This is a genomic window from Brachybacterium netajii (SeqCode) (assembly GCF_054114245.1).
Genome location: NZ_JBSYXB010000005.1, coordinates 1 through 115,343, shown reverse-complemented (window position 1 = coordinate 115,343; position 115,343 = coordinate 1). Strand labels below are relative to the sequence as shown.

At 72.5% G+C, this 115,343-nt stretch carries 85 protein-coding genes and 1 pseudogene (1 of these 86 running past the window's edge); 35 read left to right on the top strand and 51 right to left on the bottom strand.

From position 1 onward, the window contains the following. From ACXET9_RS11230 to ACXET9_RS11220, 3 genes are all read right to left on the bottom strand, one after another. On the bottom strand, positions 1-781 hold the 5' portion of the coding sequence (locus tag ACXET9_RS11230; RefSeq protein WP_457886680.1) for a methionine ABC transporter ATP-binding protein. The gene continues 332 nt to the left of window position 1, outside the view; 781 of the gene's 1,113 nt are visible here — the first part of the coding sequence; it begins with the start codon at positions 779-781; the stop codon falls past the left edge of the window. Positions 782-957: 176 nt separating this feature from the next. Next, positions 958-3,894, bottom strand: coding sequence for a hypothetical protein (locus ACXET9_RS11225; RefSeq protein WP_457886679.1), 2,937 nt, complete (start codon positions 3,892-3,894; stop codon positions 958-960). Next, a complete protein-coding gene (locus tag ACXET9_RS11220; RefSeq protein ID WP_457886678.1) occupies positions 3,891-5,933 on the bottom strand; it encodes an HSP90 family protein in 2,043 nt (680 codons plus the stop codon). Before ACXET9_RS11220 ends, ACXET9_RS11225 begins: the two co-directional genes overlap by 4 nt. Before the next feature lie 687 nt (positions 5,934-6,620). On the opposite strand from ACXET9_RS11220, the gene ACXET9_RS11215 reads away from it, so the two are divergent. The 4 genes from ACXET9_RS11215 to ACXET9_RS11200 all read left to right on the top strand — a co-directional run bounded on the left by ACXET9_RS11215 (position 6,621) and on the right by ACXET9_RS11200 (position 10,871). Next, positions 6,621-7,823 (top strand): ABC transporter ATP-binding protein, encoded by a 1,203-nt coding sequence (locus tag ACXET9_RS11215; RefSeq protein ID WP_457886677.1) that lies wholly within the window; start codon positions 6,621-6,623, stop codon positions 7,821-7,823. Further along, positions 7,820-8,752, top strand: a complete 933-nt coding sequence (locus ACXET9_RS11210; protein WP_457886676.1) for an ABC transporter permease — start codon at positions 7,820-7,822, stop codon at positions 8,750-8,752. Before ACXET9_RS11215 ends, ACXET9_RS11210 begins: the two co-directional genes overlap by 4 nt. A 71-nt stretch (positions 8,753-8,823) precedes the next feature. Further along, the gene (locus ACXET9_RS11205; RefSeq protein WP_457886675.1) at positions 8,824-10,209 is read left to right on the top strand and encodes a sensor histidine kinase; all 1,386 of its coding nucleotides are present in this window, start codon (positions 8,824-8,826) and stop codon (positions 10,207-10,209) included. Next, the gene (locus tag ACXET9_RS11200; RefSeq protein ID WP_457886674.1) at positions 10,206-10,871 is read left to right on the top strand and encodes a response regulator; all 666 of its coding nucleotides are present in this window, start codon (positions 10,206-10,208) and stop codon (positions 10,869-10,871) included. Before ACXET9_RS11205 ends, ACXET9_RS11200 begins: the two co-directional genes overlap by 4 nt. Positions 10,872-11,287: 416 nt before the next feature. Here the strand turns inward: ACXET9_RS11200 and tadA are convergent, their stop codons facing one another. Then, positions 11,288-11,734 carry a tRNA adenosine(34) deaminase TadA gene (gene tadA, locus ACXET9_RS11195; protein WP_457886771.1) on the bottom strand — a complete coding sequence of 149 codons (447 nt, stop codon included), beginning with the start codon at positions 11,732-11,734 and terminating at the stop codon, positions 11,288-11,290. A gap of 276 nt (positions 11,735-12,010) precedes the next feature. Further along, positions 12,011-12,562 (bottom strand): annotated as a pseudogene (locus tag ACXET9_RS11190) (dihydrofolate reductase family protein); the annotation flags it as partial. A gap of 182 nt (positions 12,563-12,744) precedes the next feature. Between ACXET9_RS11190 and upp the strand changes: the two are divergent. After that, positions 12,745-13,383: a uracil phosphoribosyltransferase gene (gene upp, locus ACXET9_RS11185; protein WP_457886673.1), complete on the top strand. Its 639-nt coding sequence runs from the start codon at positions 12,745-12,747 to the stop codon at positions 13,381-13,383. A gap of 251 nt (positions 13,384-13,634) precedes the next feature. Beyond that, complete coding sequence (locus tag ACXET9_RS11180; protein WP_457886672.1) at positions 13,635-13,922, top strand: DUF1540 domain-containing protein; 288 nt, start codon at positions 13,635-13,637, stop codon at positions 13,920-13,922. A gap of 109 nt (positions 13,923-14,031) precedes the next feature. On the opposite strand, the gene ACXET9_RS11175 is transcribed toward ACXET9_RS11180, so the two are convergent. Continuing rightward, entirely contained in the window at positions 14,032-15,033 is a 1,002-nt protein-coding gene (locus ACXET9_RS11175) for a LacI family DNA-binding transcriptional regulator (RefSeq protein ID WP_457886671.1), read from the bottom strand. A 184-nt stretch (positions 15,034-15,217) separates the two neighbouring features. On the opposite strand from ACXET9_RS11175, the gene ACXET9_RS11170 reads away from it, so the two are divergent. The 7 genes from ACXET9_RS11170 (at position 15,218) to ACXET9_RS11140 (ending at position 27,588) form a co-directional block, all read left to right on the top strand. Then, positions 15,218-16,816 carry a pectinesterase family protein gene (locus ACXET9_RS11170; RefSeq protein ID WP_457886670.1) on the top strand — a complete coding sequence of 533 codons (1,599 nt, stop codon included), beginning with the start codon at positions 15,218-15,220 and terminating at the stop codon, positions 16,814-16,816. Further along, entirely contained in the window at positions 16,813-17,715 is a 903-nt protein-coding gene (locus tag ACXET9_RS11165) for an alpha/beta fold hydrolase (RefSeq protein WP_457886669.1), read from the top strand. The genes ACXET9_RS11170 and ACXET9_RS11165 overlap by 4 nt, the downstream gene beginning before the upstream one ends. Before the next feature lie 508 nt (positions 17,716-18,223). Continuing rightward, entirely contained in the window at positions 18,224-18,955 is a 732-nt protein-coding gene (locus tag ACXET9_RS11160; protein WP_457886668.1) for a winged helix-turn-helix domain-containing protein, read from the top strand. A 1,015-nt stretch (positions 18,956-19,970) separates the two neighbouring features. Then, positions 19,971-21,698 carry a MinD/ParA family ATP-binding protein gene (locus ACXET9_RS11155; protein WP_457886667.1) on the top strand — a complete coding sequence of 576 codons (1,728 nt, stop codon included), beginning with the start codon at positions 19,971-19,973 and terminating at the stop codon, positions 21,696-21,698. A gap of 111 nt (positions 21,699-21,809) precedes the next feature. Beyond that, a complete protein-coding gene (locus tag ACXET9_RS11150; RefSeq protein WP_457886666.1) occupies positions 21,810-25,004 on the top strand; it encodes a DEAD/DEAH box helicase in 3,195 nt (1,064 codons plus the stop codon). Beyond that, positions 25,001-25,792 carry an SWIM zinc finger family protein gene (locus tag ACXET9_RS11145; protein ID WP_457886665.1) on the top strand — a complete coding sequence of 264 codons (792 nt, stop codon included), beginning with the start codon at positions 25,001-25,003 and terminating at the stop codon, positions 25,790-25,792. The genes ACXET9_RS11150 and ACXET9_RS11145 overlap by 4 nt, the downstream gene beginning before the upstream one ends. 5 nt (positions 25,793-25,797) lie before the next feature. Further along, a complete protein-coding gene (locus tag ACXET9_RS11140) occupies positions 25,798-27,588 on the top strand; it encodes a serine hydrolase domain-containing protein (protein ID WP_457886664.1) in 1,791 nt (596 codons plus the stop codon). 74 nt (positions 27,589-27,662) lie between these two features. On the opposite strand, the gene ACXET9_RS11135 is transcribed toward ACXET9_RS11140, so the two are convergent. Next, positions 27,663-29,093, bottom strand: coding sequence for a serine/threonine-protein kinase (locus ACXET9_RS11135; RefSeq protein WP_457886663.1), 1,431 nt, complete (start codon positions 29,091-29,093; stop codon positions 27,663-27,665). A gap of 100 nt (positions 29,094-29,193) precedes the next feature. On the opposite strand from ACXET9_RS11135, the gene ACXET9_RS11130 reads away from it, so the two are divergent. Next, the gene (locus tag ACXET9_RS11130; RefSeq protein WP_457886662.1) at positions 29,194-29,457 is read left to right on the top strand and encodes a hypothetical protein; all 264 of its coding nucleotides are present in this window, start codon (positions 29,194-29,196) and stop codon (positions 29,455-29,457) included. Positions 29,458-29,552: 95 nt separating this feature from the next. Here the strand turns inward: ACXET9_RS11130 and ACXET9_RS11125 are convergent, their stop codons facing one another. The 3 genes from ACXET9_RS11125 to ACXET9_RS11115 form a co-directional block, all read right to left on the bottom strand. Beyond that, entirely contained in the window at positions 29,553-30,125 is a 573-nt protein-coding gene (locus tag ACXET9_RS11125; protein ID WP_457886661.1) for a hypothetical protein, read from the bottom strand. A gap of 103 nt (positions 30,126-30,228) precedes the next feature. Beyond that, positions 30,229-31,032, bottom strand: coding sequence for an alpha/beta hydrolase (locus ACXET9_RS11120; RefSeq protein WP_457886660.1), 804 nt, complete (start codon positions 31,030-31,032; stop codon positions 30,229-30,231). A gap of 125 nt (positions 31,033-31,157) precedes the next feature. Next, positions 31,158-32,567 (bottom strand): MFS transporter, encoded by a 1,410-nt coding sequence (locus ACXET9_RS11115; protein ID WP_457886659.1) that lies wholly within the window; start codon positions 32,565-32,567, stop codon positions 31,158-31,160. A gap of 144 nt (positions 32,568-32,711) precedes the next feature. Between ACXET9_RS11115 and ACXET9_RS11110 the strand changes: the two genes are divergently transcribed. Beyond that, positions 32,712-33,803, top strand: coding sequence for a hypothetical protein (locus ACXET9_RS11110; RefSeq protein ID WP_457886658.1), 1,092 nt, complete (start codon positions 32,712-32,714; stop codon positions 33,801-33,803). Between the two features lie 195 nt (positions 33,804-33,998). Next, entirely contained in the window at positions 33,999-34,541 is a 543-nt protein-coding gene (locus tag ACXET9_RS11105; RefSeq protein ID WP_457886657.1) for a DoxX family protein, read from the top strand. A gap of 205 nt (positions 34,542-34,746) precedes the next feature. Here ACXET9_RS11105 and ACXET9_RS11100 read toward each other — a convergent pair whose 3' ends face one another. The 5 genes from ACXET9_RS11100 to ACXET9_RS11080 all read right to left on the bottom strand — a co-directional run bounded on the left by ACXET9_RS11100 (position 34,747) and on the right by ACXET9_RS11080 (position 41,203). Then, positions 34,747-36,333 carry a solute symporter family protein gene (locus ACXET9_RS11100; RefSeq protein ID WP_457886656.1) on the bottom strand — a complete coding sequence of 529 codons (1,587 nt, stop codon included), beginning with the start codon at positions 36,331-36,333 and terminating at the stop codon, positions 34,747-34,749. 1 nt (position 36,334) lies between these two features. Continuing rightward, positions 36,335-36,700, bottom strand: coding sequence for a DUF485 domain-containing protein (locus ACXET9_RS11095; RefSeq protein ID WP_457886655.1), 366 nt, complete (start codon positions 36,698-36,700; stop codon positions 36,335-36,337). Positions 36,701-36,810: 110 nt separating this feature from the next. Continuing rightward, on the bottom strand, positions 36,811-38,193 hold the full coding sequence (dnaB, locus tag ACXET9_RS11090; protein WP_457886654.1) for a replicative DNA helicase: 1,383 nt from the start codon (positions 38,191-38,193) through the stop codon (positions 36,811-36,813). 512 nt (positions 38,194-38,705) lie between these two features. Next, a complete protein-coding gene (locus ACXET9_RS11085) occupies positions 38,706-39,950 on the bottom strand; it encodes a GtrA family protein (protein WP_457886653.1) in 1,245 nt (414 codons plus the stop codon). Between the two features lie 230 nt (positions 39,951-40,180). Next, complete coding sequence (locus tag ACXET9_RS11080) at positions 40,181-41,203, bottom strand: phosphodiester glycosidase family protein (RefSeq protein WP_457886652.1); 1,023 nt, start codon at positions 41,201-41,203, stop codon at positions 40,181-40,183. A gap of 199 nt (positions 41,204-41,402) precedes the next feature. On the opposite strand from ACXET9_RS11080, the gene ACXET9_RS11075 reads away from it, so the two are divergent. After that, positions 41,403-41,666 carry a hypothetical protein gene (locus ACXET9_RS11075; RefSeq protein WP_457886651.1) on the top strand — a complete coding sequence of 88 codons (264 nt, stop codon included), beginning with the start codon at positions 41,403-41,405 and terminating at the stop codon, positions 41,664-41,666. On the opposite strand, the gene ACXET9_RS11070 is transcribed toward ACXET9_RS11075, so the two are convergent. Beyond that, a complete protein-coding gene (locus ACXET9_RS11070) occupies positions 41,623-42,219 on the bottom strand; it encodes a GtrA family protein (RefSeq protein ID WP_457886650.1) in 597 nt (198 codons plus the stop codon). The genes ACXET9_RS11075 and ACXET9_RS11070 overlap by 44 nt on opposite strands. A gap of 351 nt (positions 42,220-42,570) precedes the next feature. Between ACXET9_RS11070 and ACXET9_RS11065 the strand changes: the two genes are divergently transcribed. The 3 genes from ACXET9_RS11065 (at position 42,571) to ACXET9_RS11055 (ending at position 45,812) form a co-directional block, all read left to right on the top strand. Further along, a complete protein-coding gene (locus tag ACXET9_RS11065) occupies positions 42,571-43,380 on the top strand; it encodes a DUF4956 domain-containing protein (protein WP_457886649.1) in 810 nt (269 codons plus the stop codon). A gap of 62 nt (positions 43,381-43,442) precedes the next feature. Beyond that, on the top strand, positions 43,443-44,345 hold the full coding sequence (locus ACXET9_RS11060; protein ID WP_457886648.1) for a polyphosphate polymerase domain-containing protein: 903 nt from the start codon (positions 43,443-43,445) through the stop codon (positions 44,343-44,345). A gap of 36 nt (positions 44,346-44,381) precedes the next feature. Next, on the top strand, positions 44,382-45,812 hold the full coding sequence (locus tag ACXET9_RS11055) for a carbohydrate-binding domain-containing protein (RefSeq protein WP_457886647.1): 1,431 nt from the start codon (positions 44,382-44,384) through the stop codon (positions 45,810-45,812). 58 nt (positions 45,813-45,870) lie between these two features. Here ACXET9_RS11055 and ACXET9_RS11050 read toward each other — a convergent pair whose 3' ends face one another. The 4 genes from ACXET9_RS11050 to ACXET9_RS11035 form a co-directional block, all read right to left on the bottom strand. Further along, positions 45,871-46,197, bottom strand: coding sequence for a GNAT family N-acetyltransferase (locus ACXET9_RS11050; RefSeq protein ID WP_457886646.1), 327 nt, complete (start codon positions 46,195-46,197; stop codon positions 45,871-45,873). 194 nt (positions 46,198-46,391) lie between these two features. After that, on the bottom strand, positions 46,392-47,423 hold the full coding sequence (locus ACXET9_RS11045; protein WP_457886645.1) for a DUF4097 family beta strand repeat-containing protein: 1,032 nt from the start codon (positions 47,421-47,423) through the stop codon (positions 46,392-46,394). A gap of 82 nt (positions 47,424-47,505) precedes the next feature. Further along, positions 47,506-48,162 carry a hypothetical protein gene (locus tag ACXET9_RS11040; RefSeq protein WP_457886644.1) on the bottom strand — a complete coding sequence of 219 codons (657 nt, stop codon included), beginning with the start codon at positions 48,160-48,162 and terminating at the stop codon, positions 47,506-47,508. Between the two features lie 98 nt (positions 48,163-48,260). Further along, positions 48,261-50,021 carry a hypothetical protein gene (locus ACXET9_RS11035; protein ID WP_457886643.1) on the bottom strand — a complete coding sequence of 587 codons (1,761 nt, stop codon included), beginning with the start codon at positions 50,019-50,021 and terminating at the stop codon, positions 48,261-48,263. Positions 50,022-50,479: 458 nt separating this feature from the next. Here ACXET9_RS11035 and ACXET9_RS11030 point away from each other — a divergent pair, with 458 nt between their 5' ends. Together ACXET9_RS11030 and ACXET9_RS11025 are read left to right on the top strand one after the other, a co-directional pair. Then, the gene (locus ACXET9_RS11030) at positions 50,480-51,466 is read left to right on the top strand and encodes a hypothetical protein (RefSeq protein ID WP_457886642.1); all 987 of its coding nucleotides are present in this window, start codon (positions 50,480-50,482) and stop codon (positions 51,464-51,466) included. A gap of 2 nt (positions 51,467-51,468) precedes the next feature. After that, on the top strand, positions 51,469-52,254 hold the full coding sequence (locus ACXET9_RS11025) for an acyl-ACP desaturase (RefSeq protein ID WP_457886641.1): 786 nt from the start codon (positions 51,469-51,471) through the stop codon (positions 52,252-52,254). 93 nt (positions 52,255-52,347) lie between these two features. Here ACXET9_RS11025 and ACXET9_RS11020 read toward each other — a convergent pair whose 3' ends face one another. Further along, positions 52,348-54,111 carry a hypothetical protein gene (locus ACXET9_RS11020; protein ID WP_457886640.1) on the bottom strand — a complete coding sequence of 588 codons (1,764 nt, stop codon included), beginning with the start codon at positions 54,109-54,111 and terminating at the stop codon, positions 52,348-52,350. 351 nt (positions 54,112-54,462) lie between these two features. Beyond that, complete coding sequence (locus ACXET9_RS11015) at positions 54,463-58,020, bottom strand: efflux RND transporter permease subunit (protein ID WP_457886639.1); 3,558 nt, start codon at positions 58,018-58,020, stop codon at positions 54,463-54,465. Positions 58,021-58,257: 237 nt separating this feature from the next. Between ACXET9_RS11015 and ACXET9_RS11010 the strand changes: the two genes are divergently transcribed. After that, positions 58,258-59,628 carry an MATE family efflux transporter gene (locus ACXET9_RS11010; RefSeq protein ID WP_457886638.1) on the top strand — a complete coding sequence of 457 codons (1,371 nt, stop codon included), beginning with the start codon at positions 58,258-58,260 and terminating at the stop codon, positions 59,626-59,628. 97 nt (positions 59,629-59,725) lie between these two features. Here the strand turns inward: ACXET9_RS11010 and ACXET9_RS11005 are convergent, their stop codons facing one another. The 6 genes from ACXET9_RS11005 to ACXET9_RS10980 all read right to left on the bottom strand — a co-directional run bounded on the left by ACXET9_RS11005 (position 59,726) and on the right by ACXET9_RS10980 (position 70,938). Next, positions 59,726-62,707, bottom strand: a complete 2,982-nt coding sequence (locus ACXET9_RS11005; protein WP_457886637.1) for a hypothetical protein — start codon at positions 62,705-62,707, stop codon at positions 59,726-59,728. Positions 62,708-62,888: 181 nt separating this feature from the next. Then, positions 62,889-63,791, bottom strand: coding sequence for a PHP domain-containing protein (locus ACXET9_RS11000; protein ID WP_457886636.1), 903 nt, complete (start codon positions 63,789-63,791; stop codon positions 62,889-62,891). A 203-nt stretch (positions 63,792-63,994) separates the two neighbouring features. Beyond that, entirely contained in the window at positions 63,995-66,340 is a 2,346-nt protein-coding gene (gene metE / locus ACXET9_RS10995) for a 5-methyltetrahydropteroyltriglutamate--homocysteine S-methyltransferase (protein WP_457886635.1), read from the bottom strand. After that, positions 66,337-67,329 (bottom strand): methylenetetrahydrofolate reductase, encoded by a 993-nt coding sequence (locus ACXET9_RS10990; RefSeq protein WP_457886634.1) that lies wholly within the window; start codon positions 67,327-67,329, stop codon positions 66,337-66,339. The genes metE and ACXET9_RS10990 overlap by 4 nt, the downstream gene beginning before the upstream one ends. 143 nt (positions 67,330-67,472) lie before the next feature. After that, positions 67,473-68,591 carry a transglycosylase family protein gene (locus ACXET9_RS10985; protein WP_457886633.1) on the bottom strand — a complete coding sequence of 373 codons (1,119 nt, stop codon included), beginning with the start codon at positions 68,589-68,591 and terminating at the stop codon, positions 67,473-67,475. Between the two features lie 316 nt (positions 68,592-68,907). Next, positions 68,908-70,938 carry an SIP domain-containing protein gene (locus ACXET9_RS10980; RefSeq protein ID WP_457886632.1) on the bottom strand — a complete coding sequence of 677 codons (2,031 nt, stop codon included), beginning with the start codon at positions 70,936-70,938 and terminating at the stop codon, positions 68,908-68,910. A 203-nt stretch (positions 70,939-71,141) separates the two neighbouring features. Here ACXET9_RS10980 and ACXET9_RS10975 point away from each other — a divergent pair, with 203 nt between their 5' ends. Then, entirely contained in the window at positions 71,142-72,512 is a 1,371-nt protein-coding gene (locus ACXET9_RS10975) for a helix-turn-helix domain-containing protein (RefSeq protein ID WP_457886631.1), read from the top strand. A gap of 212 nt (positions 72,513-72,724) precedes the next feature. Further along, complete coding sequence (locus ACXET9_RS10970; RefSeq protein ID WP_457886630.1) at positions 72,725-73,435, top strand: glycosyltransferase family 2 protein; 711 nt, start codon at positions 72,725-72,727, stop codon at positions 73,433-73,435. A 90-nt stretch (positions 73,436-73,525) separates the two neighbouring features. Here ACXET9_RS10970 and ACXET9_RS10965 read toward each other — a convergent pair whose 3' ends face one another. From ACXET9_RS10965 to ACXET9_RS10955, 3 genes are all read right to left on the bottom strand, one after another. After that, positions 73,526-74,956: an MFS transporter gene (locus ACXET9_RS10965; RefSeq protein WP_457886629.1), complete on the bottom strand. Its 1,431-nt coding sequence runs from the start codon at positions 74,954-74,956 to the stop codon at positions 73,526-73,528. Positions 74,957-75,085: 129 nt separating this feature from the next. After that, entirely contained in the window at positions 75,086-76,327 is a 1,242-nt protein-coding gene (locus tag ACXET9_RS10960; RefSeq protein ID WP_457886628.1) for a M48 family metallopeptidase, read from the bottom strand. 218 nt (positions 76,328-76,545) lie between these two features. Beyond that, a complete protein-coding gene (locus ACXET9_RS10955) occupies positions 76,546-78,012 on the bottom strand; it encodes an aldehyde dehydrogenase family protein (RefSeq protein ID WP_457886627.1) in 1,467 nt (488 codons plus the stop codon). 116 nt (positions 78,013-78,128) lie between these two features. Here ACXET9_RS10955 and ACXET9_RS10950 point away from each other — a divergent pair, with 116 nt between their 5' ends. The 5 genes from ACXET9_RS10950 (at position 78,129) to ACXET9_RS10930 (ending at position 83,980) form a co-directional block, all read left to right on the top strand. Next, a complete protein-coding gene (locus ACXET9_RS10950) occupies positions 78,129-79,229 on the top strand; it encodes a TlpA family protein disulfide reductase (protein WP_457886626.1) in 1,101 nt (366 codons plus the stop codon). Beyond that, positions 79,226-80,389, top strand: coding sequence for a hypothetical protein (locus ACXET9_RS10945; protein WP_457886625.1), 1,164 nt, complete (start codon positions 79,226-79,228; stop codon positions 80,387-80,389). Before ACXET9_RS10950 ends, ACXET9_RS10945 begins: the two co-directional genes overlap by 4 nt. A 178-nt stretch (positions 80,390-80,567) precedes the next feature. Next, a complete protein-coding gene (locus ACXET9_RS10940; RefSeq protein ID WP_457886624.1) occupies positions 80,568-81,611 on the top strand; it encodes a helix-turn-helix domain-containing protein in 1,044 nt (347 codons plus the stop codon). A 124-nt stretch (positions 81,612-81,735) separates the two neighbouring features. Continuing rightward, complete coding sequence (locus tag ACXET9_RS10935) at positions 81,736-83,346, top strand: choice-of-anchor G family protein (RefSeq protein ID WP_457886623.1); 1,611 nt, start codon at positions 81,736-81,738, stop codon at positions 83,344-83,346. An 88-nt stretch (positions 83,347-83,434) separates the two neighbouring features. After that, positions 83,435-83,980, top strand: a complete 546-nt coding sequence (locus tag ACXET9_RS10930) for an arsenate reductase/protein-tyrosine-phosphatase family protein (RefSeq protein WP_457886622.1) — start codon at positions 83,435-83,437, stop codon at positions 83,978-83,980. Between the two features lie 36 nt (positions 83,981-84,016). Here ACXET9_RS10930 and ACXET9_RS10925 read toward each other — a convergent pair whose 3' ends face one another. The 3 genes from ACXET9_RS10925 to manA all read right to left on the bottom strand — a co-directional run bounded on the left by ACXET9_RS10925 (position 84,017) and on the right by manA (position 86,924). Then, positions 84,017-85,303, bottom strand: a complete 1,287-nt coding sequence (locus ACXET9_RS10925) for a hypothetical protein (protein ID WP_457886621.1) — start codon at positions 85,301-85,303, stop codon at positions 84,017-84,019. Then, positions 85,300-85,644, bottom strand: coding sequence for a PqqD family peptide modification chaperone (locus ACXET9_RS10920; RefSeq protein WP_457886620.1), 345 nt, complete (start codon positions 85,642-85,644; stop codon positions 85,300-85,302). Before ACXET9_RS10920 ends, ACXET9_RS10925 begins: the two co-directional genes overlap by 4 nt. Before the next feature lie 77 nt (positions 85,645-85,721). Then, positions 85,722-86,924, bottom strand: a complete 1,203-nt coding sequence (gene manA, locus ACXET9_RS10915) for a mannose-6-phosphate isomerase, class I (RefSeq protein WP_457886619.1) — start codon at positions 86,922-86,924, stop codon at positions 85,722-85,724. A 79-nt stretch (positions 86,925-87,003) separates the two neighbouring features. On the opposite strand from manA, the gene ACXET9_RS10910 reads away from it, so the two are divergent. Then, positions 87,004-87,852 (top strand): nucleotidyltransferase family protein, encoded by an 849-nt coding sequence (locus ACXET9_RS10910; RefSeq protein WP_457886618.1) that lies wholly within the window; start codon positions 87,004-87,006, stop codon positions 87,850-87,852. On the opposite strand, the gene ACXET9_RS10905 is transcribed toward ACXET9_RS10910, so the two are convergent. From ACXET9_RS10905 to ACXET9_RS10880, 6 genes are all read right to left on the bottom strand, one after another. Then, positions 87,737-88,381 (bottom strand): VanZ family protein, encoded by a 645-nt coding sequence (locus ACXET9_RS10905; RefSeq protein ID WP_457886617.1) that lies wholly within the window; start codon positions 88,379-88,381, stop codon positions 87,737-87,739. The genes ACXET9_RS10910 and ACXET9_RS10905 overlap by 116 nt on opposite strands. Continuing rightward, positions 88,378-89,481: an acyltransferase family protein gene (locus tag ACXET9_RS10900; RefSeq protein ID WP_457886616.1), complete on the bottom strand. Its 1,104-nt coding sequence runs from the start codon at positions 89,479-89,481 to the stop codon at positions 88,378-88,380. The genes ACXET9_RS10905 and ACXET9_RS10900 overlap by 4 nt, the downstream gene beginning before the upstream one ends. Positions 89,482-89,573: 92 nt before the next feature. Next, a complete protein-coding gene (locus ACXET9_RS10895; protein WP_457886615.1) occupies positions 89,574-91,073 on the bottom strand; it encodes a sugar transferase in 1,500 nt (499 codons plus the stop codon). Positions 91,074-91,733: 660 nt separating this feature from the next. Then, positions 91,734-92,639: a polysaccharide pyruvyl transferase family protein gene (locus tag ACXET9_RS10890; RefSeq protein WP_457886614.1), complete on the bottom strand. Its 906-nt coding sequence runs from the start codon at positions 92,637-92,639 to the stop codon at positions 91,734-91,736. 83 nt (positions 92,640-92,722) lie between these two features. Beyond that, entirely contained in the window at positions 92,723-93,775 is a 1,053-nt protein-coding gene (locus ACXET9_RS10885) for a glycosyltransferase family 2 protein (RefSeq protein ID WP_457886613.1), read from the bottom strand. A gap of 76 nt (positions 93,776-93,851) precedes the next feature. Next, positions 93,852-95,681, bottom strand: a complete 1,830-nt coding sequence (locus tag ACXET9_RS10880; RefSeq protein ID WP_457886612.1) for an ABC transporter ATP-binding protein — start codon at positions 95,679-95,681, stop codon at positions 93,852-93,854. 213 nt (positions 95,682-95,894) lie between these two features. On the opposite strand from ACXET9_RS10880, the gene ACXET9_RS10875 reads away from it, so the two are divergent. The 3 genes from ACXET9_RS10875 (at position 95,895) to ACXET9_RS10865 (ending at position 99,138) form a co-directional block, all read left to right on the top strand. Beyond that, positions 95,895-97,238, top strand: a complete 1,344-nt coding sequence (locus ACXET9_RS10875) for a glycosyltransferase (protein ID WP_457886611.1) — start codon at positions 95,895-95,897, stop codon at positions 97,236-97,238. 137 nt (positions 97,239-97,375) lie between these two features. Next, positions 97,376-98,227 (top strand): glycosyltransferase, encoded by an 852-nt coding sequence (locus ACXET9_RS10870; protein ID WP_457886610.1) that lies wholly within the window; start codon positions 97,376-97,378, stop codon positions 98,225-98,227. Beyond that, entirely contained in the window at positions 98,224-99,138 is a 915-nt protein-coding gene (locus ACXET9_RS10865) for a capsular polysaccharide synthesis protein (protein WP_457886609.1), read from the top strand. Before ACXET9_RS10870 ends, ACXET9_RS10865 begins: the two co-directional genes overlap by 4 nt. Before the next feature lie 42 nt (positions 99,139-99,180). On the opposite strand, the gene ACXET9_RS10860 is transcribed toward ACXET9_RS10865, so the two are convergent. The 11 genes from ACXET9_RS10860 to ACXET9_RS10810 all read right to left on the bottom strand — a co-directional run bounded on the left by ACXET9_RS10860 (position 99,181) and on the right by ACXET9_RS10810 (position 114,176). Beyond that, positions 99,181-101,292 carry a glycosyltransferase gene (locus tag ACXET9_RS10860; RefSeq protein WP_457886608.1) on the bottom strand — a complete coding sequence of 704 codons (2,112 nt, stop codon included), beginning with the start codon at positions 101,290-101,292 and terminating at the stop codon, positions 99,181-99,183. Continuing rightward, positions 101,289-102,407 carry a glycosyltransferase gene (locus ACXET9_RS10855; protein ID WP_457886607.1) on the bottom strand — a complete coding sequence of 373 codons (1,119 nt, stop codon included), beginning with the start codon at positions 102,405-102,407 and terminating at the stop codon, positions 101,289-101,291. The genes ACXET9_RS10860 and ACXET9_RS10855 overlap by 4 nt, the downstream gene beginning before the upstream one ends. After that, the gene (locus ACXET9_RS10850; protein ID WP_457886606.1) at positions 102,404-103,513 is read right to left on the bottom strand and encodes an acyltransferase family protein; all 1,110 of its coding nucleotides are present in this window, start codon (positions 103,511-103,513) and stop codon (positions 102,404-102,406) included. The genes ACXET9_RS10855 and ACXET9_RS10850 overlap by 4 nt, the downstream gene beginning before the upstream one ends. Continuing rightward, positions 103,510-104,658 carry an ABC transporter permease gene (locus tag ACXET9_RS10845; RefSeq protein WP_457886605.1) on the bottom strand — a complete coding sequence of 383 codons (1,149 nt, stop codon included), beginning with the start codon at positions 104,656-104,658 and terminating at the stop codon, positions 103,510-103,512. Before ACXET9_RS10845 ends, ACXET9_RS10850 begins: the two co-directional genes overlap by 4 nt. Before the next feature lie 104 nt (positions 104,659-104,762). Continuing rightward, positions 104,763-105,950, bottom strand: coding sequence for a glycosyltransferase family 4 protein (locus tag ACXET9_RS10840; protein ID WP_457886604.1), 1,188 nt, complete (start codon positions 105,948-105,950; stop codon positions 104,763-104,765). After that, a complete protein-coding gene (locus tag ACXET9_RS10835) occupies positions 105,941-108,190 on the bottom strand; it encodes an N-acetylneuraminate synthase family protein (RefSeq protein ID WP_457886603.1) in 2,250 nt (749 codons plus the stop codon). Before ACXET9_RS10835 ends, ACXET9_RS10840 begins: the two co-directional genes overlap by 10 nt. After that, positions 108,187-109,029 carry an acylneuraminate cytidylyltransferase family protein gene (locus ACXET9_RS10830; protein ID WP_457886602.1) on the bottom strand — a complete coding sequence of 281 codons (843 nt, stop codon included), beginning with the start codon at positions 109,027-109,029 and terminating at the stop codon, positions 108,187-108,189. The genes ACXET9_RS10835 and ACXET9_RS10830 overlap by 4 nt, the downstream gene beginning before the upstream one ends. Then, positions 109,026-110,258, bottom strand: coding sequence for a hypothetical protein (locus ACXET9_RS10825; protein WP_457886601.1), 1,233 nt, complete (start codon positions 110,256-110,258; stop codon positions 109,026-109,028). Before ACXET9_RS10825 ends, ACXET9_RS10830 begins: the two co-directional genes overlap by 4 nt. Further along, positions 110,249-111,328 carry a CgeB family protein gene (locus ACXET9_RS10820; protein ID WP_457886600.1) on the bottom strand — a complete coding sequence of 360 codons (1,080 nt, stop codon included), beginning with the start codon at positions 111,326-111,328 and terminating at the stop codon, positions 110,249-110,251. Before ACXET9_RS10820 ends, ACXET9_RS10825 begins: the two co-directional genes overlap by 10 nt. Beyond that, complete coding sequence (locus tag ACXET9_RS10815) at positions 111,325-112,278, bottom strand: glycosyltransferase (protein WP_457886599.1); 954 nt, start codon at positions 112,276-112,278, stop codon at positions 111,325-111,327. The genes ACXET9_RS10820 and ACXET9_RS10815 overlap by 4 nt, the downstream gene beginning before the upstream one ends. Continuing rightward, the gene (locus ACXET9_RS10810) at positions 112,275-114,176 is read right to left on the bottom strand and encodes a polysaccharide biosynthesis tyrosine autokinase (RefSeq protein WP_457886598.1); all 1,902 of its coding nucleotides are present in this window, start codon (positions 114,174-114,176) and stop codon (positions 112,275-112,277) included. The genes ACXET9_RS10815 and ACXET9_RS10810 overlap by 4 nt, the downstream gene beginning before the upstream one ends. A 125-nt stretch (positions 114,177-114,301) precedes the next feature. On the opposite strand from ACXET9_RS10810, the gene rfbA reads away from it, so the two are divergent. Continuing rightward, positions 114,302-115,183: a glucose-1-phosphate thymidylyltransferase RfbA gene (rfbA, locus tag ACXET9_RS10805; RefSeq protein WP_457886597.1), complete on the top strand. Its 882-nt coding sequence runs from the start codon at positions 114,302-114,304 to the stop codon at positions 115,181-115,183. The last annotated feature ends 160 nt before the right edge of the window (positions 115,184-115,343 follow it).

Sequence of the window (115,343 nt, the reverse complement as noted above, 5' to 3'; positions counted from 1 at the left end):
AGTCGCAGTCCACGATCGTGGCGCTGATGCCGGTGGGCGCCGGCGGCAGCGGGATCAGCTCGGCGGCGAGCGGGCCGTGGGGGTCCGCGGCCACGTCGACGAGGTCGCCGGTCTGCGTGATCCGGCCGTTCTGCAGCAGCGTGACGGTGTCGCAGACCTCGCGCACCACCGCCATTTCGTGGGTGATGATCACGACCGTGATGCCGAGGCGCTCGCGCAGGTCGGAGAGCAGATCGAGGATCTGATGGGTGGTGCCGCCGTCGAGCGCGCTGGTGGGCTCGTCGCACAGCAGCACCTGGGGCTCGGCGGCGAGGCCGCGGGCGATGCCGACGCGCTGGATCTGCCCGCCGGACAGCTGCGCGGGATGGTTGTGCTCGCGCCCGCTGAGGCCGACGAGCTCCACCAGCTCGGCGACCCGCGCCTCCCGCTGCGCGCGGGGCACGCCCGCGATCTCCAGCGGATGGGCGATGTTCTGGGCGGCGGTGCGGGAGTCCAGCAGGTTCGCGTGCTGGAAGACCATGCCGATGCTGCGACGGGCGGCGCGCAGGGCCTTGCCCTCGAGCGCGGCCATGTCGGTCCCGTCGATCTCGACGCGGCCCGACGTCGGCTTCTCCAGCCCCGTCAGGCAGCGGATCAGCGTGGACTTGCCGGCGCCCGATCGCCCGACGATGCCGTGGATGCGGCCGGCCCCGAGATGGAGGTCGATCCCGTCGAGCGCGACGACGGGGTCTCCCCCACCGGGCGCGGGGAAGACCTTGCGGAGTCCGTCGAGCGTTATCACGCTCAGCAGTGAAGCATCCGACCGGGCCCCTGCAGGGCTCTCGTTCACAGACGGAAACAAACGTCACAGCACCGCTGGTCGCGAAGTGCACGGCGTCACGGGACGGTGCCCGCGGTCACCGCGACCGCGGGCACCGTCGGGCTCATTCGCCGCTCGGACTCATTCGCCCCTCGGACTCACACGCCCGTCGGCCCGTCCTCCGCGGCGCCGCCGGCGACGGCGCGCAGCTGCGTGGCCTCGGATCCGCGCCCGAGGGTGTCGTAGACGTCGGCGAGCACGACCGCGATCTGGTTCCAGACGCCGGTGCCCTCCTCGCAGCGCTCGAGGGAGGTGCTCAGCACGGAGGCCGCCTCCTCCGGGCGGCCGGCCTCGGCGAGGCGGCGCCCGGTCTGCCATTCGGCACGGCAGGCCGAGGTCACATCGCCCACGGCCGCGAAGGCGTCGGCCGCCTGCAGCGCGGCGGGGATGCCGCGATCCAGGTCCCCGGCGCTCAGCAGGATCTGGCCGCGGGAGTCGAGGACGTCGGCCTCGGTCCAGCCTCCTCCCTGCTCGCGGGCGATCCCGATCGCCCGGTCGAGGTCCGCGAGGATCGCGGGGAGATCGGCGGCGAGCTCGGCCGGGCTGCCGGCCCCGGCGGCACGGGCCTGGCCGCGCTGGTGGATCGTCTCGCACACGAGATCGGGGCGCTGCGCGGTCTCCGCGAGTTCGACGGCCCGGTCGAGCGTCTCGACGGCCCCGTCGAAGCCGCCGCGCGCGAGCATCGCGCCCAGCGCCAGGCCGGCCTGGGCACCCATGGCCGGGTCCTCGCCCTCCTCGGCGAGCTCGAGGGCCTCCTGGAAGGTCCCGTAGGCCATCCGGATCTCGCCCACGGACTCGGCCTCATGTCCCAGGGCGAGGGCGGTCTCGGCGACGGCCAGCGGCGGCGCCCCCTGCTCGCGCTCCTCGAGGTAGACGCTCTCGAAGCTCTCGAGCGCCTCGTCGTGGCGGCCGGCGGCGGACTGCATCCGACCCAGGAGGAAGCGGACCCCGGTGGTGGTCTCCTCGGCCCGCTCGAGCTGGCGCAGGGTGAAGCCGAGACGGCTGATCGCCTCGTCGACCTGCCCCAGGTCGCTCAGCAGGAGCGCGCTCAGACGGCCGGCGCGCGCCGCCGCGAGCGGCTGGTCGACGGCGAGGGCCTCCCCGAGGGCCCGGTCGGCGAGCGCGAGGCCCTCGGCGAACTCGCCGCGGGAGCCGTGCAGGGTCGCGGCCGACTCGAGCACGTCGAACAGCGGCTGCCCGGCCGCGCGCGGATCCGCGAGCTGCTCCGCGATCAGGACGGCCGCGTCATCGCCCTGCTCGGCGGACAGCAGCGCCCGCAGCTGCGAGCGGAGGGTGCCGACGAACAGGCCGTGCGGGTCCTCGGCCGAGACGAGCTCGCGCGCCCGCGCGGCATGGGCGATCCAGTCGGCGGTCAGCGCGGCGATCCGCTCGTCGTGCGCGTCGGCCTCCTCCTCGTCGCCGGCGATCCGCGCCTGCAGGGCCGCATCCTCCGCGCGTGCGGCGCGGACCTGCAGGGTGGCGGCGATCGCGAGGAGCAGCTGCGCCGAGAGGTCGCCGTCCCGGGCGCTCAGGAGCGCGTCCCCGAGGCTGTCCAGGGACTCCCCGTCGGCCGGGTCGAACAGGGCGGTGCCGAGGCTCTCGACGGCGGCCGCATGCTCCACCTGCCCGGCGGCGCGATGCGCGTCGACGAGCTCGCGGCGCAGCTCCTCCGCCCGCTCGGCCTCGCCCTGGGCCAGGGCGATCTGGAGGCGCGCGCGCAGCAGGACGGGCGCCTGGGCGACGTCGGCGACGCCGTGACCGGACTCCACGGCGGCGCGGGCGCCGTCGAGGTCGCCGACGATCTGCAGCAGGCGGGCGCGGGCGAGCCAGCCGTCGGCGTCCGTCGGGAGGGTGCTCGCGGCGACCGTCGGCGCGAAGACCTCGCTGCCGAAGGGCAGCGCGTAGCGGACCTCGCGGAGGGCGCGCTTGGCGGCGACGACCCCGGCGAAGCGGTCGTTGCCGTTGCGGGCGTCGAAGCGGGCGGCGATCGCGTCGGCCCCGGCCCAGGCCAGGTCGCGCAGCTGCGCGACGGTGCGGGGCCCGTCGGCCGGACCGAGCAGCGGCTCGAGCGCCGGATCATCGGAGCCGCGCACCGGGGCGTCGGCGTGACCGGCGTCGACGAGAGCGTCCAGCAGGACGCCGATGCTGGCGAGGCCCTCCAGATGGTTCGCCTCCTGATACGCGTCGACGGCCAGCAGGCCGAGATGGCGCTCGAGCAGCTGCAGACCGCGGTCGAGGTTCCCGGTGACCGCGCAGAACGCGAGATGGCGGGCGATGATCACGAGGCCGTCGGGGTTCGAGCGGGCGGCCCGGTAGCTGCGGGCGTGGACCGCGATGGCCTCCTCGCCGCGCCCCGCGCGCAGCAGCGCGAGCAGGATGTCGGCCTGCGCGTACTCCGGCTCCTCGCCGCAGGTCAGCCCCTGCTCCTCGATCTCCTCCCAGAGCCGGATCGCCTCCGCGTCATCGCCCGTGAGCTGGGCGTAGGAGGCGTCGTCGGCGCGCACGCAGGCCTCGCAGTGCGAGTACGCATCGCGCTCATGGGTGTTGCGCTCGACGATCAGCCGGCCGGCCTCCTCGACATCGCCCATCAGCAGGGCGGCCTCGTGCCGGGACTGGAGCACGCCCGTGATGCCGACCCCGGCCTCCCGGTAGCGGCGCTCCATGTCGACGTGGACGCTCTCGACCCGCTCCCGCGGGAACGCGCTGTTGCTGGCCAGGCGCGAGGCCATCCACTTGAACTGGAACAGCAGGTCGGTGTGGACGCCCGGATCGATCGGGAAGCGCACCGGATCCTGATCGTGCTTGCCGACGCACCAGCCGAACGACGAGATCATCGTGTCGGTGTCGCCGGTCATGTGCGCCGACGGCGTCAGCAGCATGCGGGCCCGGTAGGCGAGCTCCTCCTCGCCGGCGTCGTCGGCGCGGCGCGCCGCCTCCTTCAGCAGGCTCTGCTCCTGCGGGCCGAAGGGGATCGTCTCCGCCTCCTCGAGGAGGGCGGTGATCTCGGCGGCCTCGCGGCCTCGGGGCTGCGTCATCGGGGGTCCTTCCGGTCGGCGCGATCGCGCGGGGATGAGGGGTCGTCGGTGGCGTCGTCGGCGAGCGCGTCGAGCTCGCCGGTGATGCCGACCGACAGGGTGACCAGGTCCGTCATGGCGGTGGTGAGGAGGCGGCGGTCCGCCGCGCTCAGCGGGCGGTGCGCGGCGAGCAGCGCCTGCACGTACAGCAGGCTCGCCGTGCGCTCGAAGACCAGGTCATCGCGCAGGCCGGCGAGGCGCTGCACGAGCGGGCTGGTCCAGTTCAGGCACAGCCGCACAGCCTCCGCCTCCCGCCCCTGGTCGGCGCGGCGGGCCTCGATGAGGGAGCTGACGTCACCGAGGACCGCACCCCAGATCCCCTCGCCGGCGATCCTCTGCGCGGTGTCGCGCTCGATGCGCCGCTCGACCTCGGGGTCGACGACGCACAGCGCCGGCAGCTCGGCGGGACGGAAGCCGCGGGTCGAGACCCGGCAGCCGACGCCCCGCAGCGCCGCCGTCGCCCGCTCCTCGAGCGCGAAGGCCCGGGACCGGTCCGCCAGCGGCGGCGGGGTGAGGTCGTCCAGCAGCTCGCCGACGCCGACGCGCTCGACCCGGACGTCCATCAGCTCCGGCAGACGGCGCAGCAGCGGGGCGTCGTACGCGTAGCCGCCGTTGATCACGGGCGCGGCGCCGTCGACGATCGCCGCGATCTGACGGAACTCGTCGACCGTCTCCGTGTACCGCAGCACGTCATGCTGCTCGGCGAGGGCGCTGAGGCGGGTCTGCCCCGCGGAGGTCTCCACGCTCAGCCACGGGACGACGATGCGGGCGAGCTCGTCGTCATGCACGGCGAGGGACTTCAGCGCGAGCTCATGCACCGCGAGGAACTCCTGGAAGCGCCACGGCCGGCTCACCGCCTGCCGCAGCACCCAGCCGCGCACCGCCGCGCCCAGCTGCTCGCGCGTGTGCTCGAGCAGCAGATCCTCGACGAACCCCTCGCGGGACGCCGTCGGCGTCAGACCGTCGGTGTCGATCACGCAGCGCACGAAGAACGCCCAGTCCGGGAGCATCCCCTCGAGACTGTCCGAAACCAGCATCCGCCCCAGATGCACGGTCGAGGCCTGCCGCGCCCCCGGCGGCGGCGCATACGGCAGCACGAAGGCGACACCGCGGGTGCCCGTCCCCGGCACCTCCAGCGGGATCACGTCCAGGGGCCGACGGCCCAGCAGCTCGGTGCCCAGCGCCAGGAGCTCCTCGGAGGGGGCGTCGGCGTCGGGGCCGGGGCCGGCGGCGGGGCCGGGGCCGGCGGCGGGGCCGGGGCCGGTGCTGGTGCCGGGACTGGTGCCGGTGCCGGTGCCGGTGCCGGGGCTGGCCTCGAGGAAGACCGGCGGGGTGGTGATCAGCTCGAAGCTCCCGGCGGCGGGTGCGCCGGAGGAGGCGGCGGACCGGCGCACGCGCACGTCCAGCGGCAGGAACCGGCCGTACCGGCGGGCGAGCGCCGTCACCATCTCCGCCTCGAGCAGACCGGAGTCCTCGGGCCGCGGCGCGAGCACGATCTCCGTGCCGACCGCGAGACCGGCCGCCTCCGCCTCCGACAGCTCACGGATCCGGAACGACCCCGTCGCCTCGCCGACCCACTCGATCGGAGCCCCGCCCCGCGCGGACCGCGACCGCACCACGATCCGGTCCGAGGCCATGAAGCAGCTCAGCAGACCGATCCCGAACTGGCCGAGGTAGTCGGCACGGCGCGCCTGCAGCAGCTCGTCGCGCTTCGAGGAGCGGCCGACGGTCGCCAGCAGCTCGGTCGCCTCGTCGGCGGTCAGCCCCACGCCGTTGTCGCGGAACACGAACGGCGCTCCCTCGGCCGCAGGCTCGATCTCGAGCACCCCCGCCGGAGCCGACGGATCCACCTCGCTGCGAGCGCGCACGGCATCGCGGCCGTTCTGCAGCAGCTCGCGCAGGAACACCTTCGGGCTCGAATAGATGTGCCGGCTGAGCAGGTCGACCACCCCGCGGAGGTCGACATGGAACGGACGGTGTTCGGGTGCTGCGGAAGTCACCCGCAGGAGACTACGGTCCCACCCCGACAGAAAGCTCCCAGAGTCCGGAGGATGGGTGCGCTGGGAAGGGCGGGGCGGGCCCCGGGCAGGAAGGCGGGGGTTCCGGGGCAGGCAGGCGGCGGTTCCGGGGCAGGAAGGCGGGGGCTCCGGGGCAGGAAGGCGGGGGCTCCGGGCAGGAAGGCGGGGGCTCCGGGCAGGAAGGCGGGGGTTCCGGGCGGAATCAGCCGCTCCACGCCCCGCACGTTGAGAAGCCCCCGAGCAGTGTCCCTGAGCAGTAGCTAAAGCGCTCACTTTCCGGGCACAAGCGGCCACTGCCCTGCCCTCGGCGACCTTGAGGCGCCACCATGCCCCGCAGATCGAGATACACCCCCGAGCAGTGTCCCTGAGCAGTAGCTAAAGCGCTCACTTTCCGGGCACAAGCGGCCACTCGAGCAAAACCAGCCACTCGAGCAGAACCGGCCACTCGAGCAGAACCGGCCACTCGAGCAAAGCCAGCCGCTCGAGCAGAGCCTGCCGCTGGATGTCCTGCTGCGCTGGCCACGCGGCAGCTCGCGCCGCTGGCCGGATGCTCTGCCTACACAGCGTGCCCGACCCATGACATCTGTCATCGATGATCCGTGAGAACCCCACGAGAACGGGTGATACCACGCTCTGCCTGCAGCGATGCTGTGGCGGAAGAGTAGGGGCATGACCTCTTCGAGCACCTCCCCCGCACCTCCAGCCGCTACCCCCACCCCAGCCTCTGCCACCGCCTCCGCCTCCGCCGCCTTCGCCATCCCCGCGCCGGCCTCTGCCTCCGCTCCCTTCCCCGAGGACCCCATCGTCCGCGCGACGGGCCTCAGCAGGCGCTACGGACGCGGGGCTTCCGCGCATCTCGCCGTGGATGCGATCGACCTGGAGATCCGGCGCGGTGAGCTGTTCGGCCTGCTCGGCACGAACGGCGCCGGGAAGACCTCCACCCTCGAGGTCCTCGAGGGCCTCGCCCGGCCGACCGGGGGGAGCGTCGAGGTGTTCGGGCTGGACCCGTTCCGTGAGCGCCGTCGGGTGCGGCCCCGCCAGGGCCTCATGCTGCAGAGCGGCGGATTCCCCGCCGACCTCACGACCGCCGAGGCGCTCGCCATGTGGACCTCGACGCTGAGCGCGCCGCGGACCGTCGCGGATCTCCTCGCCGAGGTGGACCTCGCGGACCGCGCCGGCACGCGCATCTCCTCGCTCTCGGGCGGCGAGGTGCGTCGGCTGGATCTCGCCTGCGCGATCGCCGGCGACCCCGAGCTGCTGTTCCTCGACGAGCCGACGACGGGCCTGGACCCCGAGTCCCGGGCACGGGCCTGGGAGCTGATCGCGCGGCTCAAGGAGCGGGGCACGACGATCGTGCTGACCACCCACTACCTCGACGAGGCGGAGTCCCTCGCCGACCGTCTCGCGATCATGCACCGCGGACGGATCGTCCGCGAGGGCACGGTCGCCGACGTCGTCGCCGGGCATCCCGCGACGCTGCGGGCGACGCTCCCGGAGGGCGTCTCGTCCGGCCCCGCGGCAGGCACCGCGGTCGGCCCCGCGGCAGGCACCGCGGTCGGCCCCGCGGCAGGCACCGCCGACGCTCGCACGTTGCCGCCGCTCGTCGGCGCGCACGAGCTCGTCGGCCGACGCCTCGAGGTGCGCACCCCCGCCCTGCAGGACGACCTGCACGCCCTCCTCGGCTGGGCGCACGAGCATCGGATCGCGCTCGAGGGCCTCGACGCCCGTGCCGCGAGCCTCGAGTCCGTGTTCCTCGAGATCGCCGGCTCCGACGCCGACGGCGCGTCCGCGCCCGCCGCCGTGCCCGCCACCCCGACCACCGCCCCGACCGCTGCCGCAATCACCACCCCCTCGACCGGAGGCACCCGATGACCGCCGCCCACGCACCCCGCCCGACGGCCTCCACCCCGGCCCCCGCTCCGACCCCGGCCCCCGCTCCTACTCCTACTTCTGCTTCAGCCCCGGCGCCGGCCTCGACCCCGACCCCGACCCCGACCCCGACCAGCGCAGTCCCCGCGCGCTTCCGGCGCGCGCCCCGTCTGGTGGGGCTCGCGCGCGCGGAGCTCACCCTGCTGCTGCGCAACCGCATGCAGCTGGTGACCGCGCTGCTGACGCCGGTGGCCGTCCCCTTCCTCTATCTCCCGCTCGCTCGCCGCGGAGGATCCCCCGAGGCCCTCGCCGCCGGGCTCGGGACCATGTTCGTCGTCGTCCTGCTGTTCGTCGTCTACTACAACCTGCTGTGCGCGTACGTCGCCCGTCGGCAGGATCTGGTGCTGAAGCGTCTGCGCACCGGCGAGGCGTCCGACGCGACCGTGCTGATCGCCGCCGCGGTCCCCGCCCTGCTCATCGCCGCGGTGATGCTGCTGGTGATGACGGGGATCTCGATCCCGCTGCTGGATCTGCCGCTGCCCGAGCATCCGCTCGTGCTGGTCGTCGGGCTCGCGCTCGGCGCGGCGATGATGGTGCCGCTGGCGCTCATGACCGCGAACATCACCCGCACGGTCGAGGCCGCGCAGGTGACCTGCATGCCGGCGATGGCGGTGCTCATCCTCGGCGCCGGGGCGGTGCTGCCGCTCGACGTCATGCCCGAGTGGTTCGTCCGCGTCATGGCCGTCGTGCCCTCCGCGCCGATCACCGAGCTCGTCCGGCTCGGCTGGCTGGGGATCGACGCCGACGGTGCCGCCGTCCTCGGCGCCGACGTCGCCTCCGCGGCCGGTCTGCAGACCGCGATCCTGCTGGTGTGGACGGGCGTCGGAATCATGGCCGTCCGCGACCGGTTCCGCTGGGAGCCCCGCGGCTGACCCGTCGGCCGACGATAGGCTTCCGCGCAGGTCATCCGCACCCGCACCCGCACCCGAGAGGAGACGCTCCGATGAGCTCCACTCCCCCGACGGCGCCCGCGGACGACCGGCCCTGGCGGATCTTCTTCCGCTTCACCGCCTGGTCGGTCGTCGTGGTGATGCTGATGCTGCCGCTGGGCGTCATGCTCGTGCTCGACCTGCCGCTGGCCTCCCTGCCGCGCACGGATCCCCTGGCCACGACGCTGCTCGCAGCGCAGGCGGCGCTCTCGGGTTGGTCCGCCTGGCGGGGGATGGCGGCCTGGGCGGCGCAGACGGCCCCGCACGGACGCGACCGCTGGGACCTCCCGCTCGTCGGCCGTCTGCGACCCGACGCCTCCCTCGCGGCGGTCGCCGCGCCCCTCGCGGCCATCGCCGTGATGTGCCTGCTCGGCGGCACGGATCCGCGGCTGCTGGTGGTCGCGATCGCGACGCTGGTGGCGGTGCTCGCGATCCGCCTGCCCTGGGTCTGGGGCCTGTTGACGTCCCTCCTGCTGCTGGCGATCGCCCTGTTCAGCGGCCTCTCCGTCCCGCACGCGATCTCGACGGCTTCCCTGCTCATCGCGATCGTCGCCGCGTTCCGCAGCTCCATGTGGCTCGCCTCGGTGGTGCGCGAGCTCGACGACGCCCGTCGGATCCAGGCGCAGCTCGCGGTCGCCGAGGAGCGTCTCCGCTTCGCCCGCGACCTCCATGACGTCACCGGACGGGATCTCTCGGCGATCGCCGTGACCTCGGAGCTCGTGGCGCAGCTCGCCGAGCGCCAGGACCCCCGCACGGCCGAGCACGCCCGCGAGGCCGCGCAGATCGCCCGCTCCTCGCTCGCCGAGATCCGCGCGCTGGTGCGCGGATATCGGGAGGTCGATCTCGCCGCGGAGCTGCGCGGCACGGTCTCGCTGCTGCGGTCCGCGGGGGTCGACGTGCAGGTCCAGGGCACGGCCGACGACATCCCCGCCGCGCACGCGGCCCGCGCCGCCTGGGTGCTGCGTGAGGGCGGCACGAACATCCTCCGCCACGCCGCGCCGACGCGCGTGCGGATCACGCTCGACGCCGGCGGGGTCCGCCTCGTCAACGACGGCGCGGGGACTGCGGGCGCCGACGGGCCGGGGCGGGCCGACGGGGCGGGTGCCGGGCCGACTCCCGTCCCCGACGGGACCGGCCTCGCGGGCCTGCGCGAGCGCCTGGCCCCGGAGGGCTCGCTCCGCGCCGTCCACGACGCCGGCACCGACGGCACCGGCGGCGGCACCTTCACCCTCACCGCCCGCTTCGAGGATGCGGAGCCCTCGCCCGCGCCGCCGGTCGCGCCGTTCTCCGGCCCGCCGCTCGGCCAGGCCTCCAGCCCCTTGACCAGCCCGCCGTCCGACCCTCCGACCAGCGCACCATCCAGCCCGCCACCCGATCACCGGGGAGGAGTCCCTCGATGACAGCCCCTGACGCCCGCGATACCCGCGACGCCCCTGATGCCCCCGGCTCCTCCGCCCCGCTGCGGATCGTCCTCGTCGACGACGAGAACCTGATCCGCTCGGCGCTCGCCACGATGCTCTCGCTCGAGGACGACCTCGCGGTCCTCGGCGAGGCGGCGACGTCGGCCGACGGGATCCGTCTGATCGCCGCAGAGCAGCCCGACGTCGCGGTCGTCGACCTCCAGCTGCCCGACGGGGACGGCCTCGAGCTGTGCGCGCGGATCACCGACGCCTCCCCCGCGACCCGCTGCCTGATCCTCACGTCCCATGCCCGTCCGGGCTACCTCAAGCGGGCGCTCGCGCAGGGCGTCCTCGGCTTCCTGCCGAAGACGACCACGGGGCCGCAGCTCGCGCAGGCGGTCCGGCAGGTCGCCGCCGGCCGACGCGCGATCGACCCCGAGCTCGCCGCCGAGACCATCGCCTCCGGCGACTCCCCGCTCACGCCCCGCGAGGCCGACGTCCTCGAGTTCGCGGCCGACGGCGCACCGATCGACCTCATCGCCCGACGCGCCCACCTCGCCCCGGGCACCGTCCGCAACTACCTCTCCAGCGCACAGGCGAAGCTCCAGGCCGCCAACCGCCACGAAGCCGTCGCCCTCGCCCGACGCCACGGCTGGATCTAGTGCCAGGGTCGAGTCGTGCTGAGCTGGGCTGAGCTGGACCTGCCCTCTACTCGCCCCAGAGGCTGACCTGATGACCGGGAGACGAACGTGGATCAGCTGCAGTGGCCCTCAGCAGTAGCTAAAGCGCTCACTTTCCGGACAGAAATGCCCACTGGTCCGCCCGCGGGGAGCTTCACGCCACCTCCGGGGCAGACCGCATCGCCCTGCGCCCGGCAACGCCGCCCTTCGCCGAGCAACGCCACCTCTCACCAAGGAACTCCGCCCCTCACCAGGGAACACCCGGGCAGTGGCCCCCAGCAGCAGCTAAAGCGCTCACTTTCCGGACAGGAATGCCCACTGCTCGCCTGCAGGAAGCTCACGCCGCCGCCCCAGCCCCAGCCCCAGCCCCAGCGTCAGCGTCAGCGTCAGCCCCAGCGTCAGCGCCGACGGCGGGCGCGGAAGAAGTCCCGCAGCAGGTCGCCGCATTCCTGCTCGCGCACTCCCGTGGTGAGCTCGACGCGGTGGTTCAGGCGAGGCTCCCGCACCAGGTCGTAGAGGGATCCGGCGGCGCCGGCCTTCGGGTCCATCGCCCCGACGACGACGCGGCGGATGCGCGACAGCACGATCGCCCCCGCGCACATGGTGCAGGGCTCGAGCGTGACGACGAGGGTGCAGTCGGTGAGGTTCCAGCGACCGGTGACGCGGGCCGCCTCCCGCAGGGCGAGGATCTCCGCGTGCGCGGTCGGGTCCTCGTCGAGCTCCCGACGGTTCCCGACGGCCGCGAGGATCCGCCCGTCGGGCCCGATGACGACGGCACCGATCGGCACGTCGGCCGGCTCGCGGTCCGCAGTGGCGCGAGCCTGCGCGATCGCCAGTCCCATCAGAGCGTCGTCGTCGAGGGCGCCGTCATCGAGAGCGTCGGCGTAGAGAGCATCGGCGTCGGGAGCGTCGGCGTCGAGAGCGTCGTCATCGAGCACGCCGCCGCGGACACGCGCATCGAGGACCCTGGCGCCGTGAGCCCCGGCACCGAGAGCCCCATCCCCGACGGCGCCGCCGCCCGCCCCGTCGTCGGCCGCGGCGCGCGGGCCGAGGACGGCGTAGCGGGCCTCGAGCAGGGCGCCGTTGGTGCCGTGCTCGCGCAGCTCGAGGTCGAAGGCTCCGCCGAGCAGGGGCTTCCCGGCGCCGAGGGAGGCGGGCGCGATGGACACGAAGACCTCGTCGAGCATCCCGGCGCGCGCGAAGTCCGCCGCGAGATCGCCGCCGCCGACGATCCACACGTCCTTCCCGTCGGCGGCCGTCTCGAGGCGCTCGCGCAGCTCCGCCGGGCTGCCCGAGACGGCGGTGACCAGCCCGTCGGCGCCCTCGAGCGCCCGATGGGTGAACACGAACGCGGGCCGGCCGGGAGCCCAGGGGGCACCCTCAGGCGCCCCCGCCGCATCCGCTTCTGCATCCGTCGCCGCACCCGCGCCCGCCTCAGCGCTCGGCGCCGCATCCGCCCCCGCCTCCGCCCCTGCTGGAGCAGGCAGGTGCTCGATGCACCAGTCGTAGGTGGTGCGCCCGAGGACGACCGCGCCGACGTCGGCGACGAAGTCGTCGTAGGGGAGGATGCTCTCGTCGCCGGTGGGCTGGGACAGCAGCCAGTCGAGGCCGTCGTGCTCGTCGGCGAGGAAGCCGTCCAGCGTGGTCGCGGTGAAGTAGCGGTAGGCGGTCATGGGGGAAGTCTTCCAGCCCCGCCGACCAACCCTGCCCGCCAGCCTTGCCCGCCAGCCCTGCCGACCGCCCCTGCCGCCCCTGCCGCCCCCTGCCGACCAACCCCGCCGACCGGGTCGGACCTCACGTCGTGGGTCCGCCGATCCGGGGGTCCCGGCGGGTCGCGGTCCGGTAGATTCTCGGCATGCGCGTTCTGGAGATCGACCACCCCCTCGTCGCCCACAAGCTCTCGGTGCTGCGGAACCGCGAGACCCATTCCTCGGTGTTCCGCCAGCTGGCCGATGAGCTGGTCACCCTGCTGGCCTATGAGGCGACCCGCAACGTCGCCGTCGACGAGGCCCGGATCCAGACCCCGGTCACCGAGACCGTCGGCATCAAGCTCGCGACGCCGAAGCCGATGGTGGTGCCGATCCTCCGCGCCGGCCTCGGCATGCTCGACGGTCTGACGCGCCTGCTGCCGACCGCCGAGGTGGGCTTCCTGGGCATGGTGCGCAACGACGAGACCCTCGAGGTGACGACGTACGCGAACCGTCTGCCCGACGATCTCACCGGCCGCCAGTGCTACGTCCTGGATCCGATGCTCGCCACCGGTCACACCCTGATCGCGGCCTGCGAGTACATCCACGAGAAGGGCGCGCGGGACATCACCTGCATCACCCTGCTCTCGGCGCCCGAGGGTCTGAAGGCGATGCAGGAGCAGATCGATCCGTCGATCAACCTGACCGTCGTCACCGCGAAGATCGATGAGCGCCTCGACGAGCGCGGCTACATCGTCCCCGGCCTGGGCGACGCGGGCGACCGCCTCTTCGGCGTCGTCGACTGATCCGGCGGGCCCGCCGCAGCCACGCCCCCGCAGCCACGCCCTCTCCAGCCCCTCGGCACTTCCTGTCACCAATAAGCATCACGCGGCTTTTATAAAACCTCCGGAGAATAGAAAAACCGGCCTCCGCTTAATGCATGGAGGAGTGCCATCCCTTGCTGGCGGATAACAATTCGAGTGTCTATTCTCGTCGTACCGAGCCCCGGGCGGGGCTTCCATCGGGCCTCCCGGGCCCGCTGAACGAGGAGGACCCCATGACCGCTGTCGAGATGCCCCGTGTCAGCCAGTGCACCGTGACCGGCTGCTCCTACAACCACGACACCGCGTGCGGCGCCTTCGCCGTGACCGTCACCGATGACACCAGCTGCGCGACCTTCATCCCGCTGGACGTCAAGGGCGGCCTGCCCAAGGTCGTCACCCAGGTGGGCGCCTGCCAGAAGGCCGATTGCGTCCACAACCAGGATCTCGAGTGCACCGCCGCGTCGGTGCGCGTGGGCGCCGGCGCGGATGCCGCCGACTGCCTCTCCTACGAGAAGCGCTGAGCGGAGCCCCGGAGGCCCCCGCCCCGCCGCGGGCAGCCCTGCGGCAGGAAGCCCTGCGGCAGGCAGCCCCTCAGCCGGCAGCCCCGCCGCGGGCAGCCCCGCAGCGAATTCAGCGGAGCACCGGATCGGTGCCGACGGCCGTCGGCGCGGGTCCGGTGCTTCTGCGTTCGACGAGCTCGGGGACGAGGACGACGGGTTCGCGGGAGAGGCCGCCGTCCATCTCGGCGCGCAGGTTCTGCCAGGCGAGGGCGCCGATGCCGGCGAGGTCGGAGGCCATGGTGGTGAGCGGCGGCGAGGAGTAGCGGGCGTAGGGGATGTCGTCGAAGCCGACGACGGAGAGCTCGCCGGGGACGTCGACCCCTTCCTCGCCGAGCCGGCCGAGCAGCCCGAGGGCGACGACGTCGTTGAAGGCGATGACGGCGGTGGCCCCGGAGGCGCGGACGGCCTCGTAGGCGGCGTGGCCGTCGGCGAATCCGGAGCCGCAGGGGATCTCGTCGATCCGGCAGCCGGGGTCCTCCTCGCGGTAGCGGGCGATGCCGCGCAGGCGCTCGTGGCCGGAGCGGGAGCCCTCGGGGCCGCAGAGCATGAGCAGGTGCTCGTGGCCGAGCTCGCGCAGGTGACGGGCGACGGTGCGGATTCCCGCCTCGTAGTCGACGCGGACGACGACGGCATGGCGGCCCGTGGTGCGGTTGACGACGGCGACGGGCCGCAGCCGCGCCATCATGTCCAGCAGCTCGAGGCGGTCCATGCGCGGGGACAGCAGCACGACGGCGTCGGCGCGGTTGCGGATCTCGATCGCGGTCTCGGCCTCGCTCGACTCGTCCTCGGCGGTGTCGGCGGTGAGGACGCGGTAGCCGTCGGCCCCGGCGGCGCGGTGCAGTCCGGCGAGGATCTGGTGGAACATCGGGTTGGAGAGGTCCGGGACGAGGACGCCGACGGTGCGGCTGACCCCGAGGGAGAGCGAGCGGGCGGTCTGGCTGGGGGCGTAGCCGAGCTCCTGGATCGCCGCGCGGACGCGCTCGGCGACCTCGCGGCCGACGGTCGGCGCCCCGTTGATCACGCGCGAGACGGTCGCCTTGGAGACCCCGGCCGCCGCGGCGATGTCGTTCATCGTGACCTCGCGCGACGGGTTGTGCCGTGCTCGCCTCGTGCCCATCGACCCCTCGCTCCGCCCTCGTCGCCCTCTGCACCCGCCCGTCGGCGGACTCTTCACCCGTCCACCGGCCGGCTCTTCACCCGTCCGCCATCGGGCCCTACACTATCGGACGAGTAACCGGTTACAGACAGGATCCCCCATGCCCGACACCGTCGTCGTCGCCCAGCGCCCGGACGCGATCCCCTCCCTCTCCCTCGCGCTCGAGGACCCGGCCGCGACGGAGATCGTCCTGGAGCCGGGGGTCTATGTGGAGCATGTCGTCGTCGGCCCGCGCGAGCGCCCGCTGCGGATCCGCTCCGAGACGGGCCGCGCGGAGGACGTGACGATCTCCTTCGGGCTGCATCAGGGCGCGCGCGACGAGACCGGCATGCCCTTCGGCCAGCGCTGCGCGACCCTCACCATCGAGGCCGACGACGTGACGCTCGAGGACCTCACCGTCGTGAACACCTTCGACAAGCGCGAGCATCCCGACTGGCCCGAGACCCAGGCGCTCGCCCTGCGCACCCTCGGCGACCGCGTCCGCGTCGAACGCTGCCGGCTGCTCGCGCGGCAGGACACGGTGCTCCTGGACGCCCCCAGCTGGGCGGCGGTGCGCCGCGTCCACCTGCGGGACTGCGAGATCGAGGGGGATGTCGACTTCCTCTACGGCCGGGCGACGGCGCTGATCGAGGGCGGGATCATCCGCTCCAACGCGCCCGGGTACCTGGTCGCCCCGTCGACCGCGCTCGAGAACCCGCGCGGGTTCCTCATCGTCGGCGCCCGCCTCGAGGCGACGCCCGACGTGCCCGCCGGGAGCGTACGGCTGGGTCGCCCCTGGCATCCGGGCGGGAAGCCCGACGCCGTCGGCCAGGCGATCTTCAGCCGTTGCGTCCTCGGCGCGCACATCGCCGCGGACCCGTGGGACGAGATGGGCGGCTTCCCCTGGCAGGAGGCCCGGTTCGCCGAGTTCGCGAGCACGGGACCGGGCGCCTCGGGCCGCGGCCCGCAGCTCGCCGAGGAGCCCGACGCCGCCTCCTGGCTCGACGACCCCACGCCCGCGCCGTCGCTCCGGCCGACGGACGCATCGTCGGACCGGCCGACGACGGGCGCCGCGACGCCCCCGCGGCTCGTGGTGCTCTCGGACTCGACCGCCTCCCCCTACCCGCCGGAGCGGGCGCCGCGGGAGGGCTGGGGCATGCGCCTGGGCGAGGAGACCGGCGCGGAGGTCCTCAACCGGGCGATCTCCGGGGAGTCGACCCGCAGCTTCATCGAGTCCGGCGCGCTGGAATCGGTGCTCGAGGAGCTCGCGCCCGGCGATGTGGTCCTCGTCGGCTTCGGCCACAACGACCCCAAGCCCGACCATCGCTTCGCCGACGTCGTCTCCGCGCACCCCGCGAACCTGCGCCGCTTCCTCGTCGGGATCCGTGCCCGCGGCGCCCGTCCCGTGCTCCTCACCCCGATCGAGCGCCGCGCCTTCGCCGACGGCCGCCTCGTCCCCACCCACGGCGGCTACCCGCAGTCGGTCCGACGCCTGGCCGTGCGCGAGGGCGTGCCGCTGATCGACCTGAGCATCCTCACCGGCCGGCTCTGGGAGGCCGACGGCGAGGAGGGCTCGAAGGCCTCCTTCCTGCACCTCGAGCCCGGCGCCTGGCCCGGCTATCCCGACGGCGAGGCCGACGACACCCACCTCAGCGCCCTCGGGGCCAGCCGCGTCGCCGCTCTCGTCGCCGACGGCCTGCGGGACCTCGGCCTGCTGTGACGCCCGCTCCCGCTGCGGCCCCCGTCCCGTTCACCGCGGCGGGGCATCTGCTGCGCTCCGTGCGCCTGTCCGGTCGCGCCGGCGCGGGCGCCGCCCTGCCGACGGTGCATCTGCACGGGCTCGGCTGCCACGGCGCCTGGAGCTGGGCCGACGTCGCGGCGCGCCGGGGACGGCCCGCGCTGATCCCGGACCTGCCCGGCCACGGGCTGAGCGACGCCCCGCCGTCGGACCTCTTCGGCTACACGCTGCCGGAGCTCGCCGATGCGGTCGCCGCCCTGCTGCGTGCCGAGGCGGGCCCCGGCCCCAGCCCCGTTGGACCCTCCGGCGCTGCGGGCCCCGGGGCGCCCTCAGCCCCGAGCGCGCCGGGTCGGGGCTTCGAGATCGTGGGCCACAGCCTCGGCGGGTCCATCGCGGTCCATCTCGCCGCCCGGCATCCGCACCTCGTGGCGCGGCTGGTGCTGGTCGAGCCCGCTCTCGACCTCGAACGGATCGCCCCCGGCGGGATCGCCGCCGAGGACGAGGACGGTCTCGCGGCCGGCGGCTGGGAGCGGATCCTCGCGCGCGAGTCCCCCGAGCGTCGCGCGGAGGTGCGGCTGACCGCGCCGCATGCGCTCGTGCGATGCGCCCGCGCGCTGACCGACGAGCATGCCGCCCGCACGTCGGCCCTGCTGACGGGGCTCGCGCTCCCGCGCCTGCTCGTCGTCGGCGACCATCGCCGCTATGCGGATCAGGCGGACTACGACGCCGCGGGCGTGCGCTCGGTCCGGATCGCGGGGGCCTCGCACTTCGTCATGCGGGATCGTCCGACGGAGCTCCTCGCGGCCCTCGACGCCGTCGCTGCCGTCTCGGCCGACTCGGCCGGCTCTGCCGGCTCTGCCGGCTCTGCCGACGAGGCCTGAACGCAGTCCCCACGGCGGCGGACGCCCGGACCAGCGGTCCGGACTTGACGCGGCGGCTCTGCGCGCACCCGACCGTCCGCTCACCCCGCACCTCCGCATCACCGCAGGTCACAGCGTTGCGAAGCGGCAGTTGCCGACGCTCCGGAGGGACTGTCGACGCCCTCCTCGTCCCGCCATGTGAACACATGCTTGCCCCGGAGGCGCCTGCGGGGGCATGCTTCGGGACATGTCGAATCGCGTCGTGCTCATCGAGACCACCCGCCGGGTGGTCTACATGATGTGCTCGATGATGATGATGTGCATGATGATGCGCATGATGCGCCGTCAGCCGAGCCTCTGAGAGCTCGAGACACCTCCGGGGTCGGCTGACAGGAGCCGGCCGGAAGGCGTGGGCTCCAGGTGCCGCCGGGAGCACTCCCCACCAGATCCGCCGACAGGGCGTCGATCAGAGGGATCCCGGGAACCCCGCCCGCCGCGCAGATGCGCCGCACCTCCGGAGATTCCCATCATGACCATCACGCTCGATCGCCCCACCACCATCACCTCCCACACCGCCGCCCGCCCGCAGCAGCGTTCCGCCGCGACGGACGAGGGCGTCACCATCACGCTGACCGTCCAGCTGCCCCCGGGCACCGGTGACGTCGAGGCGGCCCTCATCGCCGACGAGCTCCGCAGCCACGCGCAGCGTCAGACCGCGGCTCGTCAGGGACGCACCACCGTCTCGGTGAACAGCCCGAACACCTTCCGCAGCACCGGTTCCGCGGTCCGCACCCTGCCGCCGCGCCGCCAGGGCGCCGCCGCGGTCAGCCCCCTGCGCCCCCGCCGTCCCGGCGTCGTCTCCGCAAACTCCCCGGCCCGCCGGGACGCCGAGGCCGCCCGCCGCCGCGCCCTGCAGGCCACGGCCGTGAGCCCCTCGAGCCCGTCCGCCGTCGGCGAGGCCTCGCTCGTGGTCGACCTCTACGGCCGCCGCGTGCGGATCGACGGGAACGACGTCGACCTCACCTACAAGGAGCTCGAGCTCCTCAGCCACCTGGCCCGCAACGCGCGACGCACCGTCACCCGCGAGGAGCTCATGGAGACGGTGTGGGCCGAGTCCCCCACCGACACGGGCGAGCGCACCGTGGACGTCCACGTCCGCCGCGTCCGCACCAAGCTCGGTCGCTACCGCAAGCTGATCTCGACCGTCCGCGGCTCCGGCTACCGCCTGGACCCGGGCAGCGACGTCACCATCCTCGGCTGATCGCGAGCGCCGGGCCGAACATCGGCCCGGCGCTCGTCGGCGCCGTCAGCCCGGCGCCCATCGCCGCCATCGACCCAGCGCTCGTCGGCGCCGTCGGCCGAGCGATGCCAAACGTCGTCGGCCTCGCGGTGCAGCTGTCCCCTCCCCGCCGTTCATGCCCTCCCCACCGTTCCGGGCGCGGAAGCGCCCGGAACGGGACGAGCGGCCCGGAGCTCTCAACCGATCTCTCGGGGGCTCACGGACCGCTCGTCAGGCCTGTCGTCCGTCAGGGGTGGGTGCGGGCGAACAGGCTGGACGGGCCGCCGAAGGTGGGGGAACCTGGCGTATTGCCCGTCCGGCCGCTCCCATGAGGGGGGTCCTGGGAACGGCACATCTATGAAGTTATCACCGGGAGCCCCTCCGTGCGGACAGCCGCAGGAATCGTGAGAATCCTATCGGTGGAGCACCCCTCGCGAACCCTGCAGGAGCGATCCGCTGAGGCCGAGTGTATGCCCTCGCGACCCTCGTGTAAACGCGACGACCCCGCATGTTGTCGCAGGTTATCCCCAGTAGCGGAACAGACGGCACGACGGCGACGACGGGGCCCGAACGTGCTCGCGACGGTGAAGCGCAGCCCTTGCGAAGGTCAACATCCGATCAAAACCTGAGGTCGCGGAGACGGCGTCGTCGCGGCCGACGGGCGGTCGCCGGGACGAGCGTCGGGCGGAGCGGTTCCCGCGCCGCCGCCAGCGCCTCTCAGATCGGGCCCCGAAGCTCTCGAGGAGCGTCCAGGATCGCCCGATTCCGAGGCCGGAACGTGACCACGATCGCAGGTCATCCCGCCGTCCTCGTGACCCCGGACGATGCCGCCCATCGCCCCGTCGCAGGGCCGTCGCAGGTTCATCGCACGATCGCTGCGCGTGAAAAGCGCCCGTCGGGCGAGCACCGACGCGCATCGCGCCTCTAGAGTGGGGGGCGAGTTGTGCGGGCAGGCCGCGGCGAGCGCCGACCGTCAGGATGATGAAGGGAACCATCGATGATCGCGCAGGCGCGCATCACCTCCGACACCAGTGCCACGGTGCACCTTGCCTCCGACCGGGTCGAGCTGACAGGCTCCGACCTCCCTGATCTCAGGACGCAGGTCAAGCAGGTGTTCATCGACGCCGCCCGCACCGGTGGCCAGTCCATCGACGTCGTCATCGTCGAGCCGGACATCCAGCACCATCTGCGGGTCGAGCCGACCGGACGCATCACGGGCCGCACGCCCGACCAGCGGCCGCTGTACGGCCCCTCCTCCGACGTGCCGCTGTCGCCCGCCTCCGCGGCGGCCGCCGGGGCCGCGGGCGCCGCGGCCGTCCCCGGGTCGTACAGCGCAGGGTCCCCGCTGACCGGGGAGCTCACCGCGATCGGCTCCCCCGCGACGGGCGAGCTGCCCACCGTCCGTCCGCATCGCGCCCGGCGTCGGCGCGCGGCCGCGCTGCCCCCGGCGGGACAGGGCGGCGGCGCGGGCGACGAGGGCGGCGACGCCGCAGGCTCGTCGACCTCGTCGAGCTCGACGTCCTCCTCCGGGTCCGCCGGCACCGACTGGGAGCCGAGCGACGACTCCTCGACGGCGTCCTCCTCGACCTCCTCCTCCGCGGCGTCCTCCTCCGCCGCATCGGCCTCCGCCCCGTCGGCCGCTCCCGCGGCGGCCGCCTCGCGGCCGGACCTCCCCTCCGCGGCGTCCCTCGCCGCTTCGACGTCCCCCGCGCGCTCCGAGCGCTCCGGGGGCACCGGCACCACCCCGTCCCCTGCCCCCCGACCCACGACAGAGGCCCCTTTGGACAGCACCCGCCCTACGCTGCAGGACCTGCAGCGCTCCACGACCCAGCCCTCGAAGGTCGTGGCGCACCGCGGCTGGCGCAGCTCGCTGCGCAAGATGACCGGCGGCGCGATCAAGCTGAAGCCGGGACGGAAGGAGCGGACCGACAACGAGATCCTCGACCGCGTCCGCCGTCCCCTCGAGGGGCCGCGCAACATCGCGGTCGTGAACCTCAAGGGCGGCGCCCACAAGACCACCGCCTCGCTCATGATCGCGGCGACCCTCGGCGTCACCCGCGGCGGCAACGTCCTGGCCTGGGACAACAACGAGACCCGCGGCACCCTCGGCTGGCGCGGCGTCCCCACCGACCATCACCGCACGGCGGTCGACCTGCTGCATGACATCGATCTGCTGCGCGCCCCCGAGGCATCGGCCGCGGACCTGGACACCTATGTCCGCTCGCAGGGCGCGATGCGCTTCGACATCCTCGCGTCCGACGAGGATCCGGGCTCGGCCGCGCTGATCGACGCCGAGGCCTTCGGCGACCTCAACGACGCGCTCTCGCGCTTCTACCGCATCAAGGTCATCGACACCGGCAACAACGTGCGCGCCTCGAACTGGCTCGCGGCCGTGCGCAACGCCGACCAGCTGGTCATCATCTCCACCGTCCGCGAGGACACCTTCAACGCGGCGGCCTGGATGATCGACGAGCTGCGGGCGACGGGTCTGGCCGAGCAGGTCGACCATGCGGTCACGGTGCTGTCGCACTCGTCCAAGGGCAAGTTCGACCCGGTGCTGCGCAAGCGCCTGCTCGCCCACTTCGGCGCCCACACCCGTGCGGTCTGCGAGGTGCCCTTCGAGCAGCAGTTCGTCGACGGCTCGCACCTGGACTGGGCGCGCGTCAGCCCGCAGACGAAGAAGGCGTGGCTCGCCGCCACGGCCACCATCATCGACGGGCTCTGATCCGCCGGGACCGACGCGCCCCGTCGGTCGAGCACTCCTCCCCAGGCCCCGATCGTCCCCATCGCCCGTCGGGCGGTGCCGACGGTCGGGGCCTGCGCCTACCCTGGATCCATGCCCTCCCACCTGCTGCACCTGGTCGCCGACGACGACCTGGGCCCTGCCCTCTGGGCGCGCGAGCAGCGGGAGCGGGGCACCCGTCCGGTCGACGACATGAGCGTCCTCGCCGCGGAGGCGCCGCCGGAGCTCGTCGAGGCGCTCTCCGCCCTGCCGGCGACGCCGCGCCATCGCGTGCGCCTGCCCGGCCGCGGGGACGCGGAGGGCCGACGGGTCCCGGCCGTCCCGCTGGACGACGTCCAGCTGCTCGCGCTCGTCGAGGGGACCGCCGCGGTCCTGCACCGGCGCTTCGAGGAGGCCGCCCTCGACACCGTCGCGGAGCTCGTGGGCGGCGGCACCCCCGCGAAGCTCGGCGAGCGCCTCGCGGCGATGCCCGATCTGCTGGGCGCGACCATCCTGGATCTCGAGGCGCAGCGCCTGGTGGCCGAGCGGCATCTGCGCGTCGTCGCCCTCGAGCGCTTCGGCCGGGCGCTGCTGGCCTGGCATGCGCCGGGCGAGGATCGTCCGCCGCTGCTGCACGCCCTCGTGGATGCGCGCGCCCGGCGCGCGTTCGCCGCGCATCTGGAGCGGACCGACCGGGCCGTCCTGGCGGGGGCGCGGGCGACCGATCCGTCGGGCGTCCTCGCCGCTCTGTCGGGGGATCACGCGGTCCGGGCGGACGTCCCCGCCCGGCGGCGGATCGCCGCTGCCTTCGAGCGCCATCTCGCCTCCGCGCGCGTGGGCGTGACGCTGTCCTCGAGCGACTCCGACCTGGTGGTGCGGCTGTTCGAGCCGCCGCTGGGCACCGCCTGGCCGCTGCAGACCTGTCTGCGGGAGGCCGACGGGACGGTCCATCCGATCGCGGATCTGCGGGCGGTCGGCGATCTGACCGCCGCGGGCGCGGCCGAGGCGTCGGCCGCGATCATGCGCCTGGCGCCGACGGTCCGGGCCGCGAGCGTCGACGAGACCGGGGTGGACTGGCTGCTGACCACCGCCGAGGCCTCCGCCTTCCTCGCCTACGACACTCCGGCCCTCGAGGAGGCCGGGGTGACGGTGCTGCTGCCGCGCGACTGGACGAAGCAGCGCACGACGCTGCGCCCGCAGGAGGCCGATGAGGAGGAGGGCGAGAAGAAGCGCGCCTCCGGCGTCGGCCTCGGGGCGATGGCCTCGTTCCGCTGGCGGGTCGCCGTCGGCGACGTCGAGCTGACGGAGGAGGAGATCGAGGAGATCCGCGAGGCGCAGACGGAGCTCGTGCGCCTGCGCGGGCAGTGGGTGCGCCTGGACGCGACCACCCTGCGCGCCGCCGAGCGGTTCCTCGACGCCTTCGCCGCGCGCACGCGCTCGCGCCGTGCGGCCGTCGGCGAGGACGGTCGCGAGCGACCGATCCGGGCCGACGAGCGCCGGGACCCCCGGCGCGGGGCTCCCGGGACGGCAGCCGGTGCGCTCGCGGGCGGCCCGGTCGTCCCCCCGCCTGCGGAGATCCGCGGGGAGGTGCCCTGGGCGGAGATGTTCTCGATGCTGCTCTCCGGCGACTCCGCCGGGATGGACCTCGGTGCGGCGACCCGGCTCGCGGGCGCCGCCGGCCTCGGCCGCCTCATGCCGGGCGCCTCCGGCGCGGTCCCGCATCCGCAGCCGACGACGCTGCAGGCGCAGCTGCGTCCGTACCAGCTCGACGGACTGAACTGGATGTGGGCGCTGCACCGCATGGGCCTCGGCGGGATCCTCGCCGACGACATGGGCTTGGGCAAGACGATGCAGGTCCTCGCGCTGCTGTGCCGGGAGCGGGAGGGCGTGGCCGCCTACCGGGCGGCGGCCGGGCCCGACGGGACCGGCGGGCTCCTCGTCGAGGAGGCGGTCCCCGCGCCGGCGTCGGGCTCCCCCGGGCCGACGCTGCTGGTGTGCCCCATGTCCGTCGTCGGCGCCTGGCAGCGGGAGGCCGCGCGCTTCGCCCCGCATCTCGCGGTCCACGTCCATCACGGCGGCGACCGTCTGCGCGACGAGTCCTTCGCCGCCGGCGCCGCCGACATCGACCTCGTGATCACGACGTACTCGCTGCTCGCCCGCGACCTGCCGCTGCTGACCGGGGTCGACTGGCATCGCATCGTCTACGACGAGGCCCAGCATCTGAAGAACCCGGGCACGCAGGTCTCGCGGGCCGCCGGGCTCCTCACCGCCCCGCACCGTCTCGCGCTGACCGGCACACCCGTCGAGAACCGGCTCGCGGACCTGCATGCGCTGATGGAGGTCGTCAGCCCCGGCCTGCTCGGCAGCGCCTCCTCCTTCCGCCAGCACATCGCCGACCCCATCGAGGACGAGGGCGACGAGTCCGCGATCTCGCGGCTGAAGTTCGTGACCTCCCCGTTCGTGCTGCGGCGCGTGAAGACCGATCGCAGCATCATCGAGGACCTGCCGGAGAAGACCGAGCTGACGCGGGTGGTGAACCTGACGCCCGAGCAGGCCGGCCTCTACGAGGCCCTCGTCGCCGAGCTCATGACCGACATCGACCAGGTCGAGGAGAAGAAGCGGCGCTCGCTCGTCGTCTCCACGCTCACCCGGCTGAAGCAGGTCTGCAACCATCCCGCGCACTATCTCGGCGACGGCTCCGCGCTCCTGCGCGACGGCGAGCACCGCTCCGGCAAGCTCGAGCTCGTCGACGACCTCCTCGCCACCGCCTTCGCCGACGGCGAGAAGGCGCTCGTGTTCACCCAGTTCACGACCTTCGGGCATCTGCTCGTGCCGTACTGGGAGGAGCGCTTCGCCGAGTTCGGGATTGAGGTGCCGTTCCTCCACGGCGGCGTCCCCAAGCCCGAGCGCGACGCCATGGTCGCGCGCTTCCAGGAGCGGGCCGACGAACCCGGCGTGATGCTCCTGAGCCTGCGCGCCGGCGGCACCGGGCTCACCCTGACGGCCGCGAACCATGTCGTCCACCTGGACCGCTGGTGGAACCCGGCGGTGGAGAACCAGGCCACCGACCGCGCCTTCCGCATCGGCCAGCGCCGCGACGTCACCGTGCACAAGCTCGTCAGCGCCGGCACCGTCGAGGAGCGCATCGACCAGGTGCTGCAGGACAAGCAGATGCTCGCCGACATGACCGTCGCCCCCGGCGAGGAATGGCTCGCGGACCTCTCCGACGAGTCGCTGCGCGGGCTGCTCGCCCTCGACGACGACGCCGTGCCCGAGCGCGAGGCACCCAGGCGAGGAGGCCGACGATGAGCATCGTGCTGAGGTCGCGCCGGGGCGCGATCGGGAAGAGCTGGCATGCGGTCGCCCTGCGGGAGGCGATCGAGGGGATCCTCGGGGTCGGCCGGGCGGGCGGCGGGAAGGCCGCCGCCCGCGCCGGCCGCGTCCAATGGATCGACATCGCCCCGGGGCTGGTCCGCGGCGACGTCCTGGACGACGACGGGAACGTCTACCAGGCGCGCCTGGACCTGCCCGCTCTCGTCGGCGGCGATCGCGCGGCCGTGCTCGAGGTCGCCCGTGCGCATCCCGAGCTGCCGGCGCTGCTGGCCGCCGGGGAGTACCCGCAGGGGATCGAGGGCGAGCTCGCGCAATCGGAGGTGTCGCTGCTGCCGCGCGGCCCGTCCGAGCTGACCCACGACTGCTCCTGCCTGGACTGGCCGGGGCCCTGCAAGCACGTCGCCGCCCTGTCGTATGTGCTGGTCGAAGCCGTCGACGAGCAGCCCCTCGAGCTGATCACGCTGCGCGGGCTCACCCTCGAGGACCTCGTCGCCCCGCCCGCCGCGTCGGCCCGCTCCGCTGCGTCGAGCCCCCGCGATCCCTCCGACGCGAGCGATCCCTCCGCCCCGTCGGCCCCGGCAGCCCCGTCGGACGGCTCCGCTCCCGACGGCGCGGGTCCCGCTCCCGCGCCAGCGCTCGGCGGCGGCTTCGACGCGCGTCGGGCGGACCCCGCGCCGCTGGTCGAGGTGCTCGGCGAGGAGGTCGCGGCGATCATCTCCGCGTTCTACCGCGCAGGCTCCGCCCCGTCGGACGACCTACAGTGACGAGCATGTCCTCCGCTGCACCCGCCCCTGTCCCCGCGTCCGATCCCCGCACGACCTCCGGCTCCGGCCCCAGCGCCGTCTCCGGCCCCGGCTCCGGCCCTGTGCTTCCGGAGACCGTCCGCCAGCAGATCTCCGCGCTCTTCGCGCAGGCGGTCACGGACCACCGGACGGCGGGCGTGACCTGGGCGATCATCGGCGGGCACCGTCACCGCGAGGCGATCCTCGCGCACGGGGCGGCCGGTGCCACCGCACTGCGCGACGGCGTCCCCGCGCCCGGGGCCCGGCCGATGGAGCGGGCCACCGTCTCCCGGATCGCCTCGATGACGAAGTCGTTCACCGCGGCGACCATCCTCGCGCTCCGCGACGAGGGCCGTCTGCGGCTGGACGATCCGATCGCGCAGCACGTCCCCGAGGCGGCCGACGCCTTCGCGGTCTCCCCCGGCGACGCCCCGATCACGCTGCGTCTGCTGCTGACGATGAGCGCCGGCCTCGTCACCGACAACCCCTGGGGCGATCGCCAGGAGTCCCTCACGCCCGCCGAATTCGCCGAGATCCTGCGGGCCGGGCTCGGCCGCGTCCACCGCCCGGGGACGGGCTTCGAGTACTCCAACACCGGCTATGCGCTGCTCGGCCGCGTGATCGACGAGGTCACCGGCACCCCCTACGCCGAGGAGATCCGGCGCCGCTTCCTCGATCCCCTCGGGCTGCAGGCGACCGCCTTCGAGGCCGAGCGCCTCGCCGAGCGTCCCCTCGCCACCGGCCATCGCCTCGGGGACCGCGAGGACGCGACCCGCTTCGAGCCCGTCGAGCTGGATTCCCCCGGCGTCTACGGGGCCATGGCCGGGCTGTTCTCCACGGTCGACGACATCGCGACCTGGGTGCGCTTCCTCGCCGCCGCCGACGCCGCCCCCGCGGACACCGCCGGCTCCGCAGACATGGCCGGCGCTGTGGACACGGCCGGACCCGCGGACACCGCCGCGTACGACGCGCTGCTGTCCACGGCATCCCGCCGGGAGATGCAGCAGATGCATCGCATCCAACCGGTGCCCGCGCTCCCCGCGGGCGAGGACGGCCGCTCCCCCGGCTTCGACCGCATCCGCGCCTACGGCATGGGTCTCGTCGTCGAGCGCCATCCCGACCTCGGCGAGGTCATCTCGCACTCCGGCGGCTACCCCGGCTACGGCTCGTTCATGGTGTGGCATCGCGACAGCGGCATCGGCGTCGTCGCCCTCGCGAACAGCAAGTACGCGCCGGTCACGGCGCTGTCGATGCAGGCCCTGCGGATCCTGCGCGATCAGGCGCCGGGGCTGCTCGACGCGCGTCCGGTCCTCGCCGACGCCCGCACCCTGCAGGCGGCGCAGGCCGCGCTGGACTGGCTGCGGACCGACGATCCGGCGGCCGACGCCGCGACCGCCGACGTCTGGTTCGCCGACACCATGGAGCTGGATGTGTCCCGTCCCGAGCGTCGGCGACGCCTGGCGACCGCGCTCGCCTCCGCGGGCCTCGACGCGAGCGCCCTCACGGCGCTCTCCCCGGAGGATGCCGAGGTGCTCACCCCCGCGCATCTGCGCTGGACGCTGCCGGGAGCGCCGACGGCCGAGGCCGCCGGAGCGAACGGGGCCGGAGCGGGAGCTGGGGCCGGAGCGAGAGCTGGGGCCGCGCCCTCGGGCACGGGTACGGCCACGGGCGCCGCACCCCTGCAGGTGAGAATCGACCTGCAGATGGATCCGCGGCGCGAGGCGCTGATCCAGGGGCTCGACGTCGTCGCCGTCCCCGATCGGCGGCAGACCCGCTGACGCGGCCGCGGCGAGCACGATCGTCGCAGGGGCGCACCCGTCGGGCGGGCACGCTCGTCGGACGGGAGCACCCGTCAGGTGAACATGATCAGCAGGACGATCGCCACGATGGCGCCGAGGACGAGCGCCGAGCCCACGCCGAGGGCGAGGGCGATATAGGTGTTCGAGCCGCCGGATGACCGCGGGCCCGTCTGCGGCGATGACGTGAAGGGATTGGTCGAGGTGACGGTCCGCATCGGCTGATGCTGGGTGCGCGTCGTCGGCTGCGAGGCGCCCCGCCGTGCGAGGGAGCGGCCCTGCTGCGGGCGGCCCTGCTGACCGGCCGGCGACCGCTGGCCCCGCGGGCCCGAGGGCCCGCTCGAGGCCGAGGTCCGCCCCGGTCCGCCCGGACCGTTCTGCCCGCCGGGACCGTTCTGCCTGCCAGGGCCGTTCTGCCTGCCAGGGCCGTTCTGCCCGCCGGGACCGCCGGGACCGTTCCAGCGCGGGCCCGTCTGGGGGCTCGGCATCTGCGGACTCGCCTGGTGCGGGCTCCCCTGCGATGACGGCCCCTGCTGCGGCCGATTCTGCTGCGGACCTCCGCCGAAGCCGCCGCCCGCCGGACCTGCGATGCCGGGGCCCTGCGCCGCCGGCGGGCTCGGCTGGGAGGCGCCGGGGGCGTCCGGCGGGAGCACCGGGAGGGTGTCGGGGAAGTCCAGCGCGGTGCCGTCGGCGAGGGTGAGCGGGTAGCCGCGGGGGACGCGCGGCAGATCCCGGCGCACCGTGGCGGCGTCCTGGTACCGCTGCTCGGGCTGACCGGCGACGAGGCGTCGGATCACCGCCGACAGCTTCGGGGAGACCCCGCGCAGGTGCTGGTTCAGCTCGTCGGGCCGGAAGGATCCGTCGCGGAGCTTGAGCGGCCCGTTGAGCGCGACCAGCGCGACCACGCCCGCCGCATAGAGATCGTGGGAGGGCGCGGGCTCCGCCATCGCGAACAGCTCCGGCGCCATGTAGCCGGGGGTGCCGTTGACCATGCCGACGTGGGTGAAGCGCACGTCGGACTCGTGCACGGCGATGCCGAAGTCCGCCAGGCGGGAATGCGGCGGGGCGGTGCCGCGCGGCTCGAACATGATGTTCGCGGGCTTCACGTCGCGGTGGATCCAGCCCTCGGCGTGGATGTGCGAGAGCCCGTCCAGGAGCTGGTCGAGGAGGACCACGACCGCGGGCTCGGACAGCTTCCCGCGCCGCCGGACGACGGACTCGAGGGTGCCTCCCGAGCACAGCGGCATCGCGATGACCACGTGCTCGTCCTCCGCGCCCCAGCCGTAGGGGGTCAGCAGATGCGGGTGGTCGAAGCTGACGCCCTTCTCGCGCACGAAGCGCATGAGGTCCGCCGAGTCGCGCTGGCGCAGGACCTTCGCGGCGCACAGCTCCTTCGTCTTCGAGTCCCAGGCTCGCCAGACGGACCCGGAACCGCCCTTGGCGATCAGGTCGATCAGCGCGAAGCGCCCGACAATCACGTCAGCCATAAGGACACCAGCATAACGAGACGGAAGAGGTCGCCGTTATGCTGACCACATTCCTGTGGACGCCCGCTTCCGCAGGAGCCGGAGAAGGGGAGGAACTGGGATGACATCACCGCTGCATGCAGGCGGTTTCTGGGATCCGGTTCCGTTCTCGTGGCCGCTCCTGGGCATCATGATCGCCGCTCTGCTCGTGCTGACCGTCGGGTTCGTGCTGTGGACCGCCCTGCAGAGCGATGAGCCCGCGACCGCGCAGGAGGAGCTCGTCGATCGCGCCGTCGCGCGCGATCAGGAGGCCGCCCGGCTGGCCCGTCGGCGCTTCGAGGCCGACGCCGGGCGCACCGACGCCCACCATCCCGAGCTGCGCTGAGCCGACGTCCCGAACTGCGCTGAGCCGACGTCGGTCGGCGGCGAGGCCAGCCGGCGACGACGTCGGTCGGCGGCGACGGCCAGCTGGCGACGGCGTCAGTCGGCGGCGACGGCCCGGCCTCGGCGGGCGCGCAGCGCCTCCCAGAGGCGTCGCAGGACCCCGGGCTCGGGCGGAGCGAGGCGTTCGCGCAGGTCCTCGAGCTGCGGAGCGCTGTGGCGGACGTGATGCGCCCCGTCGTGCAGCGCCGGATGGGATCCGGTGGAGGCGATCTCGTCGGCCGAGAGGTCCAGGTCGAAGGCGAGGCCGACGGCGGTGCGTCCGTCCGCGTCGAGCACGACCTCGAGGCCCTCGACGCCGCGGATGCCGTCGGGTCCCTCCTCGATGTCGGCGCGGAGCGTGGCGAGGGCCGCGTCGAGGCCGCGGGCGCTCTCGGCATCGGCGCGCACGGCCTCCCGCAGGGCGATGGCGACGAGGTTCCCGTCGACGTCGACGATCGCGTCGATGATCTCGTGCTCGCCCGCAGGCTCGCGCAGGCGGAGGCGCTGCACGACGAGGCGGAGGGTACCGGAGGGCGCGACCGGCTGCAGCAGGTCCCGGAGGACGTCGCAGGCGGGAGAGAGCCCATCCCAGAGGACGGCGCGACCGTCCCCCCGATCGCTGAGGGTCATGGCCCCATGCTACCGAGGAGAAGCTCAACAGGCCCAGGACGTCCGGAGCTGCGGGGGTGGCTGGGTCGGCGGGAGCTGCGGGGGCGGCGGGGCAGCGGGGGCGTCAGCGGCCGAGCGCCTCGCGGACGGCGACGATCTGGGCGCGCCAGGCGCGCTGGGCGGCGGCGCCCGTGCGGACCATCGGGTAGCCGTCGCCCAGGCCGGACTCCTCGTAGTACTCGACGTCGACGCCGGCTTCGAGGAGGCGGCCGCGCAGGCGCCGGGCGTCGGACGCGAGAGGGTCGTCACCGCCGACGCTGAGATGCACGGGCGGGAGACCGGCGAGGTCCGCATGCAGCGGGCTCAGCCGCACGTCCTCCCGCGGCACCGCTCCCGCGTAGAGGCGGGCGCCGACGCGACGGCGCTCGTCGAGCCGCTCCTCGTCGACGAGATCGACCCACGGCGCGGACAGCAGCAGGCGCGCCGGCAGCGGGCCGTCGGACTCTGCGAGGTCGAGGACCCCGGCGAGCGCGAGCGCGGCGCCGGCCTCGTCGCCCGAGAGCACCCAGCCGCCGGGCAGGGCGATCTCGCGGTCCAGGGCGAGGATCGCCCCGGCGACGTCCTCGACGGCCTGCGGGAACGGGTGCGCGGGCGGCATCCGGTAGTGGAGCATCGCGCCGGCGACGCCGGAGCGGCGCGCGACCTCCTCGAGCCATTCCCAGTGCGCGCGGGTCTCGCCGTGGGTGAAGGCCCCGCCGTGGAGGTGGAGGAGGACGCCGCGGTGGCGCAGCTCGGGATCGATCCAGGTCACGGGCACGTGCCCGGCCCGGCCGCGGCGCACGCGGCCGGCGTCGGCGACCCGCCGCGGAGGACGGGTGGGCTGCTGGGAGGCGAGGGCCCGCAGGGCGCTGACGATGCCGCTGTTCATGGTCGGCATCCTCCCACGGCCGACGCCCGCGCGCCCGCCCGTCGGCGTACGGAGCCGCCCGTCGGCCCCGTATGTCAGTGCACGGGCGGCGTCAGTGCACAGGCGGCGTCAGTGCACGGGCGGCGTCAGCGCGCGAGCTCGTCGTCGACGATGCGGGGCAGGGCGGCACGGAATCCGGCGACGGCGAGCAGCACGCCGGAGACGGCCATCGCGATCAGCACGGCCGGGGTCGACCCGGTGGCGTCGAGCAGGGCGCCCGCGGCGATCGGGCCGATGGCCGCGAGGATGTATCCGAAGGGCTGGACGAACCCGGACAGCCGCGCCGTGACCTCCACGGTGCGGGCGCGCGCGGGGATCAGCGCGATCACCGTCGGGAAGGCGAAGCCGCCGACGCCCAGCACCGACGCCCACACGAAGGGGCTCACCTGCGGCAGCCACAGCAGACCGAGGTAGCCGCCGGCGGTCAGCAGGCCGAACAGGCCCGTGATCCACGGCAGGCGGTGCGAGCGCGCGATGACCGTCGGCATCACGAGGCCGCCGACGAGCCCCCAGCCGGCGATGCAGGCGACGACCGCGCCCGCGGTCCCGGAGGAGACGCCGTGGGAGGTGAGGATCTGCGGGAGCAGGCCGAACTGCGTGTACGCGTTGGTCGACTGCAGGCCGAACATGAGGGTGAGCACGAGCGCGGTGGGCGAGCGCAGCAGGGAGCCGCCGACCTTCTCGGTGGGCTCGGCCGGCGGGAAGTCGTGGCCGACGCGCGTGAGCACCACCGCCCACACGATCACGGGGATGACGGCGACGAGGCCCCAGAACTGCAGGGACTCACGCCAGCCGTCGGCGCCGGCGGACTCGAGGGGCACCGCGAGCAGGCTGCCGAGGGAGCCGCCGATGGCGAGGACTCCCGTGTACAGGGTCATCAGCAGGACGGTGCGGGCTCCGCCGTGGCGCTTGATCCAGGCCGGCACGAGCACGTTCCCGAGCGCGGGGCCGAGCAGCCCCAGCACGGACAGCGCGAGGAACGCGCCGAAGGCACCGGTCGTCGGCCGCAGCAGCAGGCCGATCGCGACCAGCACGTAGGCGACGACCATCGTGCCGGTCAGGCCGAGGCGGCGCGCCGTCGGCACGGCGACGAGGCCGAGCACGCCGAAGGCGAGGCACGGGAGGGCGGTGAGCAGGCCGGAGGCGGTCGCGCCCATCCCGTAGGAGGCGACGACGTCGCTGAGCACGGGTCCCAGCGAGGTGGCGCCGGGACGGAGGTTCAGCGCGATGAGGCCGACGGACAGGATCGCCAGGAAGCCGCCGACGGAGACCGCGCGCGCGGACCGGGCGGGAGTCGGCGCATCCGCGGATGCGGGCGCGGCGGCGGGCGCGCCGGACTCGGCGGCGCCGTCGGGCGCGGCGACGGGATCGAGGACAGCGGCGGTCGCGGTGGCGGGCGCGGCGGCGACAGGCGCAGCGACAGCGCCGGAGGCGGAGGCGGAGAGGGAGGACGGGGATTCAGGAGCAGTGCAGTCTGCGGGCCGAGAAGAGCTCACCCCACCTGACTACACCCTCCGCGGCGGAGCGGCCATCAGTTGCCCTCCATCTCACGCGCGGCCCCGGCGGCCGACGTCCCCGCCTCCCCCTTGTTATCACCCTGACCTGGTGGTTTCGCATACGCGGGCGTACGGTCAGGAGGCATGAAGGAGCTGCCGAGGTACTGGGCCCGCCATCGGGAGGTCGTCACCACCTCCGAGGGCGATCGGCTGGATCTGACCATGTCCGGATGCTCCTCGATCTCGGTCGAGGATGCGCAGCGCGACGCCGATGAGCGCTTCCGCCGGATCGTCGCCGAGGGCGGCCCGCGGCGCTGGACCAAGGACCGCGAGTACTACCCCGACAGGCGGCAGCCGGAGGAGCTCCTCGAGGAGATCCGCGATGAGGACGGCGCCCTCGTCGCCGCGCTCACCCGCAACCGCTACGGCGCGGTCGTGCTGAACACCGACGCCGTCCTGATCACCGACATCGACCTGCCCGGCGAGCCGCGGCGCACCCCGCCGGCGGGAGATCGCACCCCGGTGGCGGCACGGCCCGAGCGTCGGCCGGGGCTGCTGAACCGTCTGTTCGGCGGCGGCCAGGCGGCGAACCCCGCGACCTCGCGGCATGCCGGCGAGGACGAGATCAACAGCGGCGGCGAGCTCTTCGGCGGATCCCTCTTCCGCGGCGACGCCGACGACGGCTTCACGCCGACGCGGGTGCGGACGACCACGCGGGGGATCCCCGTCGTCGACGATGCCGATCCCGATGCCTTCGGCCTGCGCGGCGAGGGCGACCGCGGCGCCGCGCACGACCGCATCCTCGAGCGCCTCGGCCGCTTCTCCGCGACCCGACCGGACCTCGGCGTGCGCGTCTACCGCACCCGCAACGGCTTCCGGATGCTCGCCAGCGGCACCGCCCTCGGCCCCGACAGCGCCGGCGCGCAGGCGCTGATGGAGGAGGTCGGCAGCGATGAGCTGTACGTCCTGCTGTGCCGGGTCCACGACAGCTATCGGGCGCGGCTGACGCCGAAGCCCTGGCGGGTGGGCATGCCGCCCTGCCCCGGGGCCGGCCCCTGGATGGCCGAGCACCGGTCGTACCGCCAGTGGGTGACGCAGTACGTCACCGCCTCGGAGGGGACCGCGGTGTGCCGGCTCGTCGGGGAGTCTGGTCCGGCGGCGTCCCCGCTCGAGCAGCGGATCATCGCCCTCCACGACCGGGCGACGCACGCCGATTCGGGGCTGCGCCTGGCCTGAGCGGCAGGTCGCGCTCGGCGTCGCAGTCGCTGATGCGGCGCGCGGGGTGCGCGGGGTGCTCGGGGCGCGCGAGGCGCGCGCCCCGCACGCGACGCACCGCGTGATCCGGGCCACGGACGCGCTCACCGCGGCCACATATTGATTGAAGTTTCGCCTACCGTGGGCGCCCCCTGCAGACCTCTCGGAAGGACGCTCATGCCCTCTCCCGCCGATCAGGCCCCCGCCGTCTCCGCCTCCGCGCCCGGTGCGACGTCGGCCTCGCGCTCGACCGGCGGCCGCCCGGCCGCCCGACGCTCCCCCGGCCGCGGCGCCGCCGGCCCTCTGCGCGAGGTCGGCACGCTCGTCGCCCGCCTCGTCCTGGGCGGGATCTTCCTCGCCCACGGCTGGCAGAAGATCTTCCAGTGGACCTTCGGCGGCGTCTCCGACGCCTTCGCCGGCATGGGCATCCCGCTGCCGGGGATCACCGGCCCGGTCGTCGCCGTCGTCGAGCTCGTCGGCGGTGCGCTGCTGATCCTCGGGGTCGCCACCCCGATCGTCGGCCTCGTGCTGGCGGTGGACATGCTGGTCGCCGCCCTCCAGGTGCATCTCGCCCAGGGCGTGTTCATCGACCAGGGCGGCTGGGAGCTCGTGGGCGCCCTCGGCGCCGGCGCCCTGCTGCTGGCCGCCGTCGGCCCGGGCCGCCTGTCCCTCGACGCCCTGCTGCGCTCCGGTCGCCGACGGGCCCGCCGCCGCGCCTGAGCGCCGGGGCCGGCCGTCGGGCGCGAGCACCGGGCCTGGTCGTCGGACCCGAGCACCGGGCATGACCGTCGGACCCGAGCACCACAGCGCATGCGGCTGCGGCCGCACGCGCAGACAGGAGCCCGCGACCCCATCGGGTCGCGGGCTCCTCGCCGTCCGGCGCACTGCGCGCGACGCACAGCGCTCGACGGTCAGTGCGCGACGGTCAGTGCGCGACGGTGGCCTTCTCGGAGCCGGCCCCGGTCAGGGAGCGCACCTCCATCTCGGCCTGCTTGAGCTCGTCGGTCTCCGGGGAGGTGACCGAGCCGAGCCAGCCGAGGAGGAAGCCCAGCGGCACCGACACGATCGCCGGGTTCGTCAGCGGGAACCAGTGGAAGTCGACGCCGGAGAACATGGCCGTCTCCGAGCCGGACACCACGGGCGAGAAGATGATCAGCACGACCGCGCTGATCAGACCGCCGTAGATGCTCCACACCGAGCCGCGGGTGTTGAACCGCTTCCAGTACAGGGAGTACAGGATCGAGGGCAGGTTCGCGCTCGCGGCGATCGCGAACGCGAGCGAGACCAGGAACGCCACGTTCTGCTCGGCGGCGAGGATGCCGCCGACGATCGAGACGCCGCCGATCACGAGGGCCGTGCGTCGGGCGACCGCGACCTCCTTCTGCGGGTCCGCGGTGCCGTTCTTGATGACGCCGTTGTAGATGTCGTGCGCGAAGGACGCCGACGCCGTGATCGTCAGGCCCGCGACCACCGCGAGGATCGTCGCGAAGGCGACCGCGGAGATGATCGCCAGCAGCACGGTCCCGCCGACGGCGTAGGCGAGGGCCGGGGCCGCCGCATTGGAGCCGCCCGGCAGCGTCGCGATGACGTCGACGCCGACCATGTACGCGGCCGCGTAGCCGAGCACGAGGGTGCACAGGTAGAAGAAGCCGATCAGGGCGATCGCCCACACCACCGAGCGCCGCGCCTCCTTCGCGGTGGGGACCGTGTAGAAGCGCATGAGCACGTGCGGGAGGCCCGCCGCGCCGAAGACCAGCGCGATCGCGAGGGAGACGAAGCCGAGCTTCGACGAGCCCGTCGCCCCGTACTGCAGCATCGGCTCGAGGATCGCCGAGCCCTCGGGATGCGCGGCGACGGCGTTGCCGAGCACCCGCGAGAGGTCGAAGCCGTTCTTCGCGAGGATCCACACGGTCGTGATGCCGACCGCGCAGATCAGCAGCACGGCCTTGATGATCTGCACCCAGGTGGTGCCCTTCATGCCGCCGATCAGCACGTACACGATCATGATGACGCCGACGACGGCGATCACGAGCGACTGCCCGGCGCGCCCGTCGATGCCGAGCAGCAGCGAGACCAGCGCGCCCGCGCCGGCCATCTGCGCGAGGAGGTAGAAGAAGGTGACGGCGAGGGTCGAGGTCGCGGCCGCGGTGCGCACGGGACGCTGGCGCATGCGGAAGGACAGGACGTCGGCCATCGTGTACTTGCCGGTGTTGCGCAGCGGTTCCGCGACCAGCAGCAGCGCCACCAGCCAGGCCACGAGGAAGCCGACGGAGTACAGCAGGCCGTCGTAGCCGTAGAGGGCGACGGCCCCGACGATGCCGAGGAACGACGCCGCCGAGAGGTAGTCGCCGGCGATGGCGATGCCGTTCTGGCGGCCCGAGAAGGCGCGGCCGCCGTGGTAGAAGTCGCTGGCCTTCGTCGTCGTCCGCGAGACGCGGATGACGACGTAGAGCGTCACGACCACGAACGCGAGGAAGATCGCGATGTTCAGGACGGGGTTCCCGAACTCCATGTCAGGCCCCCTCCAGCTCGTCGCGGATCCGCTCGGCCGTCGGATCCAGGGATTGGTTCGCGTGGCGGATGTACAGCCAGGTGATGAGGAAGGTCATCACGAACTGGCTCAGGCCCAGCAGGATGCCGACGTTGAGGTTGCCGATCACCGGGGTGGACATGAGACCGGTCGCATAGGTCGACAGCAGCACGTAGCCGAGGTACCAGACCAGGAACGCGACGGCCATGGGGAAGGCGAAGCCCCGGAAGCTGCGGCGCAGTCCGGCGAACTCGGCGGAGCGGTGGACGGCGAGGAACTGCTCGGGGGTGGGGTCCGACGAGCCCGGGGGAGGCTCGGCGGGGATGGGGTCGGGATGCGGGGATGTCACAGGCACAACTCCTTCGTTCTGCTCATGGCCGCCCGGACCGTCGAGCCCGGGCGTTGAGCGAACGCATCAGGAGTGAGGACGGTCACACCGGAGTTCGTGCATACCGCGGGTCAGCCGCTGAAGCCGCCGCCCCCGCCGTGCGCCATGTCCTTGAACCGCGAGTAGTGGCCCTCGAAGGCGACCGGCACGGTCTTGGTGGCGCCGTTGCGGTGCTTGGCGACGATCAGGTCGGCCTCGCCGGCGCGGGCGGACTCCTTCTCGTAGTAGTCCTCGCGGTGGATCAGGAGGATGACATCGGCGTCCTGCTCGATCGATCCCGATTCGCGCAGGTCGGACATCATCGGGGTCTTGTCGGTGCGCTGCTCGCTGCCTCGGTTCAGCTGCGAGATCGCGATGACCGGCACGTCGATCTCCTTGGCGAGCAGCTTGAGTGCTCGCGAGAACTCGGAGACCTCCTGCTGACGGGACTCGACCTTCTTGCCGGAGCTCATCAGCTGCAGGTAGTCGATGACCACGAGCTTGAGGTCATGCTTCTGCTTCAGACGCCGGCACTTCGCCCGGATCTCCATGAGCGACATGTTCGCGGAATCATCCATGAACAGCGGGGCGTCGGCGATGCGGCTCATCGCGCGGGCCATCGCCTGCCAGTCGCGGTCATCCATGGAGCCGTCGCGCATGCGGTTCATCGGCACCTGCGCCTCGGCGGCGAGCAGACGCATCGTGATCTCGGTCTTGTCCATCTCCAGGGAGAAGATGACGGCGGCCTTGCCGTTGTGGATCGCCGCCGAGCGCAGCACGTCCATGCCGAGCGTCGTCTTCCCCATCGCGGGACGGCCGGCGAAGATGATCATCTGGCCACCATGGAGGCCCTGGGTCAGCTCGTCGAGCTCCGCGAAGCCCGTGGGCACGCCCGTGACCTGCCCGCCGCGGTTCTGGGTCGCCTCGATCGCATTGAGGGTCTCGTCGATGACCTCGCCCAGCGGCACGAAGTCCTCGCTCTGACCGCGCTCGGTGACCGAGTAGATCTGCGCCTGCGCCTCGTTGATGACCTCGTCGACCTCGCCGCCGTCGGCCGCATAGCCGAGCTGGACGATGCGGGTGCCGGCCTCCACGAGCCGCCGCAGCTGGGCGCGCTCGACCACGATCTCGGCATAGAAGCCGGCGTTCGCGGCCGTGGGGACCATGTCGATGAGGTCCGCGAGGTACGCGCCGCCGCCGATGCGCTGCAGCTCGCCGCGCTTGGAGAGCTCGTCGGAGACCGTCACCAGGTCCGCCGGCTCGCCGCGCCCGTACAGGTCGATGATCGCCTCGAAGATCATCTCGTGCGCGGGACGGTAGAAGTCGTTGCCGCGGACCGTCTCGACGACGTCCGCGATCGCATCCTTCGACAGCATCATGCCGCCGAGGACGCCGCGCTCGGCATTGAGGTCCTGCGGCGGGGTGCGCTCCAGCCCGCGATCCGGTCCGGCTTCAAAGGCTTCGTTCGATGTCACCGGGCCAGTGTAGGAACGGATCCTGTCCGGTGGGACCGGGGTGGTAGGGCTGGGGATGGACGGGGGACGGGCGGGTGCTGGGGAGGCGCTGGGGAGGGCTGGACGGGCGCTGGGGAGAGCTGGACGGGCGCCGGGGAGGGCTGGACGGGCGCCGGGGAGGGCTGAGGAGGGCTGAGTGCCTCGTTGGTAGCGGCGAGTGTCCCTCAGCAGTAGCTGAAGCGCTCCATTTCCGGAGGGAACCGGCCACTCGAGCCCTCAGCCCCCCGCGCCCACAGCCGCACCCGCCCCAGCGCCCACACCCACGTCAGCGCCCGCACCCGCGCCGCGCCCGCACCGCGGCGAGTGTCCCTCAGCAGTAGCTGAAGCGCTCCATTTCCGGAGGGAACCGGCCACTCGAGCCCTCAGCCCTCCCCAGCGCCCGCGCCCGCGCCCGCGCCTGACCCCACGCCCGTGCCCGACCCCGCGTCTGAGCCCGAGCCCGAGCCCGAGCCCGAACTCACGCCCGCACCCCCTCACCTCCCGCGGAACACGACCAGGCGCTGGACGACGTAGCTGAGGGCGAAGAGCAGCAGGTCCGCGCCGATCTTCGCGCCGAGGAGCGGGACCCCCATCGCGACCAGCGCGTTCACGAGCACGATGCCGCCGACGAGCACCACTGCGGCGAGAGCTGCGTACTGCAGGAAGGAGCGCAGCAGCGGGGTCCGTCGGCCGCCGCGGAACACCGCCCAGCGGTTCAGCGAGAAGTTGAGCCCGCCGCTGAGGAGCCGGGCCGAGGCGAGCGCCGCCCAGACCGGTCCGCCGAGCCCCGCGATCGTCAGGAACAGGGCCGTGTCCAGGGCGAAGCAGGTCAGACCTGAGGCCGCGAAGCCGAGCACCGGCGCGAGCACCCGCAGCGAGTCCCGCACGGGTCGGAAGTGGCTCGAGGCGTTGTCGTCGAGGTAGACCGTCGCGATGGGGATCTGCACGATCCCGATGCCGTCGCGGGCCGCCCGCACGAGCATCGTGTACTCGTACTCATAGCGGTCCCCGGGCAGGGTCTGCACCCAGGCGAGGTGCTCCGCGGGGATGCCGCGCAGGCCCGTCTGCGTGTCCTCGACGCGCTCCCCCGCGACCGCGCGGAACAGCAGCGCGCTGACGGCGTTGCCGAACCACGAGCGCAGGGGCACCGCGCCGCGGGCGAAGCAGCGCACGCCCAGCACGAGTCCGGCCCCCGTCGGCCGCCCGTCGGACGCCGACCGCCCGCCGGACGCCGACCGCCCGTCGGACGCCGACCGCCTGCCGGCCGCGCCGGGCTCGTTCCCGCCGGCCGCGCCGGGCTCGTTCCCGCCGGCCGCGCCGGGCTCGTTCCCGCCGGCCGCGCCGGGCTTGTTCCCGCCGGGCTCGGCCGCGCCGGGCTCGAGCGCGGCGATGACGCGGCGGATGTCGGCGAGGGTGTGCTGGCCGTCGGCGTCGGCGGTCACCGCGCCACGGCCCGGGAAATGCTCCTGGACCAGCGCGAACGCCTCCCGGAGTGCGTTCCCCTTGCCGCGGTTGTCGGGCAGGCGGCCGACGAGCGCGCCCAGCTGCTCGCAGCGGTCGAAGACCACCTTGTAGTCGAGGCCCGAGCCGTCGTCGAGGACGACCACGTCGATGCCCTCCTCGCGCAGCGCGGTCACGAGCTCGAGCAGCTCCGGCCCCGGCGCGAGCGCGGGGATCACGACGACCGCATGGTCGACCGAGGAGGCGCGATGCGCGGGCGGCGACGAGGCGCTGGACACGGGCACCGCGCCACGGGTGGCGTGAGCAGCGCGAGCAGCGTGAGAGACGCGAGCAGTGCGCGCGGGCCGGGGCAAGGGCCGGTGCGAGGGCGCGGCCGTCCGCGGCGGCGCCGCGAGGGCGGGGGCAGCGCCGGAACCGGGTGCAGTCCCGGGAACGGGAGCAGCGCCGGCAACAGGAGCGGGAACGGGACCCTGGACAGGAAGAGGTGCAGTATGCGTCGTCATGGTGATCACCCGGCCACGTAGAGGATGTCGCTGGTGGCGCGCTCGCCGCCGTTGGAGGGCTGGTTGAGGATCTCGTCGTCGAGGATCATCACGCTGGATCCGCCGCCGTCGAGGTTGTATCCGGTGGTGCAGCCGAGGTCGGCGAGGATCTGCCCGACCTCGGGGAGCGTCGCGCCGCGCGAGTAGCCCTCGTCGCGGCCGTCGACGACGAGGAACACCAGGTGCCCGTCGCCGAGGACGCCGATCGCGGTGCGCGGCTGCTCGCCCTGGATGGAGTGGTTGCCGATGTTCGTGTCGATCTCGACGTCCTCGATCCCGTCGGGGATCTGCCCGTCGACGAGGACGGCGGGCCCGAAGCTGAGGGTCTGCCAGGCGCCCGCGTCGACGAGCTCCTGGGCGCTGGTGGTGGTCTCGTCGTAGACCTCGGCGGTGCCGTCGCTCCAGATCACGAAGCCGTCGCGCGCGGGCTCATCGCGCAGGGCGACGCCGTTGCGGACCTGGATGCCGGTGTCCCGGAAGCCGTAGTAGTCGCCGTTGATCGCGAGCACCGCGCCGTGCGCCTCGGCCATCTCCGAGGGCAGCTGGGTGATGTTCTCGCCGAAGGAGTCGTCGGCGAGCGCGGAGCGGATCAGCGCCGCATCGCTCACCTGCACGTCGGCGACGTACCAGGTCAGGGTGTCGTCCCCGCTCCCGGAGGAGTCGGTGGTGACGGTGATGGTCGTGGTGGAGGAGGTGTAGCCGTCCTCCGTGAAGGCGCCGTCGGTCGAGGAGACCTGCGCGGTCTGGGCGGTGCCGGCGGCCTCCTCCGCGGCCGTGACGTCGGCGACCTCGACCTTCTCCCGCAGGAACCGGTCGTACGCCCAGCCGGCGGAGCCGCCGGCTCCGACGAGGACGACGAGCCCGCCGCCGAGCAGGGCGCGGCGGGGCAGGAGGCGGCGGGAGCGCTCGGGATCGGGCGCCGACGGCGGAGCGGTCGGCGGCGGGCCGGGCGGGCCCGAGGGCTGGGGATCGGTGATCGTCGGTGGCATGACCGCAGATTCCGACCCGCGGCTGTATCGCCGGGGTCATCTCGGCTGTGCCGGGGCTGTGAGGCCGACGGGCTGCGGCGCCGTCAGGCCGACGGGCCGCGGTGCTGCCAGGCCGACGGGCCGCCAGGCCGCCGGCCGCCTCCCGAGCGGGGACGGATAGGCTCGTCGGACGCATCGCACCGTCCCCTCGAGGAGCCCCGTGGTCAAGTACGTCGTCATCCTGGTGGTCCTCGCGCTGCTCCTGCTGCGCCTGCTGCGCGGACGCTGGGGAGCGAAGCTGCTGGGCATCTCCGAGCGCGTGCTCGACATCATCTACATCGCGGCGCTGCTGGTCACCGGGGTGATCGCGGGACTCACGGAGTACTGGGCGCTGCTCGCCGCGGTCGGGGCCCTGCTCGTGTGGCGGATCGCCGAGGAGGTCATCGCCCGCGGAAGACGACGAAGCGCTGCACCGCGTAGCTGAGGACGAACAGGACCAGGTCCGCGATGATCTTCGCGAGGAGGACGGGCACGTCCATCGCCTCGAGCGCGTCGATCACGAGCATCCCGCCGACGAGCACGGCCGTCGCGAGCGCGGCGTACTGCAGCAGGGAGCGCAGCAGCGGGGTGCGGCGGCCGCCGGTGAAGATGACCCAGCGGTTCACCGAGAAGGTCATCGCCGAGGACAGCACGCGTCCGAGGGCGAGGGCCAGCAGGGTCGGCATGCCGAGCCCGAGGAACGCCAGGAACAGTCCGGTGTCGACGACGAAGCAGCCGGCGCTCGAGGCGGCGAAGCCGAGCACCGGGGCGCGTCCGCGCAGCAGCCTCCCGACCATCGCCGCGATCCCCCGCGAGCGATCCGTGCGGCCCGCACGACCGGCGCGACCGGCGCGACCGGCGCGACCCGCATGATCTGCGTGGCCCGCGGGAACAGCTGGATCCGCACGCCCCGCGCGTCGCGTGCCCTCGATCGGGGTCTCGACGGCCCGCCGCATGATGTCGCGGGGGCGCTGGAGCACGGTCGGGAGGGAATCCATGGCCTCCAGCATGGGGCACCAACCTGAGATCGCCGCATCCGCGCTGCTGTGCAGCGGCTGTGCGGGCCCCGTGAGCGCCCCGGGCGCCGGGTGCCGCGCCCTATCGTGACGGCATGACGGCCTCGTCCTGACGATTCGACGGCCCGCATGACGGCCCGTCGCCCCGCAGCGACCGCATCACCCTCCCCCGCCGCCCCGCCCTCATCTCATCGATGCAGGTCAGGGGCCTGTCGGTGACCCGCGACACCGTCCGTTCACCTTTCATACACCCACGACAGGGCGGACATAGCAGATGCACAGCCAGCGGTCGGAGTCTTCCGATGTACGACTACACCACGAGGAGACACCACCATGCCCGTCGCAGCGCTCTACGCCCTGGACATCGTCGCCGCCCTGGTCCTGACCTTCGGGATCTACTGGCCGCGGCATCGCCGTCGCGACCTCGTCGTCGCCTTCCTCGGGATCAACGTCGGCGTCCTCGCCGTCTCGGCCCTGCTGGTCGGCTCGACCGTCACCGCGGGCCTCGGCCTGGGTCTCTTCGGCGTCCTCTCGATCATCCGCCTGCGCTCCGACGAGCTGGCGCAGCACGAGATCGCCTACTACTTCGCGATGCTGGCCCTCGGCCTCGTCGGCGGCCTGACGACGACCCCGTCGTGGATCTCGGTCGGCTTCGTCGTCGCGATCGTCGCGACCCTCGCGATCGTCGACCATCCCGGCCTGCTCGGCACGCATCGCCGCCAGGTGATCGTCGCGGATCGCGCGATCGCCGACGAGGACGAGCTGCGGGCCTACTTCGCCGACACCCTGAACGCCAAGGTCACGGCCCTGAGCATCATCAGGACCGACTTCGTCTCGGACACGACCATGGCCGACGTCCGCTACCAGGTCCTCCCGGCCCGCCAGCGCGGCGCCGCGGTCCCGGCCGGGCTCGCCTCCGCCGCCTCCCGCCCCGCCGTCGGCGCGTCGGCCGCCCCGTCGGCCGCGTCGGCCTCGTCGGCCGCCCCGTCAGCGTCGTCGACCCCGTCGTCGGCCGGCGCAGCCGCCCCGTCGGCTCCCGTCGCCCCGTCGGTCGCGTCGGCGGCGTCCGCTGCGGTGTCCGTCTCCACGCTCCCCGCGTCCTCGGCCGCGAGCGCGACCGCCGTCCCGGCGGTGACCCGATGAGCGCGGTCCGGGCGGGACGCCCGACCGCAGGACACCCGACCGCAGGACGCCCGAACCCCGAGGTGCGCCTGCAGCGCCGCCTCGACGCCGTCCCCTCCGTCTCCCTCGAGGAGATCGGCGAGCGGGCCGCGCTCATGACCCGCGTGGACCGCAAGTACCTGGTGCCGCGCGCGACGGCCGCCGAGCTGCTCGCCGGCCTCGACGGCGGGATCCGCGTGCTGGAGATCGACGGCCGTCGCTCCTTCGGCTACCGGTCGGTGTACTTCGACACCCTCGACTTCGCCTCCTACCGGGCGGCCGCCACCGGGCGCCGCCGCCGCTGGAAGGTCCGCCGTCGGGACTATCTCGACACCGGCGCCTCGTACCTCGAGGTCAAGACCCGCACGGGTCGGGGCGAGAGCTCCAAGCTGCGCATCGGGGTGAGCATGACGCCGGTCCCCAGCGCGCAGACGCTGGAGGCGCTGGCCTCGCCGCCCGCGGCGAGCGTGCAGGACGCCTATGCGGGCGCCCTCGCCTCGGCGCCCGACGGGCCGCTGCGGGGCGTCGCCCTCGCCTTCACCCGCGAGACCCTCGCGGCCGCGGGCTGCGACGTCCCTGCCGTCGACCTGATCCCCGCGCTGTACACCGCGTACGACCGCTCGACGCTGCTGGTCGAGGACGAGGACTCGCGTCTGACGATCGACGCGAACCTCACCTGGACCAGCGTCTCCGGCACCGATCGGGCGCTGCCCGACCAGGTGGTCGTGGAGACGAAGTCCGGGCGTCGGCCGGGGCTCGCCGATCGCATGCTGTGGGCCTCGGGGCATCGTCCCGCGAAGGTCTCGAAGTATGCGACGGGCCTCGCGCTCTACGACCCCGCGTTGCCCTCGAACAAGTGGCATCGCACCCTCGGGACCCTGGATCTGGTCCCACAGGCGCGCCATGCGTCGCGCATGGCCGGGGCACAGCTCCCGGCCGCAGGCTGACACCAGCCACCTCGACACCGATACGGAGGACCCCCAATGTCCAGCACTCGCCAGAACCCGTCCGGCCTCCGCGGCATCCGCCGCCTGACCGCCGTGATCGCCGCCGGCGCGGCCGCGATCGCGCTCGCCGCCTGCTCCGTCTCCGCGACGGGCACGTCGTCGGACTCCTCGACGACCAGCTCGAGCTCGAGCACCAGCAGCGTGGACGGCTCCTCGGCCACGGCGACGACGGTCGCCGACGGCGATTCGCCCAACGACCTGCTCTCGACGCTGGACCTGTCCTCCCTCGACACGCACTACGACGATGACGATCTGAGCTGGGACGCCTCGGAGGAGCAGACGATCACGCTCTCCGACGACGGCTCCACCTCGGACTCCTCGGACGTGACCGTCGACGGCTCCACCGTCACGATCACCGCGGGCGGCGTCTACCGGGTCTCGGGGACGCTCTCCGACGGCCAGCTGGTGGTCACCGCGGGCGAGGACGAGACCGTCACGATCATCCTCGACGACGCCTCGATCACCTCCTCGAGCAGCTCGGCGATCACCGTGAACGAGGCCGACGAGGTCACGCTCTACCTCGAGGACGGCACCACGAACTCCGTCGCCGACGGCTCCTCCTACGAGGTCGCCGACGACGCCACGCCCGTCGCCGCGATCTCCTCCGCCTCGGACCTCACGATCGCCGGCACCGGCTCCCTCGAGGTCACGGGCAACGCGAACGACGGCATCAGCACGAAGGACGGCCTGGTGATCGTCTCCGGCGACATCACGGTCACCGCGGCCGACGACGCGATCCGCGGCAAGGACTACGTCTCGATCCTCGACGGCACGCTGACCCTCACGAGCGTCGGCGACGCCATCAAGTCCGACAACTACGAGGACGAGGACCGCGGCTGGGTGCTCATCAGCGGCGGCACCATCACGATCGACTCGCAGGACGAGGGCGTCGACGCCGAGCAGGCGTTCCGCCTCGACGGCGGCACCGTCACGATCCTGAACTCCGACGAGGGCATCGAGGCCGAGGACGTCGTCATCGCCGGCGGCACCCTCGACATCACCGCCTCCGACGACGGCATCAACGCCACCCAGGCGACCCTCGTGACCGGCGAGGACGCCTCCGAGCAGAGCGGCTACAGCCGCGAGGCCGACGACGGCTCCTGGCTCTACGTCACCGGCGGCGAGGTCACCATCACCGCCGGCTACGACGGCCTGGACTCCAACGGCTCGATCTCGCTGACCGGCGGGACCCTCACCATCACCAGCGCCGACAACGGCGGCGACTCCGCCGTCGACGCCAACGGCGACATCACCCTCGACGGCGCGACCGTCACCGCCAACGGCACCGAGGTCACCTCCGCCGACGAGCTCGGCGGCATGGGCGGCATGGGAGGCGGCACCATGGGCGGCGGTCAGGGCGGCGGCCAGGGCGGCGGGATGCCCGGCAGCGCCGACCAGTCCTCCTGAGCCCGGCCGCGGTTCCCGGCCCGGACCGCATCGTCGGTCCGGGCCGTCGGCGTTCCTGTCAGTCGACGAGCAGTCCGGCGCCCTGCTCGGGATGGCGCTGCAGCCAGCTCTCGACGAAGGGGCAGATGACGCGGATCTGCAGCTGCTGGGCGCGCGCCTCGGCGAGCACGGTGCGGACCAGGACGGAGGCGACGCCCTCGCCGCGATGCTCGGGGTCGGTGACCGTGTGGACGATCTCGAGGACGCGGCGGCGCTTCTCGTAGGTCAGGATCCCGACGATCTCGTCGTCGAGCACGGCCTCGAAGCGGCGGGCGCGCTGGTTGTCCCGCACCAGCAGGTCGTCGCGATGGTCGATCGGGGCGGGGCGGTCGAGGGACTCGGTCATGGCTCGGCCCTCCTGGGCCCGGGGATCGAGGCGGGGGCGGGCGGGAAGCGCTCGTGACAGCGCCCGCCGACATGTCCACGGTACGCCCCTGCGCCCCCGCCGGACCAGGGCGGGGGCGCAGGGGCTTCGTCGTGCGTCCGCAGCGCGCGGGCGGCGCATGGCGCCGGTTCGCGGGCGGTGCGACGCGGCGGCGCTCAGGAGATCGCGCGCAGGAGGCGGAGGTCGCCCTTGCCGGTCTTCGCGTCGACGACGAGGGTGCGCGCGGCGGCGGCGGGCGCGCTGCCGTCGGCCGGGGTCAGGCGCACCTCGCGCTCCCCCATGCCGGTCGCGAGGTCGACCTTCACGGCGGTGCCCTCGAGCACGGACACCTCGATCGCGCCCATGCCGCTGCGCAGCTCGAGCCGCCCGGCGAGCGCGCGCTCGATCCGCACGTCGCCGGCGCCGCAGGTCGCGGTGAGCTCGGCGTCGACGTCGGAGACCCGGATGTCTCCCATCCCCGAGCGCAGGCCCACGGACCCGCGGGCGCGGCCGACGACGACGTCGCCCTTGCCGCTCGTGCCGCGGGTGCGCTCGTCGGCCGCGCGCTCGATCTCGACGTCGCCGGCGCCGGTCTTCGCCTCGAGGCGCGCGAGGGCGCCGCTCGTGCGGATCGCGCCGACGCCGGTGGTCAGCACCGCCCGCGAGCCCTCGGGCACGACGATCTCGATGCCGAGCTCGGCGGCGGCGCTCTCGGCACCGCTGACGAGGGAGCGCACGCTCTCGGCGAGCCGGTCCGACAGCGGCGGTGCGCCCACGCCGCCCTCGCCGAAGGAGCGGAAGAGCCCGCTGACGCCCGCGCCGAGGGCCCCGGCCTCGCTCTGCGGGACGTCCACGGTCAGCCGGTCGTGCTCGAAGCGGATGGTCATGCGCTCGACGAGCCGACGGCCCGCCTCGGAGCGGGGCCGCAGCTCGAGCCGCACGGCCGTGCTGTGCTCGGCCCGCACGACGATGCCGCCGCGCAGGTTCTGGACGCTCAGGTCGATGGGCCCGCCCGCCGCGAACTCGCGGACGAGGGGGTCGGCAGACCCCGCTGGCCCCGTGGAGCCTGCGGAGTCCGCGGACCCCGTGGAGCTCGTGGACCCCGTGGAGCCCGTGAAACCGGCGGACTCGAAGGGCCGAGGTGCCTCAAAGGGTCGAGGGGCCTCTGAGGGGTCGAAGGAGGGGGTGAAGCCGGTGCTCTCGCTCATGGTCGGTGCTCCTGATCGGTGATCGGTGATCGGTCGTCGGAGGGGTGAGGGATCGCCGGGGCCCGACGAGCCTCGACGGGGCTCAGAGGAACCAGCCCTGGACGCGGCCGGCGATGCCGTTCCAGCCGTCGGCCCCGGACTGCCCGGCGCGACCCGCCGCGAAGGGATCCTGCGGTCCGGCGCTGAACGCGCCGGACCCGCCGGGCGCGGCACCGTCGAGGTGGGCGCCGAGCACGCGCACGAGATAGGCGTTCAGCGACAGGCCCTCCTCGGCGGCGGCGCGCTCGAGGCGCTCCTTGAGCTGCTGCGGCGGGCGGAAGGACACGCGGGCGGCCTCCCCAGACGGCTCCTCCCCCACCGGCGTGGCGTCATCTGTGGCACCACCTGTGACGTCATCGGTGGCGCCATCCGTCGGGAACGGGGGCGCTGGCGGGACGGGCGGGGTCGGCGGGGCCGGCGGCACGACCGGCAGGGCAGATACGGGCGATGCGGCCGACGCGGGCGGGACTACGCGCACCTCGAGCTCGGGCCCGCGCAGCGCAAGGTCCACGCGGCCCGGCGCGATCTCCGCCGAGACCTCCGCTGCGACCTGCACGATCGCATCCTGCAGGGCGAGGCGGAGAGCGGGGTCGAGGGCTGTTCCGAGCAGATGCGCGGCACGGCGGGTGGGTTCGTCGCCGACGGCGGCGGCCGCGGCGAGCTGATCCTGCACGGAGCGACTCAGATCTCTGACATCCATGACGCCATGGTGACGCCATCCTGGCGTCACGTCAAGGGTCAACGCCGGGCCGACTCAGGGGCGACATCGGGCCGGCTCATGGGCAGCGCCGGGCCGGTTCAGGCGCGACGCGTCTCGAGCTCGGTGATGAGGGCGTCCATGCGTGCGCGGTCGTCGTCGTCGCCGCAGCCGTTCCACGCCTCGCGGGCGATCCGGGCGACGCGCAGGGCGCGGTCGTGCTGGCCGCGCTCGGCGAGCATCGCGGCGTGCCGGTCGTTGAGGTAGGCGCTCCAGTACTCGGCGCGCTCCTCGTGGCCGGGCGGCGCCATGCTCACGATCCGCTGGGCGCGGGCGTGGAGGCGCTCGTAGTCGCTGACGCTCACCCCGGGCTCGCGCTGCGAGAGGGCCTGGCCCACGGCGACGAGGGCGCCGATCCGGGCGTCGGCCCGATGATCCCAGAGCACATGCTCGGGAACGGTCATCGCGCGCGCGACCTCGAGTCCGGTGCGGCGCTCGATCGCGGCGGCGGCGCCGCGGGCGCGGGCGGTCTCCCCGAGGTCCAGGGCGCGGCGCATCACGAGGGCGCGGGCGTCGAGCTCGATGCGCAGCAGTCCGCCGCGGGCGCTCGAGGGCGTGCCGAGGTCCTCGCACAGCCACTGGGCGTCGTTGGCGACCTTCTCGAGCTGCATCATCGCCTCGCGGGACTCGCCGCGGCGGTCGTGGATGGAGGCCGTCAGGCGTGCGACCTCGAGGGTGCTGTAGCGGTCGCGGAGGTCGTCGGCGATCCGTCGGACCTGGTCGAGGGCGACCTCGGCGGCGTCGTAGCGCTCGGCGCCGATGCGCTGGGTCGCGACCGCGAGCAGCGGCGCCACCCGCAGCTCGTCCCGGTCCAGGGTGCGCTGCAGGGAGGCGAGGCGCCCGGCGGTGAAGGACGCGAGGCTCTCGAGACCCGCGCCGACGAGCGCCTTCAGCAGGTCGGTGATCAGGCCGATGCGCAGCGGCGGATCGTCGATCCGGGACATCTGCAGGAGGGCGTCGAGGGCGTGGTGGACCGCCTCGAGGGGATGCTCGACCCCGAGGGTGCGGGCGAGGACGGCGCGGGCCGCGATCCCCGCCCGGTCCGGGTCGACCTCGCGGCCGGTCGTGGCCTCGGCGTTCTCGAGCAGCTCGAGCACGTCGAGCGCGGCCGTGATCGCGGCCCGACGGCGCCCGGAGGCCTCGAGGGCCTGGGCGAGGCGCATCCGCAGCAGCGGCTCCACGTCCCCGAGGATCAGGTGGCGCACCTCGGGCAGGGCCGCGAGCGCGGAGGAGAGCACGCGGGCGGCGTCGGCCGGGTCCACCCCGCCGGCCAGGGGCCGGCCGCGGACCGCGAAGCCGCCCGCCGAGGGAACCGCATCGTGCAGCGACTCGGCGCCGTCGGTCCCCGGGGCCGGGGAGTCCAGGGCGCGCACGACGGCCATCAGCGCCGGCGGCATCTCGCTCGTGGCCGCGCGCCGACGGCCCGGCGAGGACGCCCGCCGACGATGCGCGCTGTCGGCGGGAGCGGAGTGCTCGAGCAGAGCGGTGGCCGTGGCCTCCGCCTGCAGCACGTGCCCGCAGCGGCGCAGCGCCCCCAGCAGGTCATAGAGGGCCTCGGCCGCGAGGGTCTCCTCCCCCATCGCGGCGATCGCGCGCATCCGCGCGCGCAGCAGGTCGACGTAGGCGATGAGATCGGCGTCGTCGGAGCGCGACGCGCCCTCCCAGACCTCACGGCCCGCACCCGTCCAGGCGTCGGCCCCGTCCCCGGCGACCGCGGCGGCGCTGCGCGCAGCGATGCGCTCCGCGGGTCCACGGAAGCGGTCGGCCAGTTCGACGGCCTCCCGATACCGTTCCGCATGCATGAGATCCGTCACACGTTGAGCCGCCTGTGCGACAGTGCGCGGAGAGGGGAGCGGAAGCTCCGGGGGCCGCAGCGCGGCCCGCACATCCTCGAGATCGGGAAGGCCTGCCTGGTCGCCGCGACCGCCGGACCCCGGAACGGAGAAGGCGCCGTCAGCGATCACAGGCGCAACTTACCAAGGAGTTCCCGAGAGCGCGCTCAGGGGCCGCCCCAGACATCGGATCTCCGCCGATGCCGCCCCCCTCACAGGCCATAGCACCGATCGGCCCACTAGGATGATCAGAGCGTCGGACCCGTCGAGCACGCGTCGGGCAACAGCCTCTGCCGGCCTCCTCGGTCCCGTCGCCTCCTCCGCACCGCAGTCCGCCGCCGCCCCGATCACCATCCCGGTCACCGCGCACGGCGACGCGCAGCATGACCGGAGCCGAGCAGCACCACGACCCCGAGGAGAGGCGGACCGTGACGATCACCACTGCACCAGCCGTCGCGCAGGACGAACGGGCGACGGCGCCGGCAGTGCCGACGCGAGAGGGCATCGGCCCCTTCGACGAACCCCTCGTCGACGGGCACCTCCATCTCGACGCCACGATCTCGCGCGTCGTGCGCACCGAGGTCGACGTCGACGCGTACACCCGCCTCGACCACGACCGCCTCGCGGTCGACGCCGACGCGATCCTCGCCGAGGCCCCGCTGAACGCGGACCAGCGCCTCGCCCTCGGCCTTCTCCAGCGGATCGAGGGCGCCGCCCTCGCCGAGTCCCGCGCGATGCTCGCGACCTGGACCGGCAACGAGGCCCGCATCACCGCCTTCCTCGCGACCTGGCTCGTCGAGCGCCACTGGCAGTCCCGCGCGCTGCGGGACCTGCTCACCGCCGGCGACCCCGAGGCCCGCCCCGAGCCGATGGCGACGCCCTCGCCCGTCGGCCGCGCCTGGGGCGCCGTCCGCCGCCTCCACGTGGACCGTGCGGTCCCGCTCCTCGCCCCCGCCTGGACGGCGCTCGCGGGCGAGGCCGTCACCGCCGGGCACATGGCCCGCATGGCGATCCAGGAGGCCACCCTCCGGGCGTCCCTGCACGCGCTCCTGCCCGGCCTGACCGGCGAGGCCCGCCGGGTCGTCGCCGCGGTCGCCGACCGCCACGACCCCGCCGTCGACTTCTTCGTCGCCGAGGCGCAGGCCCGCATCACCCGCTCCCGTCGCGAGGCGCGCACCGCGCGCCTCGTCCTCACCCTCGACTCCCCGCTGCACGGCGGGGGCATCCCCGACCCCGACCTGATCGCCGGCATGGCGATCATCGGGGCCGACGCCACCGCCCGGGCCGGCCTGCGCCGCGCCCGCTTCGAGATCACCCGCCTGCTGCCGGGCCCCGACGTGCACCTCCACCCGCAGCTCCCCACCGGCTCCTCGGCCGCCGCCGACGGACCGGCCCTCACCGAGAACGGACCCTGAGAATGGCCTTCGATCTTGATCAGTTCGCCGAGACCTCGGAGCCGGTGAAGTACGAGGACCTCGACTTCGACACCTTCGAGACCCAGCCCCTGGACGATCAGACCCTGCGCTCCCTGCGCTACATGTGCGACGTCGAGTTCCACACCTCCTGCTTCCTGCGCGACATGCTCGTCACCCCCTCCCACCGCGAGGAGGAGGCCGGCGGCTTCATGACCATGTGGAACCGCGAGGAGTTCTGGCACGGCGAGGCCCTCGCCGCGGTCCTCGCCCGTCACGGCATCATCGTCGACTACGACGAGCTGAAGGCCAAGCGCGTCAAGCTCGGCTGGGCCGGTGCCATGTCCTCCTTCAAGCAGTCCGCGATGAGCAACCTCGTGGGCACCGACTTCGTCGCCGTGCACATGACCTGGGGCGCCGCCAACGAGCTCTCCGCCGTCGCCGCCTACCGTCGGCTCGCCGCGATGACCGACCATCCGGCGCTGTCCCCGCTGCTCAAGCGCATCGCCCAGCAGGAGACCCGGCACGTCGCCTTCTACACCACGCAGGGCCGCGAGCGCCTCGAGGCCTCCGAGGCCGCCCGCAAGCTCGTGCGGCTGATCCTCTCGAAGGTCTGGAAGCCCGTGGGCTCCGGCATGATGGAGGAGTCCGAGGTCAAGCACGTGATGGGCCACCTCTTCCACGGCAAGCTCGACGAGCTCGACAAGCTCGACAAGCGCATCCAGAAGCTCCCCGGCCTCGACGGCCTCACGATCTTCCGCAACGCCTTCGCCCGCCTCGGCATCGCCTGAGGCCCGGCGCGGGGCCGTCTGAGGTCGGCCACCGGAGGGCCCGAGGCCGGGCGTCGGACCGCCCCGGTGCCGGGCTGGGGAGCCCGTCCGGGATCACTTGTCCACGTACCCCTGGACGAGCGCTGCATAGCCCTTGTCCGCGACCTCGCACGGGCCGTCCGTCTTGGCGGTGACCTCGATCTCCTGCGCTCCGGTCACGTCGAAGTCCAGACGCTCGAGCGGGTCGCCGCGCGTCGTGGAGCCGATGTGGATGAGGGAGCCGTCGACCGACAGGGTCCAGTCGACGACGGTTCCGGCCGGGGCATGGCTCTGCACGGCGAACGCGAACGACACCTCCGTCCACTCCCCGTCGAGGGTGTACGTCACCGAGTTCGTGGTGCCCTGGCACCCGACCCATTGGTTGGTGCTCAGCGGGAAGGAGACGTCGTTCCCGTCGATCTCGATCACGGCGATGTCGGAGTCACCGCTGGTGAGGCCCGACGTATGGGGCAGCTCGTAGAGCCAGGAGGAGGTCGAGGAGATCTCCTGCACGGCCAGGCCGGAGACCAGGTGGACCGAGAAGGTCTCGTAGTTCGCGCCGGTGACCTCGCCGATCGCTCCTTCGATCTGGGCGGTGAGCTTTCCCGGAGCCTCGAGGACGGTTCCGAGCAGCTCCCCTCCGTACTCGGCCGTCGCCGTCGCCACGCACCCCAGGACAGCGCTCGCCTGGTCAGCCGATCCGGAGAAGGAGCTTCCCACCAGGTCGGAGACGCAATCGCCCCAGTCGATCAGGGACGTCACCCGGGTAGGCATCAGCATGCTCGTCCCCCACGCCAGGGTGGAGATCTGGGAGAGCGCAGGATCGGCGGAGAGGGAGATCTCGGCCCCGTCGAAGGGCTTCGGGAAGGTGATCTCGGTCGTCCCCCCGGGGAGGAGGATCCCGTCGGGGGCGCTGTCCGCATATCTCAGCCACTGCATGTAGACGGCGGTGGTCGCGATGTCCTCGGAGGATGACGTGACCGGCAGGGCGATGCTGCCTCCGGAGTCGGCGGCGATGGCGAGGACGAGCCCGCTGTTCGACTGCAGTCGGACGGTGACGTCCTCGTCGGTCTCCTCGATGCAGACCCAGGCCATGTCGGGCCACGGCTCCGCGAGGACGAAGGAGCCCGAAAGCCGGGTCGGTTCGTCGACGCAATCGGGACGGTCGGTGCGCACGTCGAGTGCGACGTCGAACCAGTGGCCGAGCTTCTCGCCCAGGCGATCCTCGTCCACCGTGGCCACGGTGTACCAGGACAGGTGCGTCGCGATGCCCGTGACCGTCAGCTCGTCCTCGTCCACGATCGTCTCGACGAACTCGGCCTCCCGGCCCTCCTCAGGGGACTCGCCGAGCACCATGAGCTCCCCGCTCTCGGGCCAGAGCTCCGCGGGGATCGAGAAGGTGATGGAGATCGGTGAGAGAGGCTGAGCCCCGCCGTCCAGGGTGACGTCGACGCCGTCGCCGACGGGCGTCGTGAAATCGCCGAAGTCCCCGGTCAGGGAGACCGGTGCGGTCCGCGCACGGACGACCGAGTCGATGGAGGCGACCCCGGGCTCCCCGGTGATGACGACGCCGTCGAGCGCGATCGAGAATCCGGTCTCGTCGACCTCGGCGGAGGCCTCCGACGGGAGGACGGTCGAGGTGCCCTCAGTCGCGGTGCCGTCGGTCGCGGTGCCATTCGCCGCCGCATCGCTGGTCCCCGGGGGATCCGCGCTCCCGCCGCGCAGCTCGGGGGTCCAGATCACGTAGGCCGCCAGGCCCAGGGAGATGACGCTGAGCACGACCACGAGGCCGACCAGCACTCCCGTGGTCCCCCGACGAGTCCGAGGCTGTGTCGCCATGCGCATCCACCTGCTCCCGTGACGTGCCTCCGCGCCACGGTCGTCCCCGTGGCGGAGCTGTGCAGATCGGCTCTCGCCGTCCCAGGGGGCGCGCGAGGGCGGATGTGCACCGTCCAGCATGACAACGGTGGACGTCCGGGTCCAGATTCGACGCGTTCGGAGTTGTTCGAGAGTCATCCGTCGGCCAGAGGAGACAGCACGGGCGGGAACTTCGGTCGGCCGAGGGCAGAAGGAACTCCCCCCCCCCACTGCGACGACCCTCTGGATGAGGTCGTCGCAGCAGGGGGAGCTGCGATCCCGCCGGAGCGATCAGCCCGGAGCGGTCAGTCCGGGTCAGTCAGCCCGGAGCGGTCAGTCCTTGCCGAAGCGGTGGCGGACGATGCCGACGATCCCGCCGCGCTCCTTCAGGCTCCGCTTCCGGCCGGCCGCGTCGTGCGCGTCCGTCGGATGCGGTCCGGCCGCCGGGCCGTCGGACCCGGCGCTCGCGGCACCGGCTCCTGCGCTCGCGGCACCGGCACCGTCGGCCGCGGGGCGCGGGCCGGCGTGGCGACCGAGGGGACGCTCGCCCGCGGGCGAGGTGCTCGCGGCCGCGGAGGCGCCGACGGCGGCCGCAGGGGCCGCGGGGGCGGCGGCGCGGGCGCGCTCGGCCTCGGCGCGGCTGCGCTCGCGGCGCTCGGCGTCGGCCAGCACCTGGGCATCGCGGCGCTCGGCCTGCTCGGCCTCCTCGCGGAGGCGGCGGCGCTCGCCCGGGCCCTCGGCGATCCGATAGAGCACCGGGACGATCACCAGGGTGAGCAGGGTCGAGCTGACCAGGCCGCCGATCACGACGACCGCGAGCGGCTGCGAGATGAAGCCGCCGCTGCCGGTGATGCCGATCGCCATCGGCAGCAGCGCGAAGATCGTCGCGGCCGCGGTCATGAGGATCGGGCGCAGACGCTTCGAGGCGCCCACATGGAGGGCCTCCTCGAGGGGCATGCCCTGGCGCCGGTATTGGTTGACCAGGTCGATCAGCACGATGGCGTTGGTGACGACGATGCCGACGAGCATCAGCAGGCCGATCATCGAGGGCAGGCCCAGCGGCACGCCGGTGAGGACCAGCAGGCCGAGCGCGCCGGTGGCCGCGAAGGGGATCGAGACCAGCAGGATCAGCGGCTGGATCAGCGACTTGAAGATCCACACCAGCAGCACGTAGACCAGCAGGATCGCGGCGAGCATGGCGATGCCGAGCTGCCCGAAGGTCTCGTCGATCTGGGCGGAGGTGCCGCCGATGGTGGCCTCGGTGCCCGCGGGGAGGTCCGCGGCGTCGATCGCGTCCTGGGCGATCCGGGTGACGGCGCTGACGTCATCGCCCGCGGGGGTCAGCGAGACGGTGACGGTCTCGATGTTGTCCACCGTGGTGATCGACGGGCGGGACGCCTCCTCGGTGACCTCGGCGACGTCGGTCAGGCCGATGCCGGGGACGATCTCGAGGTCGCGCAGCTGGTCGAGGGTGGTGATGGAGTCGTCGGAGGCGAGGTAGATGTCCAGCTCGGTGTCGTCGAGCGTGACGCTCCCGATGGAGCCCGGGTTCATCGTCTGCGCGACGAGGCCGACGACGGCCTGCTCGGTCAGGCCCAGCTGGGCGGCGGCCTCGCGGTCGACGGTCACGACGACCGTCGGCTGATCGGCCTGGAGGTCGCTGACGACCTTGGAGACGTCCGCGGGCAGCGGGTCGAGCTCGGCGAGGATCGCGTCGCTCGCATCGGAGCGGTCCTGCGAGGTCGGCGCCGTGATCTGGATGTCGACGGTGCTGGAGCCGGTCGGGGAGGTCAGGTCCGCGGCCTCGACCTCGCCGCTGTCGGGGATGTCCTGGAGGGCGGCGACCATGTCGTCCAGGAGGGCCTCCTGGTCGGCGTCGGCGTCCGTCGTGATCGAGTAGCTGATCTCGTTGGCGGAGGAGCCGCCGAACCCGAAGGAGCTGCCGCCGATGGTGGTCTGCACCGTCTCGACGCCGTCCATGCCCATCAGCGCCTGCTCGCCCTCGGCGGCCTTGTCCGAGGACTGCTGGAGATCGGTGCCGGGGGTGAGGGTCTGCGTGATCGAGGCGATGTTCTGCCCCGTGTCGCCGAGGAAGTTGACCTTCAGCAGCGGGGCCAGCGCCACGGTGCCGCCGAGCACGGCGACGGCCGCGACCAGCGTGATCACGCGCCGGCCGGTGCTGTCGAGGGTCGCGTGCATGACGGGCGAGTAGATCCGGTGGAGCCAGCTGCGCTCCTCCTTCTCCTCCGCGGCCTCGCGGACCCGCGCCTGATGCTCCGGATCGTCGGCGTCGACCAGGCCGTCGGCGCGCGCGGCCCTCGGCGCCCGCAGGAACCAGTAGGCGAGCACCGGGACGATCGTCAGCGACACCAGCAGCGAGGACAGCATCGCGATCGCGACGGTCAGCGCGAAGGGCCGGAACAGCTCGCCGGCCATGCCGGCGACCACCGCGACGGGGAGGAACACGACGACGGTCGCGAGGGTCGAGGCGGTGATGGCGCCCGCGACCTCGCCGACCGCGTCGAGGATCGCCCGGACCCGCGACTTCCCGTAGGAGAGGTGGCGGGTGATGTTCTCGATGACGACGATGGAGTCGTCGACGACGCGGCCGATGGAGATCGTCAGCGCCGCCAGGGTCAGCATGTTCAGCGTGTAGCCGGTGACGTACATGCCGATGAAGGCGATCAGCAGCGAGGTCGGGATCGAGATCGCGGTGACGACCGTCGGGCGCACGCGGCGCAGGAACAGCAGGATCACGCCGACCGCCATGATCAGGCCCAGCAGGCCCTCCTCGGCGAGCGAGACGATCGACTCCTGGATGTAGGGGGCCTGGTCGAAGACGACGTCGCTCTCGGCGTCGCCGCCGACGCCGGCGAGGGTGTCGTCGAGGACGTCGGCGACGCCGTCGGAGATGTCCACGACGTTGCCGTCGGCGGTCGCGGTGACCATCACGACGAGGGACTCGCGGCCGTCGGTGCGGGAGATCGAGGTCGGGTCCTCGACGGTGCGCTCGACGGTCGCGACCTCGCCGAGGGTCGCGGTCCGCGGGGTCACGGCCTGCGTGCCGTCCTGGCCCTCGAGGCCGTCCGCGCCCTCGGTGCCGTCAGTGCCGTCGGTGCCGTCGGCGCCGTCGGCCTGCTGGGCGCTCTCGGAGGGCATCAGGATGATGCCCTCGAGGCTCTCGATGCTGTCGATCGACTGGCCGAGGACCACGTCGAGGCTGCGGCCGGAGTCGGACACGCTGCCGCCGGGGAGGGACAGGCCGCTCGCGTCGAGGGCGGTGGAGATGTCGGCGTCGGTGAGGCCGCGCTCGGCGAGGGCCGCCTCGTCGGGCGTGATCCGGACGATCTCGTCGGGGGCGCCGATCACGGCCACGGAGGAGACGCCGTCGACGCGCTCGAGCTCGGGGGTGACCTGCGCGTCGAGGCGCGAGGCGAGCTCGGAGGGATCGAGGTCGGAGGAGATCGAGAGCACGACGGCCGGCAGGTCGCTCGTGCCGCCGGAGATAATCTGCGGGTCCGCGCCCTCGGGCAGCTGGTCGTCGATCCGGCCGAGGGCCGCGTCGATCTGGTTGGAGGCGCGCGCGATGTCGGAGCCGTAGGCGAGCTCGACGGTCACGATCGACACGCTGGCCTGCGAGGTCGAGGTCGTCGACTCGACGTTCTCGAGGCCGCTGACGGCCTGCTCGACCGGCGAGGAGATGCGCTCCTCGATCTGCTCCGAGGAGGAGCCGACCGAGGTCGTCATGATCTGCACCTGCGGCAGCGAGACGGAGGGGATGAGCTCCTGGCGCATCGTCGTCATCGCGAAGATGCCGATGATCGAGACGGCGATGCAGACCAGGGCGATGAAGGCTCGGTTGTTCAGACTCAGCCGGGCGAGGCGGTGCATGGGACTCCTCGGGTCGTGTCCTGCGGCGTCCGCCGACGGGCGACGGACGGGGACCCGACTCCCGCGGGCGACCGCGCACCGTGCCGGAGCCGGTATCGCGGCCCGGCTCGTCCCGGTCCTCCGAGGAACCACTGTTCCACAGCCGGATGCACCGGCGTATCCGACCTCCGTCGGAGATCCGGTCACGGTCCGCTGGGAGACTTCTCCGTCGGTCCTGGGAGCCGGGAGAATGGGCCCGTGCCCGACTCCCCCGACTCCCCTGCGTCCCCCGGCCCCGGCGATCCGCGTGCGGCACGCCGGGTCGTCGACCGCGACATCCTGCGGCTCGCGATCCCCTCGCTCGGCGCGCTCGTCGCCGAGCCCCTGTTCGTCATGGTCGACTCGGCGTTCATCGCCCGCGTCTCCACGACCTCCCTCGCGGGGCTCGGGCTCGCCTCGACGGTGCTGACGACGGTCGTCGGCCTCTCGGTCTTCCTCGCCTACTCGACGACGGCGGCGGTCGCGCGCGCCTTCGGGGCCGGACGGAAGGACGAGGCCATCGCCCGCGGCGTCGACGCCTCCTGGCTCGCGCTGATCATCGGCGCCGTCTGCACCGTCGTCCTCGCGATCGGCGGGCCGACGCTGCTGGGCTGGTTCGGCGCGAGCCCCGAGGTCACCGCCGAGGCCGTGATCTACCTGCGGATCTCCGCGGTCGGCCTGCCGGCGATGCTCGCGGTGCAGGCGACCACCGGGCTCGTCCGAGGCATGCAGGACGCCCGTCTGCCGCTGCTCGTCGCCGGCGGCGGGGCGATCCTCAACGTGCCGCTGAACTGGGTGCTGATCTTCGGCCTCGACCTGGGGATCGCCGGCAGCGCGATCGGCACGGTCATCTCGCAGTGGCTGATGGCGATCGTGCTGCTGGGCGCCGTGGTCCGCTACGCCCGGGCCCATCGGGTGGCCCCGCGGCCGCAGCTCGCGGGGGTCGCGGCGACCGGCCGCGAGTCGGTCCCGATGTTCGTGCGCACGCTCTCCCTGCGCACCGTCGGCATCGCGACGGTGGTGGTGGCGGCCCGGCTGGGCGATGTCGAGCTCGCCGCGCACCAGCTCGCGAACACCATCTTCATGCTGCTCGCGCTCGCCCTCGACGCCCTCGCGATCGCGGGCCAGGCGCTCACCGGCCGGTATCTCGGAGCAGCCGACGCGCGGACCGTCCATGCGGTGACGCGGCGGCTGACGGTGTGGGGCGTCGGCGGCGGCGCCGTCGTCGGCCTCGTGCTGCTGGCCGCGAGCTATGTCGTGCCCACGGTGTTCACGCCCGACCCGGCGGTGCAGGAGAGCCTGCGGGCGGCGCTGTGGGTGCTCGTGGTCGCGCAGCCGATCGCCGGGTACGTGTTCGTCCTCGACGGCGTGCTGATGGGAGCCGGGGACGCCCCCTATCTCGCGAGGGCGGGCGTGATCTCGGCGGCGGCGGTGCTGCCCTTCGCGATCGCCATCGGCGTCATCGCCCCGGCGGGGGCGCTCGGCCTCGCGGCCCTCTGGGTCGCGACGAACCTGCTGTTCATGGTCGCGCGGGCCGCGACCCTGCGGTTCCGCATCCGCCGCGACGACTGGATGCGCCTCGGCGGCTGAGCCGCGAGAGGGCCGACGGGCGGGTCCGGACGCACGGGAGGGGCGGCCCGATGGGCCGCCCCTCCCCTGTCACCGCTCTCCTGTCACCGCTCGGCGGTCACCATTCGCTGGTGTCGATCTGGACCTCGCCGTTCTCGTCGACGATGACATCGCCGTAGACCGAGAGCGTCGAGTCCGCGGTCTCGTCGGTGATCTCGTCGTTCCAGCCCTTCTCCTGGTACGAGTACACGGCGCTGCCGTAGCCCTCGTAGTAGGTGGTGTAGGTGAAGCTCGTGCCGTCCCCAGAGACCTCGACGGTCGGGTAGGCGGTGATCTCCCACGAGCCCGAGCCCTCGACGACGTCGTACCAGACCCACGCATCCAGCGGGCATCCCTCGGGGTCCGCCTCGGTGGATTCGGCGCACACGTCGATCGCGTCGTTCACCTGCGTCTGCACGGCCTCGAGGCCGGTCGCGGAGAGCTCGTAGTAGGGCGCGACGCCGAGGTCGTAGGCGTCCATCGGATCCACCGGCACCGAGACGACGCCGCCCTGGACGGTGATCTGGTCGGACAGCGCCGGCAGCGTCACCTCGTAGTCGCCCGGCAGCACGGTGAAGTAGCCGTACAGCTGACCGAAGTCGGACTCGAGACCGAGATCGGCGACGGCGACCTCCTGACCGTTGACCAGGAGCGTCGTCGCGCTGTCGGGGATCACGAGGTAGAACGACGCATAGGTGACCTCGTCGAGCTCCCACTTCGGGAAGACGACGGCGGTGCGCCCGGCGCGCTCGACGAGGAAGGTGCGCGTGGTGGTCACGCCGTCCTGGGTGATCTTCGCGGTGACCTCGACGTCGTCGCCGCGCTCCGTGGTGTCGGTGATGCTCCAGGAGCTGATGCGGTTCTCCGCGGCCCCCGTGATCTCGTTCGTCAGCAGCGCCTGCTCAGCGGTGGGGACGTTCGGCGGGGCGAGCTCGAGCACGGTCGCGGCATCGCCGTCCTGCAGGGCCTGCAGGTACGACTCGACGCTCTTCTCCGCGGAGAACATCGTCTTCGAGATCACGGTGAACGCGATGATCAGGCCGACGATCAGCACGAACAGCGCGCCGACGCCGATCGCGACGCCGATCGCGATGCGCTTCGCCCGCGGCGACAGCGAGCGGGCCTCGGCGGTTGCCTCGGCGCCGACGGGCGCGGTCGCGTAGGGCGCACCGCCGACCAGGGCGGTCGCGTAGGGCGCGGTTCCGGCGGATGCGCCGCCCGGCGTCTGCGCGACACCCGGGGTCGGGGGCAGCGCCTCCGTCGGCGCGGTGGCGGGCGCCACGGAGCCGACGGCCCCGGGGTCGACCGCGGTCGGCGCGACGGTGGCCGGTGCGGCGGCGGCAGGTGCGGCGGCGGCCTGCGCGGCGACCTCGCCCTCGCCCGCGGCGAGCGGACGACGGAACCAGGTCAGCAGCGCGGCCGGGAGGAACGGCAGCACGAACGGCGCGGCGAAGCGCGAGAGGAGTTCGACGACGATGCCGACGAGCAGCGCCAGCAGCGGGGTCCACCCGGCGAGGCCGACGGACGCCGTGAAGCTCCCCGCGTCCCCGGTGAAGCCGCCGGAGTACCGGAAGCGGAAGGAGGCCTCCGCGAGGATCAGCAGCACGATGCCGCCGCCGAAGTAGGTCAGCGGCAGGGCCGCCCAGCCCACGGCCGTCGCGATGATGTTGTTCGGGACGGCGCGTCGGCCGCTGCTCCACAGGAGCGAGACGGCGACCAGCACCACGAGGCCCAGCACCAGGCCGCCCAGCCACACGTACCAGGGCATCGAGAAGATCGAGGCGCGCTCGATGCCCGAGCCGAAGAAGAGGCCGAGCGAGTCGGGGCCGCTGGCCCGCATGGTGGCCGAGGAGAGCAGCGGCAGACCGGTGAAGTAGGCGATGACGTGGCCGCCGAGCAGCGGGAACAGCATCGCGACGGACAGCATCGGCGGGGTGTCGCCGTCGATGAGGGCCTGGATCGTCGTCACGATGGTGACGACGATGAACCCGAGGACGGTCAGCAGCAGGGCGTGCACGACGGCGAGCTTGGCGCCGGCGAAGAGGTCGGAGACGAGCGGCCACCAGGCCGGACGGGCGCCGACGCTCATGCGGCCGAGACCGATCGCGAGCGTGATCAGCAGGAGGGCGCCGAAGAAGGCATCGGGTCCCGCGGCGTGGATGCGCAGCGTGATGCCGTCGTCGACGGGGACGGGCTGGGCGAAGATCAGCGCCGCGAGCACGGTCACGATGGCGACCCCGAGGGCCGTCAGCAGGGCGTTCACCCAGATCCCGAGGATCCCGGCGCGCTGGCGCTTCTGCACGAAGCGTCCGCCGAAGAAGGCGATGCCGAGGATGACGATCGTGATGATCGCCGGCAGGAACCGCACGGACATGCTGACGGTCTCGCCGAAGAAGCTGGCCTTCAGGCCGAGGGAGCCGAGGAGCGCCATCGCGACCAGCTGGAACGGGGTGCGCAGCGCGGTGGCGAAGCCGCTGAGTCCGGTCTCCGCGGAGATGTCGACCTCGTCGAGGCCGTACTCGAGGGGGTTCCCCGTGCCGAGGATCGCGACCAGGATCGCCGAGAGGATCACGCCGATCACCGAGATCACGATGCCGGCGACGTAGGCGGCGCCGCCGACGGCGAGCGAGGGCAGCGGGTTCACCAGCCCGAGCGCCGTCAGCTTCGCCTTGACCTGCTCGGGCGTGATGGAGGAGCCGACGGGGGCGGCGCCCTGCGGCGCTGCCTGCCACTGCTGCGCCGGCGATCCGGCCGTCGGAGGCTGCGGGGGAACCGCGCCCGAGGCGGCTGACGGCGGCACCGCGCCGTAGGCGGGCGACGGAGCCGAGCCGTAGGCCGGGGCCGGGGAGGCGCCGTACTGCGGAGCGGGCGAGCCGTAGGCGGGGGCCGGAGCCGGCGAGCCGTAGGCGGGAGCGGGAGAGCCGTAGGCCGGCGGCGCGGCCTCCGGCGGCATGGGCGGAGCCGGCGGTGCGGCCTGGGCCCCGTCCTGCGCCGGCTGCTCGGCCGGGGAGCCGGTCGCGCCCGCGCCCCCTGCCGTCTGGTCGTCCTCGGGCGCGTTCATGCGCGTCCCCCTTCATACGTCGTCTGATGGCGGCGTGGCGGAGCGGCCCGGTCCGGTGCCCGTGGGCGCCGGAGTGCTGTCAGCGTTCTTTCACGATGCCCCCACGCGGGGCCCAGGCTACCTGTCGCCTCCGCCACACGCACCCCTCCGACCGCACCGCGGACAGCCCCACTCCCCCGGCTCAGCGCATCCAGAGGTCCTCGGGGCGGCGCTGCGGGCGGAAGCCGAAGGCCTCGACCATCTCCATCGCCTCGGGGAAGCCGTGGCCGACCGAGGCGGGGGCGTGGGCGTCGCTGCCGAAGCTGAGGCGCCTTCCGCCGGACTCCGCCCACCAGCCCGGCATCCACGGCCACAGCCGGCGCGTGTTCATCTCGAGCGCACGGCCGCTGTCGGCGATCGCGCGCATCGCCCCGCGGATCTCCTCCTCGAAGCGCAGCGGGTCGAAGGGGCCGACCTCGGCCTCGGGCCAGTACCGCAGCGCGTAGTCGAGGTGGGTGACGATCTCGAAGGGCTCGTCCCCGGCGACGAGGGCGGGCACGTGCGCGAGATAGCGGCGCACGACGTCGTCGGCCGGGAGCAGGCGGAACAGGAGGTCGGGCTCGGCCCGCTCGTCGGCCCCGGGGCGGACGGGCTCCTCGAGCGGCAGCGTGTGCAGGGAGCCGAGGATCCGGTCGAAGCGGTCGAGGTCGACGAGCTCGCGGGCGGCGGCGAGCCGCAGGTGGGGCTGGCCGAACTCGAGCCCGGTGCCGATCCGCAGGTCGGGGAACTCGGCGCGGCAGCGGTCGATGGCGGCGAAGTAGCCGTCGGCGTCGAAGGAGGGGACGTCGACGATGCCGTCCTCACCCATCAGGGTGCGGCCCTGCGCGGCGTAGAGGGCGATGTCCTCGGCGAAGTCCGCGGGGTCGGCCTTCCAGGCGGGCTCGAGGTCGAGATGCTCGGTGAAGAAGAGCGCCGGCAGGCCGATCCGGACGGCGCGCTCGCAGGCCGCCCGCATCGTCCCGGCGGCCGGGGAGCCGGGACCGCCGGTGTCCCAGGAGAACTCGCTGTGGACATGGCTGTCCGCGGGCAGGTCGGAGCGCATCATGGGGCCAGCCTCCCATGGGAGCGAGCCGCGGCCCATGGCCGTCCCCCGCCCGGACGACGGGACGGCCCGACAGCGGCCCGACGGCGGCCCGGCCCGGAATGCGGACGCGCCCCGGCGTCCTGATCCGACGATGCGGATCGGGACGCCGGGGCGCGTCGGCGGGGCTCGTCCGAGGACGGACGCCCGGGGTCAAGCTCCCGGGATCAGACGGCCGCGGGGACCTCGGCCTCGGCACGGACCAGGAGGGTCGCCTCGACGAGGTTGCGGAGGCTGGCCTCGGTCTCGGCGTAGCCGCGGGTCTTCAGGCCGCAGTCCGGGTTCGCCCACAGCTTGCCGGCGCCGACGACGGCGCGGGCGGCGGCGAGCTGCTCGCGCATCTCCTCGACGGAGGGCACGCGCGGGGAGTGGATGTCCCACACGCCCGGGCCGATGCCGCGGGAAAAGCGCTCGGGGTCGAGCGCCTCGAGGAGCTCGCCGCGGGAGCGGGAGGCCTCGACCGAGGTGACGTCGGCGCCGAGGCCGTCGATCGCGTCGATGACCTCGTTGAACTCCGAGTAGCACAGGTGCGTGTGGATCTGCGTGGCGTCGGCCGCGCCGGCGGTGGACAGGCGGAAGGAGTCCACCGACCACTGCAGGTAGGCGTCCTGGTCGGCGAGGCGCAGCGGGAGCAGCTCGCGCAGCGCCGGCTCGTCGACCTGGACGACGGCGATGCCGGCCTTCTCGAGGTCCGTGATCTCGTCGCGCAGGGCCAGGCCGACCTGGTTGGCGGTGTCGCCGAGGGGCTGGTCGTCGCGCACGAAGGACCAGGCCAGGATGGTGACCGGGCCGGTGAGCATGCCCTTGACGGGCTTCTCGGAGAGCGACTGCGCGTAGGTCGCCCACGACACGGTGATCGGGGCGGGGCGGGAGACGTCGCCGAAGAGGATCGACGGACGGGTGCAGCGCGAGCCGTAGGACTGGACCCAGCCGTTCTGCGTGGTCGCGAAGCCGTCGAGGTTCTCGGCGAAGTACTGCACCATGTCGTTGCGCTCGGGCTCGCCGTGGACGAGGACGTCCAGGCCGAGCTCCTCCTGCAGCGTGATGACGCGGGCGATCTCGTCCTTCATCGCCTGCTCGTAGGCGGCGTCGTCGATGCGGCCGGCGCGGTGGTCGGCGCGGGCCTTGCGGACGGCGTCGACCTGCGGGAAGGAGCCGATGGTGGTGGTGGGGACCTCGGGCAGGCCGAGGGCCTCGCGCTGGGCGGCCTCGCGGACCTCCACGGCGGAGCGCTCGAGGTCGGCGGCGGAGAGGCCGGCGGCGCGCTCGCGCACGGCGTCGTCGCGGACGCCCTCGAAGTCGCGGACGACGGAGCGGGGGCCGTCGACGGAGCCGGGGACGACGGTGCCGGAGGCGAGCTCGACGAGCTCGCGGACCTTCTCGTCGGCGAAGGCGAGGGTGGCCTTGAGCTCGGCGGGCAGGTTCGGCTCGAGGTCGAGGGTGTGCGGGACGTGCTGGAGGGACACGGAGGTCGACACGGAGACGGCCTCGGCGTCGCCGCCGGCCTCGGCCACGCGGGAGCGGACCTCGGCGAGGCGCGCGGCCGCCGTCGGCAGCTCGGTGCGCCACACGGAGCGGCCCTCGACGACGCCCGCGACGAGGCGGGTGGAGCCGATGCCCTCGAGCTGGGCGACGGTGGGGATGTCGCCGCGGGTGAGGTCGACGTGCACGGCCTCGACGCCGGTGGCGATGACGGCCTGGAGGAGGTCGCCGATGCCGCCGTAGGGGGTGGTCACGAGGATCTGCGGGCGCTTCTCGGCCTTCACCAGCACGCCCTCGGCGCGCTGCAGGGCGGCGGCGAGGGCCGCGGCGTCGACGCGCTGGTCGGCGGCGAGCGCCGGCTCGTCGAGCTGGACCCAGGGGGCGCCGGCCTCGGCGAGCTGCGCGAGGATCTCCGCGTACACGGCGACGACGTCGTCGAGGCGGTCCAGCGGGTCGAAGCCCTCGGGGGCGCTGTCCTGGGCCTTGGCGAGCACCAGCAGGGTGACGGGGCCGACGAGCACGGGGCGGGTGCCGGCGCCGTCCTCGAGGGACTCGCGGTAGAGGTCGACGACGGTCGTCGCGGCGAGGTGCACGTCGGTGTCGGGGCCGATCTCCGGCACGAGGTAGTGGTAGTTGGTGTCGAACCACTTGGTCATCTCGAGCGGGGACTGCTCGGCGGTGCCGCGGGCCAGGGAGAAGTAGCCGTCGAGGTCGACGGTGCCGTCGGCGCCGACGACGGACGCGAAGCGATCCGGGACGATGCCGGTGGCGACCGCGGCGTCGAGCACCTGGTCGTACAGGGAGAAGGACTCGGGGGCGGCGCCGGCGGCGTCCAGGCCCAGCTCGGCGAGGCGCGCGCGGGTGGCACGGCGCAGCTCGCGGGTGCGCTGCTCGAAGGTCGCGCGGTCGATGCGGCCGGCCCAGTAGGCCTCCTCCGCCTTCTTCAGCTCGCGCTGGGCGCCGATCCGGGGGTAGCCGACGGGCAGAGCCGCGGGCAGGGCGCCGAGCGCAGTGGTCTCGTGGGTCGTCATCGGGTCTCTCCTGTGGTGGTGCCGGTGGTGATGCCGGAGGTGGCGGGGCCCGCGACGGGGCCCGGGTCGGTGGTGGACCAGCGGTCCAGATCCAGGGTGTCCAGCACGTCGAGCGCGTCGGCGTGGGAGTTGAAGGTGAACAGGTGCACGCCGGGGGCTCCGGCGTCGAGGACCTGCTCGGCGAGGTCGACGGTGTAGCGCACGCCGATGCGGCGGCGCTCGGTCTCGTCGGCCGCGGTCTCGAGGCGGTGCAGGAGCTCGCGCGGCGGCTCCACCCCGGCCATCTCCGCCAGGCGGATCACGCGGCGCGTGTTCGTGGCGGGCAGGAAGCCGGGGACGATGGGCAGGCGGACGCCCGCGCGCTCGGCTCGGCGCACCAGGTCGCAGTAGGCGGCGGGGTCGAAGAACACCTGCGTGATCGCGAAGTCCGCGCCGGAGCGCTCCTTGGCGACGAGCACCTCGAGGTCGTGCTGCGCGGTGGGCGACTCCGGGTGGCGGTGCGGGTAGGCGGCGACGCCGATGCTGACGCGGCCGGCGGCGAGCGCGGCCGAGCGCTCCCGCTCGACGTCGCGGATCAGCTCGACGAGGGGGCGCGCGAAGGGCACCTCGTCGTCGTCGAGGCGGTGGCCCTCCGGCTGGTCGCCGCGCAGCGCGAGGATCCCGCGCACGCCGCGGTCCAGGAGGTCGCGGATGATCACCTCGAGCTGCGCGCGCGTCGACGCGATCGAGGTGAGGTGCACGAGGGGGCGCAGGCGCGTCTCGTGGAGGACGTGGTCGGTCAGCTCGAGCACGCGGTCGAGGTTGCCGTGACCGGTGCGGCTGGTGACCGACACGTAGTCGGGGGCGGTCTGCTCGAGGGCGGCGATGGTGGTGCGCAGCTTCTCGAAGGACACGTCGGAGCGCGCCGGGAACAGCTCGTAGCTGAGGGCCGGGCGGCGGCGAGCGGGCGCGGCGCGCTCGAGATCGGGCAGCGTCGTCGTAGCGGACATGCCCCAGAAGCTATGCGTCCCCGCCCGACTCGCCCAAGGAACATGGCGAATTGTGGCGGGGACCGGCATCAGCCCTGGTGGGGGCCGTGCTCCCGGGCGCGTCGACGGCGCCCCGGACGGGCGTCGGCGGCGCGCCGGGCGCGTCAGTTGGCGTTGAGGTGCTGCTGGAGCGCCTTGACGGTCGCGTAGTTGGTGCGGAAGTCCCACACGCCGTTGTTCGACAGGCCGAGCGCGGCGCGGAGCTTGCGGGTGGTCTCGGAGCCGATCTTGCCGTCGGGGTTTGCGCCGACCTTGGTCTGCAGGGCCTTGATGTCGCTCGTGGAGAGCGAGCCGTCGGCCGTGACACCGATCCAGGACTGCAGGGAGCGGGTGGTCGCGGGGCCGAACTTGCCGTCGACGACGAGCGTGCCGCTCGAGCTCGAGGAGCCGCTGGACCCGGACGAGCTGCTGGAGCCGGAGGAGCTGGAGACGCCGCCGCCGTTGAGGAACTGCTGGAGCGCCTTGACGGTGGCGTAGCTGCTGCGGAAGTCCCAGGTGCCGTTGCTGCTGAGCCCCATGGTGGAGCGGAGCGCCGCGGTGGTCTTCGCGCCGATCTTGCCGTCGGCGGTGACCCCGAGCTTCTTCTGCAGGGCCTTGATGTCGCTGGTGGAAAGCGAGCCGTCGGCGCTGACGCCGATCCAGGACTGCAGGGAGCGGGTGGTCGCGGGGCCGAACTTGCCGTCGACGACGAGCGTTCCGCTCGAGGGCGAGGTGCGGTCCTCGTCGCGGCTCGCGCTCGAGGAGCCCGACGAGCTGGACGAGCCCGACGAGCTGGAGGAGCCGGCGGGCTGCGCGTTGGGGTCGGCGCCGCCGTTGGTCTTCGTCAGGCCAGCCTTCGTGCTGCAAACGGGCCAGGCGCCGGGGCCCTGCGTGTAGAGGGTGCGCTGCGCGACGGCGATCTGCTGGGCCTTGGTGGCCTTGTCGGCGGTCGCGGCGTAGGCGGTGCCGCCGAAGGCCTTCCAGGTGGACTTCGAGAACTGCAGGCCGCCGTAGTAGCCGTTGCCGGTGTTGATGGACCAGTTGCCCGAGGACTCGCACTGGGCGACCTTGTCCCAGACGGCGGTGTCGGCGCTCGCGGCGGTGGTGCCGCCGAGCGCGGCGCCCGCGAGGACGACGGCGCCGCCGGTCGCGGCGGCGACCTTCGGGGCCACGCGCGCGCCGCGGAAGTACACGGGCGCGCCCTGGGCGCGGTGGGTGGGGGTCCGTCGGGTCATGACAGCCATCGGGGCTCCTCGGGGAACAGCAGGAATGCTGAGGAAGGGATGCGGGGGAAGGACATGCGGGACGACAGCGCCTGGGAACCTGCTGCAGGCGTTCTCCTACCGTGCCCAGGGACGCACCACGACTGAAGGGCTTCAGACCAAGTCCGACCGCAACTTTTGCCAACCTTTTGCATTCCATGGTCGGCATGTCGCGAGCCGCCAGAACTCTTTCCCCGTATCCGCGCGCACGTCAAGCGGTCGCCGCGGGTTCCCGAGCTGGCCCGCGTCATGCGGGCCGCCATGTCAGGCGGGTCGCCGCGTCAAGCGGGTCGCCGCGTCAGGCGAGGACGCGGAGGTCGAAGCCCCAGCCGACGCTCGCGCGGCCGACGACCTCCAGGCCGGCCCTCGCGATGAGTGCGTCCCGCTGCGCGCGGGTGCGCAGTCCGGCCTCGCCGCGGGCGAAGCCGACGAGGTCGTCCTCGCACTCGTGCTCGTCGAGCGCCTCGTCGTCGAGGGCTTCGCCGACGAGCACGACGCGTCCGCCGCGGCAGGCCGCGCGGGCGCGTCGCAGCACGGCGATCGCCGCGTCGTCGGGGTAGCGGTCCAGGAGGTCGACGAGCAGATGGGCGTCGGCATCGCAGTCCGGGGCGTCGAACAGGCCGGCGTCCTCGACGAGGATCGGGGCCGACGCCGCGGCAAGGCGCTCGCGCAGGATCCCCGCCTCGCCGGCATCGTCGGCGCTGACCGCATCGCCGGCATCACCACTGCCGACGACGTCACCGGCAGCACCGCCGCCGACGACGTCGCCGAGGATGCTGAGGCGCAGGTCAGGGCGGGCGCGGTGGAGCGCGAGGGCGATCTCGTCGGCGCCGCGGCCGGAGATCCGCAGGCTGCGCAGATCGGCGAGGAGCCCCGCCTCCGTGCGCGCTCCGGCGTCCGGTCCGGCGTCCGGCCCGGCTGCCGGTCCAGCGGCCGGTCCGGCGAGGTGCTCGGCGAGCGGTCCGGCGAGGTAGATGGCATCGTCGGCCTCGGCGGCGAGGCGGGCCGCACGACGCTCGCGCTCGTCGTCGGCCGCGATGATCCCGAGGGCGCGCAGCGCGGGCTCGGGGTCGAGGCCCCTGCCCGTGCGCACGGCGGTGAGCAGGCCCAGCACTCCGAGCTCGCGCAGGCCGTGGGGGCCGTCGAGGCGGAGGCGGCCCTCGAACCGGTCGTCGCCCATGTCCGCTGCACGGTCGGTCCACCGCCAGCGGGCATCCGCCGAGGACGCGGGGCCGGTCGCGGGCGTGGCGCTCGGATCGACGTCGGGGCCGACGGGGGTCGCGAAGCCGGCGGCGTCGAGATAGCGCAGGAGGCGGACGATCCCGCCCTCGTCGCAGCCGGTCGCGCGCACGATCTCCGGGAGGGAGGCGGGGCCGTCGGCGAGCAGGGGGCCGAGGCCGATGGTCACGGCGACGCGGAGGGCGAGGGGCGCGGTGAGCTCGGCGAGGTGCAGGAGGTCGTCCTCCTCGGAATCGGCGAGCGGTTCCGCCGCCGGATCCGTCCCGGCGGTCGTCGCGCGCTCGGGCGGCCGACGCCAGTAGCCGACGACGTCGAGCTGCTCGGGGGGCAGCTGCTTCTCGCGGCGCAGCCAGCGGCGGATCGGCGCGAGGGAGACGGCCTCGCCGGCGGCCCAGGCGAAGACGCGGCCGGGCCACCAGTCGAGCGCGCGGACCGCGTCCAGCAGGAGCGTCGTCGACCCGGCGGGGGCGCCGTCGCGGGAGAGCCAGGTCAGCTCGACGTCGTCGGGGACGGGCAGGTCCTGACGGTGGGAGTCCTCGCCGACCTCGAGGAGCACCTGCGCACGGGCCCCCTCGGGGAACTCCTCGAGCCAGCGTCCGATCGCGGGCAGGGCGGTCTCGTCGCCGAGGACGAGGGCCCAGTCGACGCCGACGGGATGGGTGCCCGACGACTTCGGTCCGGCGATGCGGATGCACTCCCCCACCTGCACGCTCCGCGCCCAGGTGGCGGCGGGGCCGTCGCCGTGCAGGACGAGGTCGACGTCGACCTCGCGGGCGACGGGGTCCCAGCGCCGCACGGTGTAGGTGCGGGAGATCAGGTGCGGGTCGCGCGGCCAGTCGAGGACGCCCTCGAGCTGCGTGGGGGCGAGGGCCACGGGCTCGTCGGGGTGGCGCAGGAACAGCTTGAACTCGTCGTCGAAGCCGTCGGAGCGGAACTCCTGGACGAGGTGCCCGGACTCCGCGGTGTGCGCGTCGAGGCCCGGTCCGCCGAGGGTGATGCGGCGCATGCCGGGGGTCACGTCCCGGGCGGCGCGCACGACGAGCTCGCGCGTGGTGATCGGGTAGTACGTCCAGTCGCGCAGCGAGCGCATGTCTCTCCTCGGTCGGGTCGGGCGGGGCGGGCGGTCGGGCCGGGCACCTGCCGGTCGGGCCGGGCACCTGTCGGGTGGGGTCGGGAAACCGTCCCGTCGGGCACCGAGCCGATGACCTGTGCGGACACTTCCACCGCCCCAATGAGTAAGGTAACCCTCAGCTCTTATCGAAAGCCTGCCTGGAGGAGGGTGCGACGTACCCGATGGCGACACTCTCGACCGCCGACGCCCCCGCGCCCGCCGCCGCTCCGGTGCCGGCCGCGGCCCCGCTGCCGACCGAGGCGCCGGCGCCGACCGTGGCCCCGGGACGGGCGGAGTCGTCGACGCGGACGGAGACGCCGACCGGCGCCCGCTGGGGCGTGTCGACGCTGTACGCCCGTCGGCATCCGGAGGCAGATCTGGTCCTCTGGTGCCGGTCCGGGGAGGCGACCGTCTGCCTCGGCCCGGCCGACGCTCCCCTGCATGCGGGGACCGGCGAGCTCGTCCCCACTGTGCTGAGCCCGGGACGGGCGCTGTTCGTGCCCCGCGGGAGGCCGCATGCGATCCGCGTTGCCCCGGGAGGCGTCCTGCATCCGGTGCTGCTGCCCGTCGACGAGTCCGACCGGGCGCCCGCCCTCGTCGGCGACCTGCGCGAACACCCCGTCGGCCGCGTGCGCGAGCGTCCCGTGGACCGGGCGCTGGGCGCGGCGCTGCTGGCGCTGTCGGTCGCCGCGATCACCGAGCTGCGGCCCGCCGTCTCGCGCCTCGCCGCACTGCAGGAGGCGGTGCGCTCTCAGCTCCACGAGACCCCCGCGGATCTCAGCACCCCGCCCGTCGCGCATATCGACCGGGTCGTCAACGAGGACGAGAACGTCCTGGTGATGGCTGCCTTCGGGGCCGTGACGGTGATGCTCCGCTCCCCCGACGGCCCGACGATGCCGGTCGAGCTGCCCGAGCACATGGCCCTGGACATCCCGCCCGGCGTCGAGCATCGCATCGTCACCCGCGGTCACGGGATCGCCCTGCCCGTCTTCCATGCGGGGGCGGCGTCGGCCGCATTTGACGCCGCCGTCGATCCGACCCGCGCGTACCTCTGCTACCTGCCCGAGGACGTGCGGATGCTCGCCGAGGCGCATCTGGTCGCCACCTCGACGGCGCTGCGCCCCGACGCCTGGGACCCGATCGCGCTGCCGCGGGCGCTCGCCGGGCTCGTGCAGCGGGCCTGTGTGATGCACGTCGACGGCTCGCGTCCGGCCGACGTCGAGCTGCTGCGGGAGCAGGTGATCCGCGATCCTGCGGGCGCCTGGTCGCCGGCGACGTGGAGCCGGCTGACGGCGCCGTCGGGCGCGGATGTGCCGGCGACCGCGGCGGCGGCCCGGCGCCGCGCCCTCGAGCGGGCGTTCCGACGCACCGCCGGGACCAGCTTCGTGCCCTGGCGCAACACCGTGCGCGCCGAGCAGGCCGTGGACCTCCTCGCCGAGGGCGCCCCCGTGAAAGCCGTCGCGCGGCACGTCGGCTTCGCGCATGCGAGCGGGTTCTCGCGCGCGTTCGCGGCGGTCATGGGACGGCCGCCGACGGCGGTGGCGGTCCGCTGACGGCGATCTCGTCAACCCCTGCTGACGGCGACCGCTCGCTCCTCGGGCTGCGCATTCTGCCTCTCGTCGAGCCTCGCTGCACTCGTTCTTAGTGACGGTCTCGACATGATCGGGGAATCCGATCCGGGACCGGAGTAGACTCCTCGGTCCATTCTCGAGAACAGTGGACGAGAGAGCTCCCCCGGCTAGGTTCTCATCGGTATGGTTCGATCATGCACACGCGGCCGTTCAGCGTCATCATCCCGACGCTCCAGCGCTCCCCGATCCTCGATGATGTGGTGAGGCTCTGCGCCGCCCATCCTCTTGTCCTCGAGGTGCTGGTGATCAACAATGCGCCGGAGCCTCTGTCCTGGGATTCCCCCCGGGTACGCGTCCTGGATCAGGGCGAGAACATCTTCGTGAACCCCGCATGGAATCTCGGCGTCCGGGAATCGCGGGGAGAGTTCCTGGCCATCGTGAACGACGATGTGACGTTCGCTCCACAGGCTTTCGACATCGTCGCCCGTGCGTTGCGGCGGCGTCTCTACGGGGTGATCGGCCCGGACCGTTCCGCCTTCTCCGGTGGAGCCGGCAAGGAGCGCGTGACGCTCGCCAGAACCTCCGGAACGATCTTCGGCTTCGGCGTCTTCATGTGCCTTCGCCGAGAGGACTACCTCCCCGTCCCCGAGCAGATGCGGATCTGGGGCGGCGATGACTGGCTGATCAGCACGGCGAGGCGCCCGCCCGGCGCGATCCTCGGCGTGCCCTTCGAGACGGAGATGAGCACGACGAGCGGGAGCCCGGAGATCCAGGCGCTTCGCGAGCAGGAGCAGGCGATCGCCGACGAGGTGCTCCATCCGTTGAGCGGAACGCGCTGGTGGCATCGGCCGTGGCACGGAGTGGAGTCCGCTCGGATGCTCAAGCACCGCCTCTCGCGACGCTGACGGCCACCGCGCGCCGGCCGTCCCGACGTGCGGGACGCGAGGAGCGGGCGCTGCCGGCGATGAGCCGACGCATCACAGCGCCAGCCCGCATCACAGCGCCTCCGGGCCCGCCTTCTCGCGGTTGCGGTCCATGACGCTGACGCCCATCGCCACCAGCGTCAGCGCCATGATGATGACGACGGCGATGGTGAAGGCCTCCAGCCAGCTCTTCCCCGATTCGGTGAGGGAGAAGATGATGCCGGGGATCATGGCGGTGCCGATGGCGGCGCCGAGGCGCTGGCCGAGCTGGAGGATGCCGCCGGCGACGCCGCCGTAGCGGGGGTCGACGGAGTTCAGGGTGAGGGTCTGGTTCGGGGAGATCGTCATGCCCTGGCTGACGCCCATCAGGGTCAGCGGCGCCGCGAGCAGCCAGAACGGGATCCATCCCTGCTCGACGGGGCCGACGAGCAGGGCGGTGCCGCCGAGCCCGGTGAAGGCGATCGCGAAGCCGATGATGACCATGCTGCGGCCCATCCGCAGCACATGGCGTCCGGCGAGCTGCGAGGAGATCGCGGCGGCGATCGACGAGGGCAGGCCCAGCAGGGAGGCCTCGAAGGCGGTGTGGCCGAGGTGCATCTGCAGGTAGAGCGGGACGATGATCCACACGCTGGTGGCGCCCAGGAAGTAGATCGAGACGATGAGGATGCCGTTGCGGAAGGGCTCGTTGCGGAAGATCGCCGGGTCGACCATCGGGGAGCCGCCCGCGCGCTTGACCTTCCCCTCCCAGGCCCACCAGCCGCCGAGCAGCAGCAGGCCGACGGGGAACGACAGCCACACCAGCGCGCTCGCGCTGCGCTCGAGGAAGGGCAGCATGATCGCGAGGATCGCCAGGGTCAGCAGGATGGTGCCGACGACGTCGAGGTCGGGGCGGGTGCCGCGGCGGACGCGGTCGTCGGGGATCCAGCGGAAGGCGGCGATCACGGCGAGGACGCCGATCGGCACGTTCATGAGGAACATCCAGCGCCAGCCCTGGTCGGGGCCGAGCAGCTGGATCAGCAGGCCGCCGATGACGGGGCCGACGGCCGTCGCGACCGCGACGGTCGTCGCCAGCAGCGCGAACGCCTTGGCGCGGTCCTGTCCGCGGAAGTGCTTCTGGATCAGGGCGACGGTCTGCGGGTTCAGCAGGCCGGAGCCGATGCCCTGGAGGATGCGGGAGAGGTTCAGGACCTCGACGCTGGGGGCGAGGCCGCTGGCGAGGGAGCCGATCGTGAACAGCACGACGCCGATCAGGAAGACCCGTCGGCGTCCCGTGGCGTCGCCTGCGCGACCGGCGGGGACCAGCAGCATGCCGAAGGCGAGGGCGTAGCCCGAGATCACCCACTGCAGGCCCTCGCTCGAGGCGCCGAGGCCCTCGCCGATCGCCGTCAGGGCGACGTTGATGACGCTCACGGCGATGAGCGCCATGAACAGGGGGGCGAGGAGGACGGCGAGAAGGGCTTTGCGGCGCACCACCGGCTGCGGAGCGCTGGGGTCGGGCTTCACCCCTGCAGGATAGGCCGACGAGTGCGCCGACGGGCGGAGGGCGGGCGGAGGGCGGGCGGGCAGAGAGCCGGCAGGCGCCCGCCCCGCGACCGCCAGCCGTCGCCCCGGCCGGGCGACTCCCCCGCTCGCTCACCCGCCGACGCCCGTCGGCGGCATCCCGCCCGTCGGCGGCATCATCCCGCCGGAACCCCCGTAGCCACCGGGGCCGACGGGCCCGCGCGCGTCGTCGCGATAGGGGCCGACGGGGATCGTGTATGCGGTGCGGGCGGACAGCAGCGGCGGTGCCAGCTGGACCTCGCGGGCGGACGGCTTCGCCGAGTAGTCGCCGCCGGGGAAGCGGCCGAACTGGTCGGCGGTGCCGGCGGGGCGGATCCGGTCGGCCTCGTCGAGCATCGCGAGCGCGGCGGCAGGCGTCGGGAACTGCGAGGACCACACGTGCCCGGGCGGGATCGGGGACAGGAACAGCGCCCCGCGGGGGCGGACCCACAGGGAGCCGGGCTTGGAGCGGTCCCGGAGGGCGTGGGCGCGCCAGGTGACCACCGGATGCGAGGCCATGAGGTTCACCCAGTGGACGAAGACGCTGGGATCGGTGGCGGCACGGTCGGCGAGCTCGTTGACGTTGACGTCGGCGTGGAGGTACTTGCCGCCGGAGAGCAGGGCCATCACACCGGGGGCGCCCTCGGGCGCGGCCGCGTAGCCGTAGTTGTCGGCCGTGTACTCCTGGGAGCGGGAGAAGGCGGGGCCGAGGATCGGCAGCATGCGGATCACGTTGGCGAGCACGAGACGGAAGTAGGAGACGTGGCCGGCGGCGAGATGGCCGACCTCGTGGCCGATCACGAAGCGCAGCGCCGAGGGGTCGCGGACCGCGCCGCCGACCTCGAACAGGTCCGAGTGGATGACGACGAAGCGGCGGAAGCCGTGGCCGGCGGCGAAAGCGTTGATGACGCCGTTGCCGAGCTGCACGTAGGCGTCGGGCACGCGGCGCATCCCGAAGGCCTCCGCGGCCTCGACGACCATCCGGTAGCCCTCGGGGAACTGCGTCGGGCTCATCCGCACCGCCGAGGTCCGCAGCTGCGCGTACTGCAGGGCGCGCACCCACCAGGCGAGCAGCGGGAACAGCGGGAGGATGACGGCGAGCTGCAGGAAGAACGGCAGCACGCCGATCCACTGCCAGAGCTCGGCGACCGACTCCTCGCCCACGACGATCCGCAGGTACACGGTGGCGATGATGAGCGCGATCCAGCCGGCGTACGCGAGGATCGTCAGGGCGACGCCGACGCCCAGCAGCGGCAGCTCCCAGGGATGCCGGATCCCCCGTCGGCCGACGATCCCGTGGATCGTCGCACCGTTGATCAGGTTCGGAGTCGTCATGATCGCGCCCTTCCCTCCGCCGTCCCCCTCGCAGGACGGCCCGCTCCGACGCTAGACCCGCTCCCGGCGGATGACCAGGAATCTTCCTGGATCCGCGCTGATCATCGACGACGGGAGGGGGCCGGGTCGGCAGACCGGAGGACGCCGGATCGGCCGGGCGGCCGACGACGGCTCAGCGACTCGGCCGACGACGGCTCAGCGACCCCGCCGGCGCCCGGTCAGCGGAACAGCCGACGCAGGAGCCGCTTGCGCAGCCCCCGGTACGGCGGGCGGATGAGGGCGAGGGTGTCGGGCGAGGCGGGCTTGCGGACGACGGGCTTGGCATGCGTGAACGTCTCCAGGCTCGCCCGGCCGTGGTACTTCCCGGTGCCGGAGGCGCCGACGCCGCCGAAGGGCATGGCGGTGCTGCCGACGTGCGCGAGGGTGAAGCCCAACGCCAGGGAGCCCGAGGAGGTGCGGGCCGCGAAGGCCCGCTCGACCTCCCGCGACTCCGTGAAGACGTACGCGGTCAGGGGCTTGTCGCCGGCGACGATCCGGTCGATCGCCTCCTCGGGCCCGCTGACGGCGAGCAGCGGGAGGATCGGGCCGAAGATCTCCTCGGCCATCACGGGGTCGTCCCAGCCGACGCCCGCGAGGACCGTCGGCGGGAGATAGCGGGAGGCGGCGTCGGCGGTCCCGGTCCCGCCGATCACGGCGCGCTCGTCGTCGATCATCGCCAGCAGGCGCTCGTGGTGGCGGGCGGAGACGATGCGGCCGTAGTCGGGCGAGCGCTGCGGGTCCGCCCCGTACATCTCGCGGATGGCGCGCCGCAGCTCCGGCACGAGCCGGTCGAGCATCGCGGGCGAGGCCATCAGGTAGTCGGGGGCGACGCAGGTCTGGCCGGCGTTGGTGAACTTCCCCCAGACGATGCGGCGGGCCGCGGTGCGCGGGTCGGCGTCGTCGGCGACGACCACGGGCGACTTCCCGCCGAGCTCGAGGACCACCGGGGTCAGGTGCTCGGCGCCGGCGCGGGCGACGATCCGGCCGACGCGCCCGTTGCCCGTGTAGAACACGAGGTCGACAGGCTCGGCGAGCAGCGCCGTGGTCTCCTCGACACCGCCCTCGACGACCCGCACCCACGCGGGATCCAGATGCTCCGCGACGAGGCGGGCGAGGGCGGCGGAGGTCGCCGGGGCGAGCTCGCTGGGCTTCAGCACGACGGTATTTCCACCGGCGATCGCCCCGATCACCGGGCCGAGCGACAGGTTCAGCGGATAGTTCCACGGGGCGATCACGAGGACCGTCCCCAGCGGCTCCCGCCAGATCTCCCCGCTCGCCGGCGCGAGCAGCGCGTCCATGCGCAGCTTCTCCGGCTTCAGCCATCCGCGCAGGTGCTTGCGCATGTGGACGATCTCCTGGGTGAGCACGCCGAGCTCGGTGATCGCCGATTCGAGGCGGCTCTTGCCGAGATCCTCGGCGAGCGCGCGCGTGAGGCTCTTCTCCTCGGCCCGCAGTCCGTGCAGGAGCGCGTCGAGCTGCGCGAGACGGGCGTCGACGCCGCGCGTGGTGCCCGCGGCGAAGGAGGCGCGGAGGGCGGCGACAGTCGCGGCGATGGGGGCGGCGGTCTCAGGGGCGGCGGCCGCAGGGGCGGTGTCGGGAGCGGCGGACGGCTCGGCGGAGGGGGCGGCGGCGGGCTCGGACGGCATGCGCTCCACGATAGATCGGTCGCCTCTGTGCAGGGTGGGCGCCGCGGCGCCGCCTGCGGCTCTAGGCTCGGTGGGGTACGGTCCGCCCCTTCCCCGGCTCGAGGAGCATTCCCCCGATGACCCTGCTGATCGCCGCCCCGCTCCTGCTGACGCTGACGCTGCTGGTGTCGGGGCTCGCGAAGCTCGGCGACCGCCGCGCCCTGCAGGACGCGATGGTCTCGCTGCGCATCCCCGCACCGCGTCTGCATCCGCTGGTCACGACGGTGCTGCCGACGGCCGAGATCGTCCTCGGTCTCGCCTGGTGGATCCCCTGGGTGCCCTCGCAGACCGTGATCGCCCTGCTCGTGGCCCTGCTCATGGCGACCTATCTGGCGATCATCGCCCGTGCGCTCCTCGCCGGGGCGCCCGCCGAATGCTCCTGCTTCGGAACGCTCGCCTCGCCGACGGTCTCCTCCTCGACTCTCTTCCGCAACATCCTGCTGACCGCGCTGTCGCTGATCGCCCTGGTCGCGGCGTCCCGCGGGATCATGACGACGGCCCTCGAGCGGACGCCGCTGCAGCTCCTGAGCGCGGCGCTCGGCGTCGGCGCCTCGGTGCTGCTGACCGTGCTCGTCCTCGGCGGCGTCACCTCGGCCGACGAGCGGGACGCAGCCGGCGGTGCGCCGGCTCCCGGACCGCGCCCCACCGGAGCCGGCGCGAACTCCGGCGACCCCGGGGATCGCGGTGAGCCAGGTGAATCGGGTGAGCCCGGTGACGCCGAGGAGGAGCTGCTGGACTACGAGCGCACGGCGATCCCCGCCGGCGTCCTCCAGCGCCCCGACGGCACCCTCGTGACCCTGCGCGAGCTCACGACCCAGCAGGCCGCGCTGCTGGTGTTCGTCTCCGAGGGCTGCGGCCCCTGCGAGCGGGTGATGGACCAGTTCCCGACCTGGACGACGGAGCTCGGAGGGTTCCTGCAGGTGCACGCAGTGCTGAAGGCGACCCCTGCCTCGCTGCGGGAGCGCACGACGACGCGCCTCGGCGAGCACTCCCTCTACGACCCTGGCTTCAGCGCCCGCGAGGCCCTCGGCTCCCGCGGCACCCCGAGCGCCGTGCTCCTCGGCGCCGACGGCATGCTCGCCGGCGGCCCCGTGAAGGGCGGCCAGGAGGTCATCGCGTTCGTCGACGAGATCCGCGAGCAGATCACCGCGGCGCAGGCCGACGGGGAGATCGGGTGAGCATCGCGGTCGACGCTGCGGCCCGCGCCATCGGGTCCCGCGTCCTCTTCGTCGACTGGGTACGGACCGCCGCCTATCTGCTGATGGTGACCGCCCACGTGGCGCCGTCGGACGGCCCTCTGCGGATCCTCCTGGTCAGCGAGTTCCTGACCGCTCCCCTGTTCGCCCTGCTCGTCGGCGCGGGCGCGCAGCTCGGCCGCGAGCGCAGCGCACCGTCGACCGTCACCGCGGCCGACGGTCGCGACATCGCGCGCACCGTCGTGCGGGCGCTCCTGGTGCTCGGCCTGGGCCTACTGCTGGCGCAGTCGCACGCCGCCGTGGTGATCGTGCTGATGCACCTCGCCGTGCTGATGGTGCTGTGCATCCCGCTCGTGCGGCTGGGGACGCGCGCCCTGGCTGTCGCGGGCGTGCTCGCGGCGGCCCTCGCCGCCGGGGTGCCTGTGATCTATGGGCGGATGGCGGCCGCTTCCTTCCCCGGGCCGTCCGGTGCGACGGCGGATCCGCTGCAGGATGCGGTGCGGGAGGCCCTCGGCGATCTCGGCGGCGCCGGACCGTACCGGCTGACGGGCTTCGTGCTGTGCGCGATCCTCGGCATGCTCGCCGTGCGACTGCTGCGGCCGACGCTCCCGTGGGCTCGCGGAGCGGTCGCGACGGCGGCCGCATTAGCGGTGTTCATCGGCCTGGTCATGGCGCCGAACCTGCTGGGGCTGTTCGAGGTCCATGCCTACGACGGGACACCGGCCGAGCAGATGGGCGTCGCCGCCGGTGCGCTCGGCGTGCTCCTCGCCGCATGGACCGTCCAGGCGAGCCCGCTGGACCGGCTCCTGCCGACTGCGGCCGCGGCCGTGCTCGCGTGGCCGGGACAGGCGAGCCTGTCGCTCTACGCCCTGCACGTGCTGATCCTGCACGTCTTCCAGACCCTGCACCCGTACGAGCGCGACGACAGCTGGGCGATGCTCGCCCTGCTGATCGCCGTCGGGCTTCTCGCACCGGTGCTGTGGCGGGCGGCGGCCGCGCTGGTCGTCCGACGGGCGGGGGTGGGTTCGGCGAGCATCGGGCCGACAGGCGTCGGGCGCGCGTGGGTGCGAGGGCCGCTCGAGGGGATCATCCATGCGGTCCAGGCCGGCCTCGTCGACGCACGGTCGACCGTCCGACCGTGAGGAGAAGACAGAACCGCCGGCGAGAGCGGACGAGCACTCGGGACATTCCCGACCGGCACCGAATTCTCACCGGATGCGCCCCGAGGGACAGAATCCGCCCCCGCCTCCTACACTGACGAGAGCAGCCGTCGGTCCGAGATCCCCGGATCTCCCGTCATGGAGGGTTTCCCGAGGCACCATGCCAGCGAATGACGCATCGACGGTCGCGAATCCGAGCCACGAGCAGATCGAGCTCGCAGCACAGAGGTTCCGCCCGCTGGGCGAGGAGCCGTACGAACTGCGTCGCGAGACCGTGCTCTTCCATAACGTCGCCGTCGAGAGGTTCACGGGCCGCGGCGGCGAAATGCGGAACGTCGGCGCCGAGGACTGCCTCGATTCGCTCGAATGCGTCTTCACGATCGACAAGCCGACGCCCGACGACGGCCGGGACGCAAAGGACTCCCTGGAGACCGTCGCCGCCCACGTCGCATTCCTGCCCACCTGGACCGACTACGAGGTCCCGCTGCGCCCGCACCGTCGGCATCTGCTGATCCGCGTCGATCGCGAGTCGCTGTCCGGGATCGTCCCGACGATGCCCCGCGCGCCCCGGACCTTCCCCCTGACCGGAGGGCTCCCGACGGCGGCGCGCGCCTTCGCCGCCTCGATGCTCGCCTCCGTCGGCCGACACGGCACCGCCGACGGCACCACCTACGGCTCCACCGCCGGCGATCCCGCCGCCGTCTCCGCCGTCGCCGCCGACGCGATCGACTCCACCAGCGCGATCGAGTCCTATGCGGTGGGCCAGCTCCTCACCGAGATGGTCGGTTCGATGATCCTCGACCGACTGGGGTCGATCCCCAGCTCCGAGCGCCCCACCGCCTCATCCCGCCTGCGCGAGGAGGCGATCGCGCTGATCGCGCAACGTCGGGCGGATCCGAACCTGAGCATCGAGGACATCGCGGCCGGCATCCCCGTCTCCCCGCGTCGCCTGCAGGCGGTGTTCGCCGAGGCGGAGACCAGCGTCTCGGCCGAGATCCGCCGCCAACGGGCAGCACTCGCCGTCCACCTCCTCGGGTCACCGCGGTACGACGCCCTGCGGATCGACGAGATCGCTCGGCATGCGGGGTTCGGCAGTGCGCTCACGATGCGCAGAGCACTCCAGGCCCTGCACGGGACGACCGCTTCGACCCTGCGTCATCGCACGGCGGAGACCGCTCCGAACGGTCCCGCCGCCATCAGCTGACCGGGTCCACTTCCCGCAGAGGAACGTTCAGAACACGCACTGTTCGCCTGTTACCACACGGTATGCCCGTTTCTTGTGCCTAAGTTAGAAAGGTCCTGCCCCGCCCCCCTCCCGGAGGACCCCCATGCCGTCCCCCCGTCCCACGCGCACTGCCGCCCCCGAGCATCGCCCGCTTCCTCGTCGCGCCCTCATGGCCGGCGCCGCCTGGTCCGTCCCCGTCGTCGCCCTCGGCTCCGCAGCCCCCGCCTTCGCGGCGAGCTTCCCGTGCGACCAGGACACCCTCTGGAACGCTCAGAGCCAGGGCCGCATCCTCTCCGGCGGCATCCTCCCCTTGGATCTCGACACGATCGCCGCGCTCGAGGGCGGCGTCGCCGACACCACTCCCGACCTCGTCGAGGACGGCGTCAACGGCGACCCCCTGAGCGTCACCGCCCTCGACGCGCTGACCGTGAACCTCACGGGGACCGCGCAGGCCCTCAGCACGATCCTCGACCTGAACACCTCCACCGGCGCCCTCAACCAGTCCGCGTACGCGAACCAGTCCGGCGCGGCCTGGGGCGGCAGCGGAGCGGTCGACGCCACGGGCGCGATCAACACCGCCAACGCGGGCCCCGACGCCCCCGCGCTCGCGACGCTCGACCTCCAGACGGTCCTGCAGGCGGCGGAGGATCGACTCGGCGTCGGCACCAACGGCGCCCTGTCGGACCTCATCGCCTCCGTCGCGAACCTGAGGCTGATCATCGGGGCCGCCGCGGGCATCGCCGCGTCGGACGCCGGCTGCGACCCGGCGATCGAGCGCGACTACCTCCTCGCCTACCTGCGCACCTCCCTCGAGTCCCCGACCGTCACGGCGCTCTCCAGCGCGCTGCGCACCTTCGCCGGCGCGAACACGACGATCACGCTCGACGCGGGCCCGCTCCTGAACAGCATCACGAGCCTGCTCCCGACCAACCTCACCAACCTCCAGGCGGTCCTCTCCGTCACGCTGAACACCGCGGCGATCACGGGGACGCTGCCCACGGCGAGCGGCTCCGCGCTGCAGCTCGACCTCACCAACACCTCCGGCGACGGCCAGATGACCGTGGATCTCGGCGCCGTCCTCGGCTACCCGTCCACCGGCCTCAACGGCCTGGACCCCAACACCCGCCTCTTCGCGGACGCTCCCGCTCCGACGCCGTCGGTCACGACGATCGTCGACGAGTGGCTGAACGCCCTGCTCAGCGACCTCGTCACGGTGAACCTGACGGTCAGCGCGAACGTGACGCTCCTCGGCGTCCCGCTGACCTCCGTCGACGTGCTCAAGATCGAGAACGCCACGCTGGCGTCGATCGCCGACGGCACGGCGACGATCCAGCTGCTCTCCGTCACCGTCCTCGGCCAGAGCATCCAGATCATCCCCAATCTGACCGGCCCGAACCGGGACGGCATCCTCAGCGCGCTGCTGGACACCGTGACGACGCAGGTCAAGGACCTGCTGTCGGCGGACGGCGGGGTGAACGCCGCCCTCGGCGCGGTCAACGATCTGCTCGCGGACCTGTTCGACGTGCTCGAGGACGTCCTCGTCCTCAAGATCAACGCGCAGAACGACTCGACGGGGACGCCGCCCGATCGCTGGTCCTCGATCCCGACGGGGCAGTACGACGTCGCGGCCCTCCAGGTCGGCCTCGTCGGCATGCTCGATCTGCTCGATCTGTTCCTCGCTCGCGGTTCGGTCGGGGTCAACACGCCCCGCTGATGAGCCCCTCGCGGCCCGCGCCTCCCGATCGGCCCTCCCGGTCGAGGGGCGCGGGCCGCGACCGTCCTTGCGCGGATAGGCTGGATGGATGAGCTCCGCCTCCGATTCGCCGACGCCCATGACCCCCGGGATCCGCTCGGTGCTCGTGGTATGCACGGGCAACATCTGCCGGTCCCCGTACGCCCATCTCCGGCTCCAGGAGCTGGCCCCGGATCTCGAGGTGTCGAGCGCCGGGATCGGAGCCCTCGTCGGCCACCCGATGGAGGAGGCCATGCGCGATCTCCTCTCCGCGCACGGCGTCTCGGCCGACGGCTTCGCCGCCCGCCAGGTCGACGCCGCCGCGATGAACGCGGACCTCATCGTGACCATGTCACGCCGTCAGCGCGCCTACCTCATCGACGAGTTCCCCGCGGCGGCGCGCCGCATCGTCCTGCTGGACTCCGCGGAGGTTCTGACCGAGATCCTCGACGGCGGCCTCCCCCTCGACCAGGCGATCTCGGTGTGGAGCAGGCGGCGTCCGTCGGCCTCTGCCGAAGTGCCCGATCCGTACCGGCGCTCCCCCGAGGTCGCTCGCGAGGTCGCGGCGAGGCTGGACCGGGCCGTCGGGACCCTGGCCGCGGCCCTCCGACGCTGAGAGGTCGTCATGCGCCCGTCGCGGGCCCGTCGCGGGTCATCCGCGGGGGATCAGGAGCTTGCTGTCGTGCAGCCGGTCCAGCGCCTCGGCGACGAGGTCCTTCGCCCGGGGATGCGGGCCCATGCGGTCGACGACGCGGGCGACGAGCTCGTCCGGCGTCGCCTCCCCGACCAGCTGCAGCTCATCCCAGACCACCGCGGTGAGCCCCTCGAACGCGAGGCTCTCGGACCCGCGCAGCACGACGACCCCGCTCTCGGCGACCACGGCCTGACCGGACCGCTCGACGCTCAGCGCACCCGCGCGACCGGCGCGTTCGACGACCGCCGCGGAGGCAGCAGCGGAGGCGGAGACAGCAGCAGGAGCAGAGGCAGAGGCACCGGCACCGGCAGGCGATGAGGCTGGAGTGACCGCCTCCCATTCCTCGTGCACGGGAGCCGGCAACCGGCTGAGGAGCCCGACGAGCTGCTCGGAGTCGCGATAGCGCACGCGCACCACCCCGCCCGTGCGCACGGCCAGCTCCGTCAACCGCGCGAGCCCGTCCGGGAGCTCGGAGAGCGACGAGGACTGGGAGATCAGCGCGGGGAGCGCGGACTGCAGGGGAACCCGCTCGACGCCGATGCTGTCCTGCTCCTGCTCCTGTCCCGACTCCTGTCCCGGCCCTGGCTCGGCACCGCCCCGGATCCGATCCAGCAGGACGAGCATCTCCGGAGGCCCGCAGGTGAGCGCAGGCTCCAGGCTCATCGCCGCGGGCCCGAGGTCGACCTTGCGGCCCCTCCGCGATCGCTCCGGAGGACGTCGGAGCGAGACGGGCTTCGGATAGGGGGAGACGGAGTAGTCCTCCGGGTCGAGGATCGCCAGCTCATCGGTCACATAGCGTCCGTCCCGCGCCAAGTGGGCCACCGCCGTCGACTTCCCGGCGCCCGACGGCCCGATGAGGGCCACCACGCCGAGCGTCGGGTGGTCGACGATGCCCGCATGCAGCAGGATCGCGCGCCCGATGAGCCGACGGATCACCTCTCGGGTGATGTCCCCCGAGATCTGGTAGCCCGCTCCCTCGTCGACACCCAGTCGGGTCGCCGGCGGGGAGGCCGTCTCCTCGCGAGAGGCCTCGAGGGCAGCCTCGAGGGCCGCATAGGACAGGACCACGTCGTCCTCTCCGCCCGGCCCGTCGGCGTCCTCCACCAGGAGGTGGCCCCAGATCGTGCCGACCTCCGCGGCGATCTCCTCGAGCCCCGGCCCGAACTCCAGGCGCACGCGGACGCCTGCCGTCTCCACGCGCAGCGTCCCGGTCGCCGGCAGGGCGCTCGTGGGCTCGACCGTCACCGCTCGCCCGCTTCCCGAGCGGGGCCCGCCGACGGGCGACGCTCCGGCACGAGGACACCCTGCTCGGCGAGGCTGATCAGGAACTCGTCGACCTCGACCTCGATGCCGTCCGGAAGACCGTCCACGTCGTCCCGCAGCCGGGAGGCCACCTCCATGGCGCTCATCCCCTTCCCGTGCTCGGCGTCCTGGCTGTCCAGGAGCACCTCGAGAATCATCGCCCCGGAGCCGTTCATCCGCATGATCGGCCCGTCGGGCAGGCGTCCGACCCAGAATCCGAGCTCGTCGCCGTCGACGACGACATGACCGAGCCGATAGCGCACATCCTCCACCGTCTCCTCCATCTCCTCCGTCGTCCAATCCGTCGTCGTCCCGACCCCGCCCGTCCGGTCTGTCCCGCTGGGCCCGCCGGTCACGCCGGTCACGGCACGCTCGCCTGCACGAGACGTCCGGAGCCGCCGACGCGCAGGGCCCCCGCCGAGGCGGGCACGAACAGCGCCCGGCCGGCGGGGAGGACATGCCGACCGGTGTCGGACTCGAGGAGGAGCTCCCCCTCCAGGCCCAGGACCGTGCGGGGCCCGCTGCCCGGCACCGGATGGCGGCCGCGGAACGCGCCGGGCGGGTCCGCCACCGCGGTCAGGGACAGCTCGAAGTCGTCGACCGGCGCGTAGTACGCGGAGGAGGTCGCGTTCTGGTGCTCGGGAGCCACCCGGAGCGGAGGGGCGGCGGTGACGCTGACGCACTGGAGCATCTCCTCAGCATCCACCTTCTTCGGCGTGAGACCCGCACGCAGCACGTTGTCGCTGGCCGCCATGATCTCGATGCCGACGCCGTGGAGATACGCGTGGAGGGCGCCCGCCGGCACGAACATCGCCTCCCCGGGCTGCAGGGTGACCGGGTTGAGCAGGAGGGCGGCGACGACGCCGGGGTCCCCGGGATGATGCTCGGCGAGGAGCGCGACCGTGCTGTCGATGCGCGGCGAGGGCGAGCGGCCGGAGGCGAGGCGCCGCGCGCAGGCCTCCACCACCGCATCGACCTCCGCCGGCTCGGGCCGCATCGACGAGGCCACGAGGGCGCGGAACGCCGCCCGCATGCCGTGCGCCGTCGGGTGCTGGACGAGCAGCCGATGCAGGCGATCCGAGAGCGGGGTCCCGAGGTCCTGCAGCATCGCCGCCGCACGGCGCGGGGTCCGGAAGCCGCACAGCGCACGGAACTCGGTCAGCGCGACCAGCATCTCGGGCTTGTGGTTGTCGTCGCGGTAGTTGCGTCGCGGGGAGTCCAGGACGAGGCCCGCCGCGTTCTCGGCGGCGAAGGACTCGGCCGCGTGATCCCGCGTCGGATGGACCTGCAGCGAGAGGGGCTTCGCGGGGGCGATGACCTTGAGCAGGTAGGGCAGGCGGTCCCCGAAGGAGCGGATGACGCCCTCGCCGAGCATCCGCCGCGGGTCCTCAGCGATCGCCCGCTCCAGGGACCGCCCGTCGGCGAGGGTCGACGGTGCGACCGGATGCGAGCCGAACCAGACCTCCGCCCAGGGTCGCCCGTCCTCCGGACGTCCGAGGAATGCAGGAATCGCGCTGGGAGACCCCCACGCGTAATTCTGGATGCGCCCTTCAAGCTCCCACATGGAAAACTCCCCTTCGCGTATCCGTAACACCGGTGGTCGGCATCGGAGCCCGAACGGGCATCCGCTTAGACTCTGCCGCATGAGCGCACTCGTGCAGGTTCCCGCGCAGGCGCGCCTTCGACTTGCGCACGGCTGCCTCGAACATCTTGCCCGAGATGCGGGAGTTCGCCAGGTGCATCTCAAAGGCGAGTCCCTGCATCCGCTTCTCTCCGCTGGACGCCGCCCCTCGACGGACTGCGATGTCCTCGTGGATCCCGATCGCATCACCGAGCTCGCCGTCGTCCTCGAGCGGAGCCATTGGCAGAACGTGACGACCTTCGAGCACGGCAGCGTCTTCGGGCATGCGGCGACGTTCCACCATCAGCTGTGGGGGACGGTGGATGTCCACCGCTCCTTCCCCGGTCTCGACGAGGATCCTCGTCGCACCTTCGAGCGCCTGTGGGCCGAGCGCGAGACGGTCGACCTCGGCGGCATCGGCTGCGCGGTCCCCCCGCTCACGATCCAGCGCCTGGTGCTGCTCGTCCATGCCGCCCGCGACTCCATGGGCCGGCGCGCGCATGACGTGCGCGTGTCCTGGACCGAGGTCGACGACGCCGAGCGCGAGCGCATCGACGCCGTGGCCGCGGAGCTCGGGGCGACGGTCCCGCTGGCCCTCGCCACCGGGCGCGAGGAGCGCGCCGTCGGACTGCCGGGCGAGCACCTGTGGCGTGCGGTGCACGCGGGCGCGAACCCGACCGCCGTATGGCGGGCGCGTCTTCAGGATGCTCGATCGCCTCGTCAGCTGCTGTCGATCCTCGGCGACTCCCTGCGGGTCAACCGCGATCATCTGGGCCTCCGTCTGGGGCATGCCCCGACGCGGCAGGAGATCCGTCGGGAGTGGTGGACCCGCTGGGGTCGGATGGTGCGCTCCCTGCGCTCCTCCCGCTGAGTCCCGGAGGCCCCAGGCTGGGGTCCGAGGTGTCCGAGAGGTCTGATGGCCCGCGGACTCGGCGCGCGAGGAGCCGGCGCAGCAGGATCCCGGCCCCGGTGCCGATCGCCGCGCCGAGCGTGTTCATGGCGATGTCCTCGAACGTGGCGTCCCGCGATCCGATGACCAGCTGGTACAGCTCGACCGCGCTGGAGATCGCGGCGCCGAGAATGATCCACCACCAGCGCGGCAGGAGCACGGCGAGGGCCGCGAAGAAGGGGATGAACAGCAGGACGTTCGCGATGGTCGCGAACTGCTCCGGCGTCACGTGCCCCCGCACCCCGAGCGCACCCGTCACGGCGAACCAGATCCGCACGTTCAGCCGGTTCACGCCCCAGCCGTCGGAGGTCAGGAGCAGGGTGCCGGCGCCGAGGGGGTAGAGGGCGAGGAGCGCGACCGCGGCCAGCCGCACACCGAGGGGCAGGTTGCCCGCGCGGCGCGTGCCCGCCCTGTCCGTGCCCGCCGGGCGGCTCGCCGCGCTCATCATCATGCCGGGATCGGAAGCCACCATCGCCCTCTCGCCCAGGCCACGAACCTCCGCGCTCCGCGGATCGCCGGCCTCTCCACGAGGAACCAGGAGAAGGCCGCGGCGCCGGCCGTGAGGGCCGCTGCGATCAGCATGTGGGCCCACCAGTTCCCGCGGTCGCCGAGCGAGATCGCGACGATCTGCTGGATGGGGAAGGCGTAGAGGTAGTAGCCGTAGGAGAGGTCGTTGCGGCTCCCGAGGCGGGTGGGCAGGAGGATGCCGAGGCCGAGCAGGAGGACCATCAGCGGGACCTGGGCGACGTGCTCGCCACCGGGCGTCAGGTAGAGGACCGTGACGACGGCGCCCGCGAGGGCCACCAGCCAGGGGCCGAATCGCAGCCTGTCCCGCAGCGCATACGCCAGCATGCCGACGCAGAAGTAGGAGCCGAGGCGGGCGAGACGGAGGTAGTGATTCGTCGTGACGTCCAGGAACGGTTCGGCCGTCAGGAGGAACAGCGTCGTCCCGACGAGACCGACCGCGGCGACGATCGCGAAGCGCTTCCTCACCCACGGGACGGCGACGAGGAGACCGCACATCAGGTAGGCGGTCAGCTCGTAGGACAGCGTCCACATCGACCCGTTCCATGCGTCGTCATGAGGAAGCTCGGCCCCTTCCGTCATCCAGACCAGCTCGAAGGTCGACGCATTCGTGGCAATGTAGTCCGCGGCGGCGGAGATGCTCCATCGTCCGCTCCCGAGGAGCACGGCGAGCGGAGCGAAGACCAGGCCCACAGCCAGGAGCTGCACCCAGTATCCGGGATAGATGCGAGCGAGGCGCCGCACGCCGAAGGAGAACCACGATGATCGCATGCCGCTGCCGGCGATGAAAAAGCCGGAGATCAGGAAGAAGCCGTCGACGGCCCATCCGCCGAGCCCTGCGATGGGAAGCCTCGGTAAGATCCCGCTGATGGCCCCGGTATGCGATACGAGCACGAGGATCGCGAGGACAAGACGGATCGCATTGATCGCATTGTCCTCCGAGCCGAGCCCTTCACCGAGCGTGCGCCCTGACCTCGGAGAGCTCTCGGTCTGCTCGCCGCGACGAGCCTGGACATTCGCAGTCACCTCGTAGGCACCTCTCGTTCGCACATGATCATCGGGCCCGGGAGACCGGAAGGAATAGGCCTCTCACAGGAGACCCGATCCGCGCCGAATGATCAATAGGCGCCCGAGGATGCCAGCACGGCGCGGACCGTGCGCATCAGGATCTGCAGGTCCTGGACGAACGACCAGTTGTCGACGTAGTAGAGATCGAGGCGGACCGTATCCTCCCAGGAGAGGTCCGAGCGCCCGGAGACCTGCCAGAGGCCGGTGATGCCAGGCCGGACCTCGAGGCGTCGGCGGGCGTCGTCGTCGTAGGCGTCGACCTCGTGCGGGAGGGCGGGGCGCGGGCCGACGAGGCTCATGTCGCCGCGCAGCACGTTCCACAGCTGCGGCAGCTCATCGAGCGAGTAGCGGCGCAGGAGCTTCCCGGGGCGGGTGATGCGCGGGTCGTCGCGCATCTTGAACATGACGTCGTTGCCGCGGTCCTGCTCGGCGCGCTCGACCATCTCGACGCGGATCGCCTCGGCGTCGGTGACCATTGACCGGAACTTCAGGAACTCGAAGGGTGTGCCGTCGCGGCCGATGCGCGACTGGCGGAAGATCACCTGGCCGCGGTCGTACCCGCGGACGATCAGCGCGATCGCGGCGAGGACCGGGGAGATCACGAGCAGCAGAACAGCGCTCACGATGATGTCGAAGGCGCGCTTCGTCCACTTCAAGGAATGGCGCGAGCGGGGCAGGTCCATGTGCACGAGCGGGAGGCCGGCGACCGGTCGCATCCGGACGCGGCTCGAGGAGATCTCGCTGAGCGCAGGGGCGACGATGACGCTGACGTCGATGTCCTCGAGCTTCCAGGCGATCCGCCGGAACTCCTCCGAGGTCGATGTCGCGCCCGAGGTGAACAGCAGGATCCCGGGACGCTCGTGCTCGGCGACGCGCAGCAGGTCGTCCTCGTTCCCGAGGACGGGGATGTCGAGAGCGGAGCGCCCGCCGTCGGACCCGCCGGGGGTGATGGCGCCGACGATGTCGTAGCCGAGCCAGCGCTCGCGGTGGATGGTGCGCGCGACGCCGTCCACGTGGCCGAGCGGGCCGACGGCGATCACGGTGCGACGGAACCGGCCCCGCGCGCGCAGACCGTTCAGCACCCGACGCAGGATCACACGGTCCACCAGCAGCAGCACGGGTCCGAGCAGGAAGAAGACGACGAAGAAGCCGCGCGAGAGCTCGATCTGCAGCAGATAGACGACGGAGCCGACGATGCCCGCCGCCGCGAGGGACGCGTGCAGCACGTTGCTGAAGAGTTCGGTGCCCGCCGGCACGAGCCGGACGTCGTACCCCCCGAACAGGATGATCGCGAGGAGCCAGCCGGCGGCGATGACGACCGCCGCGTCGAGGACGTTCTGCGAGAGATCGCCCGCCGTGCCGAGGATCGACTGACGCGCCGCATAGGCGATGCCCATGGCGATGCACAGCGCGATCACGTCGGCGAGGAGGAGGGCTCCGACGGACAGCTTGCTGAGGATGCGGGCGTCGCCGGGCGAGAAGGTGCGCACCGGCACGGTGGGTTTGATCGCCGACGACTCGAGGCCGTAGGGCTGCTGCAGAGACGACATGATCCCCCGGGGGCTGAGGATGGGCATGAAAGACAACGCAAACGTGCGACGGATTCATTGGCGCACACCGCTATCTTAGGGCTCGGGAGCGATTTGGGAAGGGCCCTTCTTCCCACCCTGCAGGTTTGCAGTTCTTGCAACAGGAACTGACTCGCCCCGTGGCCAAAAAACGGGTCACGACGTGCAGATTTACGCGCCACATGAGCTTCGGCACACCCGCTACATGCCCCCCACCAGCAGGTTACCCAATCGTCACCAACTGGAACCCCTCAAGCCCGCCCAGCCACGGCCGGTCACACCAGCTCTTGCAGCCAGTTGCAAAAGAAAGCGCATTCAAGCGCGTAGGGGAATCGCGTTCCGTCAGCATGGGTCGCCGACGCGTCGTCCCGAACGGTTCCGAACACCCTCTCGCCCGTCAACCTCTTGCATTCTGCGGAAGTGGTGCACCTTCCGCCCGCCAGCGCCCACAGCCCGAGCGTCTACAGCGTCGGTCCGGTTCCGCTCGAGTGCCGGGATGCTATGCACTGCGTCATGACGGCGCACCACCACTCCGCACACATGCGAGGTACGTGCACCGCAGATCAGGGGAGGAGCCTCGATGCCTATGGGCATCGAGGCTCCTCTGAGTCCGCCTGAGGCGGCATGGCACTGTGCTCCGGGTCAGACCTTCAGCTGCATCCCCCACAGTGCCCATGGGCTGACCGAACCACCAAGATCTCGCTTCAACTGGCTGATCGAGGACTCCAGCCCATCGATGCAGGCCTGTACTGCGTCCGCATCAGACAGGACCGTCCTGGCAATCAGATCCTTCAAAGTCTCGTTGCCGGAGAGTTCGATCCACCGGTCCTCCTCGGGGAGCACCACGCTCTCGTGATCCAGGAACTTGAACTCCGCCCCGAGGATCACCGGCTCCTGCATCGCCCAGGCGGCGGGGATGCGATACGAGTCTGCAAGGATCAGTCCGTGGAGCGACGTCGTCACGATGTGCTCGCAGCTCGAGATGTCTCTGGCGACGCGGCGCGGCGATCGCGCGACATCGATGAACTTCACCCCATCGAGCGCCGCAAGCTTCTGGATCACCGGCAGACCTCGATGGGAGACATGGGGGATCAGACCGACCTCCCACTTCTTCGCCGAAGGCTTCACCAAATTCCGCATCAGCAGGCCAGGGTCCCCGAAGGACAGCACCTCGGGCTCACCAAGGTTTCTCCAGGTCAACCGCCCCCTGACGGCAAGGATCTTCGCGTCCGTCGGCAGGTCCGTCTCGTCGCCGAACGATCCGGTCCCCCAGATCACCCCTTCATACTCCTCAGGAATCTCGGAGAGGATGGATCCGACGGCGAACAGCTCCGCCGTCTCCTCAGGCTTCAGGATGGGCGCTACCCCGTACTTCGGGAGGATGAACGGGGTCAGCGCGTCCCCGAAATTTGACTCCCTGCTCCACCACCACGTTCGCGGCGCCACGCACCGCGGGTAGAGCTGAGGCGTCACCTGGTAACCAACGAGACGACGCACGGTACGCAACCTGCGTCGAAGACGGGAGTTGTAGTCGTTGAGTTCCTTCATACCGTTCCGATCCAGGCTGTGCACCGCGACTGACCGCGCGCTCGCCCATTGAGTCATGTCTGCAGAGACGAGGTGGGGATGGACTATTCGCTCCGCACGGAGTGGGCGACCGATCGGACGGCACTGCGTAGGAAGGCTCGGTTGGAGATCTCCCGCCGAGCCTTCCAGACCTCGCCGAACGACGAGACTCCCCCCCATGCGACAAGCTCCTGATGCAGCGCGCGCTTCCTGTAGCTCGAGAACGTCCTCTTCGGCAGCACTGCCGGCGGATGCTCGTCGATCCAGCGCGTCACGCGAAGCGACCGAGTCATGGCATCCCGGTTCTTGACAGCCCGCGGACCGCGACCTGCCCGATGCCACGACACCCACTCCGTGATGTCCAGCAGGCGCGCAGGATCGATGGCGGGCCACAGCGTGAGCACAAAGCTCTCGACGACCGCCATGTGAGCACGGATGGTTTCCTCCGACTCGATGATCTTCGACTGGCGGTCGTGCTGCCGGTAGAGCATGAGTGGGAGTTCAGAGTTTTCGAACTTCCCTCCGTCCAGTGCCAGCAGAGTGAGCAGAAGGTAGTCCTCCGCGACATCGAACGAGGGATTGAAATCGATGGCCCGCAATGCGGCGGAGGACCACATCGCTCCGCCGAACGTGACCGACGGAGCCATGAGCAGGCCGTTCAGGATTTGCGGATGATCGGCAGGGAAGGCGCTCACGACACCCTTGGAGATGCCGTGCTCATCGATCTGCTCGAGCTGGCACCCGATCCCGACCAATGAAGAGTCCCGATCAGCGATCTCGATCAGACGCTCGATCCACTCCGGGCGGGCGATATCATCGGAATCAAGAAATGCCAACCAGGGTGTATCGACTTCTGCGATCGCAGTCTTGATCGCCGCCGTCCTGCCCAGATTCCTCTTGTGCTCCACGAGTCGAATCCGCCGATCGGGAGACCGTCGCACGATCTGGGCTGTGTCGTCCGTCGATCCATCGTCGACGACCATGATCTTGACGCATCCATAGGTCTGAGCACAGGCACTGTCCAGCGCTTGTTCGATATACGCCTCGCCGTTGAAGGATCGGATGGCGATAGTCACGGTTGGCGAACCCGCATCCCCAGGGTGCGCGACAGTCTTCATAGAGCGTTCTCCGACATCGACTGAATTATGGTGTGTCCTCGGGGCAGACGGCCGGTGACTGTTCGCCCTCACAGCGTTAGGCGAGGGAGCCCAACTCCACGAGCCGTGCGAACTCCGGCTGGCGGGAGCGAAGTTCTCCCATCGTGCCCCTGTCCCGGAGCTCCCCGGCGGAGAAGAACAGGATCTCGTCCGCATCCTTGACCGTGGAGAGTCGATGCGCGATCACGACGACGGTGACATCGCCGTGGAGGCGCTCAATCGTCTGCGTGATCTCATGCTCTGTCTCATTGTCGAGTGCACTCGTCGCCTCATCCAGAATCAGGACTCTCGGCTCTGAGTACAGCGCGCGCGCGATGCCGATCCTCTGTATCTGCCCGCCAGACAGGCGTGCGCCATTGTCGCCGATGAGGGTGTCCAGCCCTCGCGGAAGCTCCGCAATCAGACCCTCCAGCCGAGCCTTCATCAGAACCTCGGCGAGGAGGCCTTCATCGACGAGTTCGGGGCTCTGGCCGAACGTGATGAGATCTCGCACGGGCGCCTCCCAGAGGTAGACCCTCTGGGACACGACCGCCAGCTCCTGCATCCAACGCCTGGACTCCTGGGCGATGTTCATCCCACCGGCCTCGATGCTCCCCGAGGTGGGAGTCAGCAGACCCGTCAGGAGGTCCGCGAAGGTCGTCTTCCCGGCACCTGACGATCCGACCAGAGCAACAACGCTCCCCCGCTCGATGGAGACGCTGACTCCGCTCAGCACGTCGCCGCTCGCATCCGGATATCTGTAGCTCAGATCGGAGACCACGATGTCTCCATCGGGTACGGCGTCGAGCGGTCCATGGGTATCAATGTCGACAGTCTCGTCACGACCGAGCACATCGATCTGCTCCGCCACGAACTCTAGATTGGCTTCGCCGGTGCGGATCCCGGACGTCGTCGCAACCAGGCGATTCAACGCCGGGATGATGCGCATGGCGGCGGCCGCGAAGACCACAAGGAGGCCGATCGCCGTGCTGCTCTCATAGGTCGCGAGCAGGATGGCAGCCACGACCGCCATACCGATGATCATCGCCGTTTCAAGGATATACTTGGGAAGCTCACCGAACATCCCTTGAAGGCGCGACACGCGCGCGCTCCTCTGACGATTCTCCCGATACTGCTCCAAGAAGAGGGCCTCGCGCTGGAAAATGCGGGTCTCGCGGAATCCTTCGATAGCAGGATTCAACTGCCTCCACGAGGCCTGCCCGATATCAAGGGACTGGAGTCCCAGCGAAAGGGCGTGCGGCTTGATCACCCTGGCGAGGAGCAGAGCCGTGCCGCCGAAGAACAGCGCCGCGAGCAACGATGCTTGAGGAGCGAGGACGAGGAGCACCGCAAGCAGGGCTCCTATCAGAATGCCATCGGTGATCGCACTGATGTAGCCGAGGAGCACCGCGCCGAACGACCCAGGAACCGCCGCCGTCACCGCCTGCAGGATCCCTGCCCTGGAGCGCCGACGATGAGAGGCAAAGGGTGCGCTCAGGTATCGCTTGAGGAGCTCAGCCTGCGCAGCCGCGGAGGCCTTGGCCGTGATGCCCAGACTGAACCATCTTATCAAGATGAGGGCGATGTTCTTGGCCAGGAACGCCACACAGATCAGAACTGCTATCAGCACGAGAAGGGTCTGGCGATCTTCGATGCCGACGACGGGGATGACGTAGTCCTGGACGACCGCCGGCAACTCATCTGCCATGAGCAGCTGGACCAGAGGGAGGACCGCCGCGACAGCCACCATATCCAGAAGCGACACGATCAGAGTGAAGGCGAGCAGTACGATCAGCCTTGTGCGCATCGGCCATGGGACGAGAGTCATCACCTTCCGAAGCAATCGGTAGTCCAGAAGCGCTCGCGGCGCGCGCAGACTCTTCGGCATTCTCATCCCTCTCGTCCGACTGACCTCTGCTTCCGAGGGGACTCCCATCGGCACTCGAGCTGAGTCTACGGAGCCGGTCGCCCCTGGAACAGACCGATAGGTCACATTCTGAGATCGCAAGTTCCCGCAAGCAGCTCACCGTTCACCGCCTCGCCGCCCTTCTCTCCATATACTCGGGGTGTTGCCGGTTGCGCTGCCGAACAGAGGAGCTGGATGGTGAGCAATCTGAGGGCGGGCTCCCCACCTCCCCGTCGTGTCGTGGTGATCAGTCCCGTGCCAGCGGTGCGGATACCGAACACCGCCGGGGGCCTCCTGCTGTCCCGGATCGTGACGTCGCATGTTGCCGCGGGAGCCGAGGTCGTCGTCCTCTCACCTCACCTCACCTCGAACGTCACCGAGGTCGAGCGGAGCGCGGCCCTCGTGGCCACACGCCTGATGGGGCGTCCGCGCGACCGAGAAGGGATCCGCAGACTCCTGCTGACCGTCATGCACCGTGCACTACCGCTGCTGACTCGCTGGACATCCTCCCTGCCCTCCCTCCCCCTCCTCGTCGACGTCCTGATGGATGATGATGCTCGACAGCTGTTGCACGAGGCGGACGTCGTCGATCTTCAATGGGAAGAATATGGACAATTGACCAGTATCGTTCGAAGGATGGCTCCGACAGCCACCGTCACCTGCATGTTCCACGACATCAACAGTCAACGGATCGCGCGATCGGCACCAACTCCTCACGCTCTGCCTCTCAAGACTGCGGACCGAGCCCGCCGGCGAGCCATCGAGCGGATGCAGCGGATCGAGCGATACATCGGCAACAATGTCGATGTTGCCTTCGTCCTCTCAGAGAAGGACGAACGCCTTCTCCGTGATTCGGCTCCGCATGCGCACGTCGCCGTCGTGAGCCCGCCTCTCGCGGATGAGACGACTCCTTTGGTCGCGAGCGTCGGGGGTCCTCCCACCGTGGGCTTCGTGTCCTACCTCCGCAGGCCCGAGAACCGCGATGCAGCCGTGCGCCTGGCGACCCGGATCTGGCCGAAGGTGCTCTCAGCAGTCCCGGATGCACGCCTCCTCATCGTCGGCGGCGGCCTGGAGGACGACCTGCGGAGACAGCTCTCGGCGATTCCCGGAGTCGAGCTCACGGGGTTCATCGAAGATCTCGAGGACGCCTACGCGAGGATCGACGTCGCCGTCTCTCCTCTCGACAGGGGCGCAGGGGTCAAGTTCAAGGTCATCGAGCCCGTCCTGCGCGGGATACCGTCCATCACGACGAGTGTCGGTGCTGAAGGCATCTCACCGGACCTGATCACGGCCATCTCCGACAATGATGCCGAGTTGGCCGCAGAGGCGATCGCGGCCCTAGGAGCAGACACCGCTGCTGGCCTCAACCTCGAGCGCGCTCAACGCGCCCGGGTGATCTACGGCGTCGCGGCCTTCGCAGCGACCTACCAGGCGGCGATCGACAACACGACCAACCAAGGGCGTGGACCGCGTCCTCCCGACAACCCCGTCTCCCGAGCACTGCGCAGGCCGCGTTGGAGGACGTCGCCCAATGCTTGACCTCGCTGGCTCGACCACGAGCCCATCGGGAGCAATCTCGCCGCACCGGAATTCATCACAATGAGATATTCGATGACAGGCCTTCGCGGCGCGATCCAAATCGGTCCTGCATACCAACGTCCGAGAAGAGATGAAGAGTGACTGAGACTCCTACGGTCAGTGTCGTCATACCCGCGTACAACGCGGCAGCCACCCTCGGCATCCAGCTCGACGCTCTCATCGCGCAGGAGGGTGCACCGCGCTTCGAGGTTGTCATCGCGAACAACCGATCCACAGACAGAACCGCTGACATCGCACAGTCATTCAGCGATCGCTTGGATATCCGCGTGGTCCCCGCGTTCGATCGACAAGGCGTCAACTGCGCGCGCAACGCGGGCATCGCCGCTGCCGCGGCGGATCTCGTCATGCTGGTGGACGCCGACGATGCTGTGCGTCCTGGTGCGATGCGCGAGCTGTACGCCGCCATCTCCGCGGACTCGGAGATCGGCATCGCGGGAGGCATGCTCAGCTCCCATGACCCCGACACCTATGAGATCGAGACGCCGCAGCGCTACCTGCCCTATGTGCCGGGTGGGTTCATGCTGCTCCGCCGGGAAGTCTTCGACGCGACAGGAGGCTTCGATGAGGCCTTCGTGGGGGGCCACGACGAGGTGGACTTCTGCTGGCGCGCTCAGCATGAGGGCTTCAAGGTCATCCTGGTCAAGTCGGCGCTCCTGGACCGCGTCGAGCGGCCCACCTCCCGGGGGGCATTCCGCCAGTTCAAGCGATACGGCTTCACCTATATCCAGCTGTGGGCGAAGCACCGAGAGCGCGGGATCACCGGCGGGACCCTGCGAGGAGAGGTCCGTGCTGCCCGCAATCTCCTTCGCGCTCTCCCCGAGTTCCTCTCAGGACCGCCTGAGAGGAAGCTCGATGCCGCTCGGATGATCGGTTGGACCATCGGCCGCTGGCAGGGAGATCTTCACTTCCGAGTCTGGGGGCCGAGATGAGCCGAGTCCGGCAGGACAACACCGCGGTCGGAGGTTCGGGCCTTGTCGAGGGTCTTCTGGACACCGCCCGAACCGTCAAGCACTGGGGATTCGTCCTCCGCAAGCGCTCCCTGCGCACCGCCGATGTCGTCCAGGTCAGAGCGACGAGCAGCCTATGGCGCGACATGGAGAAGAGGCGGCCCTACGCCTACACCCCCGGAATGTACCGACGCTCCTTCGTGAACTGGGACTCCGAACCGTCCGAAGGGGGCGTCCTGACCCGCAGGATCTTCACGATCTGGACGGGTGACTCCCCGATGCCTGAGGCACGAGAGCGGGGCCTCGACGCACTCCGGTCCATGCAGACGGGCATCGAGGTCGTCCTGGTCACGCCCGACACGCTCAGCTCGTGGATCGTGCCGGGTGCTCCCTTGCATCCCGCGTACGAGAACCTCTCGCTCGTCCATCGGTCGGACTATCTCCGCGCTTACCTCCTGCACCACCACGGTGGCGGATACAGCGACGTCAAGGCATCGTTCCATCACTGGGGACCAGCCTTCGACCAGCTCGAGGACCAGGACCTGTGGGTCCTCGGCTACCCCGAGCGCTCGACGCAGTGGGTCGCTCAGCTCCCCCGCGCCCTCGGCAAGGATCTGAAGCGCTACTACCGCATCGTCCCCGGCGGCGGGGCGCTCATCATGCGCCCGGACTCCACCTTCACCCGGGAGTGGCTGGCCGAGGTCGAGCGTCGGCTCGACTACCTCCAGCCCCTCCTCGCACAGAACCCGGGCGGCATCCGCAATGAGGTCCTCTCCTACCCTGTGAGCTGGAACGATCTGCTCGCGAAGGTCACTCACCCGCTTGCGCTCAAGCATCATCACCGCGTCGCCGTCCGGGAGGATCTCCTCCCCGATCTCATCGACTACCGCTGATCCTGGACCTCATACGCCCGGTGACGGGCCACCGCTCGCGACTCAGCGGCGCAGCGGGTCCTCCGTGATCTCCCTCAGTCGCTCGATGAATCGCTGCTCCGCGAAGCTCTGCGCTCGGTCCCGGATGGACTCCGAGGAACTCTCCACCAGCATCGCCTGCTGAACCGCCGCCCGGATCGCCTCCGCCGTCGGCTCCTCGAAGAAGAGCCCGTTCACGCCCTCCTCGACGGTGTCGAGATACCCGCCGGCGCGGAGCGCGATCGTCGGCACACCATGGGCCCCGGCTTCGAGCGGGGTGAGCCCGAAGTCCTCGTGGCTCGCGGCGATGAGCGCGCGCGCATTCCCGTAGGCCCAGCGCATCTGCGCATCGGAGAGGCCCTCGACGAGGCGGACGTTCTCGCCGGCGAGCGCCGCGAGATGCTCCTTCTCGGGTCCCTTGCCGATGACCAGCAGGCGCTCGTCGGGCAGCCCGCGGAACGCCTCGATCACGCGGTCGACGTGCTTGTACGGCTGCAGGCGGGAGACCACGAGGAAATGCCCGCCCTCGGTGCCGTCGGCTCCGGCCCAGCCGGCGAGCTCGGAGATCGGCTCCTGCTCGCCCTCGGCGACGGCGGGGCTGAAGGGCGGGAAGAGGGTCGGTGCATCGATCCGGTAGACGCGGCGAATCCGCTCGCGCACGACGGACGAGTTCGCGAGATAGCGGTGCGCGGTCATCGCGGCGCGGCGGTCCCAGATCGTCAGCGCCGGCGTCAGCACGCTGAGCAGCAGGCGCTTGGGGTCCAGTCGCCCTGCGTCCCCAAGATAGTCCTCGGGGAGGTAGAGCCAGCGCGCCGGGGAGTGGCAGTAGACGATCTTCCGGCCATCGGTCGGGAAGGCGTGCGCCCAGCCGGAGGAGGAGGCGATGACGATGTCGGCGTCGATCGTCATCCGGGAGGAGGCCGCCGCGAGGAGCGGCAGGGCGATGCGGGGATCGCGCCGGAAGGGACCGATCCGGTTCAGGCCGCTCGTGCGGATCCGCATGTCGCGGAACTCGGGATAGGTCTGGTCGGGTGCGTAGAAGAGCGTGTGGATCTCGGCGTCGGGGAACGCTCGGGCGAGGGACAGCACCACGCGCTCTGCCCCGCCGCGCTGCGTGAGGTAGTCGTGAGCGATGGCTATGCGGGGGCGTTCCGCGCCATCAGACGCGATGCCGGCCGGCGCTGCTCGGTGCTTCGGCGCCGCTGCGCCCTGCCTGGTTCCGGCGAGGCCGGCGGCCTCGACGCCGAGGGCGACGAGCTTGCGGCCGACGGCCGGGGGCGCCATGGGGAGGACCCGATCGACTGCCGCCGCGTATGTCCGGGCGCCGCGTACCGAACGGAGCAGCCGAGCGGTCGATCCGACGGCCAGGCCCCACGGACCCGAGCCGGCCGATGCCGCCGGCAGCGGGGCCTCCGGGTGCCGCGCGAGGAAGGTCGCGCGCGCGGCACCGGCCTCGTAGGCCTTGACGGTGCGGGCGGCGGCGGTGCGCGCCGGGCCGTGATGCTCGGCGGTCGCCCCGTCGACGAGGCCGACCGGGATGCCGGCGGCATGGAGCCGGTACCCGTAGTCGACGTCCTCCCAGCCGTAGGCGCGGTAGGCGGTGCTGTACGGACCGATCTCCTCCCAGGTCTCCCGGGTGATCGAGCAGTTCGCCGCCCAGAGCCGCCAGCGCTCGTCGGCGCCCCGCGCCGAGGCCGCCGCGAACGAGCTCGCGGCCGCGGCTTCGCCGTAGGCCCGGGCGTAGGCCGATCTCTCGTGGATGTCCTGCGTGAGGCCGACCCCGCCTGCCCGGCCTGCAGACGCATGGAAGCGGACATGCGAGGTCACGAATCCCGACGGGACCACCAGGTCGTCGTCGCAGCGGATCAGCACCTCGCCGCGCGCGGCCTCGAACCCGGCGTTCAGGGCAGCGACCCTCCCCCGGTTCTCGGGGAAGACGATGCTGCGCACGGGGAACCGGTCGTCAGCGGCGAGCAGCGCGACCGAGCCGTCGTCGACGCCGTCGACCACGGTGATCACCTCGAAGGAGGGCGTCCCCTCCGCCTGGCCCGCGAAGGAGTCGAGCAGCGCCGGCAGACGGTCGACGCCGCGGTAGGACGGCACGATGATGCTGGCGATCGGGGTCTCGTCGGTCACCGGGAGGCCTCCTGAGGATGAGTCGGGTCGATGGGGCGGGCACCGCCTGCAGGGCGGCGCGCCAGGTCAGGAAGCTGGGCGAGGAGCTCGGCGACGCGTCGCCGACCGGCCGCCGGGGAGAACTCCTGCTCCCAGCGCATCCGCGCGGCGTCGGCCTGCGCGGAGCGGCCGGAGGGGTCGGCATCGGCGAGCGCGGCGGTGATCGCGGCGGCCAGGGCGGTGTCGTCGCCGGCCGGCACGATCCACGGGTGGTCGCCCCCCGCGACCTCGGGCAGCGCGCCGACGTCGGTGATCACGAAGGGCGCGCCGGCGGCCATGGCCTCGGCGACGGTCATGCCGAAGGACTCCGGCCAGATCGAGGGGAACACGGCGAGGTCGACCGCGGCGAAGAACTCCCCGCGGTCGATCCAACCGGGCTGGTCCACATGGTCGGCGATCGGGGCGAGCGCACCGCTGATCGCCCGGTCGTCCTCCTCGGTGCCGAAGCGGTTCTCCCCTGCCAGCAGCAGACGCTCGTCTCCGGCACCCCCAGCGATGACCTGCGTCATCGCCCGTGCGAGCACGTCGACGCCCTTGTCCCGCGTGAGGCGACCCAGGTAGCCCACGCGGTGCGCGGCATGGCCCTCGGGCGCTGGCTCTCGGCGCGCGATGTCGACGGTCCAGTTCGCGAGGACCCGGGCCCCGGGGATCCGTTCCGCCATGAACGAGGACGGGACGAGCGTCGCCCGGGCACCGAGGCGCGCCACCCGCACGGCGGCCTTCTGCAGCCCGCTCGGCAGGATGTGCAGGTGCACGATGCGGGGACCGATCCCGGCGGTCGCCGTGGAGGGGACGAGGCCGTTGCACCACAGCGGGATGCGCCGGTTCCGCAGGCGCCAGCGCAGGAGGGCGAGCATGTAGGCGCGCCGTCCCTGGGCCGGCAGGACGATGGTCTCGAACCCGCGCTCCGCGGCCTCGGCGACGAGGTCGCCCGGCCTGGCCGGACCGATCACGAGAACCTCGATGCCGAGCTCTCGCAGCGCCTCGGCGATGTTGAGGAGCATGACCTCACCGCCGCCGATGTCGCCGTTGTTGGTGGCGATTGCGATGCGAGCACGGTGCGTCCCGGCCGTCATGCCTCGATCCCTTCCGGGGCATCCTGGGAACGGCGACGGCTCCTCCAGCGGTCACGGAGGGCGAGGAGCCATTCCTTCATCTTCCCGGAGAGGTACACCTCCCCGATCCGGTGATAGACGACGGCGATCCCGGTGACCGCGGCAAAGGTGACCACCATGCCGAGGTTCCTGCCGGTGAACGGGGCGATCAGATGGAGGATCGCGTAACCGGAGACCGCATGTCCGATGTACAGGGAGTAGCTGATCCGCCCGTAGAACTGGATCGGGCGCCAGAGCAGGACGCCGGTGCGTTCCCGGAGCACGACGACGGTGAAGAGCATCGCCACCCCCGCGACCCACGCCATCTGCTCCCAGCCATGGAGGATCCCGGAGATGACGACCGTCGACAGCACGGCGAGGAGCCCGCCGATGCGATACCGGGCGTCCTTCCGGGCCAGGTGCATGAGCATGCCGGCCGAGAAGAAGGGCCCCCATTCGACCAGCAGGAGGTTGAGCGGGATCTTCCATGTGGTCACGACGAGCTGCGGGTCGATGCCCAGCGTGTGGGGTCTCGCGAGGGTCGCGATGACCAGGGAGACCGAGATCCAGATGCCGGCGATCCAGGGGACGAGCCGATCCGTGATCTTCGCATGGGTGAGCAGCAGGAGCGCGAGGATCAGGGCATAGAACTGCATCTCGATGGAAAGAGTCCAATAGACCTCGTCGACGTTGGGGACGAGGATCAGCCGCTGCACCATCGTGTAGTTCAGCAGGCGAGCCGCCCACCCGACGTCCGTGTGCGGCACCCGGAACAGGATCGACACGATGATGCTCACCGTCACCGCGAGCCAGTAGACCGGGAAGAGGCGGGAGAAGCGGGAGATGACGAAGTCGCTCGACGACTTCGCGCGCTGCGCGCTCATCAGGATCACGAATCCGGAGATGAAGAAGAACAGCTGAACGCCATAGGCACCCCACGCGATGCTCGCGAACGGGGCGCTCTCCCCTGGGTACTTGCTGTCGTATGCGAAGGTCAGATGACTCCCGACGACGAGCACGGCCGCGATCCCCCGCAACCCGTCCAGCTCGAGGAAGCGCCTGCTCCTGGTGCCCGTCTCAGCGATCATCCGCGACGCTCCTCCACGGTCCCTGAATCGCTCTCCGCGGCTGCAGCCTTCGCCTCGGCATGCACCAGGAGGGCGACTCCGATGAGCAGCCCCCATTGCAGGGTGAAGAGGACCTCGCCGAGCTTCCAGGCGCAGATCAGCGTCGTGATCGTCGCCGCTTGGACGATGACCTCCCGCTTGTCGAGGTTCTCCCCGAAAGGTCTGAGGGCGACCACGATCGTGATCCCGAGCAGGAGGAGCAGCCACGGCCATCCCCCCTCGACGAGCGCGGAGGAGAATGAGTTGTGGAAGTACCAGATCTTGGTCGGATTGTCCTCGAACACGATGTAGGCCTCACCGAGTCCCTGGCCGAAGAAGCCCGTCTCGCTGACCTTGATCTGCGTCGCCGCGTTGATGCGCGAGCGCAGCAGATCAGAGCCCTCCCGGTCGGAGAAGATGCCGATCCGCGAGAAGTCCTCCGCGAGGAGGTCTACCGTGACGACGATCAGCACGCCCATCACCCAGCGCCCGACCGCTCCGATCCGGGGCGCGAAGATGATCCAGAGCACCGCAGCGACGAACGCGGAGATCGACGTCCGCGAGCCGGTCAACCAGACCAGTCCCCCCATCGAGAGCACGATCGCCGCCTTGACCGACGGACGCTCTGCGGCCAGCAGCACGAGGATTCCGAAGATCGCATACGTCATGCCGGCGACGTTCTTGTCGATGAGGAAGCCGGAGAGCACGCCCCCGTATCCATCCGGGGCGACGCCGGCGTAGAAGGCGATGGCATTGGCATATAACCCGATGGCGGTCCCCGCCAGCGCTGAGCGGAGATCGATCCGTCCCGCCGCGACGACGAGGATGAACACCCCCGTGAGCGCGAGCCGGATGAAGCGGCGGGACCAGTCCGACGCGAGCTCCGAAGGGTCGGCGAACATCGAGATCATCGCGATGTAGAACAGACCGATCGCGAGCACCGGGACGATGAGCTGCAGGCGCCCGAGGGCCACGCACGGAGAGCGTGTCATGCCGAGGACGATGATCAGCGCCATCGCGACCTGGTTGAACGGCAGCGGCAGACCGAACAGCGCATCCTCGAAGATCAGGCAGGCGAACAGCACGAGCTCCGGGATCCGCCAGGAGCCGACGGCCGACGCCGTCATCGCGGCGCTGCGTCGCAGGCTCCCGCTCAGGAGAGGCTTGCGCCCTCCGGATGCCGTCGAGGCTCGGCGTCCACCGACCATCGATGCGCCGCTGCCCTGCGTCCTCATGCCAGCGTCTCCGCATAGACCCGGGCGATCCCGTTGCACATGATCTCGAGGCCGCTCTCCGGGGCAACGCCGGCGGTGTCGACATCGGCGACCGACATCCTCGGCTCTCCGCGACCCGGCCGCTCCCCCACCTCCAGCCCCTGCTCCACGATCTGCCGCGCGATCTCCTCCGCCGGCAGCGCCCCTGGCGCAGCCCCCGCGATGCCTGCTTCCGCCCCCGCCCCGGCGCCGGAACCGCCGCCGCTCGCCACCAGGCACCGCTCCGGCACGATCTCGCTATTCCCGCCGACGTCCGTCGCGACGACGCCGAGGCCGTGGGCGACGGCGTCGAGGAGCGTGTAGGAGAGGTTCTCCCAGACGGAGAGCTGCACGACCACGTCGTGGCTGCGCAGGGCATCGGCCGCGTCCACGTGGCCCACGAAGGCGACGTGGTCGGCGAGGCCGAGGATGCCGGCGCGCGCTCGCAGCGAGGCCTCCTCGGGGCCGGTGCCGGCGATCGTCAGGGTCGCCTCGGGATGCTCGCGCAGGACATGCACGAAGGCCCGCAGGAGCTCGTCGATCCGCTTCTCGGGCGCAAGGCGCGCGAGCGAGAGGATCCGCAGGCCCGGCCGCGGCTCCGCCGCTCCGGTCCCCGCACCCGGCGCCTCGACCTCGTTGCGCACCACGACGATCTTCTCCGCGCTCCCCCACTGCGCGGCGACCTGCTTGCGCGTGGACTCGCTGACGGCGATTATCCGGTCGGTGCGCAGCAGGCGGGCGCGATGCGCGGCCGCCTTCGCGCGCGCCGCGGCCTCGGAGGCCTGGTAGTAGCCGCGGACGCCCGCGATCCCGTGCTCGGTGGAGACGACGCGGATGCGCTCGCCGCGTCCGGAGCGCAGGCCCTGGACGGCGGCGATGCCCGCGAGATCCGCGAAGGCGAGGTGCGTGTGGAGGACGTCGGGCCGCAGGCGCCGGAGCGCGTCGCGGATCGCGGCGACCGCGGCGCGGGTCCCGTCGTCGGGCGAGACCGGGCCGACGAGCACGGGCACGCCGAGAGCGCGGAGACGCTCGGCGAGCGGCCCCTCGGGGCAGAGCACCACGATCCGCCACCCGGGCACGCCGGTCCGGGCGGCGTCGAGCACGTGCCGGGCGACGCCGCCGAGGTCGGCGACGGGCACGCACCAGAGGGCGGTCCTCAGAACCATTCCCGCAGCCGATCGAGCGCCGTGAAGAAGCCTTCGCCGGTGTTCACGTGGCCCATCCAGATCTCGGGGATGAAGGGGGCCTTCGGGGCGAGGCGGTCCATGCGCTCGGCGAGGTCCTTGAAGTCGACCTCGCCCTCGCCGACCTGCACGCCCTCGCCGTCGACGCCCACGGAGTCGACGATGTGGAGGTGCTCGGTGTACGGGCCCATGATGTCGATGTACTCGCTGAAGGGGCGCCCGAAGAAGTTCGCGGCGAGCTTCGAGTGGGAGACGTCGAAGGTGAGGCGTCGGCCGTAGGTCTCGCAGAACCAGGCGGTGTCCTCGGGCTCCATGAACAGGTTGTGGTACTGCTGGCCGCCCATGAGCCACGGGAACGGCGGGAGGGTCTGCGCGGTCAGGCGCACGCCCTCCTCGTCGACCCGCTCGAGGCCCTGCTGGATCCGCTCGTACAGCGGGTAGCGCTCCTCGGGCCGCAGGTGGCGGTCGGGGAGGAAGCCGCCCATCGTGACGATCACGATCGGGTCCTCCTCGCAGGTGAACCACTGCCGCAGGTCGCGGGTGAGGTCGACGACCCGCTGGACCTCGCGGATCGAGCGCTCCCAGATCGTCTCGTCGGGCGAGGCGAGGTCGATGAGGAAGTCCCCGGGGTACAGGTCGGGGGCGTGGACGGTGTGGAACTGCTCGAGCTTCTCGCCCTCGGCGAAGAACTGCGCGGGGTCGAGGTCCATGTCCTTGGCGCTCTGGTGGAACTCGAGGAACTCGGGACGGGAGACCTCGAGCAGGTCGCGGAAGTCGTGGAAGCGCACGGGCAGGCCCCACGGGCGGCGGAAGCTGTAGTCGCTGCGGGTGCGGGGGCGTCCGGCGAGGTCGCCCGGGTAGAAGAAGTCGCCGGCGGGCACGTCGCGGTGCAGGGTCACGCCCAGCAGCGCCTCGCGGCGGTCGGGCTGGAGGCCGCGGCCGGGGCTCTTCACGTCGACGTCGGCCGCGGTGACGGTGTCGCCGGCGCGCAGGTCGCGGGAGGCGACGAGCGACTTGGCGAGGTTGACGCGGTTCATGAGCTCGCCGGTGGAGAGCTCGCGCGGACCGTCGGAGCCGAGCGCCTCCTCGACCTCGCGGATCTGGCGGACCATGCTCGCGAGCTCGTCGGGCAGCAGCGAGACCTTGTGGTCGTTGCCCTCGAGGGTCTTGTCGAGGGTCACGTGCTTCTCGACGATCGCGGCGCCGCGGGCGACGGCCGCGACGGGCACGTGCCAGCCGCGCTCGTGGCCGGAGTAGCCGACGAGGCAGTCGCCCAGCTCGGCGAGGCGGTCCATGTAGCGCAGGTTCAGGTCCTTGTAGGGCGCCGGATAGGTCGACTGCGTCTGCAGCAGCGCGAAGGGCGCGCCGTGCTGGCGCAGCACCTCGACGGCCCCGCTGATCTCCTGCTCGGTGCTCATGCCGGTGGAGACGATCATCGCGGCGCCGAAGTCGGCGACGTGCCCGAGCAGGTCGTGGTTGGTGAGATCGGCGGAGGCGATCTTGTAACCGCCCATGCCGTAGCGATCCAGGGCGTCGGCCGAGGGGATGTCCCAGGGGGTGCAGATGACGTCGACGTCGCGCGCGGCGCAATGGTCGAACACGCGGTACATGTCCTCGACCGACAGCGAGTACTTGGCCAGCAGGTTCATCGTGTACTGGGGGCCGAGGTCCTCGCCGGCGCTGCCGGTCCCGCCCGAGCGGTACAGGGCCTCCATGTCGCGCAGCTGGAACTTCACGGTGTCGACGCCGGCGTCGACGCAGCGGTCGACGAGCTCCTTCGCCATCGCCACGTCGCCCTGATGGTTGTTGCCGATCTCGCCGATCAGCAGCGCCGGATGGCCCGCGCCGACGGTGCGGCGGCCGATCGTGAGGGTCCGCGTGCCGGGGCTCGCGACGGCGACCAGCCGCCCGCGCTCGTCGACGACGGGGATGCGGTCGACGCCGCCGCCGAACAGCCGCGAGATCTCGGCGACGGGGGTGCCCTCGACGACCGAGACGAAGGAGGTGTGGGCTGCATCCACGACGGCCGCGGACAGGTCCGGGGTCGCCTGGGACACGAGCCAGCGGCGCACGTCCCCGTCGGTGAGGCTCCCGCGGACGGTCCCGTGGGAGTCCACGACCAGCACCATGCGGGCTTGGTTCTCGCTGATGCGGCGCAGGGCCTCGAGGACGCTCGCGCCCTCGTCGACGGCATAGGCGGCGGTGTTGCGATCCAGGATCATGACGTCCTCCATCCGAGGCGGGCGAGCATCGACTCCGCGGCGGCGACGTCGGTGAGGGTGTCGATGTCGACGCCCTCGACCTCGTCGAGCACGAAGAGCTCGGTGCGTCCGCCGATGCGATTCTGCAGCGTGCGGTAGATCTGCGGGGCCGTCACGTACAGGCTCCCGTTCTCGAAGTAGTGCATCTGATCGGCCCGGAGCTCCTGCCGACGCGGCCGGGCGGTCACGTCGTAGGCGGCGCGGGCGCCCTCCCCCGGGCGCTCGGGGAGGCGCCAGAAGAAGGGGGATTCGGGGACGACGCCGACGAGGCTGTCGGCGCCGCTGTCGCGGAACTGCGCAAGGGCCCGCGCGATCGTGTCGGGGTGCCGCACCGGCGAGGTCGCCTGCAGCAGCACCACGGCGTCGAGGACGCGCGCGCCCGGGTCGCCGGCGGCGAGGCCGCGCTCCGCGTTCTCCGCGGCGAGCTCCGCCTCGACGACGTCCATCGCATGCAGCACGACGGGCTCGGTGGGCGCCGTGTCGACGGCCAGCTCCGCGGGCCGCTCGATCACGCGGGCGCCGTGGGCGCGGGAGACCTCGGCGATCTCCGCGTCCTCCGTCGACACCGCGACGATCACGTCGGCCGCCGCCGAGCCCGCACCGGCGGACGCTGCGGCACCGCCCGCACCGTCGGCCGCGCTGTCGGCCGCGCTGTCGGCCGCGCTCGCGCCGACGCGCTGCGCCTCGAGCGCCTGCGCGATCGTCCAGGCGATCAGCGGACGCCCGCCGACGGGCAGCAGGTTCTTGCGCGGGATGCCCTTCGAGCCGCCGCGCGCGGGGATCACGACGAGCGCGGTCATGCCGCTCCCTCCAGGAACTGCGCGACCAGGCGGGCGGGCTCGTCGGCCCCGACCTCGGGGGCCGGGGTCGGGTCGCCGCCGCCGCGCCGCCAGGGACGCATGTCGTAGCGGACCCAGAACTCGCGCACCCACTCGGGCATCTGCCGGCCGACGACGTACGCGGGCAGTCCCCGCACCGCGGCCTCGAGCACGCCCGTGGAGAAGATCCCGACGACGGGCCCGTCGATCTGCCGCAGCGGGATCGCGGTGTCGTGGAAGACGATGCCGCGGCGGCGCATGACCGCATGCACGCTGCGGGAGAGCACGTCCACCTCCGCGGGATGGGGGCGGTACAGCGCCCCCTCCTCGCGGCAGAAGGAGTACGGGACGGTCGCGGTCAGGCGGCGCGCGAGCTCCGCGCCGTGCATCTGCCCGAGGAACACCGGTCGCCCGTCGGCCGACGAGCCCGCGCGCGCACCTGCACTGGCACCGGCACCGGCGGTCGCGCCGCCGTTCGCACCTGCGGCGGGATCCTCCCCGTCGCCCTCATGGGCGGCCTGCCACAGCAGCTGCGAGCCGATCGTGCGGATCTCCAGGTCGTCACGGCCCGAGCGGTAGAACGCGCCGTCGGCGTCGGTCCAGGCCAGGAGCGTGGTGTCGGGCGGCAGCGGGGGCGCGAAAGGCGTGAGCGCGCCGTGCTGGACGACGGCGGCGGGAACGGCCGCGCCCTGCGCCCAACGGTGGGCGAGGCGCCCGACCTCGAGATGCTGGCCGAGGGTCGCGACCGCGCCGATCCCGCGGCCCTCGAGCAGACGGGAGGCGTCGTCGGAGCGCTCGATCGTCCACGAGCCCGCCTCGCCGAGCTCGGGGAGCCGGTCGAGGGGGACGTCGGTCGGCAGCAGCACGTCGACGCCCGCATCGAGATACGGCAGGGCCGTCAGCAGGCTCGCCCGGGAGGTCGGGGAGGCGGAGTCCACGCCCAGCAGCACGCGACGCCCGCCGGTGCCCGCGCCCTCGCGGCTGAGGCGGGTGAAGCGTCCGCCGTCGACCGACGTCTCCCCCGTCGGCCCGCTCGTCGACCCGGCCGCCGACCAGGCGTTCGCCGCAGCGGAGCCGCCGAGGCGCGAGCGGACCGCCCCGGTCACGCCGGAGACGGCGCCGGTCACGGCGTGCTTCGCGCGGCGGGCCCGGTGCCGGGACTCCTGCCATTCCTGCCAGCGCTCGAGACTGCGAGGGTGGATCAGCGCCACAGCCGGTCGACCTCCTGGATCCGATGGTCGAAGGTGTGCTCGGCGAGGGTGCGGCGCCGGCCGGCGTCGCGCAGGCCCTGCGCCCAGCCGGGGTCGGCGATCGCGCGGCGGCTGAGCTCGGTGAGCTCGTCGAGGTCGTGCCAGACGGCGACCTCGGTGCCCACGTCGTAGAACTGGTCGACGTCGTCGCGGTCGACGAGCTGGACGCCGCCCATGCCGGGGATCTCGAAGGTGCGCATCGCATGCCCGTTCTGCAGGCCGTGGATCGCGACGGCGGCCGCGGCCTCCGCATGGATCTGGTAGGCGCGCTCGAGGGGGACCTCGCGGGAGGACGCGAAGGACGGGCGCGACCAGGAGAAGGTCCGGGCCCGGTCCCAGGGATGGCGGGAGAAGTCCCGGCCCCAGGCGTGCACGGGCAGGCCCTGGTCGGCGAGGTGCGTCAGGGTCGTCATGCGGTTGGCGTAGCCGGAGCCGATGAAGACGATCTCGCCGGTGCGGGCGCTCGTCCGCTCCGCCCGGTGGGGGTCGAAGGCGTTGGGCACGAAGTGGGCGTCGGCGCCGAGGGCGCGGAGGTCCTCGGCCTCGGAGCGGGCGTAGTCGACGATCGGGCCGACCTCGCGGAGGAACTCCTCCGTGTAGTCGTGGCGGTGGAGGTCGTCGTAGAGCCAGAGGATCCGCGGGGTGTCGCCGAGGGCGTCCCAGAAGCGCTCGTCGAGGCCGTCGCCCTTGATGATGACGACCCGGTCGGGCCGGATCCGCTGCAGCGCCGCGATCACCCGGTCGGTGAGACGGGCCCGCTCGGCGGTGCGACGGTCGTCGGCCCCCGGCAGGCGCAGGCGATCGGGGAGCTCGACGGTCGCCTTCAGGCGGGTCTTCTCGGCGACCGTGTCGTAGGCGTCGTAGCGGACGACCCCGACCCGGTGCCCGAGCCGCTCGAAGGCGTCGCCGATGCTCCGCCAGTAGCCGTGGAAGGCCGGGGTGACCAGCAGCAGCGTCTCCTGCCGGGTGCCGGGCACGGGCGTCGCCGAGGACGAGGGCGTCGCCGACGGCGAGGGGCCGTTCGTGCTCATCGGGGGAGCTCCGTTCCGGCGCGGTGGATGAGGGTGAGCTCCTCGCGCGCCACGGTGAGGGGCCGCACGTCGCGCCCGGCGAGACGTCGGCCCGTGTTCCAGATCAGATTGGCCCCGGTCGCGGCCGTGAGACCCGCCCGGAGGAGATGCACATGCCCGTGGCGCCGCGCATAGCGGGTGCGGGCGCCGACGAGCCAGCGGCGCCGACGGGCCTCCCCGCCGGAGGAGCCGCCGCCCTCGTGGTGCACAGCGAGGTCCGCGTCCAGCAGGGCGGGGATGCCCGAGCGCCGCAGCCGCAGCTGCAGGTCGACCTCCTCGGTGTACATGAAGTACCCCTCGTCGAAGCCGCCGGCCGCGCGGACCTCCGCGAGGGGCAGCAGGAGCGCCGCCCCCGACACCCAGTCCACGGGGACCATGCCGGTGGCGCGGTCGGCCGCGAGATCGTGGCCGACGGCCCGGTGCAGCAGGTCGCGGTCGCGCTGCGAGGCGAGCGGGACGAGCCATTCGACGACCTGGTGGCCGATCGTCGGGAAGCGCCGCGCCGAGTGGGCGCTCGCGCCGTCGGGGTCGAGCACCCGGAAGCCGACGACGGCGGGTCCCCACGGCTCGGCATGCTCGAGGGCGGCGCGGCAGAAGCCCGGCGGGATCGTGAGGTCGGAGTTCAGGACGAGCGCCCGGTCGAGGTCGCCGAGCGCCCACAGGCCCGTGTTCACCGCCGCGCCGAAGCCGCCGTTCGCCGCGCGGACCACGAGCTCGACGCCCGCGGGCAGCGCGCTCGCGTCGATCGGCTCGGGGCTCGCGTCGTCGACGACGAGCACGCGGGCGGGTCGGTCGGCCGGCTCGGCGGCGGGGCCGGCGCCGGGGCCGACGAGCGCGTCCAGCAGCGGCAGCACCGGGTCGATCGTCCCGTGGACGGGGATGACGACGCCGAGGCGGTCGAGTCCGGTCATCGGGAGGCCTCGTCGGCGTCCGCAGCGACGTCCTGGGCGGCGTTCTCGGCGGGGCGGCTCGGCGCCGGGGCGGGCGACGGCGCGGGCGCCGCCGACTGCGTGGGCGCGGACGATGCGGAGTGCGTGGGCGCGGGCGACGCCGAGCGCGTCGACAGGGACGAGTACGCGGCGGCGGCCGCGGCCGTCGTCGACGCCGGGCCCCAGGCGGAGGCCTGGTCCGACGCGGCAGGGGCCGGGGCGGCGGGGGCGGCGGCCCGGGCCGCAGGAGCGGAGGCCCGGGCCGCGGGGGCCGGGGCGGCAGCGGCGGGTGCCGCAGCAGCAGCGGGCGCCGCAGCAGCAGCGGGTGCCGCAGCGGAGGCCGGCGCCGGGGAGGCGGCGCGCCGGCGGCGCGGCCCCGTGTTCTCCTCGACGGGCGGGGCGGGGACGGCCGACTCCGTGAGCGGCTCGGCGGGGCCGCCGGCATCGGCGATCTCGATGTCCGTGGTCTGGGCCTCGGCCTGCGCGTATCCGTTCTTGCCGCCGTAGGCGTAGCGGCCGTAGGCGCCGTAGCCGTACTCGGCGTCGCCGTAGGCGAGGCGCGTGAAGCGGCTCTGCGAGGCGCGGTTCAGGACGATGCCGTAGACCTTGCCGCCGATCGAGCGGAGGGACTCGACGGCCCGGGAGACCGCGATCGACCGCGAGCGGCCGGGGACGGCGACCAGGATCGCGCCGTCGGTGTGGCGGGAGAGCAGCTGGGCGTCGGTCACGGCGAGCACCGGCGGGGCGTCGACGATGATGAAGAACTGCCCGGAGAGCTCCTCGATGAGCTCCTTCATGCGGCGTGAGCCCAGCAGCTCCGAGGGGTTCGGCGGGACCTGGCCGGCCGGCAGCAGCGAGAGCATCGGCGTGCTCGTCGGCTGCACCGCGGCGTCGAGCATGACCGCGCCCGCGAGCAGCTGCGAGAGGCCGACGGAGCCGTCGACCCCGAACTCCTCGGCGACCTTCGGTCGGCGCAGGTCGGCATCGATCAGCAGCGTCGGCTGACCGGCGCGGGCCATGACCCGCGCGAGGTTCGCCGACACCGTCGACTTGCCCTCGCCGGGGGCGCTCGAGGTCACGACGATCGAGCGCGGCGGCGCATCGACGTCGATGTAGCGGAGGTTCGTGCGGAGCTTGCGGACGGCCTCGCGGGTCTCGAAGGCCGTCAGCTCTGGCAGCACGCCGTCCTTGCCGCGGTTCATCTCGCGGGAGTCCGGCAGGGTGCCCAGGAGCGGCACGCCGAGGCCCTCGACGACGTCGTCGGCCGTGCGGATCCGCGAGTCGTTGCGATCGCGCAGCCAGGCGAGGGCGAGCGCGATCAGCAGACCGGCGGCGGCGCCCGCGGCCGCGAACCGGTTGCGGTCCGGGGAGATGGGGGCGCCCGGCGGCGTGGCCGTCTGGTAGACGACCAGCTGGTAGGCGGCCGAGGCGTTCTCGTTACCGCCGGTCTCGATGGTGCGCGCCTCGATGGCGACGGCCTCGACCGCGGCGTCGGCGATCTTCCCGGCGGTCTCCGCGTCGGAGGCGACGGCCGTGACCGTGATGATCGGGGCGTTGGGGTCGATGGACGCGCTCAGCGAGCCGGCCACCTGGTTCGGGCTCATGCCCACGCCGGTCGTCTCGACGATCCGCTCGCCGACCACGCGCGTGGAGAACAGCGGCAGGTAGGTCTGCGCCCGCTGGTACTGCGCCTGCATGGTCGCTCCCGCCTGCGCGGTCTCCGAGCTGGAGCCGACCGAGACGTAGCCGAGCGCCGAGGCCGCGTACTGCGGGGTCTTCGTATACGAGAAGCCATATCCGGCGGCGGCGCCGAGAACAGTCACGATGACCAGCAGCAAAAGGTTACGCAGCAGTAGGCGCAGGAAATCCTCGATCGTCACCGGAAGCACGTCGTTTCAGGAGGGGACACGGGGTCAGTCCGATAGTAAGTGGTGAAAGCACTGCAAGAACAGCATGACCATCTTTCGTTCACCCACCGGCCCCGAGGGACCGCCATACTGGCCCCATGCGCGGCATCATCCTGGCCGGCGGGACCGGATCCCGTCTTCATCCGCTGACGATCGGCGTCTCCAAGCAGCTCATGCCGGTCTACGACAAGCCGATGATCTACTACCCTCTCTCCACGCTCATGCTCGCGGGCATCCGGGAGATCCTCATCATCACCACGCCCGCGGACCACGAGGCGTTCCGCCGCGTGCTCGGCGACGGCAGCCGCTTCGGCATCGAGCTGACCTACACGGTCCAGCCCTCGCCCGACGGTCTCGCCCAGGCGTTCCTGCTCGGCGAGGAGTTCCTCGCCGACGGGCCCGCCGCCCTCGTGCTCGGCGACAACCTCTTCCACGGCGACGGCCTCGGCACCCAGCTCAGCCGGTTCCAGGAGGTGGACGGCGCCGTCGTCTTCGGCTACCCGGTGAAGGATCCGACCGCCTACGGCGTCGTCGAGATGGACGCCGACGGGCGGGCCCTCTCCCTCGAGGAGAAGCCCGAGCACCCGAAGTCGAACCTCGCCGTGCCCGGCCTCTACTTCTACGACCGCACCGTCGTCGAGCGCGCCAAGGCGCTGACTCCCTCCGCCCGCGGCGAGCTGGAGATCACCGACCTCAACCGCACCTACCTGGACGAAGGGAAGCTGCGGGTCGACGTCCTCACCCGCGGCACCGCCTGGCTCGACACCGGCACCTTCGACGATCTCGCCGCCGCGGCCGAGTTCATCCGCACGGTCCAGCATCGTCAGGGCCTGTCCATCGGCGCCCCCGAGGAGGTCGCCTGGCGTCAGGGGCTGCTCAGCGACGAGGAGCTGCGCGAGCGCGCTCAGCCGCTGCTGAAGTCCGGCTACGGGCGCTACCTGCTGGACGTGCTCGAGCAGGAGGGCGGGCACCGGTCGTGACCGGCCGCCGGCGCTGACGCGCGGCGCTCCCTCGCGCCGAGTCCCCCGCGCCCCTCTCCTCCCCTCTGCGCTTCCCCTCGCTCTCCCTCGCTTCCCCCCGTTCCATCCCCCGCTGCACCCGACCTTCCAGGAGGCCTCCATGGCATCGCGCCATCTGCTC

Bases quoted from the DNA above. Each gene is read 5' to 3' on its own strand.
- ACXET9_RS11100 (WP_457886656.1), bottom strand. From the start codon at position 36,333: ATGGAGTTCGGGAACCCCGTCCTGAACATCGCGATCTTCCTCGCGTTC.
- ACXET9_RS10865 (WP_457886609.1), top strand. From the start codon at position 98,224: ATGAGCCGAGTCCGGCAGGACAACACCGCGGTCGGAGGTTCGGGCCTT.
- ACXET9_RS11035 (WP_457886643.1), bottom strand. From the start codon at position 50,021: ATGCATGCGGAACGGTATCGGGAGGCCGTCGAACTGGCCGACCGCTTC.
- ACXET9_RS10855 (WP_457886607.1), bottom strand. From the start codon at position 102,407: ATGACGGCCGGGACGCACCGTGCTCGCATCGCAATCGCCACCAACAAC.
- ACXET9_RS10845 (WP_457886605.1), bottom strand. From the start codon at position 104,658: ATGACGGCGTCGGCCGTCGGCTCCTGGCGGATCCCGGAGCTCGTGCTG.
- ACXET9_RS10955 (WP_457886627.1), bottom strand. From the start codon at position 78,012: ATGCCGTCCGAGCCCGCCGCCGCCCCCTCCGCCGAGCCGTCCGCCGCT.
- ACXET9_RS11015 (WP_457886639.1), bottom strand. From the start codon at position 58,020: ATGCACCGCCTCGCCCGGCTGAGTCTGAACAACCGAGCCTTCATCGCC.
- ACXET9_RS11080 (WP_457886652.1), bottom strand. From the start codon at position 41,203: ATGCCACCGACGATCACCGATCCCCAGCCCTCGGGCCCGCCCGGCCCG.
- ACXET9_RS11205 (WP_457886675.1), top strand. From the start codon at position 8,824: ATGAGCTCCACTCCCCCGACGGCGCCCGCGGACGACCGGCCCTGGCGG.
- ACXET9_RS11120 (WP_457886660.1), bottom strand. From the start codon at position 31,032: ATGAACAGCGGCATCGTCAGCGCCCTGCGGGCCCTCGCCTCCCAGCAG.
- upp (WP_457886673.1), top strand. From the start codon at position 12,745: ATGCGCGTTCTGGAGATCGACCACCCCCTCGTCGCCCACAAGCTCTCG.
- ACXET9_RS11055 (WP_457886647.1), top strand. From the start codon at position 44,382: ATGTCCAGCACTCGCCAGAACCCGTCCGGCCTCCGCGGCATCCGCCGC.
- ACXET9_RS11130 (WP_457886662.1), top strand. From the start codon at position 29,194: ATGACATCACCGCTGCATGCAGGCGGTTTCTGGGATCCGGTTCCGTTC.
- ACXET9_RS10920 (WP_457886620.1), bottom strand. From the start codon at position 85,644: ATGGAGGAGACGGTGGAGGATGTGCGCTATCGGCTCGGTCATGTCGTC.
- ACXET9_RS10895 (WP_457886615.1), bottom strand. From the start codon at position 91,073: ATGTCGTCTCTGCAGCAGCCCTACGGCCTCGAGTCGTCGGCGATCAAA.
- ACXET9_RS11110 (WP_457886658.1), top strand. From the start codon at position 32,712: ATGAAGGAGCTGCCGAGGTACTGGGCCCGCCATCGGGAGGTCGTCACC.
- ACXET9_RS10980 (WP_457886632.1), bottom strand. From the start codon at position 70,938: ATGCGCTCGCTGCGCGACTGGACGTACTACCCGATCACCACGCGCGAG.
- ACXET9_RS10875 (WP_457886611.1), top strand. From the start codon at position 95,895: ATGGTGAGCAATCTGAGGGCGGGCTCCCCACCTCCCCGTCGTGTCGTG.
- ACXET9_RS11020 (WP_457886640.1), bottom strand. From the start codon at position 54,111: ATGGCGACACAGCCTCGGACTCGTCGGGGGACCACGGGAGTGCTGGTC.
- ACXET9_RS11145 (WP_457886665.1), top strand. From the start codon at position 25,001: ATGAGCATCGTGCTGAGGTCGCGCCGGGGCGCGATCGGGAAGAGCTGG.
- ACXET9_RS10840 (WP_457886604.1), bottom strand. From the start codon at position 105,950: ATGGTTCTGAGGACCGCCCTCTGGTGCGTGCCCGTCGCCGACCTCGGC.
- ACXET9_RS11045 (WP_457886645.1), bottom strand. From the start codon at position 47,423: ATGAGCGAGAGCACCGGCTTCACCCCCTCCTTCGACCCCTCAGAGGCC.
- ACXET9_RS10880 (WP_457886612.1), bottom strand. From the start codon at position 95,681: ATGCCGAAGAGTCTGCGCGCGCCGCGAGCGCTTCTGGACTACCGATTG.
- ACXET9_RS10935 (WP_457886623.1), top strand. From the start codon at position 81,736: ATGCCGTCCCCCCGTCCCACGCGCACTGCCGCCCCCGAGCATCGCCCG.
- ACXET9_RS10950 (WP_457886626.1), top strand. From the start codon at position 78,129: ATGACCCTGCTGATCGCCGCCCCGCTCCTGCTGACGCTGACGCTGCTG.
- ACXET9_RS11070 (WP_457886650.1), bottom strand. From the start codon at position 42,219: ATGGATTCCCTCCCGACCGTGCTCCAGCGCCCCCGCGACATCATGCGG.
- ACXET9_RS11170 (WP_457886670.1), top strand. From the start codon at position 15,218: ATGCCCGACACCGTCGTCGTCGCCCAGCGCCCGGACGCGATCCCCTCC.
- ACXET9_RS10815 (WP_457886599.1), bottom strand. From the start codon at position 112,278: ATGACCGGACTCGACCGCCTCGGCGTCGTCATCCCCGTCCACGGGACG.
- ACXET9_RS11005 (WP_457886637.1), bottom strand. From the start codon at position 62,707: ATGAACGCGCCCGAGGACGACCAGACGGCAGGGGGCGCGGGCGCGACC.
- ACXET9_RS11225 (WP_457886679.1), bottom strand. From the start codon at position 3,894: ATGACGCAGCCCCGAGGCCGCGAGGCCGCCGAGATCACCGCCCTCCTC.
- ACXET9_RS10850 (WP_457886606.1), bottom strand. From the start codon at position 103,513: ATGATCGCTGAGACGGGCACCAGGAGCAGGCGCTTCCTCGAGCTGGAC.
- ACXET9_RS10820 (WP_457886600.1), bottom strand. From the start codon at position 111,328: ATGAGCACGAACGGCCCCTCGCCGTCGGCGACGCCCTCGTCCTCGGCG.
- ACXET9_RS11000 (WP_457886636.1), bottom strand. From the start codon at position 63,791: ATGATGCGCTCCGACCTGCCCGCGGACAGCCATGTCCACAGCGAGTTC.
- ACXET9_RS11160 (WP_457886668.1), top strand. From the start codon at position 18,224: ATGACCATCACGCTCGATCGCCCCACCACCATCACCTCCCACACCGCC.
- metE (WP_457886635.1), bottom strand. From the start codon at position 66,340: ATGACGACCCACGAGACCACTGCGCTCGGCGCCCTGCCCGCGGCTCTG.
- ACXET9_RS11025 (WP_457886641.1), top strand. From the start codon at position 51,469: ATGGCCTTCGATCTTGATCAGTTCGCCGAGACCTCGGAGCCGGTGAAG.
- ACXET9_RS11200 (WP_457886674.1), top strand. From the start codon at position 10,206: ATGACAGCCCCTGACGCCCGCGATACCCGCGACGCCCCTGATGCCCCC.
- ACXET9_RS10975 (WP_457886631.1), top strand. From the start codon at position 71,142: ATGGCGACACTCTCGACCGCCGACGCCCCCGCGCCCGCCGCCGCTCCG.
- ACXET9_RS10930 (WP_457886622.1), top strand. From the start codon at position 83,435: ATGAGCTCCGCCTCCGATTCGCCGACGCCCATGACCCCCGGGATCCGC.
- ACXET9_RS10835 (WP_457886603.1), bottom strand. From the start codon at position 108,190: ATGATCCTGGATCGCAACACCGCCGCCTATGCCGTCGACGAGGGCGCG.
- ACXET9_RS10905 (WP_457886617.1), bottom strand. From the start codon at position 88,381: ATGATGATGAGCGCGGCGAGCCGCCCGGCGGGCACGGACAGGGCGGGC.
- ACXET9_RS11050 (WP_457886646.1), bottom strand. From the start codon at position 46,197: ATGACCGAGTCCCTCGACCGCCCCGCCCCGATCGACCATCGCGACGAC.
- ACXET9_RS11180 (WP_457886672.1), top strand. From the start codon at position 13,635: ATGACCGCTGTCGAGATGCCCCGTGTCAGCCAGTGCACCGTGACCGGC.
- ACXET9_RS10970 (WP_457886630.1), top strand. From the start codon at position 72,725: ATGCACACGCGGCCGTTCAGCGTCATCATCCCGACGCTCCAGCGCTCC.
- ACXET9_RS10885 (WP_457886613.1), bottom strand. From the start codon at position 93,775: ATGAAGACTGTCGCGCACCCTGGGGATGCGGGTTCGCCAACCGTGACT.
- ACXET9_RS11150 (WP_457886666.1), top strand. From the start codon at position 21,810: ATGCCCTCCCACCTGCTGCACCTGGTCGCCGACGACGACCTGGGCCCT.
- ACXET9_RS11065 (WP_457886649.1), top strand. From the start codon at position 42,571: ATGCCCGTCGCAGCGCTCTACGCCCTGGACATCGTCGCCGCCCTGGTC.
- ACXET9_RS10910 (WP_457886618.1), top strand. From the start codon at position 87,004: ATGAGCGCACTCGTGCAGGTTCCCGCGCAGGCGCGCCTTCGACTTGCG.
- ACXET9_RS10985 (WP_457886633.1), bottom strand. From the start codon at position 68,591: ATGGCTGTCATGACCCGACGGACCCCCACCCACCGCGCCCAGGGCGCG.
- ACXET9_RS11155 (WP_457886667.1), top strand. From the start codon at position 19,971: ATGATCGCGCAGGCGCGCATCACCTCCGACACCAGTGCCACGGTGCAC.
- ACXET9_RS10830 (WP_457886602.1), bottom strand. From the start codon at position 109,029: ATGACCGCGCTCGTCGTGATCCCCGCGCGCGGCGGCTCGAAGGGCATC.
- ACXET9_RS10990 (WP_457886634.1), bottom strand. From the start codon at position 67,329: ATGTCCGCTACGACGACGCTGCCCGATCTCGAGCGCGCCGCGCCCGCT.
- ACXET9_RS11105 (WP_457886657.1), top strand. From the start codon at position 33,999: ATGCCCTCTCCCGCCGATCAGGCCCCCGCCGTCTCCGCCTCCGCGCCC.
- ACXET9_RS10890 (WP_457886614.1), bottom strand. From the start codon at position 92,639: ATGAAGGAACTCAACGACTACAACTCCCGTCTTCGACGCAGGTTGCGT.
- ACXET9_RS11135 (WP_457886663.1), bottom strand. From the start codon at position 29,093: ATGGCTGACGTGATTGTCGGGCGCTTCGCGCTGATCGACCTGATCGCC.
- ACXET9_RS11140 (WP_457886664.1), top strand. From the start codon at position 25,798: ATGTCCTCCGCTGCACCCGCCCCTGTCCCCGCGTCCGATCCCCGCACG.
- rfbA (WP_457886597.1), top strand. From the start codon at position 114,302: ATGCGCGGCATCATCCTGGCCGGCGGGACCGGATCCCGTCTTCATCCG.
- ACXET9_RS11125 (WP_457886661.1), bottom strand. From the start codon at position 30,125: ATGACCCTCAGCGATCGGGGGGACGGTCGCGCCGTCCTCTGGGATGGG.
- ACXET9_RS11175 (WP_457886671.1), bottom strand. From the start codon at position 15,033: ATGAACGACATCGCCGCGGCGGCCGGGGTCTCCAAGGCGACCGTCTCG.
- ACXET9_RS11210 (WP_457886676.1), top strand. From the start codon at position 7,820: ATGACCGCCGCCCACGCACCCCGCCCGACGGCCTCCACCCCGGCCCCC.
- ACXET9_RS11215 (WP_457886677.1), top strand. From the start codon at position 6,621: ATGACCTCTTCGAGCACCTCCCCCGCACCTCCAGCCGCTACCCCCACC.
- ACXET9_RS10940 (WP_457886624.1), top strand. From the start codon at position 80,568: ATGCCAGCGAATGACGCATCGACGGTCGCGAATCCGAGCCACGAGCAG.
- ACXET9_RS11040 (WP_457886644.1), bottom strand. From the start codon at position 48,162: ATGGATGTCAGAGATCTGAGTCGCTCCGTGCAGGATCAGCTCGCCGCG.
- ACXET9_RS10960 (WP_457886628.1), bottom strand. From the start codon at position 76,327: ATGACGACTCCGAACCTGATCAACGGTGCGACGATCCACGGGATCGTC.
- manA (WP_457886619.1), bottom strand. From the start codon at position 86,924: ATGTGGGAGCTTGAAGGGCGCATCCAGAATTACGCGTGGGGGTCTCCC.